The 115343-nt window shown below is 42.3% G+C and carries 81 protein-coding genes and 1 pseudogene (1 of these 82 running past the window's edge); 44 read left to right on the top strand and 38 right to left on the bottom strand.

Annotated features, from left to right (window positions below; genetic code table 11):
- The 5 genes in view from dptF to Q0779_RS09015 are tightly spaced (at most 23 nt apart) and all read left to right on the top strand, a layout consistent with a single transcriptional unit that may run on beyond the window.
- On the top strand, window positions 1–357 hold the 3' end of the coding sequence (dptF, locus tag Q0779_RS09035) for a DNA phosphorothioation-dependent restriction protein DptF (protein ID WP_298771806.1). Its footprint begins 1239 nt before the window's first position; the window shows 357 of its 1596 coding nt (coding positions 1240–1596); its start codon lies off the left edge, out of view; it ends in the stop codon at window positions 355–357.
- A 1-nt stretch (window position 358) separates the two neighbouring features.
- Complete coding sequence (gene dptG / locus Q0779_RS09030) at window positions 359–1660, top strand: DNA phosphorothioation-dependent restriction protein DptG (RefSeq protein WP_298771804.1); 1302 nt, start codon at window positions 359–361, stop codon at window positions 1658–1660.
- Window positions 1641–6713, top strand: coding sequence for a DNA phosphorothioation-dependent restriction protein DptH (gene dptH, locus Q0779_RS09025; protein WP_298771802.1), 5073 nt, complete (start codon window positions 1641–1643; stop codon window positions 6711–6713). Before dptG ends, dptH begins: the two co-directional genes overlap by 20 nt.
- A complete protein-coding gene (locus Q0779_RS09020) occupies window positions 6713–8428 on the top strand; it encodes a hypothetical protein (protein ID WP_298771800.1) in 1716 nt (571 codons plus the stop codon). The genes dptH and Q0779_RS09020 overlap by 1 nt, the downstream gene beginning before the upstream one ends.
- Before the next feature lie 23 nt (window positions 8429–8451).
- Complete coding sequence (locus Q0779_RS09015) at window positions 8452–9372, top strand: HNH endonuclease domain-containing protein (RefSeq protein WP_298771798.1); 921 nt, start codon at window positions 8452–8454, stop codon at window positions 9370–9372.
- Here Q0779_RS09015 and dndE read toward each other — a convergent pair.
- Genes dndE through dndB form a run of 4 tightly spaced genes read right to left on the bottom strand, consistent with a single transcriptional unit; the run spans window position 9346 to window position 14407 of the window.
- Complete coding sequence (dndE, locus tag Q0779_RS09010; protein WP_298771796.1) at window positions 9346–9708, bottom strand: DNA sulfur modification protein DndE; 363 nt, start codon at window positions 9706–9708, stop codon at window positions 9346–9348. The genes Q0779_RS09015 and dndE overlap by 27 nt on opposite strands.
- Entirely contained in the window at window positions 9708–11666 is a 1959-nt protein-coding gene (gene dndD, locus Q0779_RS09005; RefSeq protein ID WP_298771794.1) for a DNA sulfur modification protein DndD, read from the bottom strand. Before dndD ends, dndE begins: the two co-directional genes overlap by 1 nt.
- Window positions 11656–13323: a DNA phosphorothioation system sulfurtransferase DndC gene (dndC, locus tag Q0779_RS09000; RefSeq protein ID WP_298771792.1), complete on the bottom strand. Its 1668-nt coding sequence runs from the start codon at window positions 13321–13323 to the stop codon at window positions 11656–11658. Before dndC ends, dndD begins: the two co-directional genes overlap by 11 nt.
- Window positions 13310–14407: a DNA sulfur modification protein DndB gene (gene dndB, locus Q0779_RS08995; RefSeq protein WP_298771790.1), complete on the bottom strand. Its 1098-nt coding sequence runs from the start codon at window positions 14405–14407 to the stop codon at window positions 13310–13312. Before dndB ends, dndC begins: the two co-directional genes overlap by 14 nt.
- Before the next feature lie 131 nt (window positions 14408–14538).
- Between dndB and dndA the strand changes: the two genes are divergently transcribed.
- The 3 genes from dndA (at window position 14539) to Q0779_RS08980 (ending at window position 16475) form a co-directional block, all read left to right on the top strand.
- Window positions 14539–15663 (top strand): cysteine desulfurase DndA, encoded by a 1125-nt coding sequence (gene dndA, locus Q0779_RS08990; protein ID WP_298771788.1) that lies wholly within the window; start codon window positions 14539–14541, stop codon window positions 15661–15663.
- Between the two features lie 145 nt (window positions 15664–15808).
- The gene (locus tag Q0779_RS08985; RefSeq protein ID WP_298771786.1) at window positions 15809–16210 is read left to right on the top strand and encodes a restriction endonuclease; all 402 of its coding nucleotides are present in this window, start codon (window positions 15809–15811) and stop codon (window positions 16208–16210) included.
- Window positions 16179–16475 carry a restriction endonuclease gene (locus Q0779_RS08980; protein ID WP_298771784.1) on the top strand — a complete coding sequence of 99 codons (297 nt, stop codon included), beginning with the start codon at window positions 16179–16181 and terminating at the stop codon, window positions 16473–16475. The genes Q0779_RS08985 and Q0779_RS08980 overlap by 32 nt, the downstream gene beginning before the upstream one ends.
- A gap of 34 nt (window positions 16476–16509) precedes the next feature.
- On the opposite strand, the gene Q0779_RS08975 is transcribed toward Q0779_RS08980, so the two are convergent.
- Complete coding sequence (locus tag Q0779_RS08975) at window positions 16510–18549, bottom strand: DNA phosphorothioation-associated putative methyltransferase (RefSeq protein ID WP_298771783.1); 2040 nt, start codon at window positions 18547–18549, stop codon at window positions 16510–16512.
- A gap of 199 nt (window positions 18550–18748) precedes the next feature.
- Here Q0779_RS08975 and Q0779_RS08970 point away from each other — a divergent pair, with 199 nt between their 5' ends.
- The 3 genes from Q0779_RS08970 to Q0779_RS08960 all read left to right on the top strand — a co-directional run bounded on the left by Q0779_RS08970 (window position 18749) and on the right by Q0779_RS08960 (window position 19634).
- Complete coding sequence (locus tag Q0779_RS08970; RefSeq protein ID WP_298771781.1) at window positions 18749–18970, top strand: hypothetical protein; 222 nt, start codon at window positions 18749–18751, stop codon at window positions 18968–18970.
- A gap of 58 nt (window positions 18971–19028) precedes the next feature.
- Window positions 19029–19337: a DUF2913 family protein gene (locus tag Q0779_RS08965; protein ID WP_298771779.1), complete on the top strand. Its 309-nt coding sequence runs from the start codon at window positions 19029–19031 to the stop codon at window positions 19335–19337.
- Window positions 19338–19427: 90 nt separating this feature from the next.
- A complete protein-coding gene (locus Q0779_RS08960) occupies window positions 19428–19634 on the top strand; it encodes a hypothetical protein (protein ID WP_298771777.1) in 207 nt (68 codons plus the stop codon).
- Between the two features lie 63 nt (window positions 19635–19697).
- Here Q0779_RS08960 and Q0779_RS08955 read toward each other — a convergent pair whose 3' ends face one another.
- Together Q0779_RS08955 and Q0779_RS08950 are read right to left on the bottom strand one after the other, a co-directional pair.
- Complete coding sequence (locus Q0779_RS08955; protein ID WP_298771776.1) at window positions 19698–20909, bottom strand: Fic family protein; 1212 nt, start codon at window positions 20907–20909, stop codon at window positions 19698–19700.
- A 122-nt stretch (window positions 20910–21031) separates the two neighbouring features.
- Window positions 21032–21817, bottom strand: a complete 786-nt coding sequence (locus Q0779_RS08950) for a hypothetical protein (RefSeq protein WP_298771775.1) — start codon at window positions 21815–21817, stop codon at window positions 21032–21034.
- Between the two features lie 87 nt (window positions 21818–21904).
- Here Q0779_RS08950 and Q0779_RS08945 point away from each other — a divergent pair, with 87 nt between their 5' ends.
- From Q0779_RS08945 to Q0779_RS08890, 12 genes are all read left to right on the top strand, one after another.
- Window positions 21905–22090 (top strand): hypothetical protein, encoded by a 186-nt coding sequence (locus Q0779_RS08945; protein ID WP_298771773.1) that lies wholly within the window; start codon window positions 21905–21907, stop codon window positions 22088–22090.
- 187 nt (window positions 22091–22277) lie between these two features.
- Complete coding sequence (locus Q0779_RS08940; RefSeq protein ID WP_298771771.1) at window positions 22278–22796, top strand: Hcp family type VI secretion system effector; 519 nt, start codon at window positions 22278–22280, stop codon at window positions 22794–22796.
- A gap of 458 nt (window positions 22797–23254) precedes the next feature.
- Window positions 23255–25300 (top strand): type VI secretion system Vgr family protein, encoded by a 2046-nt coding sequence (locus Q0779_RS08935; protein ID WP_298771769.1) that lies wholly within the window; start codon window positions 23255–23257, stop codon window positions 25298–25300.
- Between the two features lie 147 nt (window positions 25301–25447).
- Window positions 25448–30352 carry a DUF6531 domain-containing protein gene (locus tag Q0779_RS08930; protein ID WP_298771767.1) on the top strand — a complete coding sequence of 1635 codons (4905 nt, stop codon included), beginning with the start codon at window positions 25448–25450 and terminating at the stop codon, window positions 30350–30352.
- Between the two features lie 2 nt (window positions 30353–30354).
- Entirely contained in the window at window positions 30355–30825 is a 471-nt protein-coding gene (locus Q0779_RS08925) for a hypothetical protein (RefSeq protein WP_298771765.1), read from the top strand.
- Between the two features lie 519 nt (window positions 30826–31344).
- Complete coding sequence (locus Q0779_RS08920; protein WP_298771763.1) at window positions 31345–31791, top strand: hypothetical protein; 447 nt, start codon at window positions 31345–31347, stop codon at window positions 31789–31791.
- Between the two features lie 196 nt (window positions 31792–31987).
- The gene (locus Q0779_RS08915; RefSeq protein WP_298771762.1) at window positions 31988–32989 is read left to right on the top strand and encodes a DUF4123 domain-containing protein; all 1002 of its coding nucleotides are present in this window, start codon (window positions 31988–31990) and stop codon (window positions 32987–32989) included.
- Window positions 32990–33112: 123 nt separating this feature from the next.
- Window positions 33113–38653 carry a DUF6531 domain-containing protein gene (locus Q0779_RS08910; protein WP_298771761.1) on the top strand — a complete coding sequence of 1847 codons (5541 nt, stop codon included), beginning with the start codon at window positions 33113–33115 and terminating at the stop codon, window positions 38651–38653.
- A gap of 15 nt (window positions 38654–38668) precedes the next feature.
- Window positions 38669–38989 carry a hypothetical protein gene (locus Q0779_RS08905; protein WP_298771760.1) on the top strand — a complete coding sequence of 107 codons (321 nt, stop codon included), beginning with the start codon at window positions 38669–38671 and terminating at the stop codon, window positions 38987–38989.
- Window positions 38990–39139: 150 nt separating this feature from the next.
- Window positions 39140–39673: an HNH/endonuclease VII fold putative polymorphic toxin gene (locus tag Q0779_RS08900; RefSeq protein WP_298771831.1), complete on the top strand. Its 534-nt coding sequence runs from the start codon at window positions 39140–39142 to the stop codon at window positions 39671–39673.
- Window positions 39674–39684: 11 nt separating this feature from the next.
- Window positions 39685–40068, top strand: a complete 384-nt coding sequence (locus Q0779_RS08895) for an Imm50 family immunity protein (RefSeq protein WP_298771759.1) — start codon at window positions 39685–39687, stop codon at window positions 40066–40068.
- A 258-nt stretch (window positions 40069–40326) separates the two neighbouring features.
- Window positions 40327–40518 (top strand): hypothetical protein, encoded by a 192-nt coding sequence (locus Q0779_RS08890; RefSeq protein ID WP_298771757.1) that lies wholly within the window; start codon window positions 40327–40329, stop codon window positions 40516–40518.
- A 119-nt stretch (window positions 40519–40637) separates the two neighbouring features.
- On the opposite strand, the gene Q0779_RS08885 is transcribed toward Q0779_RS08890, so the two are convergent.
- Complete coding sequence (locus Q0779_RS08885) at window positions 40638–41906, bottom strand: IS4 family transposase (protein WP_298771755.1); 1269 nt, start codon at window positions 41904–41906, stop codon at window positions 40638–40640.
- Between the two features lie 270 nt (window positions 41907–42176).
- On the opposite strand from Q0779_RS08885, the gene Q0779_RS08880 reads away from it, so the two are divergent.
- Window positions 42177–43490 (top strand): AAA family ATPase, encoded by a 1314-nt coding sequence (locus tag Q0779_RS08880; protein WP_298771753.1) that lies wholly within the window; start codon window positions 42177–42179, stop codon window positions 43488–43490.
- A gap of 145 nt (window positions 43491–43635) precedes the next feature.
- Here the strand turns inward: Q0779_RS08880 and Q0779_RS08875 are convergent, their stop codons facing one another.
- The gene (locus tag Q0779_RS08875; protein ID WP_298771830.1) at window positions 43636–44247 is read right to left on the bottom strand and encodes a recombinase family protein; all 612 of its coding nucleotides are present in this window, start codon (window positions 44245–44247) and stop codon (window positions 43636–43638) included.
- A 203-nt stretch (window positions 44248–44450) separates the two neighbouring features.
- On the opposite strand from Q0779_RS08875, the pseudogene Q0779_RS08870 reads away from it, so the two are divergent.
- From Q0779_RS08870 to Q0779_RS08820, 11 genes and pseudogenes are all read left to right on the top strand, one after another.
- Window positions 44451–45043 (top strand): annotated as a pseudogene (locus Q0779_RS08870) (IS6 family transposase); the annotation flags it as partial.
- A 691-nt stretch (window positions 45044–45734) separates the two neighbouring features.
- On the top strand, window positions 45735–48053 hold the full coding sequence (locus Q0779_RS08865; RefSeq protein WP_298771750.1) for a penicillin acylase family protein: 2319 nt from the start codon (window positions 45735–45737) through the stop codon (window positions 48051–48053).
- 134 nt (window positions 48054–48187) lie between these two features.
- Complete coding sequence (locus Q0779_RS08860; RefSeq protein WP_298771748.1) at window positions 48188–52420, top strand: MupA/Atu3671 family FMN-dependent luciferase-like monooxygenase; 4233 nt, start codon at window positions 48188–48190, stop codon at window positions 52418–52420.
- Window positions 52417–63543 (top strand): non-ribosomal peptide synthetase, encoded by an 11127-nt coding sequence (locus Q0779_RS08855; protein WP_298771747.1) that lies wholly within the window; start codon window positions 52417–52419, stop codon window positions 63541–63543. Before Q0779_RS08860 ends, Q0779_RS08855 begins: the two co-directional genes overlap by 4 nt.
- Window positions 63543–77870: a non-ribosomal peptide synthetase gene (locus Q0779_RS08850; protein ID WP_298771746.1), complete on the top strand. Its 14328-nt coding sequence runs from the start codon at window positions 63543–63545 to the stop codon at window positions 77868–77870. The genes Q0779_RS08855 and Q0779_RS08850 overlap by 1 nt, the downstream gene beginning before the upstream one ends.
- On the top strand, window positions 77863–79497 hold the full coding sequence (locus Q0779_RS08845) for a cyclic peptide export ABC transporter (protein WP_298771744.1): 1635 nt from the start codon (window positions 77863–77865) through the stop codon (window positions 79495–79497). The genes Q0779_RS08850 and Q0779_RS08845 overlap by 8 nt, the downstream gene beginning before the upstream one ends.
- Before the next feature lie 11 nt (window positions 79498–79508).
- A complete protein-coding gene (locus Q0779_RS08840) occupies window positions 79509–80555 on the top strand; it encodes an efflux RND transporter periplasmic adaptor subunit (RefSeq protein WP_298771743.1) in 1047 nt (348 codons plus the stop codon).
- Window positions 80552–83587 (top strand): efflux RND transporter permease subunit, encoded by a 3036-nt coding sequence (locus tag Q0779_RS08835; protein ID WP_298771741.1) that lies wholly within the window; start codon window positions 80552–80554, stop codon window positions 83585–83587. Before Q0779_RS08840 ends, Q0779_RS08835 begins: the two co-directional genes overlap by 4 nt.
- A gap of 14 nt (window positions 83588–83601) precedes the next feature.
- The gene (locus Q0779_RS08830; RefSeq protein WP_298771739.1) at window positions 83602–84567 is read left to right on the top strand and encodes a Gfo/Idh/MocA family oxidoreductase; all 966 of its coding nucleotides are present in this window, start codon (window positions 83602–83604) and stop codon (window positions 84565–84567) included.
- Window positions 84568–84620: 53 nt separating this feature from the next.
- On the top strand, window positions 84621–85205 hold the full coding sequence (locus Q0779_RS08825; protein ID WP_298771737.1) for a thioesterase II family protein: 585 nt from the start codon (window positions 84621–84623) through the stop codon (window positions 85203–85205).
- Window positions 85206–85388: 183 nt separating this feature from the next.
- The gene (locus tag Q0779_RS08820) at window positions 85389–86714 is read left to right on the top strand and encodes an aspartate kinase (RefSeq protein ID WP_298771735.1); all 1326 of its coding nucleotides are present in this window, start codon (window positions 85389–85391) and stop codon (window positions 86712–86714) included.
- Window positions 86715–86991: 277 nt separating this feature from the next.
- Here the strand turns inward: Q0779_RS08820 and Q0779_RS08815 are convergent, their stop codons facing one another.
- Entirely contained in the window at window positions 86992–87582 is a 591-nt protein-coding gene (locus tag Q0779_RS08815) for a tyrosine-type recombinase/integrase (protein WP_298771733.1), read from the bottom strand.
- A 289-nt stretch (window positions 87583–87871) separates the two neighbouring features.
- Between Q0779_RS08815 and Q0779_RS08810 the strand changes: the two genes are divergently transcribed.
- The 4 genes from Q0779_RS08810 to Q0779_RS08795 all read left to right on the top strand — a co-directional run bounded on the left by Q0779_RS08810 (window position 87872) and on the right by Q0779_RS08795 (window position 89397).
- On the top strand, window positions 87872–88117 hold the full coding sequence (locus tag Q0779_RS08810) for a type II toxin-antitoxin system Phd/YefM family antitoxin (protein WP_298771731.1): 246 nt from the start codon (window positions 87872–87874) through the stop codon (window positions 88115–88117).
- A complete protein-coding gene (locus tag Q0779_RS08805; protein ID WP_298771729.1) occupies window positions 88114–88461 on the top strand; it encodes a type II toxin-antitoxin system RelE/ParE family toxin in 348 nt (115 codons plus the stop codon). Before Q0779_RS08810 ends, Q0779_RS08805 begins: the two co-directional genes overlap by 4 nt.
- 134 nt (window positions 88462–88595) lie before the next feature.
- Window positions 88596–88745 (top strand): hypothetical protein, encoded by a 150-nt coding sequence (locus Q0779_RS08800; RefSeq protein ID WP_298771727.1) that lies wholly within the window; start codon window positions 88596–88598, stop codon window positions 88743–88745.
- A 382-nt stretch (window positions 88746–89127) separates the two neighbouring features.
- Window positions 89128–89397, top strand: a complete 270-nt coding sequence (locus Q0779_RS08795) for a hypothetical protein (RefSeq protein WP_298771725.1) — start codon at window positions 89128–89130, stop codon at window positions 89395–89397.
- 5 nt (window positions 89398–89402) lie between these two features.
- On the opposite strand, the gene Q0779_RS08790 is transcribed toward Q0779_RS08795, so the two are convergent.
- From Q0779_RS08790 to Q0779_RS08740, 11 genes are all read right to left on the bottom strand, one after another.
- Window positions 89403–89978 carry a hypothetical protein gene (locus Q0779_RS08790; protein WP_298771723.1) on the bottom strand — a complete coding sequence of 192 codons (576 nt, stop codon included), beginning with the start codon at window positions 89976–89978 and terminating at the stop codon, window positions 89403–89405.
- A 50-nt stretch (window positions 89979–90028) separates the two neighbouring features.
- Window positions 90029–90151: a hypothetical protein gene (locus Q0779_RS08785; RefSeq protein ID WP_298771721.1), complete on the bottom strand. Its 123-nt coding sequence runs from the start codon at window positions 90149–90151 to the stop codon at window positions 90029–90031.
- Between the two features lie 42 nt (window positions 90152–90193).
- Window positions 90194–90463, bottom strand: a complete 270-nt coding sequence (locus Q0779_RS08780) for a hypothetical protein (RefSeq protein WP_298771720.1) — start codon at window positions 90461–90463, stop codon at window positions 90194–90196.
- Between the two features lie 196 nt (window positions 90464–90659).
- The gene (locus Q0779_RS08775) at window positions 90660–91076 is read right to left on the bottom strand and encodes a hypothetical protein (protein ID WP_298771718.1); all 417 of its coding nucleotides are present in this window, start codon (window positions 91074–91076) and stop codon (window positions 90660–90662) included.
- 9 nt (window positions 91077–91085) lie between these two features.
- Complete coding sequence (locus Q0779_RS08770; protein WP_298771716.1) at window positions 91086–91301, bottom strand: hypothetical protein; 216 nt, start codon at window positions 91299–91301, stop codon at window positions 91086–91088.
- Window positions 91302–91351: 50 nt separating this feature from the next.
- Entirely contained in the window at window positions 91352–91774 is a 423-nt protein-coding gene (locus Q0779_RS08765) for a hypothetical protein (RefSeq protein WP_298771714.1), read from the bottom strand.
- A 188-nt stretch (window positions 91775–91962) separates the two neighbouring features.
- A complete protein-coding gene (locus Q0779_RS08760) occupies window positions 91963–92364 on the bottom strand; it encodes a hypothetical protein (protein WP_298771712.1) in 402 nt (133 codons plus the stop codon).
- 13 nt (window positions 92365–92377) lie between these two features.
- The gene (locus Q0779_RS08755) at window positions 92378–92560 is read right to left on the bottom strand and encodes a hypothetical protein (RefSeq protein ID WP_298771711.1); all 183 of its coding nucleotides are present in this window, start codon (window positions 92558–92560) and stop codon (window positions 92378–92380) included.
- Between the two features lie 11 nt (window positions 92561–92571).
- Entirely contained in the window at window positions 92572–93081 is a 510-nt protein-coding gene (locus Q0779_RS08750; protein WP_298771709.1) for a hypothetical protein, read from the bottom strand.
- Window positions 93082–93100: 19 nt separating this feature from the next.
- Window positions 93101–93415 carry a hypothetical protein gene (locus Q0779_RS08745; RefSeq protein WP_248942240.1) on the bottom strand — a complete coding sequence of 105 codons (315 nt, stop codon included), beginning with the start codon at window positions 93413–93415 and terminating at the stop codon, window positions 93101–93103.
- Between the two features lie 362 nt (window positions 93416–93777).
- On the bottom strand, window positions 93778–94311 hold the full coding sequence (locus Q0779_RS08740) for a hypothetical protein (protein ID WP_298771702.1): 534 nt from the start codon (window positions 94309–94311) through the stop codon (window positions 93778–93780).
- Window positions 94312–94687: 376 nt separating this feature from the next.
- Here Q0779_RS08740 and Q0779_RS08735 point away from each other — a divergent pair, with 376 nt between their 5' ends.
- The 4 genes from Q0779_RS08735 to Q0779_RS08720 all read left to right on the top strand — a co-directional run bounded on the left by Q0779_RS08735 (window position 94688) and on the right by Q0779_RS08720 (window position 96329).
- Window positions 94688–95242, top strand: coding sequence for a hypothetical protein (locus tag Q0779_RS08735; RefSeq protein WP_298771700.1), 555 nt, complete (start codon window positions 94688–94690; stop codon window positions 95240–95242).
- 99 nt (window positions 95243–95341) lie between these two features.
- Window positions 95342–95515, top strand: coding sequence for a hypothetical protein (locus Q0779_RS08730; RefSeq protein WP_298771698.1), 174 nt, complete (start codon window positions 95342–95344; stop codon window positions 95513–95515).
- A gap of 17 nt (window positions 95516–95532) precedes the next feature.
- On the top strand, window positions 95533–95820 hold the full coding sequence (locus Q0779_RS08725; protein WP_298771696.1) for a hypothetical protein: 288 nt from the start codon (window positions 95533–95535) through the stop codon (window positions 95818–95820).
- 68 nt (window positions 95821–95888) lie between these two features.
- Complete coding sequence (locus Q0779_RS08720) at window positions 95889–96329, top strand: hypothetical protein (RefSeq protein WP_298771694.1); 441 nt, start codon at window positions 95889–95891, stop codon at window positions 96327–96329.
- A gap of 16 nt (window positions 96330–96345) precedes the next feature.
- Here Q0779_RS08720 and Q0779_RS08715 read toward each other — a convergent pair whose 3' ends face one another.
- The 12 genes from Q0779_RS08715 to Q0779_RS08665 all read right to left on the bottom strand — a co-directional run bounded on the left by Q0779_RS08715 (window position 96346) and on the right by Q0779_RS08665 (window position 107411).
- Window positions 96346–97014 (bottom strand): DUF4400 domain-containing protein, encoded by a 669-nt coding sequence (locus Q0779_RS08715; RefSeq protein WP_298771692.1) that lies wholly within the window; start codon window positions 97012–97014, stop codon window positions 96346–96348.
- Window positions 97015–97020: 6 nt separating this feature from the next.
- Window positions 97021–99075, bottom strand: coding sequence for a type IV conjugative transfer system coupling protein TraD (traD, locus tag Q0779_RS08710; protein WP_298771690.1), 2055 nt, complete (start codon window positions 99073–99075; stop codon window positions 97021–97023).
- A gap of 172 nt (window positions 99076–99247) precedes the next feature.
- A complete protein-coding gene (locus tag Q0779_RS08705; protein ID WP_298771688.1) occupies window positions 99248–99796 on the bottom strand; it encodes a PFL_4695 family integrating conjugative element protein in 549 nt (182 codons plus the stop codon).
- 4 nt (window positions 99797–99800) lie between these two features.
- Window positions 99801–100004 carry a hypothetical protein gene (locus Q0779_RS08700; protein WP_298771687.1) on the bottom strand — a complete coding sequence of 68 codons (204 nt, stop codon included), beginning with the start codon at window positions 100002–100004 and terminating at the stop codon, window positions 99801–99803.
- Entirely contained in the window at window positions 99997–100590 is a 594-nt protein-coding gene (locus Q0779_RS08695) for a hypothetical protein (RefSeq protein ID WP_298771685.1), read from the bottom strand. Before Q0779_RS08695 ends, Q0779_RS08700 begins: the two co-directional genes overlap by 8 nt.
- Window positions 100575–100880, bottom strand: a complete 306-nt coding sequence (locus Q0779_RS23995; protein WP_367180799.1) for a transglycosylase SLT domain-containing protein — start codon at window positions 100878–100880, stop codon at window positions 100575–100577. The genes Q0779_RS08695 and Q0779_RS23995 overlap by 16 nt, the downstream gene beginning before the upstream one ends.
- A gap of 232 nt (window positions 100881–101112) precedes the next feature.
- Window positions 101113–101958: a hypothetical protein gene (locus tag Q0779_RS08690; protein WP_298771683.1), complete on the bottom strand. Its 846-nt coding sequence runs from the start codon at window positions 101956–101958 to the stop codon at window positions 101113–101115.
- Window positions 101959–102161: 203 nt separating this feature from the next.
- Entirely contained in the window at window positions 102162–103028 is an 867-nt protein-coding gene (locus tag Q0779_RS08685; RefSeq protein ID WP_298771681.1) for a hypothetical protein, read from the bottom strand.
- Between the two features lie 1120 nt (window positions 103029–104148).
- Complete coding sequence (locus tag Q0779_RS08680; protein ID WP_298771679.1) at window positions 104149–104937, bottom strand: PFL_4669 family integrating conjugative element protein; 789 nt, start codon at window positions 104935–104937, stop codon at window positions 104149–104151.
- A 12-nt stretch (window positions 104938–104949) separates the two neighbouring features.
- Window positions 104950–105804, bottom strand: a complete 855-nt coding sequence (locus Q0779_RS08675) for a hypothetical protein (protein WP_298771677.1) — start codon at window positions 105802–105804, stop codon at window positions 104950–104952.
- Window positions 105805–105827: 23 nt separating this feature from the next.
- Entirely contained in the window at window positions 105828–106586 is a 759-nt protein-coding gene (locus tag Q0779_RS08670; RefSeq protein ID WP_298771675.1) for a hypothetical protein, read from the bottom strand.
- A gap of 120 nt (window positions 106587–106706) precedes the next feature.
- Entirely contained in the window at window positions 106707–107411 is a 705-nt protein-coding gene (locus Q0779_RS08665; protein WP_298771674.1) for a hypothetical protein, read from the bottom strand.
- Between the two features lie 176 nt (window positions 107412–107587).
- On the opposite strand from Q0779_RS08665, the gene Q0779_RS08660 reads away from it, so the two are divergent.
- Window positions 107588–109354 carry a TraI domain-containing protein gene (locus Q0779_RS08660; RefSeq protein WP_298771671.1) on the top strand — a complete coding sequence of 589 codons (1767 nt, stop codon included), beginning with the start codon at window positions 107588–107590 and terminating at the stop codon, window positions 109352–109354.
- Here the strand turns inward: Q0779_RS08660 and Q0779_RS08655 are convergent.
- The 5 genes from Q0779_RS08655 to Q0779_RS08635 all read right to left on the bottom strand — a co-directional run bounded on the left by Q0779_RS08655 (window position 109344) and on the right by Q0779_RS08635 (window position 114484).
- Window positions 109344–109931, bottom strand: coding sequence for a hypothetical protein (locus tag Q0779_RS08655; protein ID WP_298771669.1), 588 nt, complete (start codon window positions 109929–109931; stop codon window positions 109344–109346). The two genes, Q0779_RS08660 and Q0779_RS08655, sit on opposite strands and share 11 nt — an antisense overlap.
- Window positions 109932–110000: 69 nt before the next feature.
- On the bottom strand, window positions 110001–110147 hold the full coding sequence (locus Q0779_RS08650) for a hypothetical protein (protein WP_298771666.1): 147 nt from the start codon (window positions 110145–110147) through the stop codon (window positions 110001–110003).
- Window positions 110148–110319: 172 nt separating this feature from the next.
- Window positions 110320–112332, bottom strand: coding sequence for a winged helix-turn-helix domain-containing protein (locus Q0779_RS08645; protein ID WP_298771664.1), 2013 nt, complete (start codon window positions 112330–112332; stop codon window positions 110320–110322).
- 520 nt (window positions 112333–112852) lie between these two features.
- On the bottom strand, window positions 112853–113989 hold the full coding sequence (locus Q0779_RS08640; protein ID WP_298771662.1) for a toprim domain-containing protein: 1137 nt from the start codon (window positions 113987–113989) through the stop codon (window positions 112853–112855).
- A gap of 90 nt (window positions 113990–114079) precedes the next feature.
- Complete coding sequence (locus Q0779_RS08635; RefSeq protein WP_298771660.1) at window positions 114080–114484, bottom strand: hypothetical protein; 405 nt, start codon at window positions 114482–114484, stop codon at window positions 114080–114082.
- Window positions 114485–115343 lie beyond the last annotated feature (859 nt).

The following is a 115343-nucleotide window of genomic DNA, read 5'->3' as shown; positions in this document are numbered from 1 at the left end:
CTTATCTCTGAGCTTAATGGTTACCAATTAGTTGCTAAATTAGATATTAAATTTGATTCTAAAAGAATGCGTCTGTTCAGTCATAAATCATCATCATTTTTTATTGCTTGTATAAAAGTTGAAGATGAGTCGATTACCCTTCCAATCAATATAAATTTGCTAGCGCTTATGTTAAAAATAGTCGATGGGTATCGACCGAATAAACATGATAAAAATACTGTGGTATTACTTGATGAGTTGCTAGAAGAGATAGCACAAATTGCTAATCGAGCAACGATATTACACATTTTTAAAGGCAATGAAAATTATACAGTAAAAAGTGTGGATGATGATGAATTTGAAGTGAGTGGAATGTAAAATGATAAAAAATCAACTAACACCACCAAGGCATAATACAGTAAGTACATACTTGCCATTAAGAAGCAAAGATAAGCATTATAAATTCTGTTGGGATACAGTACTTGGTTATTTTACGCATGTTCTTTATGATAAATCCTTAGTGACAAAGACTATCGATGATTTTAAAAAGCTTTGTAAAATTCAATTTGAATCTAAATTAGATGAGCCAGAATTTTGGTTAGTACTTGAACAAATGTATTTTGAAGAAGGTCAGGTTTTTAATATTTCGCCGGAATTACTTATGTTTAAAGCGGTGAAAGGTGAAATAGATACAAATAGTCAGAATCTAGGTGAAATGTATGCAGGTTTACTCAACGGTTTTACAGTACCGAGTTCTGCCGAAAGCCAATTAAATTTTTTAGAAAAAGAAATAAAAACTGAGTTTGATAGTTTTTATGTAACAGGTAAAAATAACAGCAAGATTAACGTTATTACACCTTATTTACCTTTTTTAACTCATTATTTTCAACAAGACTTACTTTTACTTAGTAAAAGACCTCATTACTTTATAAGTAATTTCAATTTAATTATTCGCTTATATGGTTTTTTGTTTGTGACACAAATGGCGCTTAATATTAAGGATTGGGCTAATAATGAACCGAAAAATAAGCCTTGTTTTTTTATTCTTGATAATGAAAAAGCTAGTGATGAACGATTACAGGTTAAAAATTATGGTTATAGTCAACTTCACCACTATTTAGAGTATTTGTTTCCCTATTTAGCCATGAATGAAGCATTACAGGAAAAAGGGCAAACAAAACCACTGTGGATGTTGGCCACCTATTTAAAAGAGAATGATCATTATCAAGAAGAATTTTTTGAATTTGCGAATGACTTTAAGTCAAAGCGGAATTTAACTAAAGAAATAGATGCAAGGACCAGTGTTGCAATGCTTGCTGAGTTGCTTGAGCTGTCTCATCAACAGTTTTTATATCCACATGGAACGCCAGACAAAATAAAAATTAATGAGACTGTAGTAAAAGGTATTTTAGGTAATATATGTGAACCCTTTATTCAACACCGTGGTCGTGCAGGTCAAGTACTTACGTTTAATCAGGATTATATTGTCTTGCTCACTAATTTAGCCATTGGTGAGAAAGAAAAGTTACGCCTTCATGAACTCGTAAAAGCGTTTGAAGCCAGAGGTGTATTTTTTGATGAGCAAAGCCAGCAAAGTTTAATTGATTTTTATGAGCGCATGGGAAATGTTGAAAGAATGAGTGATAGCGGGGATGCGGTATATGTTAAAAAAACAGTTTGAACATTTTTTAGTCATTCATTTTAATGAGTGGGCAAAAGTTGAATTAAAGGTTGGTTATCGCTACCAGTTCAAAACACCCGCCATTGAGAAAGGTGAAGCACTCTATCAAGCTTTTATTGGTTTTTCTAATACGAGTATAAGCATTAAAAATGTTGAATTGAAAACTATTCAATACGACAGTGTAAAGCTGATCCCTGTTTTTCATGGCACTGGTAAAAATGGCTTTACTGAAAACTTTATCTCTCATTTACGTGATGAAGTATCTGCTCAGCAGGGAGAATTTAAAGGGACAGCTTTACTCATTATCCATAATTCTATGCTTGATACTCTGATTAATTCGACAAAAGATGTTGCTCAACCTAATTTTGTTTGGCACCCACAAAATATTAAGCTGCTATTACATGCAGAGATAAATCAAAATGACAGTAGTGCACAAATTTCTGAATGCCTGTTAGATTATCATTTTGATGAAATTGTTGAAGATGGTGCCACTATGTTTGGTTTTGAGCAGTTATTTTACTCAATTGATAATGGAGATTTGCAATTTTATGAGTTAGGGCTTTTAAAAGATGATCAGTTATCTAAAGAAGGTTGGGAAGGTGATCAAATAAGTCAGCGTTTAAAGGATAATAAAGAGTTAAGTGAGAAACTTGATTTTATAACCCACCATTTTCCAAATGAGCTGTTAGATAAATTGCCAGTATTAGACTTTAGTGAAAAATTCATTAAAGAACATTTTCCTGAGGGTGATATAGAGCAATACAAAACAACACTGGATTTAGGTCAGTGCTTTGCTGAACAAGAAAAAAATAGAAAAAACTTGCTTGAACTTGAAAGCGAAAAAGCGCCCTATACTAGTTTAATCTCTAAAGCTAAATCAGAGAAAGGCGCTGGGGCGAGAGAAAGGCATTTAATCATCTTATTAGAGCAGGAACAATATGCATTTGAACTCGAAATTTGCTTTTTAAATCAAAAGTTAACTGAGAGTTTTTGTAAGGTTCAGCACAATAAAAACCAGCCTGATGTACAATTTACCATCAAAAACTTAGGCGGTGTACGAAGCCGTGCAGTATTAACAGGCTGTTTTGACGGTCAAGCTCATTATTTTACTTTTCAGGTTAAAACAGATAAGCCTCAAGAAACACATAAATTTAAAATATTGGTTATAGGTAAAGAAGATTTCTACGTTGATGGATTTAAACATATTTACTTGATCGACCCAGCTAAAAAATGGTTGACACTTCAAACCGATGAACAAACATTACAAATTAGTCAATTAACGAATAGCTGCGTATTAAATAATAATGAGCAAGTATTTGATATGGCGGATTTCGGCATTGTTGATTTTAAACAACTTGCGAGTGAGTCTGATGACATTTGTTTTACTGTACAAGGAGAGACAAGCCAATTAACCTTTAATGTTGAAGGTGAGGTTGCAACGGACTCATTGGGTTTACCACTTATATTAGATCAAGGGCGTTTTAATCGTTTATTTACGGATGAATATTTTGGACAATTTAACCGCAGTAAAAATAAAGTGCTTATAGATAGTAAAGAAGTGGCACCAAAGGGAGAACGATTAAAGCTACTGCGATATGAAGCACAATTACTTGATAACCAATTATTGTCTAAATTTATCCTCGATACTGATATACAGTTGCTGGACTTAGAAGCCCATTATCCTGATTTATATTGTGCTTATAGGAGTTTGTTTGATTATTTGGTTAGTCATAAAACATTGCTAAGTTTAGTTTCATGGGGGAGTCGATTACGGGATTTGATAGAGCAAGTTGTAATTACTTATCAAGCAGGTATTGAAACTATTGATTACCATGCTCCATTACGGCCAGAACAAAAACTGCTGGTTAATATCGGTTTTGCTGAGTTTGATGAATACAGTTATATCAGTCCTTATCATCCTATTGTACTCGCTTATAATTTGAATTTAGCGAATGAATTACAAGAAGATAAAAAGAAAACAAGTAGCTTTAAAACACTACCTGCAGTAACGGTACAGCGTTTAACAGCGCAAGGTTTACTGCCTTTTATCTATCATCCTCAATATGGTTTTTCCTATAATCATGCTGAAAAAGAAAATGTATTTTGGTCAAAGTTAATTCCACAGCAAGAGAGCAGTTATGATTATGTTCGAACACTGGTAAAAGACAAAGTTGGTAAGTTTACAACAGCGTTTAAACAGTTATTTGTTGCAGAAAATAAGACGACACTGATTATTAACTCGATTAATAATCAACAAAATAAAGAATTGTTTTTAGGATTAATTGATTACATCAAACTTAAAAAAGATAAAGTGACCAATATCCATGTCAATTTATATGATGAAAAAGAGTGTTATAGCTGGTTTGATCGATTTGCTGAAATGGCCAGTTACGATGACTTAAAAGATCTTTGTGAGTTAAATAAAGCGGGGGAAAAGCAGCAGGCTGACAGTATTATCGAGTTACTTAGAACGCGTTTAACTTACAGTAAATATGAGCATGAAAAAGGAAACAAAGAGCAAGTGTATGCGCATATGTCATTTTTTAAAAATAATGAGCGGGTTCAAGCTGTTGATGTTGATTTATTAAAGCAAGAAAGTGGCGTGGTATGCCATGGCTTAATGCCGGGGGAGTCAGCATCGACTAAAAATGGTAGCTATTATACATCGTTTGGTTTGCAAGATGTTGATATTGAAAGTGCGCCACAACTGAAGTTGATAGCTAAGTATAGCGGTTTAATAAAACCCGCAAGACGTCACCATGAAGAATACAGCGCAGCTAAATCACAAGCTCTAGTGGTCACTGAAAATTTTAAAACGTTACTTGAACGTGCTTACGAAAACTCAATTTGGACCACGATCATTGATCCTAAAGTGACACTTGATTTTTTCCAAAATCAAAAGAATATGGTGCTAATTCATTACTCTGATAATTACACCAATTCTGTTAATTATGATGCCATTACGGTCACAAAACAAACTGACTTATATAATAAAGTTCTTGAAAATGATGATGGGGGGATCATCGAAGAGTTTAATGCGTTTAATGGTGAGTGGTTGTTAAATTTAGTTACAGCTAATGCCAATGAGCGTAAAGAAAAGCGCGGTATTATTGGCGCCTATAAGTATGTGAACTGTTTACTTGCTGAGTCGAATATTACTTGGGTACCCTTATCGGTTGCTGAAATCATTAGAGTTGCGGGTAATCTTGGTTTAAGTATGCGTGATAGTGATTTTTCACGGCACTCGCAAGGTTTTAAAAAAGGTGTTATTTCTGACGATATCTTATTTGTCGGTTTTAAACATCAACAAATGATTTTATTGCCTGTTGAAGTGAAAACAGGTAAGCGCCAAACTCACAGTAAAGGGGTACAGCAAGCCAAGGAGCTTAAGCGGTATTTTGAAGAGTTGCTTGGACAGAAAACGTTAGCTGGGCATTTATATCGTGGTTTGTTCATGCGTCAAATTTTGATGCAAATCGATAAGTATAAATTGTACAAGGTGTACGAAAGTAGCTACTTTAATATTATTGAGGCTAATCGCGCTCAATGGCTTCAAGGTGATTACCAGTTAGCAGAACTGGTCGATTACCCTGCCGGTTTCTTGTTCGTCAATGTTGAAGACAGTGATTTTACCAAAGCGTCTTTTTTGAAAGCACAAGATATATTAAAAATTGAATTGCCAGCAGGTAACTTAACTCACTGGGTTAAAACACCCATGCAAAAGTTAATTACGGAGTTAACTCCTGCTAAATTGCACCATATCGATGAAAAATACATTTTAAAAAAGAGGTGTACTATCACCTCAGTACAGCTTGAGTCGAATGATAATAGCACTTCTGCTGAGGAACAGATAAAAGATGAGAAAGAAATCCCGTCTATATCAAATATTATAGCTGAGCCTTTAGATGTTAAGTCAGAAGCACTTACTACGCAAGATGAAAAAGTGCAATCTGTCAGTATTTCAGGTAATGAAATTGAACGGAAAAAAATGCCTATTGATGTATTACAGGCTATTTATCAGCAGATCATTGATTGTTACTACAGTCACAATATAACAGTAACCAAACCCGCAATAGAGGATGCCTTTGTTGAAGGTCCAGCTTCTATTTTATTTAGGATAGAGCTAAATCCTGGCACTGATCCTAAACGTGTATTTGAACGTTCTCAAGCGCTTAAATTGGGCTTGAAATTAGATCAAGAACAGGAAGTTGGATTTGGTATCGATAAAGGCTGTGTCACTATTGATGTCCCTAAAAGCCAGCAACAACGCTATTTTGTTGATCAAAACGATATTTGGCCTAGTTGGCGACGTCCAGATAATGCGTTAGAAGTGCCATTGGGTGAAGATCGTTTTGGTGATGTCATTAAGCTTAATTTTTCATCATCAAACTGCCCGCACTTATTAATCGGTGGCACAACAGGCAGTGGTAAGTCCGAAGCATTGAATACTATTTTATACGGTATGGTAGAACATTACAGTGCGCAAGAATTACAGTTAATGTTAATTGACCCTAAAGGTACTGAGCTAAATGGTTTTGAGGGGTATCCACACTTACTTGGGCGGATAGGATTTGATGATGAAGATGCATTGCAATTACTCACTCAAGCGGTTGAAGAAATGCAATCCCGCTATGCGCAATTTAAAGCCCAAAATGTGCGATCTTTGCCTGATTATAATGCCAAGGTAAGTAAAGAGTCGCGGCTTCCTTGGTGGGTGTTAGTACTGGATGAATATGCCGATTTAACATCAGATAAAGAGATGAAAAAAGCGATTGAAGGGGAGCTCAAGCGCTTAGCGCAAAAAGCGCGGGCGGCTGGGATCCATTTAATTATTGCAACGCAAAAGCCCAGTGGTGACGTGATCAGCACCAACTTACGTTCTAATTTGCCCGCGCAGCTTGCACTTAGAGTGAAAAATGGTACTGAAAGCCGCGTTATACTCGATGAACAAGGCGCCGAAGTGCTCAACGGTAAAGGGGACGCTTACCTCAAATCAGAGGGTAAATTAGTTAGAATTCAGTGTGCAAGAGTTAGTTTAATTAGGAAGATATAGTGGAAAAAATCTCTTTTGAATATGATGCAATTCAAGTAATACAAACAGAAAATAGTAAGCCATTAATCTTATTTGGAGCAAAAGTTTCTGAAATTGAACGGTGGGCTGGTATACCACAGAAAAAAACTTTGAACCCAGGTTCGGCTGAGACAACAGGATTTCAGCGAACTGAAAATAATTCAAGACTTAACCAGCTAACTAGCTTTTATAAGAATAAAAATAACGTTGTACAAAATAATTTAATATGTAGTTTGAGGAAAATTGAGGGCTGTAAAGTTGAGTTTAATTCAAATAACGGGCAAGGAAATGTTGGAAAACTAAAAATTGAGTTTCCTAATTTTTATAGTGCCCCTTGGGTTAATTTGTTTTCACTTTTAAGATGCTCGTTAGAAGCACGCATTGGTGAAGTTAGTATTGATAAATCTTCATCAAAATACTTAGATTTAAAATCGCAGATAGGTCTTTCGGGCATAAGTGATAACTATTCTTTCGATGACAATGACAATGACAATGACAATGACAATGACAATGGTAATGATGATGACAATACTGGTGATAGTGTTAACGCTGCAATTTATGAAGAAAGTCACTTAAATGACTTTTTAGAAGATATTGCTATTCGACATGAATTGTTAAAAGAACTTGGTGAAGAAGAAATCGAGGAAAGCAAATTTCTTGGCTTCGATCGCATTTCTTTACTTTCTTTTTTACTACCTATAACTTTAGTTGACGGTCAACATAGACTAAAAGGGGCTGTATTAGCAGCCGAAGCGACAGTTAATGAGAGAACTAATGAAGGGGTTGAGCTTATGGAAAAGGGGTCTTCACCTGATGATGTTTTCAATAAACTTAAACATAAGTATTCAAGAGAGTTACCAATTTCATTATTGATGGAAGACGAACCTAAGGAACAAGTATTTCAATTTGTTGTTATAAATCAAAAGGCTACTCCTATAGGGAAATCTCTTTTAGGTACAATTATTTCCACAACATTAACAACTACTGAAATGGAAGATGTTAATGAACGCCTTCTATCCTCAGGAATAGCCCTAGATGATGCTCGTGCAATTACTTGGGCAGTTAGAAACCCAGTTAGTCCATTTTATAGGTTAGTGGAAAGGGGCACTCAGAATGAAGGTAAAGATTTATTACAATGGAATGTAATGGGTTCGCTTATTCAAATTTTTAGAGAATTAAAAGGGGGCAAGTTATTTCATGCAAAGAATGATTTTGCAAAGAGGTGGAAAGACAAATTTCTTGCAACTAGCGATTTAGTCCAATCAAGTAATACTGCAGATGCTTTTCAAGAATGGAGTGCTTTAGACGGTCCTTGGCAAAAGGTTTTTATTGCATTTTGGGATAAGGTAAAAGTTGAATTATCTCAGAGCCATAATCCAAGTAGGTATAATTACTGGGGTAACACTAGAAAATCGAATATCTTTAATAAAATCTCACTGACAATTCTAGCTGCCGATTTCTTTAAATTTCTTGTTACTACTAGAGCTGCGATAAACAGAATAGAATGTATAGATAGTTTAGTGGATGATTGGTTAGAAGACGTTAATAGGTCGTATTTTGATCAAGACTGGGAGTTATCAGGGATTAAAAAAGATAGCCCAGGTATTAGAGCAAGGTGGTCAGAAAACTGGGCTGAATATCGAGAAAGCCCGGAGCAACTTCCCTACATAAAAACTTTTAGAAATCCTAAAAAATAATGGTATTGCCAATAGAGAGTCAATTGGCTGGTAGTATCTTACAGTCAAGTAATAATTGGGACTTAGATGTTCAAAAAAAATTATCAGAGTATAAGGCACCTGATTATTTAATGGGTCCGAGGGGCTCATTGCTACAAGGTGATATATCTAGAGAATGGTTTAAATGGATAGTAGATCAATTTGTAGACAAGAGCTTTTTAAACAACACCATCCACTATTATCAAGTATATTCGGATGTACTTCTCAGTGTTGAACATTTGGTAGGAAACCAAAAAGATGATGACGATAAGAAGAATATAGCAAAATTAATTAGTGATGTGGTTTTTGAACGTATTAAATTCTTAAATTCTGAAGAGCGCAGAAGAAAAATTATTTCGCTCTCTTTAAAGGAGGATTTACTAAGTATTTATGGACCTAAACCTAGATGTTGGCTAACTGGGTTAGAGTTCTCTAGTGATGCCTTATTTAACTTCACAGCCAAGAAAATAGATAAAGTATCTTTAAAGCTTCCTGTATATGTAGATAAATATAGGCCCATAGGTGTTAATGATAGAGATTTAAGTATTGAGATTGATCATTTATATCCATTTTCCTATGGAGGTAAAGACGAATTAGATAATTACCGCTTAATATGTGGATGGGCAAATAAAGTTAAAAGTAACCATGTTACCGGATATAGTACAGGCACAAGAGTTAGTGGGGCTAATAAACTTTATCCAAATAGTTTTTATTATTGGGTTGTTCGAACTATAGGGCTTAAACGAAAATGTGAGGTAGCTAATTGTCAAAGAACTATAGATAATTCAGAATTAACAGTATGTTCTCAATTGGGGAATAGCAAAGCTATAACCCCTGTGAGTATGAAGGTCGTATGTAAAAAGCACGATACGAGAAAGAACCGTTATGTACCAAGAAATTTAAGTAAGGAGCCTTTTCATATCTAAAAAACCAATCCCACGATTCAGATGTAGCTTAACAAAATCAGCAAAGTGCACACCATCAAGGTGGGCACTTTGTTGTTGAAAAGTCTCACGCAATAGGGCTAAATACACCTCAGCATATTCTCCTGCGAAGACTTTCCAGCTCATTTCAACATTACTGTCTGCTGGAATGGTTTCTACTGGAGGGACGCTGTCTTCAGCTAGCGACAGACACAAAGCCCAGCGGCATAATACATTCCAATTTTCGATGCCCGTTTTTCTTTTGAGGCGGATCAGCTGTTGTTTTTGCTTTTCTGACAACTTAATGAAGTCGATTGTATGGGGAGTGTGATTTGTCATTAAAAGTACCCCGGTGTAAAGGTTGAAGACTGTTGTTGTTCATCAAAATGAATATAATATTCACGGCATATTTGGGGTTTTAATTGCTGATAATACTTATCGACAATTTCTTCATCGGTCGATAGCAAAATGACTTGTTTTCCGGCATAGGGGAAATAATTTTTAATTAACTTAGCGCGGTGTTTTCCATCTAAACGACCGAGAGGTGTGTCAATGATGGTGGGGATTTCTTTGCCAGAAGCCTCAGCTAAACCCCATAAAATAGCAATGGCGAGTAACTGGCGTTCACCTGCAGATAATCTATCCGTTGACATTTCAGTGCTTGTTGAGTCAATCAGTGACAGTGAGAATGTTGTCGGGCAAATTTTTATGTTTTTAACGAGGTTTACTTTACGGTTGAGATCATTAAAGTTATCTTTGATATGGCGCTCTAGTGATTCAACATTTTCTTGAATGAGTTTCAATGAAAATGATTGCATTGTGCTTTTTAATTTTTCGATATGTTCAGCCACTTGAATGGCGCGTTTTTGCTCAAAGGTCTCTTTATTTTGTTGAGTCAGTAAATTGGCATAGCGGGTATTGAGTACTTCATCTCTAGCTTGGTGTTGTGTGAGTAATTGCTGCTTTTGTTTAATTAAAACAACATTATTCTTATATTTTATTTCATGATAGGCGAGATCATTGAGTAGATGTTGGACGGTTTCATAATCCGGAATGGACTCGAGCTTTTTATCAAATAAGGCTTGTTGTTCTAACAACTGTTCTTTTTGTGAAATTAAGTTTGATCGTGTTTGTGCATCTAATTCGATTTTTTCATTAAGCCCATTAAAAATGGCGATGTTGGTATTTAAGTAACACTCGGTATTGGCTATTGCTTGACGTTCATGAGCCATTGCTGACATGGTTTTTTCTAGTGTTGCTAATGACTTTTTAGGTATATTCTCATCGATTAAAGTTTGTTTGATCGTGTTTTCATACTCGCTGATGGCACTTTGAATAACCTTGGCTTGAGTGGCTTGATTTTCTTCAATCACTTGTTGTTGAGTACGCGTGATTAATGAACTCACTAAGCCAAGTGGACCTGCGCCAGCATCAAGCTTCACTCGCTCAGCAAGGTTTGTTTTTAGTTTCTCTTCAATGGCGCCTAATTCAAATTTGATGTTATCACGCTCGTCAATTAAATGAGCCCCTGCGTTGCGTACTTTTTGTCTGGCTTTATTAATATTAAGATTGCAATCACTGGCTTGTTTTTCAAGCTCGGCAATGTCTTTTTTAAGCTCCGATACTAAATTTGTCTGTTCAGTAATTTCGGCTTCTAGAGTGGTTACTTTATGAGAAACACGACTGTCTAGGTTATCACCTTTTCTTTTTCGCTCAACGTTGGTTAAATCGATGTGCAGCTGCGATAACAGGTCAAGACCAAGCAAGTTTTCAATACCAGTTTTAATTAATTCCGCGCTACGGTCCGGATGGGCTAAATTTTCAATTTTTTCACCATCAAAAAAGAATAAATCAGATAAGCTAAGCGGAATAAATTCATTAACGAACTCATCCCAATATTGGCTTAAATGTGGATCTTCTTGCTGATTGCAGTAAACAATGACTTTATCTTTAACGTCTTTTAGTTGGGTGTTCCACGAACGAGTGACAGTGAACTCATTGGTCGTTGTTTCGCTAGTATGGCTAAAGGTAAGGGAGAGCTCCACAATATCATTTGCTTGTGCGTAACGGTTTTTGGCGTTGGTTAAATAAGCGCCGTAAGCTTGATGGCCTCGGTTTGAGCATTTAGCATGTTTACCATAGAGCACCAGTTGCAGTGCATCTAAGAAAGTCGTTTTGCCGCCGCCATTTAGGCCACCAAATAAGATTATGGGTTGCATTTCGGTGACGGATAAATTAACTGTGTGGCGGCCTTGGTAAATACCAAAGTTTTCTATAATAAGTTGCTTAATTATCATCTTGTACCTCTTCGAAATCGATGAGCAATGAGCTATAACCTTGTTCTTTGATCGATTTCGTTACCATGATAATTTTTTCTTGAATGCTATTTTTGTCATCGTCAGTTAAGTTAGGTGAATTATTGAGTTGGATTTGCAAGCGATGGCGCTCACGTTCAAGGGCAAACTGCTTCGCTTCAAATAATGTATTGAATGCACCTTTATCAAGACTGGTGGTTAATTCATCCGATAGGTGAGCTCTGCGCAGTTGGTTTTTATGTTTATTGGCGATACTCATGACTGAGCGCATTTGCTGATAAAGTAAACCATCTTCATCGCCTTGTTCTTGGCAATGTTGCTTAAGCTTGTTTAATACATCAAGATTTAAAATTGGGTGATGTGCACGCTGCTTGCCCGGATAGTCTTTTTTTAGTACTTGCTGATAAATCTTCGGGACACTGTCTTCAGCTTCATGTTTTTCCTCAAGCCAGATCCGGCGAATTTCTTCTAGCTCTTCAAGAGGTAATAACTCTAAGTTTTTAACTTCTATGGGCCCTAATTGTTGAACGGCTTGTTGAGCTTCAAGTACCTTGCCTAGTAGATGTTCTCTGAAAGATTGAATATAAGGACCCGGGACGAGATCTGCACCGTGTTTTGAGACATGAACGGTTAAATTACCGTTCATACGCCTAAAGTCTCGATTGGCTTTATCTCGAGTGAGCTTTTCTATTTTTTTTGCTCGATTAGCATCATTAACTTCAATTTCATTGCGAAGTGATACCAAAGGATACATCCATTCTTTTTCCTCATCGTTTGAAATCATGGCATTCATTGATTTATCTTCAGACACCATGGTACAGACATAGCAGCCAAAACGACTGTCACCACAACTTTGAGTGGATTTGTCAACAACTAATGGGCATTCACCACCTTCAGTAGCCCCTTGGTACATGCCCATTAAATCATGATTGGGGAAGTTCCATGGGTTATCAATACTATTGAGATAAATCCAAACATCATCATTGCTCCAACTTGAAATGGGTGTATAAACCCAGACACGCTCAAGAGAACCATTTTCGGTTAAGCCAAGCGCTTTACGCGTATTGGTTTCAGAGTTTTCAAAACGTTCCATACTGGCGGCTCGGGCTGTACTTTCTGCTTTTCGTGTGCCGAGAACTAAAATGGCCTCTCCATTTTTGTCTGCCATATTTTGGATAAATGTATTGGAGGGGGAAATTTTTAAACGGTCGGTACACCAACGAAATTTATATCGCGGTGCAGGGTATCCTTTACCAATTAAATTAACCCAAAATCTATCTTTGACGGCAGGCGTTAATCTGTGGGGGATTATAGGTAAACCTTGTTTTTTTGCAGCTTCAGACATTCGCTCGAGAGATTTTCCTACCCACATTGCTACTATGGGATTTTCGACTAACGTGTCTGTACTAATAACATGTACTTGCTTATTACATTTACCTTCTTGAGCTAACTCTTTTAAGGCATACCAGATTAACTGTAAAATAGCCGTTGAGTCTTTTCCGCCACTGTACCCAATAACCCAAGGTATAGAGTCACTTTGGTAAAGCATTTTGATATGCTGAATGGAGTCATTTATCGTGATTTGTAGCCCTCTACCATTAAATGGGGTCTTCACATTTTGCACTTCATTTGTTCCCATTGCGGGCCTCTAAAAATTTGTTTTCTTCTATTTGCTCTTTCTGGGTTAAAGGCAAATCTAAATAATGCTTAATTCTTATCATAGTGAGTTTTGCGGCGACGCTTGAATTACGCATTGCGCCATTCACAACGCAGCGGCCTTCCCAATCTTTCTTGTTACTACGATCCCAGTTGAGCTTTTTGAGCTTTTTGAGCTCTTTGCCTAGATTGCAATTATTTTCGAGTAATTGTTTTCCAACCATGCCTAATGCTTGCAGAGTGACCGAGTGCGCATTTATACATTCTTTTCTAACATCATGAGCTGACATTTCATCTTTATAGACAAACATCCATACAGGTAAGTTACTGACAACGGCATCCCAAAACTTTGTCGCTAACGGAAGTAATTTCTTATGGTTTTCTTGGGTTATATCTTCGAAAAGCTCACTCGTTGCTTTGTTTAAAGCACTATGTGTTATTAATTTCTTCGAGCGAGGACCTAAGTTGCTCTCCTCCATGTGTACGAGTTTTGAAAGCTTTACACTGTTAACAATTACCGTTTTTGATAAAATTGATGATGCTTTATCATCGTAGGTAATGCTAAGCGAACGATCTGTTTTAACTGGGTATAAGTTCAAGTCTTTAAAGATTTTCTGTCTATCTTCAAGGGTTTTTTGAGCAAAGAAAACAACTGAGATAGTTTCTGTTGCTAATGTTGGATCTTGTTCCAGCGCTTTCAATATTGCCGCATTTCGGTGTTGACCATCCGTGATGAAGACATCGGCATCCTCATCAATAATAAGCGATCCAATTTTTTGTTCATGAGGTTGTTCACCAATTGGTGCGAATGTGCTTTCACCATCGATACAAGCCGTTATGGCTGAGAATACGTAATTATCTCGTTGGTTAAGTATATAGTTTGTGATTTCAGGTATGCGGTCTGCATTGAGACTTCGTTGAGCCCTTGCTTCAACAGGAAGGGCACCTTCATCAAACGTAAAAACCTTTTTAAGTCTCTTTAGTGGGCACATAACGATATAATATTCGTGACCGGATTGGATGCCTCGAATCGCGGGGAATGACGTGCCTGAGATTATTGGATTCATTGTTCAGTATCACTATTGTTGGCTGTTTTATGTTCGTAAGAAATTGTTCGTGTGTTCGTACGAACAGGGCGGTAGAATAGCTGAAAAAGATGGACTTGTCTTGCTTGTTTTAACCTACATAGGACTTTTTAATGGCTTTATATTTAGATTGTAACGCGACCACTCAGGTAATTGAGCCTGTTGCTGATTTAGTGTGCAAATTGATGGTAGAAGAATATGGTAATGCAGGTAGCCGTACACATACTTACGGCCTTGATGCTAAAAGGTATGTTGAAAAAGCAAGACAGCAGGTAGCTGATGTTGTTAGTGCAAATAAAACAGACATTATTTTTACTAGTGGTGCGACAGAAAGCAATAACATCGCCATTTTGGGGCTAGAAAAGTTCGGCAAGGAAACGAATAAAACACATATCATAACGACAGAAATTGAGCATAAAGCGGTTTTAGAGCCGATTTTAGAACTTGAAAAGAGAGGATTCCAAATCACTTGGTTAAAACCAAATAAAGAGGGATTAATTAACCCTCAAGATTTGGCCGCTGCACTTCAAGATAATACCTTATTAGTATCAATCATGTTTGTGAACAATGAGACTGGATGTATTCAACCTCTTGAATTATTTAGTGAGGTATTGGGTGAGCATGATGCTTTTTTCCATGTTGATGCAGCGCAGGGTTTTGGAAAGTATATTGAACCGTTATGTGAACAACGGATAGATATGATCAGTATCAGTGGGCATAAGGTGTATGCACCTAAAGGCATTGGCGCATTAGTCATGCGTAAGCGGGGCTATATTAAGCCGCCTTTAACGCCTATTTTATTTGGTGGTGGACAAGAGAAAAAGTTACGGCCCGGAACCTTGGCAGTTCCTCTCATTGCAGGGCTAGGTTTAAGTAGTGAGCTTGCTGTGAAGCATGGAGATGAAAGGAAAAAACATGCGAGTATGATTAAAGAGCAAGTTTTAGAATTATTAAATGCTTTAGGGGCCAAAATTAATGGCAGCAATACGTCTGATTATGTCATTAATTTTTCTGTTCCAGAGCTTAATTCTGAAGCGGCCATGGTAGCGTTTAAAGATGTTGTGGCCGTTTCTAATGGCTCAGCTTGTACATCTAGTTCATATATACCGAGCCATGTTCTTGTTGCTATGGGAATGGATGAAAAAGAGATAAACGGTGCGATAAGAATGTCTTGGAGCCACATGACTAATGAGATACCATTAGTACAACTGCATGAAAGGATTAAGCAATTATTATAACCTTATGAAAATTTATGAAGCAGCTATAAAAGCGTTAAATATTTTAAATAAACCATCTAATATTGAATTGGTTTATTCAGTAATAATAGAGAATCAATTATATCAGTTTGGCTCTAAAACTCCTCTAGCTGCTTTGTGAGTGACAATGGATCGTCATTGTTCTAATAAAAATATTTCCCAGATGCATAAAGATAGGTTTTTTTATAAGCATTCAGATAGTACTTTTGAGTTATTAAAAGAATACAGACTTGAACAAACAATAGTTTATGAAGTTAAACAGCCTACAATGTCTGAGCTTCAAGCTGATAGTTGTATTCGACAGAACAATGAATTAGCTATTGTTCAAAATGAAAAAGCCAAACGTGAAATACTTGAGCATTTACGCTCAGTTAGCCCACAGTTATTTGAGAATTTCAGTCGTCATTTTTTATCTCGATATGGATTCACGAATATGCAAGTCACATCATTTAGCCGTGATGGTGGTATTGATGTGAAAGGTGCTTTAAAAATGGGTATTGCAAAAATGGGGGGGTACAGCCCAATGTAAGCGATACGCAGTTCACAATAAGGTTGGTAGGCCTGACGTCTCACAATTTAGAGGGGATATTACAGGCGAGTTTGAGAAAGGCATTTTTATCACAACCAGTAGTTTTACCAAAGAGGCGATGGCTATTTCATTCAAACCAGGCTGTGTTCCCATAATCTTGATTGATGGAGAGCAATTGGCTGAAATTATGATAGAAAAAGGCATCGGAATACAGAAACAATCAGTAGAGGTGTATGATTTTGATGCCGATCTTGTTTTTGAGTAGTTTTTAAGAGTTCGATCTATTCTTTAAGCGTATTCTATTCTAACCGATAAAATCGATAACCTCTGATCTCGAGTCCTTTATGTTTTAAACTGGCTTTGATTTGATTGAGTGTGCTGGGATTTTCTAGCTGCTCAAAAATGCCTTCTTTATACAGTCGTTTATCAAAACTGCTTTGTTTCTTATTATCGCTAAAGTCTTCATTGAGGTATTGGCTTTTATAAACCAGTGGCGGTCTGCGTTCGGCGTCGATATAATCGAAAAAATCGACATCGAGCTGCCACATTTTCACTTTTATTCGCTCTCGTAAGACGGGCAGGGGAGTGGTGTCAAAGTTATCGTATCCCATGAAACTGACTTTACCTGACGTGATATGAATTTTGACTAAATCAATATCATCTAGCTCACCATAGAGTTGAATGGCTGCGCCGACATAGACTCTTAATAATGCGGGTAAATCGTCAATAAAGTGCTTATGAAGTGCTAGTGAGTGGCCTTGATTCAATTTACTGGCGGGCAAATCGTTATGGGCTTGAATGCAGGCTTGTTCAATGAGCGCAGTATCAGCGATGGAAAATAATAATTGTTTTGCTTCAGTAATGGCGACCTTATAAGTATCAAAGAAGACTTTTATATCGCGTTTTTGCTCATCGGGTAAACGTTGGTAACCTTTGTGTTGCTCAAATTGGCTTAGCGCAAAATAGACGAGTAAATCTTCTCGGCGTAATGAGGCGGCGCAATCGAAGGTTATCTTGGCTTGCTCATCTTGTACTTGAAGCAATAAAGCAAAGGCTTTCTTGGTATTACCGCATACCACTTGGAGTGCCTTCATATCAGAGAATTCTTCATTGACAGGCAGTCTTCCGAGCACTAGACACCGTTCCCAAAAAGCATTGAGCAGAGGTTGATGTTGAGTGAATAGCAATCGTGCTTCTACGTCGCTGGTGGGCGTTGGCCGTGTAATTTGTTGCCATTGGTGATGACGTTTATGGCGACTCGCTAAAAAACGCTGCTCTTCAATTTTGTCACGAAAAATATAATAAATACCAGGGGCTATTGCGATGGCATTTTCATCAAGTATTCGCTCAATATACCCCTTTAACTCTGCTTGAGCATAATACTTTTGGAAAGTATTGCGTGAGGTGATGACGCCATCTTTGTAGGGCGTAAATTGGTTAATATAAGCCTCATTGGCGATCATGGCTGAAACGACTAACAGTTTTTGAGTGAGTGCCCATGCTTCCAATAACGTTTCACTACGCTCAGTTTTATCTTCTATGACGTTAATGACAAAGCCCAGATTGACCAGATCGGAGCTGATTTTTTCTGCATCGGGTTGAAAATTAGGATCCCAGCCGAGTGCATCGAGCCCATGTGCTTGTAATTCGATGAGATCGCCTCCTTGCCCGCAACCATAATCAAACAAACTGAAGTCACCGTTTAAGAACCCTTGTTTGGCTAATTGTTTCATAGGGGCACTGAGCTCATGCCTAACTATGGCGGTTTTATGTCTATCGACACTGTGCTTGAGATCATCATTGGTGATTTTGCTGGTCTCATTTGAGCGTTTAAAGAGTCTGCCTTCAATAAGATTATAACCTTGTTGATTGATGATTTTTTCCCAAGACTGTTTGAAACCAATCATGCGGGTATTTTCATATAACCCTGCTGCTTCACCTTCCTGTGTGAGGGCTTTAAAATGAAGGTAGCTTGGGTGAGATCTTGGGATCATGGTTTCTTTGCGATGCAATATTGGGGGGTTGTCGAAGGCTTGATATTGAGTAATACGATGAGACAGCTTATTGAGGTCCACAGTGACACTTTGAGTGAGCGCAGGGTAAGACTCATCAAAAAAATCGGGGTAGGATAATAAAGACAATTTGAAATTATTCTTACTGAGTTTGGCAACATGCCATTGCTCACCATCAATATTTAAAGCTTTGCCAACTGCGATAATAAACTGGACGAGTATAGGCTGTAGCGAATCAAAAGCCACTTTATGAATATAGTGGGCCTCGGGGAGTTTTTTACCGAGTGGCATCTCTTTTACTAGCTGTTTAAATGTATTCGCATCCATTGCGTGTCTCAGTCAATTTTAATGAGATTATTTTGAGGTAAAAATAATATATTCGATCAATAGGGAAAGTGGAACACAGCATAGCTTTTTATTGAATTTAGCGGCTTTTTTAAGTATTTTTAGTGTCTTGATAGCTAATGGCTATCGTCACTGTCATTTTTATTTTATTGTTATACGATGATCATGTCGAGGATAAAGCATGCCTAAGCTTGTTATTGCAGACGTCAATAATACTGATAAAACCGTCATTGATAAAGCGATGAAAGATAATACACCATTGAGTTCAACAGACGCTCAATTCATCATTGAAAAATTAACTACCGATGGACAGGTTGAAATTAACATAGAGACAGGCTTTAATCTGATGGGGCTACTTTCTGCATTGCATACCGCCAAAGTGAAGGTTAATTTCAAAGAGTGACTTAACTATATTAAAAGCATTTTTAGTGGTAAAATAATAAGCAAATATATAGCGTTACATGAGGTTAGGATTGAAAAATATTGGCTATCAAAATCAGCTCAGTCAGTTGGTTGATAATACACTGTTACACCTTTATATTGATTGTGCAGAAAGCGGACGCTTTGTGCCCCCACACAAGCGTAATGATATTTTGATCCAGCACTTAAAGCCCAAGATTAAAGATGATCGCTATCGTTATGTGAAAAAAGAAATAAAGCAGTTTATTTCCATTGGCAGAAAACCCAAATTGGATTTAGAGCAAAGTTTGTTGGAGCTTAAGGATATCAAGATTGATCCGACTGCAGAGGTGTCTGATGCGCAAAGGTGATTTGATTTATTAGAAGAGCTTAAAATTACCTTAAAAATAGATAGCCGTTTTCTGCAACCAAATGAACAGAAAAAACTAGGCTTTATTTATATGTTTCAATCTGATATCGATAATGGATTTACACAGGAAGGTGAGCAAATTGCGTCATTGTCTTTATTTGTCCCACCTAAAAAAATCGAGGCAGTTATTCAGCTTATGTCTGATCTGAATGCATATTCGTTTGAGTCACTGAGTCCTGTAGCGCCTGATCTGCATCACTGTATTGTGTTAAACATGCATTGCAGCGGTGAAGCATGACACTCTTTTTTGCTCAAATGTGACGTAGAATAATGCACACGACCTAGCTAATATTATGCCATTCTAAGATACATCAGCCTTGCATTCGGGCATGAAGCCATGTAATCGATAGCGTGTATTTCTGCCGCCTCCTTCAAGAGGGTGTAGACACCCTTTACTGACTAATCCACTTAAGTCTCGGGTGGCTGTTGCTTTAGAGCAGCCCGTCATACTCATATATTTTTTTGCATTAATGCCATGTTCAAATCCTTCTGGTCCCGCCTTAAGGACTTTATTGATGACTTTTGTTTGTCTTTCATTTAGCTCTGCATCTTGAAAAATATCCCAGAATTTGGTTTTTTTCAGAATAAAATCCACTCTATTAACTGCTTCAAATTGTGCTTGTAATACAGTATGGGTGAACCAGTTTACCCAACTCGTAATATCAAGGGTAAACTGGCTGGCTTTATTGAGCTCGGCGTAATAAGTATTTTTGTCTTTTTCGATAATCGTCGACAAGCTGAGAAGAGGAGGTCGATTAAGGTCTTGTGCTAATGCTTGTTCTGCAAGTGCTCGCCCGACACGCCCATTACCATCGTCAAATGGATGAATGGACTCAAACCACAAATGGGCGATAGCTGCACGAACGGGACCGGGTAATCGATTTTTTTGTGTTGAGTATAAGGGGTTGGATTCATTATACCATTGCAATAAAAGGGCTATTTCAGTATCAATTTGTCCCGCCGGAGGGGCTTCATAGTGTACTTTTTCGTAGCCAATCGGTCCCGATATGATTTGCATTGGCTCTACTGATGTTCGCCACTGGCCAATGTTAAGATTAGGGTGAAGCACGCTCTTTTCTGGTTGGGGAATGACTAATGTGTGCCAATGGAAGAGTTTTTCTTTGGTTAAGCGCTCAGTAAATGTTTTTTGTACATCAACCATTAAAGCTGCTATCCCTTCGGCGCGAGGATCCGCTATTCGAGTAAAAGGCGAACTGAGGCCCATAAAGTTCTTAATGGATGAACGGACATCTTCACGATCTAACTTTTCTCCTTCTATTTGGCTGGTGTTAATCGCTTCACTCACCATGAGATCAATATAAGCCTCATATTGATGCGAGCTTTTAAGTTGGCTCATTCCGCCTGAGAGTCGACCCGCTTCGAGTGCATATTGATATAAAAAGTCTCCACTTTGCGCGCTATCAAAGGTGAAGTGAGGCCAATCAGGGTGTTGCCAGCTGTATTTCATCACATTGAGCCAATTAATTACCTTATTCGGCTCAGTATAGTCCATTTTGTGAGCCGAATAAAATCGTATTCGGCTCAATCTAAGGGAAATGACAATGTGTTCAGCAGGTAAGGGAGCACTTATGCATGATTATATCCGTGATATTTGTAAACATGTATCTTCATTGATCACGGGTAAAGGCTGAACTCTGATTTCTTGTCTGACAGCCACTCTTCAGCTTCTTTTTTATTTTCAATAAATTGAGTTAGGTTAGTGAGTTCTTCAATTTCATCTGAATAATCAGTCTGTTGGTTAGTTATCCCTATAGTGTTAACTATTTCAGATGCACAGGTTTCAAGGAAGAGTGTTTTGAGTTCGGGTTTTTCTTTAAATGTATTAAGCAGTTGCTCTTTATAGCCTTCAACTTCATCATGGCCGTATTGCCCATTAGCTGAGGTTTGGCGGTATGCTAGGATTTTCACCGTATCGTTTGTTAAACCATACAGATTGATGATTTGTTCTATTTGATAGCCTTGGTGGACCTCGTGATCTAAATCTGATTGGAGCAGTAAGTCTGTATACAGAGGGATAAACTTAGGGTTTGTTTTACAAAGGACGGTTGCGCCATCTTGAGCCAAATGATTTTCCTCATCCTGCCAGATCACCGTTTCATTGTCTTTTGACCACCGAATGATATTTTCAATAAAGACGACTGCCTTTGCGGTTAAGTTATTGTCTTTGGAAAAGCAATGAAAGAGCGCTTCTTCGCTAATATTTTGTTGAGGAGTGGTGATATTGATAGCGCAATAGAGTTGGCCGTAGCGGGTCATCTCTTTGTGAGTGTGGCGGTCAATGGAATAGGAAAAATTGACAAGCTCATCGGCAATAAAGTGCAAATTATCTAACGCTTCAATATTGTTCACTTCAATGGTGAGTGATAAACCCTCTTCAGTTCTAGACATACTTGTTTTCATAACATCCTTATTGATAACGACTTATTGTATCCAATTGATTATTTTATATTTTAATTTTATTTGCAAGTAATATAGAGAGTCGGCTGTGTGTTTTTGTTCGGTGTTGATCACATTTTACTCAATCTAGGGTTGTTCACACTAGAGAGCTGTCATCGCACTTCGGTCATTTTCATTCTTCGCGGGCAATTTGTTGCCCAGAGCGAGCAAGAAGTTGCCCAGCTGGGCAATAACTTGCCCGCAACGCCAGTGCGAATATCGTACAAAACCTTTTAAATCAACAGAGTAAAGTTTGGCACGCTTTGTGCCGTTAATAATTAGCAGGTAAAGGGTTATTTTTGTAATAAAAGTAACTTATTGGTGAATTGATAAAGCCAAGCAAACCTTAAATATTCACTTTTTGGGCTAGCGCTCAAAAGGCAACCAAAAAACCATCATTATTGACGAAAAAAGGAATTAAATCATGCCAACACCATGTTATATCTCAATCGAAGGTCAAACTCAGGGTAACCTTACTGCAGGTGCATTCACATCAGATTCAGTGGGTGACATTTTTGTTGAAGGCCATGAAGATGAGATGCTGGTTCAAGAGTTTAAGCATGTCGTCACTGTGCCAACGGATCCACAATCAGGCCAACCTTCAGGTCAGCGTGTGCATAAGCCGTTTATTTTCACTGTGGCACTCAATAAAGCCGTCCCGTTAATGTATAACGCCCTATCAACCGGTGAAAAACTCAACAAGGTTGTGCTTAACTGGTACCGCACGTCTATTGAAGGTAAGCAAGAGCATTTCTTCTCGACCACGCTTGAAGGCGCGACGATTGTTGATATCGATTGTCATATGCCACATTGCCAAGACCCTTCTCAGTCCGATTTCACCCAATTAGTTCAAGTCTCATTGGCTTACCGTAAAATTGATTGGGATCACACTAGCGCAGGCACATCAGGCTCTGATGATTGGCGTAAGCCTACTGAAGCGTAAGTGATCACTTAAGCTTCAACGCTCGCTCAATGTTATACCCGTGATACTTAAAGATGCATGTTTTCAGAGCCTGTAAAAGTGCCTAATTCAAGGCGTATTATTGCAAGAATGCTTATTGCCTTTTAAGGTGATACAACGCAGAAGTCGGTGCTTTTACAGACTCCCAAAGGGCTGGTTTAAAAGCCTTTTATACTGCGTTATTGAACATCAGCTTAGAATGACTAGGCACGCTGTTCAAAGCCTTGCCTAAAAGGTTTTTCATTCCAGCTGAATCCTGCATCTTTAAGTATCACGGGTATATGTGTTTCACTTTTGATGGCGCATGACTTGGGCGAGTTTTTGGTTATGGATTGTGAACCCCAAGCCTATTGACACGACAAATAGCACGCCCAGTAGGCTTAGGGTTCATTTTCCAAAATAAAGAATACAGAACACAGAAAACGAAAAAGGATGTGGGTATGACACTGGCAGGATCGGGATTACGCTATCAATTTACCAGCAAAGGGGTAGATGAAGACAGTTTTGATGTGCTGCGTTTTCAGTTTACTGAGAGCATGTCTACGCCCTTTGCGGTCGAGCTGGAGTTATTGAGTCGCAAAAGTGATCTCACGCCGCAGGCGATTGTCGATCAAGGCGGGTTATTAACATGGGCGGTGAATGGTGAGATCACACGCCAAATTAATGGGATTGTTAGTCAATTTACCAAAGGAGATACGGGCCATCATCACACCAAATACAAACTCATTTTAGTCCCCGCCTTATCACGATTAAAGTTGAGACATAATAGCCGAATATTTCAAGCGCAAAGCAGTCTGGCCATCATTAAAGCCTTACTAACTGAGATGGGCGTGACCGAATATGCCTTTAATTGCGATCCCAGCTTAGATAAACGAGTGCGAGAATATTGCGTGCAATATCGTGAATCTGATTTTGATTTTATCAGTCGACTGGCGGCTGAAGAAGGCTTGATTTACCATTTTGAGCATGATAAAGCCAAGCATACAGTTGTTTTCAGCGACAGTACTAAAAAACTCGGCAAGCTGGGCCTGCCTTTTCCATATAATGCCATGTCTGGTGGCGTTTCTGAGGTGCCGTTTGTTGGTCATTTCGAGATGCAACATCAAGTCCGTAGTAGCAGTACCGTGCTTAAAGATGCCAGTTTTAAGCAGCCTCAATACAGCTTTTTACAAGACGGGCTGGCAACAGAATTAGATCACCAAGGGGATTATGAGCACTTTGATTTCCCTGGGCGCTATAAAAGCGATGACTCGGGTAAGCCCTTTGCCCAAACTCGGCTGGAATACTTAAGGCGCGATGCCATTCAAGCTAGCGCCAATAGCAATATTATGCAGGCCTGTGTCGGGTTTAAATTTGATTTGATGGAGCATATCGATCAAACCTTTAATCGTGATTGGTTGCTGATCAACGTGACGCACATCGGCGTACAAGGGGCGAGCGCCGAAGAAGCCAATAGCACGACACCAACAACCTACAACAATACGTTTTCCGTTATTCCTGCGAATGCGCCTTGGCAAGCCACGCCGATGACGAAACCCTTAGTCACTGGGCCACAATCGGCAGTGGTCGTCGGACCGAAAGGCGAAGAGATTTTTTGTGATGAGCATGGCCGCGTTAAATTGCAATTCCCTTGGGACAGAGAGGGGAAAAGCGACGAGCAAGCCAGTTGTTGGGTGCAAGTGAGCCAAGGTTGGGCGGGCGCGCAATATGGCATGACCGCCATTCCTCGTATTGGCCATCAAGTCATCGTGAGCTTCTTAGAAGGCGATCCAGATCAACCCATCATTACGGGTCGTACGTTTCATGCGACCAATGTACCGCCTTATGTATTGCCTTCTCATAAAACCCGTACCGTCATTAAAACTCAAACGCATAAAGGTGAAGGCTTTAATGAATTACGCTTTGAAGATGAAGCCAGTCGTGAGCAAATTTTTGTTCATGGGCAAAAAGATCTCGACATTATCACTCGCAATACCCGCCGTGAAAATACTGGCATGGATCATCATCTCACCGTTGAAAATGAGCAGTATGCTATCGTAAAACAAAGCAAGCACAGCACGGTGGGCAAGGATTTAATCGAAGAAATTCGTGGCGATAAGCACCAAGCCATTGGTAAAAACCTCATTCAAAAAGTCACCGCAGGGCTCAAGCGCATCATTGGGGGCGGTATGGTGACTCAGGTGGATGGCGCCCATAGCATGAGCATTGCGGCTTCGGAAGAAAAAACCATTGGTGGCGATCAAAAAATAGAAATCAATAAAGACAGTTATGTAAAAGCCGCCAACATTGTATTAGAGGCAGGCACGGCTCTGACGCTGAAAGGACCGGGCGGCTTTATTAAAATCGACTCGGGTGGGGTCACGATTTCGGGCAGTAAAGTCAAAATCAATGAAGGGGGCTCACCGGGTAAGGGCAGTGCACCGAAGGCGGCCAAGGCAGAAGAGCCCAATAAGCCCACATTGCCAGATCCCGCCGATAAGCGCTAAGCCAGTTGATGAGTGTTAGGGCTTAGTTAGCATATCAAAAAATCAACAGCATCAAGCGTTAGCAAGGTTAAACAAGGGGGGCGAGTACTATGTTCCCCCTCAATAGTCTTGTATATGGATAAGCAGAATTAAGGAAAAGGAACCAGTATGCCAAAAGCGGCGAGATTCGGTGACAGCGCTGCGGGTCACGGCTGTATGCCAGCGACCCCTATTTTAGCGGGCAGTGGTGATGTGAGTATCAATGGCATGCCTGCGGCGCGAGAAGGTGACATGGTGCTGCTGCACATGTGTCCTTGTCCTAACATGCCTCATGGCATTCATATGCGCAGCATTAAAGCGGGTTCATCCAATGTCAGCATTAATGGTAAACCCGCAGCCAGGGTCGATGATGCCATCGATTGTGGCGGAAAAGTCGCCGCAGGCTCACCCGATGTGCTCATAGGTGATACGCCGTATCAGTCTCCCGCCCACAAATGTGCCGAAGGCGCGGCCAAGTCCCATGCGCCCATGCTCAATTTCGAGCCGATGCTGACGCCGCTAGCAGCCGCCTTTACTGAGGCCATGGATATTTTTGATCCGAACACATCGAGTCAAAAAACCAATAAAGATGAGCAAGCCGCGAAAAAAGATGCAAAAGCGCCAGCCCCTATTGCCACCAAATGCGAAGGCGATCCTATTGATATGGCCACCGGTAACGTGGTGGAGTGGCGCACTGATTTTACCTTGCAAGGGCGAGTGCCCCTTATTCATAAGCGTTTTTATCACTCAGGCAAAAATAAACTCACGGGTTTGTTGGGGCGGACTTGGCGCAGTTATTGGGACATGAGCCTTGATATTGACGACGGCATTGTCACTTTTATCGATGATAAAGGCAGTCAAGCCCACTTTGCCTTGCCTGCCGATGGTGAGGAAAAACGCGCAGCCCATATGCCTGCATGGCGATTAATCCGTCAAAACCAGCAGCTGGTGATGCGTCACCTTGATGGCACGTATTTAGGCTTTGATAGTGCCGAGCCAATTTATCCGATTGAGGATGAAGGTGATGATAGTGATATCAATATATTTGCTGACAGTGAGATTGTTGAAACAATAGAAAAACATCATTTAACGTTGAGCCACATTCGTGATAGCTATGGCCATGAACTGCACTTTATTTATGATAATGGTAAGTTAGAGTGGGTGAAGCTTAGTGACAACAAACAGCAGGTTAACGTCGAGTCACAAGATGGGCTTATCACTAAGCTCATTTTATGTGATGAAAACCAGCAAGCCCTTAAAACCTTAACCACCTTTGAATACAATCGTGATGGGCAGCTGGTATCAGTGCGCAGCGATGCGGGTAATAACTTTGATTATGAGTATGACAAGCAAGATAACTTACTTAAATGGTCCGATCTTGGGGAAACCTGGGTTAAGCATACCTATGATGAGTTTAATCGCGCCTTAAGTACCCGTGCCAGTAATGGTCGCTGGCATGATGAAACCCGCTATGACGATGACAAAAATGTCATTTTTTATAAAAGTCCTCATAAAGGTATTCAGTGTTATTACCGCGATGAGCGTAATAACATCGTCAAGCACATCGATGCCAATGGGTATGTGACGCTATCTGAGTGGCAAAATAATCAGCTTGTCAGTGAAACCAATGCGCTGGGTGAGCAAACCCAATATGCTTATGATGACTGGGGGCAAGTCAGCAGTATTATTGCTGCCGATGGCGGTGAGCATGTGTATGACTATGATGATAATGGTCAGCTGCTCTGCGTCACTAACCCCTTGGGCGCCAGCTGGCAGTATGACTATGATGAACAGCAAAACCTGACTCAATCGAGCGATCCCTTAGGGCGCAGTTGGCAGTTTGAGTACGATGAACAAGGCCTATTAACCAAGCAAACGAGCCCGAATGGCCTGCAAACCCAGTTTAGCTTTAATGAACAAGGGCAAATGAGTCAGATGTGTCCACCCTTTGGTCATCGCTTAGGGTTTGAATATGATGCATTGGGGCGTTTAATCGCACGCAGTACCTATGTCAACGAAGCCGCTCATGATAAAAATAATGAACAAGCAGAGAATAAAGAGCCCTCAGCTAATAAAAAGCCATCGCAAACCTTAGTCAGGCGTTGGCATTACCAGCAAGGTAAGTTACAGCCCAGTCACGTGGTCTTTGAAGATGGCAGTGAGCAGCGCTTCGATTATGACATCGAAGGCAACCTTATTAAAGTCGTCGATCCCTTAGGTCAAGTTTATGGTTATGAATACGGTGCCTTTGATAGCTTAATGGCCACCACCGATCCGCTCGGGCATACCACGCGTTATCTGTATAACGGCGAAGGTCAATTTGCAGGCGTCATTAATAGCCAACATCATCAGTGGCGCTATCATTATAACGAATTAGGCCAAATTACAGAGGAGCGGCATTTTGATGGCCGCAAAACCCAGTTTGAATACGATCCCTTAGGGCGAGTGGCAAAACGCATTGCCCCAGATGGCACTCAATTGCGTTTTTACTACGATGTGCTTGGGCGCCTAATTCAAAAGCAAGCGCTGCAATTGCAAGGCGAACATTTCGTTACGAGCAATAAACACACTAATACACAAAACAGTACACACAGTAGCACAGGCGTAGGAAACAGAGGATCATCGCTTGAAAGTGAGTATCGCATTACCAGCAATAGCTTTTTTGAATACGATGACGCCTCACAGCTCGTTAAGGCCACGGTGGATGATAGCCGCTATAAAAGTGCCACTGCTGCTGAAAGAAACGCACCACAAGTAGAGGCTGATCCACTCGCATCAACCAAAAGTAACAAAGTGGTCGTTGAGTATGAATACAACCTTGCAGGGCAACGTATTCTTGAGACAATCAACGGTCACGCTATTAGCAGTGAATATGGCGATAGTGGCCAGCGTGTTGCGATCAACAGCCTTGAGCGGCCCTTAAAGGATGCCAGCCCCTATCAAATGCAACTCACTCATCAACAAGGCTTACTCACTGGTGTTCAAATTAGCGATCATCAAGCGTTGCAATTTAAACACAACAGTCAAGGCTTTGAAGTTTCCAGACAAAACCAGCAAGGCTTTCATTTAGCCCAAGATTGGAGTTTGGGTGGAGACTTAGTTACTCAGGAATTATCCACGCAGCAATTGGTCGGGCAGAGTGCAGAGACTGGGACGGTCGATACAAAAGGTGAGGCTCATCAGCCTTATTATTTAGGGCCAACCAAGCCCCAAGGCGCGCGGATATTACTGCGGCACTATCAATACGATGCGCTAGCCCGTATTAGCGCCATCGATGAAACTCATTGGGGCGGCAGCCAATTTAGCCATAATGCCAATGGCCAAATCACTCATCAAGCTACAATGCCTGTAGCAGGTATGGCTAGCGAAACGTCGGTGGAGTCAGAACTCAACGTACAGCAATTTGACTATGATGCCGCGCAGAACTTAGTAGCAGTGAATCAGCTTCGTTCAGCTAAACCAACTCCTGAACAAAGTACTGAACAAAGCGGAACTGTTTCCAATCGTAGTCAGCCAACATCGAATAACATTATTGATTTTGCTGCTAAGCGACTAGAAAAACAGCTCAAATACCAACAAGGTGGCCGAGTTGAACGTATTGGTGAGCATAGTTATCATTATGATGCTTGCGGCCGGGTGTTTGAAAAAATCACGCAGAAAAAGGGCTTTAGGCCCCAAGTCACTCAATATCAATGGGATGAAGAAGACAGGCTGATTAAAGTTTGTGTGCCAAACGGTGACATCTGGTTCTACCAATACGATGCCTTTGGCCGTCGTGTAGCCAAGATTAAGCAGCAGAGCGGGGAAGCTGGCAGTAAAAGAGCCAATAAACCGTCTCAAATAAATTATTTATGGGATGGCAATAACCTCATTGAACAACAAAGGTGCTATGCAGATGGCACGCTGGTTGATTCAACTCAATGGATGTACGAACCAGAGAGTTTCCGCCCATTGGCTCAAAGAGTGCAAAAAGCAAATAGTGATCAAAGTGAGCTTGCAGCACAATTACACTACATCATTGCCGATCATGCGGGCACGCCACGAGAGCTGTGCAGCGAAACGGGTGACGTAAAATGGCGCGGCCAGCAAAGCCTCTGGGGGGAGTTCAAGCAGTTTAATGAATTGGATACCCCACTCACACGCTTAGATAGCCGCGACGAGCAAGCACTGTATGATTTTGAAGATAGTCGTCTTGAGAACAATAACCAACAAGCCGCTAATGATCCGGTTAATTGTGACTTACGCTATCAAGGTCAGATTTTTGATGCTGAAACAGGGCTTTACTATAATAGGTTTAGGTATTACGATCCTGATTCGTGTCAGTATTTAACTCCCGACCCTATCGGGATGGCAGGTGGATTACGTCCAAGCTCCTATGTTCACAATCCAATGGAACTCGTAGATCCGTTGGGGCTGAGTGGAGGGGCTTGTAAAAAAGCAATACAGAATTCATGGAATCAATTTCAAAAAATGACCAAAGGTCATTTTGCTAACAGTGCAGAAGCTGCTATTAATTATCATAAAATGAAGAATGTCCTAGCCACAAATAAACCTAACCGATCGTCACCATTAACATATCTTCCTCCATCTTATATTGATATGCATGTTAACAGTTTTAACAAACAAGGTGCTGGTTTTATTGCAATTGAATCTTGGTTAAGTAATCCGTTATATAAAAGCTTACCCCCTAGAAAATTCGTGGGATTAAGTTCTGAAATGGATAAAATTATAGATAAATATGAATCTTCTGGAAAAGATTGGAAAATATTAAGAGATGATTTGGCGTTAGGTGTAAATGTAGACCTTTCAAATGATAAAATTTTATACATAAAAATAGAACCAAATGATCCACGTTTTTCCTATGATATTCCTGATGGTAACGAGGCTGGTGCTTATCCAAATGAATGGGTTCCAGGAGGTAAAACGAAAGGTGGTGCAACTGAGGCAGCTTTAGTTGGTTCAGAGAATATCTCACATAAAAATAGTCTAAATGAACTATCGAATGTATTTAAGAATACCAAAAGGTTACAGTAAGAATGGATAATTTATTTGAACAAGCAGTATCACGATCAGAAACCGAGCGCTTTTTTAAGGGAGAAGGGCAATACTATGCTCATAATCCTATGGATGGTGGGCATTGTTATGGAATAAGGTTATCTGGAAATTTGGCTCCATATTTGAATGGCAATAGAAATAATCTTTGTATATTTAATGAAGCGTTTAATCGCTTTATTGGCTCGCTAACGTCAAATGAACAAGATTTAAGACATTTACTAGCCAATATATTTGAAATTAATAGATTAAAAAATAACGGGGTGCTGTTAAACGTTAATTTTGTCAATGAGGAAGAAGCGCCAATAACACAATCAATTAAACAGTATTTTGCGCACTTAGAAGTGAGTGAAGCTAATAAGGAGTTGATTGCAATGTATTCAGAAGCATTTGATGACTTGAATTCACAAGTGTTAGTGAAGATTATGAATCACTATATGAATAAAAGTAATTGAACTCTTTTATTCAATGATGAGTTTGTCCCCTTAAGTACTTATCAAGCAAGCTGCCAAGGAGGAACCGATGAATTGTGACTTGTCATCTTCATCATAAAGAGTCTGGGACAAGTGTTTGTTTAAGAAATTGGGTCATTTTTTAGTAAATAGCAGTAATTATTAGCACTATTACGATCCTGACAGTTGTCAGTATTTATCGTCGGATCCCTTGGAACTGGCAGGGTATGCGGCTTAACATGAAGCTACAAGATAATGATAAAAAACAGATAGCAATATGTGAGCCTCAGTTGAGATATTATTCTTATGATAGGACACCTCATAATGCTGCTGAAGAGGGATATGTATGTGATGAATGCCAAGTTGGTATCTCTTTTCCTCGAAAGTGAATTGACAGACAAAACTTTCTTGGTTTTATTGATAAATGGTTTCAATGCAATGAATGTGGCAATGTTTGGAGGTTAGTTGAACCTGATCCCCTTTTAAAGGTAATTGGTCTCTAGTGTAGAGAAGAGAACCTATATGAATATCAATGTGTTGTTGAACTATAAGCTCCAAGAAGTTCGTAGTTCATTAATTACAGTCGATGAGTTTTGTCAATGGGTTAAAGCGCATGCTAAAGAGCTTAAGAATGGACTTTCTAGTGGCGTTTTTTTGGAAATGAAGTTAGGGAAAGTCATGTTGATGATGGATTATTTGTCCAAATCTTTAAAGGACTGTCTGAAGTGTGTGGCTATTCATACAGATGGTCAGTTTATTGACCGAGTTGAATTTAATCAATGTGATGATGCGATGGAAGCGCTCATTTTAGAGGGTGTATTTAGAAGGATAAAAGAGCCCTGTTGGTTTGAAGAGCCTTCGAATATTCTCGCTTTTTCAGGTTTTTATGAGTGTATATCTTGTGGGGCAATTTGGAAATTGACTTCCCCTGAGAGAGAATATACTGGTGGATGGTTTCGAATTGCTTGAATTGGGAAATAAGCACTTAAATTAAGTAATCAACTGTTTAACAATGATTAATTAGTGAATATAAATAACATCAAAACAGTTAGGCAAACAAAAGAGCTAATCAAATTACGATTAGAAAAAGCTCCTAATTTTGTTACATTTAAATCTGTTGAGGCCAATTGGATTATGTCTTAGATCTATCGGAAGGGAGTAAAAAATGGATAGGCAAGCAATAACATCAGTGCTAGCAAAGACTCGCAACAATGATTATTGGCTAGAGAGAATACAGCAAGGCGGCTGCTTTATCCTCGCGGAAGCGGTGAGCAATGAGGGGGTGTTGGGACTCGCCGATGAACTCAGTGGTGGCCGTAGTGAAAAGTGTCGTTTGTATTGGGGCGAGGCGGGGCGCATGCACGCCTCCATTTCACCCTATTTATTGCCTGTGACGATTGACAATTGGCCACAGCTGAAAGAAGAGGTGTGCAGTGTCGACCATTGGGGCGTGGCGATAGTGCTGGATGCTAAGCAACGCGCTTTGCCTCCTGCGCAGCAGTTCAATGGGTTATTGCATCATTTGCGTCAATGGACGCTCGTGAAAACGGAAACGAATGCTAAAACACAAGCTGAGGGGAATAACGGCCAGCAGGTATTGCGCTTATCGGATTGGCAAGTGCTGTCGACCTTATTACAGGCAAGCACTGAGCTTGAACAGTCGGCTTTGTTTGGCCCAGTGGATCAATTTATGTTTACAGCCAACGCGGACACGACAGCAGAGAGTGAGAAGGAAAAAGACAGTCAATGGCAAGCCTTGCAAGTGCTGAATAATCAAGCGTTAAATAATCAAGGCGGTCAAGGTAAGACTGAAGGTCAAGCTAATTCGCCTAACGTATTGAGTCCGCCTCAGCAGTTGGCACTCGATAAAATGAGTCAGCTTGAACACTATAAAACCTATCAAGCACATTTACATCAACATCATGCAGAGAGTCAGTCTTGGTCTGATGATGACATGCTGCATTTTATCGAGCAGCGATTATTGGTTGCTAAGCAACATGACTTTACTAACCCACAAGATAAGATCCGCTTTTTGAGTTTATCTATGGTGTGTGGTGATGATTTTATCGAGCAGCAATGGGCTCAAACCGTACTCGCTAAACATAAGCAAAAAGGCGGAATAAGCAAAATGGATCAATTACATGAAGCGGCTATCGCTCAGCTATAGCCGCAGATGAGTCGCTATACAGTGATGGGGATCGCCACAAGTTAGGATAAAGCGTAGCAAAAAGAAAAGTAAATTAATTGAATGCGCAGGTAAGCCACCGGTATCGAAAGGAAACGCGTCAGTATGAGTAATGATACGAATAATAATAATTCAAGTAGCAATCAAAACACTAGCTCAAATAGCAGCCAAAATAAGAAAGCCGAGCTCATTTCAAGCTCAGAAGCGGCGAAGAAAAACTTCAGTACCAACAATACATTATCGGGTGGCTGTACCGAATGTGGTTGCAGTGCCTTGATTTACTATCATTATGATGATGGTAAACCCGTCCCCAACGCCCCCTTTGAACTCACTGACAGTAACAATACCAAGGTTGCAGGTGAGACCGATGAAAAGGGCTTGTGCCTCATCGAAGACATGGGCTGTGGCAGCTTTGATTTATTACTTGAAGAAGGCAGTGATGAGTTTAAGGCGCCAGAAACGCAAATCAATAACCCAGTACTGCAAAGCAATCCTGAGCATGCGGCGTTATCGGGGGAGTACTTTAGTTTATTCGTCATTTTACGTGACAAAGGTTACTTAGTTTACGATGCCGGCGACAGTGATGATAACAATGTTGACGTGGATGACAGTAGCCTATTTTTAAATGTGCCCGATGAATACGAGCCCGCCTATGCGCGCTTTTGGGAGCTGAATAAGCAAATTAATGGGGGTTCGCGTGACTTAAAAGTGGCGGTAAACCGTATTCATACTAGTTTGCCAGCCGAAGTCAGTAGTAAGGCCAATGATAACAGCTCGATTTTGCTTTTTTGCGAAATTGCCTTGGGATTTGTGCCCGTGGTGGGTCAAGCCATGGATTTATATGATGTGGGCCAATGGGGCTGGACGACGTATAGCGAAGAGGGGAGCCGCAGCGATCCGCTGCATTGGGCGGTAGGAACCTTGGCGATTGTGGGGTTTGTGCCCGGTCTTGGCGATGCGCTGAAAAAAACCGGCAACGTGGTGATTGAGGCGTTAAAGAAGAGTGATTCAAAATCCATTCAAGCGGGCATTAAAATGCTGCGCAGTCTCTCTAACGGCAATGTGATCAAGTTTTTAGGCAATTTTGCCAGCGGCATTAAAGAATACGGTAAAAAAGCGCTGGATTTACTCAATCAAATTATTACAGGCTTGAAGAAAGCCCTCAATAACGCGGCCAAGAGCAACTGGATTGTCAGATTATTAAAAGATGGCTTTGATGGCATGATAAAAGCCATGGAAATGCTGTCGAAAAAAGTCGATGAAATGCTCGATTGGGTAGCGAAGAAAGTCGATGAGTTTATGGGCAAAGTGTTCACCAAACTCAGCGGTACGCCTAGACCCAAAGGCACCAAAGATCCACTGGCTTCCGTGAGTGCGGGTAAAGGTGACATAGTGAACGATCAGCAGAAAGTCTTGCTGAATAAAGAGAAAAGCAAAGGCCAAAACGCAAAGCAAAAGACCGATAAGGCCACTGAATGTGAGAACGATCCTGTGGATATGGCCACGGGAAACGTGGTGGAGTGGCGCACCGACTTTACCCTGCAAGGGGTAATGCCACTCATTCATAAGCGTTTTTATCATTCGGGAAAAGACAAAATTCCCGGATTATTGGGTCGCACTTGGCGCAGTTATTGGGACATGAGCCTGAGCATCCATGATGATATGGCGGTGTTCACCGATGACAAAGGCGGTGAAGCCCATTACATCTTGCCTGAAGAGGGTGGCTCTGAGCGTGCAGCGCATATGCCACAATGGCGCCTTATGCGGTTAAAGGGGCGTTTATACATGCGCCATCTTGATGGCCGCCGCTTTGGCTTTAATCACTCTGGCTTTCATAAGAGTACCTTATTACTCACGGATATTAGCGATGCTCACGGGAATGCGGTGCATTTTTTATATGAGCGCGCTCAATTAAAATGGATTTTACTCGGCGCTAATTCCAGTGCTAATTCCAGTGATAGTCAGCAACGTATTCAGGTTGAATTGGATAAAGGCCGTATGCAGACGCTCACCTTATGCGATGAATACCGCACGCCACTGAAAACCTTGGCGACTTTTGGCTATAATCACATGGGTCAGCTGGTTAAAGTGCGCGGCGATGCGGGCAATAATTTTGATTACCAATACGACGATGATGATAATTTATTACGTTGGTCAGACTTAGGCACCACTTGGGTTGAGCATACTTATGATGATCAAGGTCGTGAACTCAGTACACGGGGGAGTGATGGCCGCTGGCAAGGTCAAACCCGTTATGATGATGCCAATAAGGTCATTTTTTATAAGAGTCCCTTAAAAGGCATTCAGTGCTTTTACCGCGATGAGCGTAATAACATCGTTAAACACATCGATGCCAATGGTTATGTAACGCTGTCAGAATGGCAAGACAATCAGCTTGTCAGTGAAACCAATGCGTTAGGTGAACGGACAGCGTACACGTACGATGACTGGGGACAAATCACCCGTATTATTGCCCCAGATGGCACTGAGCAGCAATACACTTATAATGACGATGGCTTATTGACTGGTGTCACCAACCCCTTGGGGGCCCGCTGGCAGTATGACTATGACGCGCAAGGCAATTTACTCAAGGCGCAAGATCCCTTAGGGGCGGCGTGGCAGTACGGCTATAATTCACAAGGTCAATTGACCCGCCGCACTAGCCCCGATGGGCTCAATACTCAATTTGATTATAACGGCCAAGGTCAAATCGAAACGATTTTACCGCCGTTGGGGCATAAAATTGGTTTTAAGTACGATGACTTAGGCCGCTTAACCGAGCGCCGCACGTTTGTTAAAGATGAAGCGCCTTCAGCGTCTCTTCCTTTTGACAGTAATAAGCAAGAGCCCTCAGCTGGTCGAGAGCCTTCAGCTGCTTTTAATAAAGAGAAGGAGCTAGTCAGGCGCTGGCAATACCAAAATAGCTCACTCACACCCGAAAAAGTAATTTTTGAAGACGGCACTGAGCAGCGCTTTGAATATGATATTGAAGGTAATCTCACCAAAGTCATCGATCCCCTCGGGCAAGTGTACGGTTATGAATACGGCGCATTTGATATTTTAAAGGTGAGTACCGACCCCTTAGGTCATCGCACGCAGTACATGTACAACGGAGAAGGGCAGTTTACGGGCGTCATTAACAGTCAAAAAGATCAATGGCGCTATCAGTATAACGAGGCAGGTCAAATTATTGAAGAGCGGCATTTCGATGGCCGTAAAACCCAATTTGAATATGATGAACTCGGTCGTGTATCAAAACGCACCACCCCCGATGGCGCGCAGCTGCGTTTTTATTACGATGCGCTGGGCCGTCTCATTCAAAAGCAAGCCTTTGCCTTGGCAAGTCTGCTTAACGATAAGAAAGCGGATCACAAAACGACGCCGTCAGCGGAAAAACCCCGCTATATTGTCGCCTCGAATACGTTCTTTGAATACGATGACGCCTCACAACTCATCAAGGCCACGGTGGATGACAGCCGCCGTAAACGTGTGTCGACTGCTGATGGCGGCTCAGCTAATAAGGTGGTGGTCGAATACGAATATGACTTAAGCGGTCGCCGCATAAAAGAAACCATCAACGGCCAAACTCTTAACAGTGAATACGATGCCGCAGGTGAGCGTGTCGCTATCAATAGCCTAGAGCGGCCCTTCGAGAATGACAGTCCTGAGCGGCCCTTAGAAACAGCAAGCCCATACCAAGTGGGGTTAGATTATCAGCAAGGGCTATTGAATGGCGTGCAAATAAGTGAGCATCAAGCCCTGCAATTTGAGCGCAACAATCAAGGTTTAGAGACGTTTCGCTCCAATGGGCAAGGATTCGATTTAGCCCAAGAATGGAGCCTAGGCGGCGACTTACTCAGCCAGCAACTCATCGGCTATGAGCATGCACGTCATTCAGACCATGCGGGGTTAATGCCTAATACGGGGGCCAGTCGTGGGGATGATTTAAAAGGGCCAATCAAGCCCGATTCTTTCCAAGCACTGCAACGTAGCTATCAGTACGATGCGCTGGCGCGCATTACCGAAATTGATGAATCTCACTGGGGCAAGAGTCAGTTTAAGCACAACGCCAATGGCCAAATTACTCATCAGAAGCATGAAGCGCCTTTTACCAATACAACAAGCGTCAAGCAGTTCGATTATGACGAAGTGCAAAACCTTACCGCCGTCAATCAGCTTGACCTGTCTAATGCCAGCGCCAATGCCAGTAATCATGCTGCGCAGATTACATTGGCGAATCCACTGGCAAGGCCCAAAACCAACATTATTGACTTTGCCGCTAAGCGGCTCGAAAAACAGCTTAAATACCAAAAAGGCGGCCGCGTCGAGCGCATTGGCGATCACACCTATCACTACGATCTCTGTGGTCGCGTATTTGAAAAAGTCACTGATAAAAAAGGCTTTAGACCCCGAGTCACCCGTTTCGAGTGGGATGAAGAAGATCGCCTTATCAGGGCAACAGTGCCTAACGGTGACATCTGGTTCTATCAGTATGATGCCTTTGGCCGACGAGTCAGTAAGATTAAGCAAGCGAATAGCCAAACCGAAAAACAAAGTGCCAAAGCCAGTCATATTCATTATCTTTGGGATGGTGATAACCTCATCGAGCAACAGCGCCGCTACGCAGACGGCACGCTTTATGACACTACACAATGGATGTACGAACCGGATAGTTTCCGTCCATTAGCTCAAAGAGTGATTAAGGAGACTGATCCGAATCAAGGGGAATTAGCACCGCAGTTACACTACATTATCAACGATCATGCAGGCAGTCCTAGGGAACTCTGTAGCGAAGAAGGTCACGTGGAATGGCGCGGTAAACAGCAACTGTGGGGCGAGTTCAAGAGTGTTAGTGACAGCCGATTGCCGGAACGACAGTATTTGGAACAAGCAGCAAACGATCCCGTCAGTTGCGACATAAGATATCAAGGTCAGGTTTTCGATGCAGAAACAAATCTTTACTATAACCGTCACCGATATTATGATCCTGATTCATGTCAATACCTAACACCTGATCCTATCGGCATGGCGGGTGGGCTACGTCCAAGCTCATACGTGAGTAATCCCATGGAATGGGTGGATCCACTTGGGTTGAGTGGATGCCCGAAGAGTGAATGGAAAGCAAAAAATTCGAGAGATAGAGCTTCTAAAACAGTTGAAAATGCAGATCAAACATTGGAGCCTAATAACCCTCGAAAAGCACAACATGGGCATGGGCATGCCGAACATGGTTCACAAACAACAGCTTCTCAGCAAGAAAATAGAATTGTGACAGGTATTAAACCTTCAGGGGAGCAAGGTGCTCCAACTTCAAAAGCGTCTAAATTTATTACACCACAAGCAGAGGCTGAAGCATTAGGGCGTGGTAGAAGACAACTGAATGATGATTTAATGAATCAAAATATACCAACAATGACAGCGGATGGACCTAATAGGCATGCTGTCACTGTTAATACTAATAATCCAGAAGGGTATGGTGAACGTTGGATAAGATCTAAAGATTCAAGTGGACGTAATTTGAGAGATTCACAAGGGAACTTCATTCCCGAAAAAGATGATGTAAAATTAGCACAAGCAAAATTAATTTATGAATATGTTCCTAGTACTAGTAAGTGGGAACCCGTGACTTATTTTCCTATAGAATAATTAGAGATAATTAAAATGGTTTTAAATAATATTGAAGAGATTGTTGTTCAAGAATTTGTTTGTTTTTATCACGCTGATTTAATAGATGAAAACTGGGGAGATAAATGTGTACAAGAAGATTTAGCTAAAGGTTCTGTGGTGAGATTGTTATCTAGGATTAATGAACCAGTTCAATTGCTTGAGTTATTTGAAAGAATGGTGGTAGAACGTCAATATCCAATGAATCAAACCCTCTCAAAAGAGACGGAAATAGAGTGGATGATAGAGGATGAAGATTGGATAAGTTATAGAACGCTTTTAGAAACAATGATTGTTGTTTTAAAAAGTAAAATTTAGCTGCGCTTAAATTCATAAAAGGGCTTTTTAGCCCTTCTTTCTTTTGTGAGTACCAATACCTCGAACAAGCCGCCAATGATCCCGTCAGTTGCGATCTAATTTTTTATTGATGGAGAGTCAGGGCCAAATTTTTGATGCTGAAACAGGGCCATTCTTTGGGTAAAGAGTTATAACCGTCACAGATATTATGATCCGGACAGCTGTCAATATTTAACCCCAGACCCAATAGGAATAGCGGGGGGATTACGGCCAAGCTCATATGTCCACAACCCCATGGAGTGGGTGGATCCGCTGGGGTTGGCAGGATGTCCTAAAAAATATGGCAAGAAAGGAGCGTTTAAACATGCCAAAAAAGATGCTGGTATACCAAGAACGCAACATCCAGATACAGTGATAAACAAAAGAACACAACAACCTTCTCAATATAATGAGGTTAAGATGACTGATAGTGAAGGTAATCCAATATTAAATGAATCAAACCAGCTTATCTGGACAAAGGAATATCAATATACGCGGGGAGATGGCTCAAAAATAATAATACAGGATCACTCCGCTGGGCATATTTTTGGGCCGGAAGGAACAGCAGGAACAGCAGGGAATCAGGGATCACATTATAATGTTCGTCCAATTAGCAACACAAGAACAGGTAAAGTGCCTGGAACTTTACCACATTATGAATTTTAAAGAGTGACATTATGAAATGGAATGAATTTGATGATACAGTTTTTATAAACAAAATTTTTAGTATTTGTCCTGATATCGGTCTCATTGATATCTTTGATTTAGAGTTAATTAGGGATGCAAAGACATTAATATTGGCATTTGATTTAGTAGATGAATTACCAGATAAACCGCCAGTAAAATGGGGAACTGATTTTAACAGATGTAGGATGGGAATAAACTGTAGTGTAATTGATAAGTTAAACATTGTAGGCTGGGATTATAACATCAGAGCTAAACTGACTATAAAAAAAGAAAATAATCTATATTATGTTGATGTAGAAGCTGACAATGTTCGTATAGAATTTAATTGTCGATTCCTTAACCTGACGACTCCATCCGTTTATTTATCAGAATAACAATAATTAGGTCACCACAATGATTTTTAACATGAAAGTCATTGTGGGCTTGGTTACTCGTAATGTAGTGTTGACCTTTTTGACAGTGAATTGAGGGCCTAATCAAACTCTTCTTCTTTCATTCCATGTAACGCAGTTATCAGTAAATCTCAGTAAAACCCCTTAACGTGGTTCGCCGAAATTGATGAGTCACTATTCTAACTTTGGTGCAAGAACCAGTTTAAGCGGGACGAAGAAGGTAGGCTAATTAAAGCTTACGTGCCCAATGGTGATATTTGGCCTTCTTGTCAACAAAGAGTCAGTAAGATTAAGCAAGCTAAGCAAAGTGATAAACAAGCCGCAGCGACTCAGGTTTCAACCAAAGCTAGCCAGATCCATTATCTCTGGGACGGTGACAGTTTAATAGAACAACAAAGGTATCTTATACGACACCAGCCAGTGGATCTATGAAGTTGATAGTTTTAGATCGTAATCGTTATCGGGCGAGTTCAAAAGTCTATCTCAAAGCAATAAGCCCTACCAAACAGGAACTCCATTGAATGATCTATCCCTTAAACATACGCTGAACCTTAAGAATTAAAGTATTCATAGATATCATGTAAGCTACTATTTAAATTAGATTTCTTCTGTTGTGATAAACTGGCGTTATTTCGTAGATAAATATAAGCCCACTCCAGTTTTTCTTGTAATGCTAAATATTCTCTATCGGCCAGTGCTTGCAGAAGAGGAATTAACCAAACATCTGTATTCATTGCAGCTTTAAAGAAGGAAACTTGCTCAACCGCTTTTGTTGATATGGCTCTTTTTATGATAAGTGTGAGTAAGCTTGCCCAAGTGAGCCCTTCTACAATGGGCTTCTTTTTAGTATTGAATTTCCTCAAGTTGTTATAAGATTTGAGCTCTTTAAACAATAACTCAACTTGCCAACGAACCCGATATAGCATCGTCACGTCATCCGCACTAAACGTTGAACGCGGTAAATTGGTTAACCAAATAACAAATTTTTGCTCGGATGCAACCCAACATCTAAGCAAACGGCATTGATACTTACCCCATGCAACGTCAAAATCCATCATCTTTTGCCCATTTTGTTTTTGAGTTATCTCCTTGAGTTTTTTACCCACTGGACGTTTTAATGCTTTTCCTCTGCCGTTATACGCCTTGATAATGATGGGGTTCAAGTTACTCTTTCCCTTAACAATATAGTTAGCATTGTTGGCGTCAAGCTCTGCAAAATAAGGCGTGTTTACATAACCAGAATCAGCCAGAAATAAGCAGCTTTTGAGTGTTTGCGCAGCGGGTAGATAATCATGTTCAGATATTGAATCTGCCGCAATGTTCATTCGTGTGATTTTGCGTTCAAATAACGACAAGCTGACATGACATTCGACGGCTGCAGGTGCCGTTTTGGTGAAACGGCCTTTAAATTCAGAAGCCAATTCGGGATGGACGGTAAGTGATGACCCATCATGCAAAATGACTTGCTTGAACTGCTTCAACCTCTTGGGGAGCGCTTGCTCTTCTGGAAGCAAGGTTGCCATCGCTTGCTGAGTTATTTGCTTGATAAATGTTGGAAATGCTTCCTTAGCGAGCTGATTATGAAAAGGTTTGTAAGCGACAAACTCATCTTCAGAAAGCCTCATTCCATTGAACTGTCTAACAATTTCATTAATCGATGTCACATTACTTTTGCTTAATGCTGCAACAAGACTCGTCACTAACGCTAGCGGTTTAATGGCTCTAATTCGTTTCATAAAGCCAGTACTCTTAGCTTGAGCATCTAAATTTGAAGGAATAAAAAATTTGGTAATTTGTTGCTTTACTGAAATAATAGTCATTGGCTTCTGAGTGATCGCTTTTACTTTGGCGAGAAAATTTGATCACAAATGAAGCCTTTTTTCTATCTTTTTATTACGCGGTGCTTAAGATCCTGTCTATGATCCCTTAAATAACACTATATTCACTGTCACACTTTAATGCGCATAAAATTGCTATTTTTCACGTTTTTATGCGCGTTAAAGTGGTATTGTTTGCGTTTTTTCGCGCATTAAAATGTGATTTGGGCTATAGTACTGACCAGATAATGAACTTGACGATAGGAAATGACAATGCAACGTACCTTACTCAACGCATTAATGAAGTGGAAAAACCAACCCTTTCGCAAGCCTTTATTGATAGATGGAGCAAGGCAAACGGGCAAAACATTTTTGCTGCAAGAACTGTTTGGTAAAACCTTTCCCAATATCCTACGCATTGATTTTCTGGAAAACCCAGCCTATAAAGAGGCATTCAATGGTTCACTTTCGCCAGATGAAGTGTTGATGAATATTGAGCTGATAACCAATCAGGTCTTTAATCCAAAAACAGACCTGCTTATCTTAGATGAGATTGGCGAGTGCGAACGTGCCGTTACTTCACTGAAATATTTTGCCGAAAAAGCACCGAGTTACTTTGTCGCTGCCAGTGGTTCCAATATTGGTTTGTTAAACACCTTTCCGGTTGGCAAGGTCGAGCAATACAATTTACGTCCGTTAACCTTCCAAGAATTTATTTATGCATCTCAAGAGCCAGCCTTGATAAAGGCATTTGATACGCAAGCAAATTCGCCAGCTGCGCATAGTAAATTGATGGATAAACTCACGGATTACTTCTTTACGGGAGGTATGCCTGAAGCTGTTATGACTTGGTATCAATATAAAGAGTCGAGTATTTTAGAGAGGGTTGAGAAAGTAGTAAAAATTCATGCCGATTTAATCCAAGGCTACCGCCGTGATTTTGGTAAATACGCCGGTAAGGTTGATGCAACGCTGATCGAATCGGTATTTAATAGTATTCCCGCACAACTATCACTGGTTATAGATGAATCGGTTAAACGCTTTAAATTTAAAAACGTCCATGACCGGAAATCTCGTTATAGCGATTTTGAAACTGCTATTCACTGGTTAAGATGCTGTCGCTTAGCATTGGCTAACTATCCCATTGAAGGCAGGCCAAAAGCCCCACTTGCCGCTTATAAAAAAGACAATATGGTAAAATTGTTTTTATTTGATTTGGGTCTTCTTAACCATATGTTGGGTAGCAAGTATAAAGAAATAAAACAGCAAAATTATGAATATAAGGGTTATGTTGCTGAAAACTTTGTTCAGCAGGAGCTCACCGCTATTGGTGTTGATCCCAGCTACTCATGGAATGACGCCCGAGCTGAAATTGAGTTCATCATTTCAACCGATGAAGGTGAGATTATCCCTGTGGAAGTAAAAAGTGGTAAACGAACACGGGCTAAATCTCTGACGTCCTATATAGAAAAGTGCTCACCTAGCAAAACATTTAAGTTAACTGGCACGCAGGGATCTTCCGCATTAGAGCAAACCAATATTGTGATGCCCTTATATTTCACTCAGTATTTGTTTAGGAGGGGGTAACTGGTCGCTGTATGATCCCTTGCTGTACTTTTGGGCTTTCGACTAAGTGAGTAAAATCACTGGGCTTGTTGACCGCCCAAGATCGATTAACAGATCACATCGTAATCCTTCCTTTGTATAAAGTAGAAATGACTATCACGCTTGTTTATGTTGGTAGTCGTTTTTTTACTTTAGATATCGTGTGTCGAGAGCATCCTAGTAAATCGACTATATAGTTATATGTTTTACCATCAATTAATAATCCAGATATCTTTCTGTGTAATTCAGCGTCTTCTCTGCGTCCTTTATATTTTTTCTCTGCTTTTGCTTTGAGTATGCCTTGTGCTTGGCGGCGTCTTCGGTCGTCGTAATCTTTTCGTGATATTGCTGCGAGCATATCAAGCATCATGTTATTCAGTGCGGAGAACATTCGTTCTGTGAAGGTATCTGTGTTGGTCATAAATAAGTGGCTTGTGGGTAGATCGAGTGATACCACCTTAATGCCTTTATTTGTGATGATGTTTTTTAATCTATCCCAATCTTGTGAGTTGAGCCGACTTAACCTGTCAACTTGCTCGATGAGCATAATATCACCAGGTTGGGCAACATCCAATAATCGAAATAATTCGGGGCGATGTAAACTGGCCCCTGATTCATTTTCAGTAAACCAACATGCGATTGGGATGCCCATTTTTTCAGCAAACTCGCTAAGGGCATTATTTGCACGATTTGCATCTTGTTCGGCAGTCGAGGCTCGGGTGTAAGGATAAAGTCGCATCATCGTCATATTTAGTGCATTTTAAGTCGGTGCACTAATTGTAGTGCATTTTAAGTGGTATTTCACTCTATAATGCACCAAAATGGTTTTATTTTAATTGGTGCACGTGAAGTATACTCTATCTGCATCTGTGGTTTTTGAGTTTTCAATATCGGTGATGATTGAAAGTGAACCGATGTGATATGTTCACTGAGATTGGCACTTCTGTGCATAGAAGCACGCTTTACCGTTGGTTTATTGAATATGGGCCAACATTACGTAAAAAATTACGTCACTATCAATTTATTCGCACCGATTCTTCATGGCAGTTGGATGAAACCTACGTTAAAGTGAAGGGAAAGTGGCACTATCTATATCGGGTCATCAACAAACAAGGAGAGACACTGGACTTTTATTTCTCCCATAAACGTAATGATCATGCGGCTTGAGGTATTACAAAAAAGACAAGCAACCTAAGACGTTAAACACAGACAAACACGCTTCTTATGCGTATGCCATAGCGAGATTGAAGAAGGAGGGTCACCTACGACAGGACGTTAAACAGCGGCAAGTCAAATACCTTAACAATGGCATAGAGTCGGATCATGCTCCCATTAAGAAACTCGTTAAGGCAACGGGTGGTTTTCGGCTAAAAAAACGGGCATGGTCAACCCTTCAGGGTTTTGAATCTCTACGAATGCTCAACAAGGGGCAATTTGATTTTTGGCTACGTCATGATGAACGGGACACCGTGGTGAGGGAGAGATCTGCCTTCATTAATCGGTTGTTCAATATCGAGGTGGTTTTCACCGGATGATTTGCTTAGAATAGAGCAAAGTTCACCCGAATAGATTTTTTGCAACAAGCCCAATAAAACAGCTCGGGTAGCCTGGGCTTTGGTACATGATAATTCAACGTACGACGAGACTAAAGTAACGCAAATCTAACATTGAAAGTAAGTGAATAGTTTTAGGAGCAAACCACCACGATTGCAGAGCGAACGAGCTCGTGTAAGCGTATGGGAACTGACGTGCGAATAGCCCATTAAGGTCCGATGCCTAAAATACGGCATCATTAATGAGACCGGATACACGTAGGCAGTCGTACCTTAGCGCAATTGAATAAAAGCTTGCAAAAGAGGAGGAGTTCATACACTATTAATATAGGATGGTCTTGCAGGAGGCTAACCTGTCCCTGTAAGTGTTTAGAAGCCATGTGGTCAAGGCAATGTGACAACAAATTACACGTATACTGAACATACCCCATCAGGTAAATACCCCTCTAGAATCGCTCAAATAACATTCATGTTCTGGCCCTACCATATTAGGTCACAACTCATTACTGATTGGTTTTGGTTTATTTTTTGTTTTTTTAATGTTTTTATTTTGTTGACCTGTGACATGTTTTTATTTAGGATTGCAGCGCTTAGAACTAGGCGGTAATTTGCCAGTCAAATGTGAGTAGGAATCACTTACTCTAGAAAATTTTAAAGTTCAAGGAAGAATACGTTGAAAAAGGTAGTTCTAGTTAGTCTAGTATTTGTGTTGTTATATTCTGCATTTATTTTATTTAATTTAATTTATAGTAAACCTGATTTAAAAGGTCAGTTGCAATTTGACTCACTGAATGATCAAGTAAGTATCGAAATAGATCAGTTTGGAGTTCCACTAATTACTTACAATCCAGATGACGATTTGTTTTTTTCTATCGGGTTTCTTCATGCACAAGAGCGATTTTTCCAGATGGATCTGTTACGACGTAACGCTGCTGGTGAATCTAGTGAACTGTTTAGTTTTTTATCTATTGAACAAGATAAATCAGTAAAAAAGTTTGGATTAAAAGAAAGAGCACTAGAAGCATTTAACTCTTTGCCCGAATCGCAGAAACAGCTATTGGTTAGCTATTCTAAAGGTGTGAATGATGGTCTGAATTCGCTTGGAGCTTGGCCTTTCGAATATGCACTCTTATTAACAAAACCAGAAGCGTGGGAACCGCAAGATTCTATTCTTGTTGCCTATAGTTTGAGTCTTGAACTGCAAGATGAAAATGCTGAACAAGACTATGCAATGGATGTGTTATCAAAATATTATTCAGACGACACTGTCAACTTTTTTGCACCTAAAAGAACCGAGTGGGACGCACCAGTAATTGAAGATTTAGCTCCATATCAACCGGAAGTTTTACCTGCGTTCATCCAAGCGGCTGACTTTGTGGAAGAGTTTGATATTTCGGAGCGAACGGCTTCGGGAAGCAACGGTTGGGGACTTGGTGGACAATATACTGCCAGTGGGGCTGGTTTGTTAGCCAATGATATTCATCTGCCATTGTCGGCACCCTCAACATGGTACCAAGTATCTTATCAACAATTCAAACAAGAGACTTTGGTCAGCGGAATTACTTTGCCGGGGTTACCCTTTATTATCAGTGGCAGTAATGGTGATGTTGCCTGGGGGGTAACCAACTCTCTTGGCAAATGGAGTCAACAAATCACGCTTCCCTACGACCAAACCAATCATTGTATTATTACTGGCAAATTATGTGAGGTTGTGACTGAGAAGACATTGTCTATAGATGCCAGGTTCTTAGCCGATGAAGAATTTGTAGTACGACGTATAAAACATGCTTTGGTGCTGGATATTGAAGGTGATAAAGCCAGGGTTTTACAGTGGATGCCTTTGTTGCCTGAATCCTTTAATCTTGCTCTTCATCGTATCAAAGATAGCAAAACCGTCCCTCAGGCTATCGCAGTGATACAACAAAGCCGCGGTGTGCAACTTGATACCATAGTGACCGACAAAGCAGGCAATGTCGGTTGGACGGTTCTTGGCAGTATGCCGGTCCGAGGCTATCCAAGTGATTACTGGCAGCAATTGTTGCAACCATCGGAATATCCTCAACTGATCAATCCTAACGAAGGCCGAATATGGTTGGCAAATCAGCGGGTCGCGAGTGGTGATATGTTGACCTTGTTGGGTCATGGCCGCTATGTCAGTGGTGCTAGGGCAAAACAAATCAAACAAGGTCTGTATGCGCTGCAAAGCGATGTAATAGAGGCGGATATGGCGCAGATTCAGTTGGACGAACGGGCGCTATTTTTACAGCGTTGGCATCAAAAAATGCTTAATGTATTGCAATTGCCTAGCTTGGTTGATGACATCAACCAGGCAGATGTTACAGCACTTGTCTCTATTTTGCAGCAATGGAGTGGCAAGGCCGAAATTGACTCTGTTGCTCATAGAATGGTGAGAAAGTTTCGATACGTAGTAGCGAGCAGGTTGTTGCAACAACGTTTTACAGTATTGGAGCAAAAATACCCGGGGTTTGAGTTTCTGGATGCGACTGACAATTGGGAGTCACCAGTGTGGCAATTGATTACGAAGCAACCTCAGGATCAGGTCCCTCAGGGATTTTCTAGCTGGAACGCATTCCTGTTTGACTCGGCACTTAACGGCGTCAGTCGTTATTACCAGGCAAAATATGGTGATCTTGAGCGTTTAACTCAAGGTGAGTTAAACCGTACCGAGATCAATCACCCGTTGAGCATGGTTTTTCCATTTTTGGATCCATTGATCAATATGCCGCATGTACCGATCGGTGGTGATATGTATATGCCCAAAGTACAGACGCGTTCATTCGGATCCTCGGTTCGTTTGATTGTCAGCCCTGGGCACGAAGATAGCGCGTTAATATCATTTCCGGGTGGGCAGTCAGGCCACCCTCTCAGTCAAAATTACAAAGACGGTTTCAAACGTTGGAGTGAGGGAGAGTACCGACCCTTGTTACCCCAAAAAACAGTCAACAGCCTGATACTAAAACCGACAAACTAGCAAATAATCCGATCTCATCTTTCATAGCGTAAGCACAATAGCATCCGGCAATGGGTGCTGAGCTGATTTACTGTATCTGGACAATTTAAAAAGTGAATTATATTAAATTAAATAACAATCAGCAGGAAAGCCTAGTGCTGACCATCGCTCAAAAAGCCATTCTAATGGAACAGCGTCTCGATGAGGATGCGTTGTTTTATAATTTAGCGGCAAAAACTGAGTTATCTCCATTAATATGTCTTAAAAATCTATCCGATGCCGTCAATCTGGTGCTCAGTTCATCTGACGCCTGTCGTATTGAGCCTGAGAAAGGCGGTTATATCCGTGATATCGATTCCAGATTCAGCCTTGAAGTGTTGTACTTTAACAGCGCAACTGAGCGTGAAGATTGGGTGACAGCTTGCCTGGCCGAAAAGTTCGATTTAGATCAGGGTCCATTGTTTAAAGCCTTTGTGACTTGTGTTGGTAAAGAGCTGATGATGTATCACTTTTGGCATCATCTGGCCGTCGACGGTGCCGGTTTTGCCATCTATTTAAGACGGGTGTCCGACATCTATTATGCATTGTCGCAGGGTTCCAATGTAGATGAGTTGTCAAGAGAACAGCTCAAAGATGCTATCTCAGCTGAAGATATTATCGCAAAGGAAGAGGCCTATCTGGCAACCGAACGTTGTGCAAAATCCCGCGAGTATTGGTTGAACAAGTTTGCCACCTTGCCCGAAGCCACCTTTAGCCCGCGTTTCGTTCATTTCGATGAAGGAAAATATCAGTCCCTCAGGGTCAGTACTTCACTGGATGAAACGTTTAAACAACAGTTTGGCCAGGTCTGTGAGTCTACCGGGTTCGCGCCTGCGCAAGTTTGGCTTAGCGCACTTGCTTATTTGCTTTGTCAATTTAGTGGCCAGCAGAAAATCTGTATTGGGGTGCCTTCGCACAACCGTTCCAATGTCGGATTAAAAAACAGCATCAGTGCTTTGACCAGTGTTCAGCCTTTATTGGTGGATTGTGAACGCCAGGATTTGTGGTCATTAGGCCAACAGCTGAGTGTCGATTCGAAAAAAGACAAACGTCATTCCCGCTATCCGATGGCGACATTACATAGGGATTTAAACCTGATGCGTCAGGGCCGACAGTCGATATACGACGTGATGTTCTCCTATCTGAAATTTGATGAAGAAAATGTCTTGGGCAACAGTCAAAGCCGGTTTTTGCACAATGGTCAAAGCCGGTTGCCGTTAACGGTTTACCTCGAAGAATTTAGTGACTCGACTCCCTGGGTTGTACATTTCGATTGTAACGGGCAATACCTCAATGCAGCAGAAGTGACAACATTGCAGCAAAAATTGTGTTTGATCATCGAGCGTTGGGCGCAAAATCCACGCCTGGCACTGTCGCAGTGTGACTTAATGGATGAGGCAGACGCCAAAACCCGCGAACAAATCAATCGTACAGCATTGGCCTATGACAATACCCAAACGGTGATTGGCCTCATCAGCGAACACGGTAAAAATGAAAATGCCGACAAAATAGCACTGCAGTATTTAGATCAGTCTTTCACGTTTGCCCAGCTGGACGAAATCTCCGACAAGATTGCTGCAATGCTGCAAGCACAAGGGGTTGTTCGTGGCGACAAAGTCATTGCCTGTTTTGACCACAACGCCCAGTTGGTGCTTTCTTTACTGGCCATCTGGAAATGCGGGGCCGCCTATGTGCCGGTGGACCCACAATATCCGGTCGAACGAATTCAATACGTGATCAGCGATTGTAAAGCCACCCATGTGTTGTGCCAACAATCCTTAAAAGCCATGTTTGATGTGATGGCATTGTCTGCCATCGCGCCATTTGCCGAAGATCAGACGATAAGCGCTGTAGCGACTTACATCAAGCCAGAGGTTAGTAGCGAAGATCTGGCATACTTGATTTATACATCCGGTTCAACCGGCAATCCCAAAGGTGTGGTGATCAGCCATCAAAATGTGCTCAATTTCTTTTGCGGTCTTGAGCAAAAAATTGGCCAGTCGATGCCACAGGGCAAAGGGTTATGGCTGGGCAATACCAGTATTTCCTTTGATATCTCAGTACTTGAACTGTTCTGGAGTCTTTCCAGGGCAGATCAAGTGGTGATCCAGGCCAAAGCCCCCAGCACGGCAACACCGCGCCAGCCGGTCAAATTCAGTCTGTTTAACTTTGCCTCCAAAGAAGATGTCGGCAATGGTCAAATGTACGATTTGATGCTCGACAGTGCCAAGTTCGCCGATAAAGCCGGTTTTGAGGCCGTTTGGGTGCCCGAACGGCATTTTCATCCCTTTGGCGGCATTTTTGCCAATCCCTCGGTAACCGCCGCTGCCATCGCCGGTGTGACTGAACAAATCAATATTCGCGCAGGCAGTGTGGTGGTGCCTTTGCATCATCCTGTCAGAGTTGCCGAAGAGTGGGCGATGGTAGATAACCTGTCTAAAGGCCGTGCCGGTATTGCTGTTGCAGCAGGTTGGCAGTTTAATGACTTTGTGCTGGCGCCACAAAACTATAGCGAACGGCTGGATATCATGTTTGATAACCTGAGCAAAGTCCGCCGCCTGTGGGCTGGTGAGAAAGTCGGATTTGTTGATGGCATGCAACAGGAGATTGATGTAGAGCTATTCCCCAAACCCATGCAACAAGACATCCCGGTTTGGGTCACTGCAGCGGGCAATCCTGAAATGTTTCGCCGTGCCGGTGAAATGGGTGCCAATATCTTAACCCATCTGTTGGGCCATGACCTTGAACAGGTCAAAGAGAAAATTGAAATCTACCGTCAAGCCCGTGCCCAGGCCGGGTTTGACCCCAGTAGCGGCCATGTAACGCTGATGGTTCACACCTTTATTTCTGATTGTGAAAAACACAACAAGACTCAGGTGCATCAACCGCTTAAACAATATCTGGCGCATTCATTGGGATTATTAAAACCATTGGCAGAAGAAGCCGGATTAAACCTGGAGCAGGACAAAGAGGCCATTCTTGAAATGGCATTTGAGCGTTACTATCAAACCAGTGGTTTGTTCGGTACGCCACAACAAGCTCGCCAAAAGGCGCTGGAAATTCAACAAGCCGGTGTCGATGAAATTGCTTGTTTGATGGACTTTGGCATTGATTCGGCGCAGGTGATGGCGAGTCTGGCCAAAGTGGCCGAAGTGAAATCTCTGTTTGATATTGAAGCGGCCAGAGATGCGGCCGCTCCAGTGTCTGAAGATATCCCTGATATTGCCAATAATATTATCGACCTGAGCCTGAACAGCTTTCAATGTACGCCTTCTCACTTAAAAATGTTGCTGGCCTCGCCACACTGTGAATTGGCCATCGCCAAATTAAAACTGTTGTTGGTCGGCGGTGAAGCATTGCCTCAGGAATTGGTTGTGCAGATATTTGCCATCAATCCTGAGATTCGCATGTTTAACATGTACGGCCCAACTGAAGCGACGGTTTGGTGTGCGGTGCAGCAGATCAGTGCCGATACCGTGCCACGAGTAGGTCCTCCTATAGCTAATACTGAATTATATGTTTTGAATCAACAGTGTAGGGAGGTGCCTTACTTCTTCTCCGGCGAGCTGTGTATTGGCGGTGACTGTGTTGCCCTGGGATATTTTGAACGACAGACACTGACTGATGAACGTTTTATTCCATTGCAGCTAAGCGACGGTACAGTCAAACGAGTGTACCGCACTGGGGATCGAGTGCGGGCATTAAAATCCGGCGAATTTGAGTTTCTGGGTCGCCTCGACAACCAGGTCAAACTGCGGGGTCACCGGATTGAGCTGGGTGAAATCGAAAAATGCATCATCAAAAGTGGTGTCAGCGACAGTGTTTGTTGCGAGATCATCGGCCGCGAAATGCTGGTGGCCTTTGTTGAAGCCGATGGTGCCACAGAGCAACTACAGCAATCGGTGCAGCGCTGGGTGCAAGCCAATTTGCCGGCAATCATGGTGCCGACAAAAGTTATCGGTGTCATAGATTGGCCACTAACCCCTAACGGCAAAATAGACCGAAAACAACTGCATCAACTGGTGCATCAAGATGCTGCCGAGCAACAACTGGTGGCTGCCCAAGGTGAGGTTGAGGAACAACTAATGGCGATTTGGCAGCAAATTTTGTCTGAACCAAGGCTGTGTGCCGGCAGAAGCTTCTTTGAACAGGGCGGTAATTCGCTCCACGTGGCTACTATGCTCAATGAGGTGCATCAGCAATTAGGGCTTGAGATCAGAATGAGTCAGTTTATGGATCTGCCCAGCATCAAAGGGCTGGCTGATTTAATCAATTCTCACAGCTGGTTACACTCTGATGCCGGGGAAGAAATACTTGACGATGAAATGTTTGAGGAGGGCAGTCTATGACTTTCGTAAAGCTGTTAAATGCGTTAAAAGCCGCACAAATCCGGGTTTGGTCAACAGACGGCAAGCTTAATTTCAAAGCGCCCAAGGGCAAATTTACCAAACAAATCAAGGCGGCGATGATTGAGCATAAGGCAGAGTTGATTGGCTTTGTTAGTGATGACGTTGCTGTTCAAGGGCCTGTCAGAGTTGCAGCTGACGAGCCGGTAGCACTGTCACAGGCTCAGCAATCGTTGTGGGTGTTCGAACAAATGCATCCTGATTGTCATTATTATCACTCGCTGCATAGTATTGAAATTAACGGTCAATTGAATGAAGCGACACTGCAATCGGCCTTAAACTTGCTGATACAAAGGCATCAAGCATTGCGCACCTCGGTTGAGGAGCATCAGGGCGTATTGTTGCAAAAGGTGAGGGACACTATGTCCATACCATTGCATCTGAAGGATTTTTCAACCATTTCAGACCCTGTTCAAGCAGATGAGGCTCTGGCCCAAGCCGCGAGAGTATTGGCCGCTGCTGACATGGATTGGCAAAACGGCCAAATGTTGCATTGTAGTTTATTTAAAACGCAGCCGCAAAAACAAGTGTTGTGTTTGGTGATCCACCATGCATTTTGCGATGGCGGCTCGTTAAACCTGATTTTCGATCAGTTGTTGGCGATTTACCAGCAGTTGACGTTGGGTCAAACCGTGGCAGTTACAGATGACTGGCAATATCGCGATTACAGCCGTTGGGAAGAGGGCTATTTATCCTCTGAGCAATATGGTCGGGACCAGCAATTTTGGCTCGATTACCTTAGCGATTGGCAACCCCTTGAATTGCCGACAACCAAAGCCAGGGGCCCGGTTCAGTGTTTTGGCGGCAAACGGTTTGAATTTGAATTACCGGCATTGCTTGGCGGGCAAATCAAAGACTATGCAAAAGCACAGGGCGCCACAGTATTTTCTGTGTTGATGGCTGCCTATAACCTGATACTAAGCCGTTATAGTGGGCAAAGTGATATTCTGGTCGGCTCTGTCAGTTCAAACCGCACTCATCAGAATTTGTTCGGTGTGGTCGGTAACCTGCTCAATACCATAGTGGTTCGTAGTGAGGTGAATGAACAAAACAGTTTTTCGCAGCTGGTGAAAAACGTCAATGCCGATGTCCGCAATATCCAGGAACATCAGCGTTTTCCTTATGATGCGGTGTTACAGTCACTGTCGCTTGAGCGAAATATGGATCGCAATGGGCTGTTTCAAGCCTTTTTTGTGCTGCAACCTGAGATCAGCCTAAAGCAAGGGGCACAAGGGCTGCATTGTATGCCTTATGAAATCGATCCGCAGTTGTCGGTGTTCGATTTGAAATTGAATCTGCAAAATCACCATGACAGCTTTGCCGGTTACCTGGAATATGCCGACAGTCTGTTTAGCGAAGCATTCATCCATGCGATGGTCGATAATTTTATCGCCATTGTGTCATCGGCAATCAACTGTGACGGGCCACTTATGGACCTGGCTACAGTTACGGCGCAACAACATCAACAGTTGAATGAGTTGAATAACACTCGTCAACCTTACCCTGAACACTTGCGGGTAATAGACTTAATTGAACAACAGATTGCAACAACGCCAGAGAACATCGCAGTTCGTTGTGGTGAGCAACAGTTGAGCTATGCCCAGCTCAATGAACAGGCCAACCAGCTTGCTCGTTACCTGGTCGAGCATCATCAGATAAAGGCCAACCAGATTGTCGCCTTGTGTCTTACCCCTGGCGTGGATTTCTATGTTGGTTTGCTGGCGATCTTAAAAACCGGCGCTGCTTATCTGCCGATAGAATCCAGTTATCCTGACGAGCGTAAACTTTACTTGTTGCAAGATGCTGAGGCAGTGTTGGTGATAACATGTGCCGAATATAACGAGTTATTGACTGATTGCAATACCCCATCGCTGGATATACGCGCAACAACTCAGGTATGGCAATGCGGTGATAGCAGCAATCTGGCAATAGCTGGGTCGCCATCGGATTTGTTTTATATCATGTATACCTCCGGCAGTACGGGCAAACCTAAAGGCGCGTTGATCAGCAATAAAAACGAAGTCAACCTGTTGCATTGGTATGGACAGGCGTTTGACTTGTGCGCCCAAGACAAGGTTTATATCATCAGTGTGCTGGGATTCGATTTGACCCAGAAAAACCTGTTTGCTCCCTTGCTGCACGGCGCTTGTGCAGTATTGCGTGAAGGTATCCGCTTTGATCCGGTAGAAATCGAACAAACCATAGCGCAACAGCAAATCAGTTTTGTCAATTGTGCCCCCAGTGCTTTTTATGCCCTGGTTGAGACGGTAACGGACCCAGCCAGACTGTCTTCGCTACGTTGCGTGTTGTTTGGTGGTGAGCCGATTAACCTGGAACGATTGGCCGGTTGGACTCGTTCAGCTGGTTTTGCGGCCCAGATCATCAACATGTACGGACCGACCGAATGTACGGATATATCCAACTACCACCAAGTCAGCAAAACAGAATTGGCAGAACTGGCCACAGTGACCAACCTTGGTCAGGCCAACCCAAATGTTCAGTTGTTGATTGTTGACCAACATTTACGCTTGGTGCCTTACGGTGTGCCCGGCGAGTTATGTATTGCCGGCGATAGCGTCGGTAAAGGTTACTGGCGACGTGAACAATTGACTGAAGAAAAATTTGTCGATGTCAGGTTTGCACAAGGTCCAAGGCAAAAAGTCTATCGCACCGGTGATCTGGTTAAGTACAGTCATCACCAGGACATCGAATTTATCGGTCGATTGGATGATCAGGTCAAAATCCGAGGGCTGAGAATTGAACTGGGCGAGATTGAAAAGTGCATTAAAGCAATTGCCGGTGTCGAACAGGCCGTCGTTGTGCTGTTCAATCACCAAAACGAACAAAGCATTGGTGCTTATGTCTTGTCAAAAACATTACCTAAGATATTGCGCGCTGATATAAAGCGTCATTTGTCCAAGGTTTTGCCGGACTATATGCACCCGGCAGCCATCGAAGTGGTTGCTGCTATCCCCCTTACGGCCAACGGCAAAGTTGACCGAAAAGCCCTGCCCGAGTTTAATGTTGCCTGTGCATTGGCCGTAGATGAGAGCCGTTTTGAGCCTTTGCAAGGTGAGCTGGAACACACCATAGCGGCAATTTGGCAAACGGTAACCGGTTGGCAAAATATCGGTGCCGGGCAAAATTTCTTTGCCAGTGGCGGGCATTCGCTGTTGGCCACCCGAATTATTGCCAGATTTCGCAGCCAGTTGGGGATCAAGCTGGGGATCAACGATTTCTTCAATCAACCGACTATCCGTGAACAAGCTTGTTTTATCGCGGGGTTAACCAAAAATCACAGTGAGGTGATCCCTCGTTTGAGCGCAGAACAAGCGCCGCCATTATCTGATGCCCAATCACGCCTGTGGTTTGTTGACCAACTCGAAGGCGCATCGGCTAAGTACAATATCAATGCGGCACTAAAGGTTGCTGGTGACGTTAATGTAAAAGCCGTGTCGCAAGCGCTCAATGCGGTTATAGCCCGCCATGACGTGCTCAGAACCAATTTTGTTCAAGTGCAGGGTAAAGCTGCGCTTGAAATCCACCCACATCGAGCGATAGAGGTTGAACTGCAAGCGGTTGATTTTGACGGTGCGGCAATTGGGCGAATCGATGATTTTGTTACAGCGGCCGGGGAGCATGTGTTTGATTTGGCCCAAGACCTGCTGATCAATTGCCGTTTGGCGCAAATGACCGATGGCCGGCATTTGATGGTGTTGAGCATTCATCACATAGTGGCGGATGGTTGGTCGATGGGCGTGCTGGTTGACGAGTTTTGCCATTTTTACCGTGTCGCTTTAGGCATGAACACCGAGCCGTTGGCGCCGTTGAGTATTCAGTATCAGGACTACGCACTTTGGCACAAGCAACAATGGCGTAAGCAACAAAACGACTCAGAGAAAATGCAGCAGCAATTGGCATTTTGGCTTGAGCATTTGCGCGATTGTCCACAGACCCATTCGTTGCCACTTGACCGCCAACGGTGCAATGAGCAAAGCGCATTGGCAGATAGCCTGAGTTACCAATGGCAAAGTGATACCGTCAAAGCAATGGATAAAATCTGTGCACAATACCAATTGACCCGATTTAATTTGTTGCAGGGCATGCTCAGCTTGTTGCTGGCAACGCTCAGCGGCACCGGTGACATAGTGATCGGCACTGCCATTGCCAACCGCGAAAGCGAGCAGACAGAGCCTATGGTTGGTTTTTTTGTCAATAACATGGCGATCCGTACTCAGCTTGATCGACAAAGTACCCTGGCGGCGTTTTTTGGCCGGGTTAAACAGCAATTTGCTGCGGCCATGGACTGCCAGGACGTGCCTTTTGAAATGCTGGTGGAGCAATTGCAATGCGAACGTAACTTGGGGATCCATCCGCTGTTTCAAGTGATGTTTGTGATGCAACAGGACAGCAGCAGTGCAATTGACTGGCCGGGTGGTTCGATGCAATTGCTGGCCACTCAAGAACGCTTGGCCAAATTTGATTTAACCGTTGAAATTGTTGAAAAAGACAATGATATAGCGATGAACTGGACTTATGCTCAGCAATTGTGGGATCAGCAAACCATCCGGTTATGGATGGACTATTTTGTCGCGGCGATTGAACAGGTGGTGAATCAACCTGAGCTGAGATTGTCCGAAGTCGATTTCAATCAGGGCTCGTATGTGCAACATACGGCCGGTAGTGGTCAGTTGCACCAGCTTGAACAGTTGCCGTTATATCAGCAAATCGTTGCACGTAACAGCGGCAATGGTGACAAAACGGCGGTCGTTGATGCCGATGGACAAACCCTGAGTTACGATGAGTTGATTGCCCAGGCGCATTCGGTTGCAACGGCACTGATAGCATCAGGGTTCGGCGCAGGCAGCCGGGTTGGCTTAATGTTACCTCGTAATACTCAGGCCATTAGCGCTATATTGGGTTGTCTGTTCAGTGGTGCCGCTTATGTTTATGTTGATCCGGATTATCCCAAAGCGCGTATCGAACGTATCATTGAACAAGCAGACTTGGCCATACTGGTGGTTGATCAGCTTGACTCAAGCGATAATCATAAAGTGAGCCTGCAATCGTTGTGTAACACAACAGCCAATGCCGATTTGGTGACTGAACGCTGGGCAACAGCTTCAATGTCAGATCCTGCCTACTATATCTTTACATCTGGCTCTACCGGTTTGCCTAAAGGGGTCGAAGTCACTCAGCGCAATCTGGTCTACTCTACGGATGCTCGGTTGGGGTATTATCGCCAATCGGTAAAAAACTTCCTGTTGTTGTCCTCGTTGTCATTTGACAGTTCTGTCGCCGGGTTGTTTTGGACGTTGATATCCGGTGGCAAATTGATGATCGCCTCAGCGCCACAAATTAACGCTCCCGAGGCGATTGTTGCGCTGATTGAATCGAGCCAAATCAGCCATTTGTTGTGCGTTCCTTCATTATATCGACTGATAAGCAATGTCGCCGGTGCACAAACCGCCAGCTCGTTAGAGACCGTTATTGTTGCCGGTGAAGCCTGTAAACCTGATTTGGTGCAGCAACACTATCAATCCAGCTGGACGGCTGACGCCACCTTGTATAACGAGTACGGACCGACCGAGGCCACCGTTTGGTCGGTAGCCCACCGCTGTGAACTGGATGATGCTGAAGGTGCCATTCCAATCGGTAAACCGATACCTCACGTTGGTTTTGCCGTGATGGATTCACAAGGCAAACCGGTTGCACCAACCATACCTGGTGAACTTTGGCTTAGCGGCCCTCTGCTCAGTAATGGTTATCTCAATGACCAAACCCGTACCGACGAAGTATTTGTCATCCATCAGCAAGCTGATGGTAGCCAGTGTTTGCATTACCGTACTGGCGATGTGGTCAGGCTAAGTCATGATGGTAAGCTGCATTATTTGGGTCGTAATGATAACCAAGTCAAGTTAAATGGATTGCGGGTTTTCCTTGGAGAAATCGAGTCATTGCTCAGTACTCATGACGACGTGTTGCAAGCGGCCGTTATTGTGGCGAAAACACCGGCCGGTAGCGATGTACTGGTTGCCTACTATGTTACTGATACCAGCGAAAATAGCGACGATGATGAGCGCTTTTCATTGTTTATGAGTCAGCATTTGCCGGGTGGATTGGTCCCGAGAGTCTATATCAAGCTTGATAGCCTGCCATTGTCTGAACATGGCAAGGTCGACAGGCGTCAATTGGTGCTGCCTGACTTTGAACAGTCAAAAGACGCTATTGTGGCAGCAGAAAATGACCGCGAAAAAGCGTTGTTGGCGGTTTTTAAAGCGGTGCTTAAAACCGACAAAATTGGCGTGACCGACAATTTCTTTAGCATTGGCGGCGATTCGATTTCAGCCATTCAGATTGTTTCTGAAGCACTCAAAAATGGCTATAAGCTCACCACCAAAGATTTGTTTTTATATCAAAGCGTGCGTCAATTGGCTCGTCATATTGCCCGTTTGGATGCAGCCATCCCGGCCTTTTCAGCTTGGCTTGGTCCGGTTGGATTAACTGCAATACAAACCCAGTTTTTGCGTCAAAACCCTGGCCAGACTCACTACAACCAAAGCTTGAGTTTTAAATTGTCCAGTGCAGTCGACGTTGATGTATTGTCGTCGGCCATCACCAGTGTGCTGCAAAAACATGACCTGTTGCGTGCGGTGTATTGTGCTGAGCAAGGGACCGCAGAGGTATTGCCGGATTCGGCGCAAATGCTGAACCACGCTTTTGTGACCATCCAATCCCCTCAACTTGAGGTGAGTCAGGGGTTAATCGACCAACACCAGGTTGAAATTCAGCAAAGCTTTGATTTGGCCAAAGGCCCGTTATTTAAATGCTTTGCCTTTATCACCGCAGGTCAGTTGCAACATTTTATCTTGGCGGCACATCACTTGGTGATCGATGGCGTTTCCTGGCGCATTGTGGCGCAAGATTTAACTACGGCACTTGAACAGGCGGTACGCAGCGAGCCAATCAACCTGGCGCCTCGCACCGCCGGTTTGCAACATTGGGTGGACTATTTACAGCAGTACAGCCAAAGTCAATCGCATCAAAAGGCACGCCAATACTGGTATCAATGGGCTGAAGCGCTGGATAGCCGACAATTGACACAGTGGCAGCCACAAGGGCTGGTGGGTGATGTTCATCAGTGCAAAGTTTCACTAAATGTCGATATGACCAGCAAGCTTAGGCAAACAACTGCTGGGGTATTCAATGCCAATATCAATGAAATTTTACTTGGGGCGGTATTCAAAACATGGCAGCAGTGGAGTCAGCAAAGCCAATTGTTGCTCGACCTTGAAGGTCATGGCCGTGATGGTATCGATCATGATGTCGATTTGTCGCAAACCGTCGGCTGGTTTACCAATGTTTACCCGCTGTTGCTCGACAGTGAAGGGCAAACTCAGTGGTCTGAGATTATCGGTGCGGTAAAAGCCGGTGTTAAACCGATACCAAATAAGGGCATGGATTTGCCTTTACTCAAAGATATTGAACAGGATTTGCAGATCACCGAGGTGTTGGGTCGAAATCCGTCAACACTGATCTTTAATTATCTGGGTGTCACAGATACACCAAGTGCAGGTGAAACCTTATTGGGGCTAAGTGAATTGGACCCGGGGCAGCCGGTTTGTTTGGCGGCGAAGGTGTCTCATGCTCTGGCGGTAAACTGCGAAATCACCAATGATTGTTTTAGTCTTAAACTCGATGCTGACAACTGCCACTTTAGTGCACAGCAAACCGCTGATCTGGCGCAGCAGTTAATTGACAACCTCCAGCAACTGATTGATTTTGCCGCTGAGTCAACCAAGACGTATCAACATCCGTGTGATTTCCCGCAGGTCAGCTTGACTGGAGAAGAACTGGAGACGTTGCAACAGCAATATCCGCATGTGAGCAAGATTTATCCGGCCACCGGGATGCAACAGGCACTTATTTTTCATTCACAACTGACCCCTGACAGTGGGGTTTATGCCACTCAGTTGAGTTTGAATCTGTCGAACATTCACTTGCCGCATTTTAAGGCTGCCTGGCAGCACGTGGTGCAGTCGTTCGATATTTTCCGCAGCGGTTTTAAACAACGCAGCCAGGACACCTTGCAGTTCGTGGTCGACCGTTGTGAGTTGCCGTGGGAAGAAATGGATCTGTCGGCGCTGGATAGCGGCGCACAGCCGCAAATGATTGCCGGTCTGGAACAGAGCCAGAAGTGTCTGCCTTTTGAGCTGGAAACACCCTGTTTGATGCGCCTGCTGATGGTGCAGCTCGGTGAAAATCATTATCAGTTTATCTGGACCCACCATCACAGTTTGCTGGATGGCTGGAGCCAGCCGATAGTCATGGCACAGTTGATTGCGGCTTATCGCACTTTGCAAAACAAGCAGTTGCTAAAACCGGCTGACAACCCGCAATTTGACAGCTACCTTCGCTGGTTGGCCGATTATGACGTTGACCAGGCGCAACAATACTGGCAGCAATACTTGTCGGTGATTGAAGAGGCACCACAGTTACCGCTGAGTCATGTCGTAGACAATGCTCAAGAGAAATACTGCAAAGTCAAAACCGTACTTGAGGTAAGTCAAGTCGAGCAATTGCAAGCTCGCTCAAGCCAGCTTGGTGTCACCATGAGTACCTTGTTCCAACTTGCCTGGGCGAAAACCCTGGCCAGTTACAAGAACAGCGACAGTGTGACCTTTGGTATGACGGTTTCAGGCCGACCGGCACAATTGCCGGAGGTTAACGAATTGGCGGGTTTGATGATCAATACCGTACCTGTGCACGTTGACTTGGCAGCACAGACAAGCCTGGATGTACTGGTGCAAAAGATTCAGTCTGATCAGGTTGAACGCATGGCGCATGAATTGCTGCCGCTACCGGATATTGTCAAGCAACATCCATTGTCCGGTGAGCTGATTGACAGCGTCGTAGTGTTTGAAAACTACCCGGTTGGTGAGGCTATTGACGATGAAATCACTCAGGCAGGTATCGTTTTGCACGGCAGCAATGTCAATGAACAGACCAGTTTTCCACTGACGTTGGCGGTTTTGCCCGGTAAACAATTCACGGTTGAGTTGCATGGCAATGATCTTAAGCTATCGCCTGAGGTGATACAAAGAATGTTGAGTCAGCTCGAACAAGTGCTGGCACTGATGGTTGACCAGGACGTGTGCTCAGTGGAGCAGCTAAATGTGCTGGGCCAGCAAGAACAGCAAATGCTGGCAAAATTTGAAGCTGGTGAACAGGCACAGGTTTGTGAACAAACCCTGGACCAACAAATTGCCGCAAAAGCGGCTGCGTACCCACATCACATCGCCGTACAAGAGGCGGACCGGCAACTGAGCTATGCCCGCCTGGAAGCTGACAGCACCCTTGTTGCCAGATACTTGCAGCAGCAAGGTGTTAAGGCCGGTCAGGTGGTTGCCGTCTGTCTGCCCAAAGGTTGTGATCAAGTCATTGCCACACTGGCCGTGCTTAAAAGTGGTGCTATCTATTTGCCGGTCGATGCCGCTCACCCGTCGCAGCGGATTGATTTTATGTTGCAAGATGCACAAGTGAGCCACTTTTTCGCCGGTACGACTGAGCAGCTGCGAACTTGGGGGGCTGGACGTTCGGTCATTGATATTGAGGCCGTATTGGCGTCTGGCGAAGCTGGATTGGCGCCATTGAACAGCAATCATAACACTGACTCGGGTGCATACATTATTTACACGTCCGGTTCGACCGGGCAGCCAAAAGCGGTGGTTTGTCATCATCGTGGCGTCAACAACATGTTGCATAGTTGCCAGCGCATACAGCCGTTGACTGCGACTGAGCGTTGCGCCTGGTGGTCCAATTTCTGTTTTGACGTGTCGGTTTATGAAATGTTTGCGCCGCTGATACAGGGGGCCACCTTGGTGATAGTGCCGGAAACTGTGATCATGGATGGCCCTGGTTTTGTTGACTGGTTGAGCCTGCAAAAAATATCGGCCGCTTATGTGCCGCCGTTTTTTGTCGGCGACTGGCTGGCGTCTTGCCGTCAAGGCCAAGGTCCTGCGATGAAGCGAGTGTTGGTGGGCGTAGAACCTATCGATGAACAGGCTTTGAGCGAAATTCAGTCGCTGACTGACGGGCTGCAAATCATCAATGGCTACGGTCCTTCTGAAACCACTATATGCAGTACCTTGTATCCATTGACTACTGATATTGACAAGGTCCGTACCACACCAATTGGACGTCCGGTCATCAATTCAAGCGTATGTGTGTTAAACAGCAAAGGCCAACGGGTGCCTTTGGGCGTACCGGGCGAGTTGCATATAGCCGGTGCCGGTGTATCTCACGGATATCTCAACAACCGCGCCATGACTGACGAGAAATTCAGCGAGTTATCAAATGCCAAGGTGCACTACAAAACAGGCGATATCGTTCGCTGGTTGCCATGTGGCAATCTGGCGTTTGTAGGGCGTGCCGATGAGCAGGTGAAAATTCGTGGATTCAGGGTTGAACCGGGTGAAGTGACCCGTCAATTGTCTTTATGCGATGGCGTGGCCACTTGTTTGGTTATGGTCACAGAGGTTCAACCCGGCAACAAGCGACTGGTCGCTTATGTTGAACCCGATCAGCAGGCTCCTATTGATGAAACTGCATTGACCAGTCAAATCAAGCGCCAGCTACAAGCCGGGTTACCCAGTTATATGGTGCCTGCAGATTTCGTCGTGGTTAGGCAATGGCCGTTAACACCGAATCGCAAAATAGATAAAAAGGCCTTGCCACAACCTGGTGCTGCCGCTGAGCAAGTCAGTCCGGCAACGCCGAACGAATTTGTGCTGGCCAGCATATGTGCCGAGTTATTGAAGCTCGACAGCAGCGAATTGAGTGTGACCACCAGTTTCTTCGAACTGGGTGGACACTCACTGCTATTGGTTCGGTTACTCAGTGCCATCGAACAGCAAACCGAAGTCAAACTGGAGCTGGCGCAAATATTCGATAATGCCACCATCCGCGAAATGGCCAAATTGGTCGATTATTACCAGTCGGCCGGTCAGCTTGAACAATTGATCAGCAATGAAACTGAATTGGAATTACACAGGACAGAGTTTTAGTGAAAGCAATCGACATTATTTTACTGTTGCATGCGCAGCAGATACAGGTCAGTGAATCAGATGGCAAACTGTTGGTTGACGCACCAAAAGGCGCGTTAACCCCGGCTTTGACCACCATAATCAAAACCAACAAAACCATTTTGGTCGATTTTTTGCGTGAGCAATCGGCTTTTAAACAGGCCAACGACAATGTGCCTGTGATTGAAAAAGCACCGCGCAATCCAGATACCGGTTTGCCTCTGTCTTTTGCCCAGCAACGCCTGTGGTTTATCGACCGGATGGAAAATGGCAGTGCGCAATACAACATGCCTTCGGCTTTGCTGGTAGAAGGGGCATTGGATATTGATGCGGCGCAACAGGCAATCACCCGCATAATCAATCGCCATGAATCATTGCGCACCATCTTTGCCGAGTGCGAAGCCGGGCCGGTGCAATTGATCAAACCAGGCTTCGAATTTAGCCTTAAACAGCTGGATTTGTCTGAATTGGACGATGCCGAGCAAAGTGCGCGAATTGACCAGTTAATTGCACTGGACAGCGCCAAAGTCTTTGATTTGAGCAGTGATTTGATGATCAGAGCCACTTGTCTTGCGCTGGACTGCGATGGCATGAAAAACATGATGCTGTTTAACATGCATCATATCGCCTCTGACGGCTGGTCGATGGCCTTGCTGGCAAAAGAATTTGTCAGCCAATATCAGGCGGTGATCGCAGACCAGCCTGACCCTTTGCCGCCGCTGGATATTCAGTATGCCGACTACGCCAAATGGCAGCGAGATTCGCTCGAAGGCGATGCAATGAACCGGCAACTGGATTACTGGACCAATAAACTAGAAGATGTTGCCGTCGTCCATGATTTGCCGCTGGATCACCAGCGTCCGCAGATCAAAGGATATGCGGCAGATGTGGTAAATGCCCGTCTACCGGCGGATTTAACCCGTCGTTTAGAGCAACTGGCGACATCACAGAATATGACTTTGTTTATGTTGCTTCATGGGGCACTCGCTTTGGTGTTGTCACGGTTGTCCAACAGCAGTGATATTGTGATTGGCACCCCGGTGGCAAACCGGATGAATGCCCAACTCGAACCCTTAATCGGCTTCTTTATCAATACCCTGGTATTGCGAACAGATACGGCACAAGCCAAACTGTCTGATTATCTGGCCCATGTCAAACAAGTGAATGTTGAGGCTCAGGCCAACCAGGATGTGCCGTTTGATCAATTGGTCGAGCATTGTCAGGTACCTCGAAGCACAGCCCACAGTCCTTTGTTTCAAGTCATGTTCAGCATGAATACCAATGAAAGCGGCGAATTAAACCTGCCTGATATTCAATTTACGCCGCTGAGCGGGCAAGAAGTGATTGCCCATTTTGATTTGGATATTGAAGCCCAAGTCGTGGCGGGCGAAATTGAACTGCAATGGTGTTATGACAGTGCATTGTTTGAGCGCAATAGCGTTGAACAATTCAGCCGGTACTTGCAGCGAATTTTGCAAAGCCTGGTGCAAGGTTGCGATAATCCACATTGCCGGTTAACCGATTTGACTATGCTCTCAGCAGAGCAAATCAGTCAGCTGACCAATCAACTCAATCCTCTGACATCCCAAGATCAGCAAAAGCCGTGGGCAGGCCCAATGCACCAATTGTTCGGCGCACAAGCTGCCAAAACACCAAACAACATAGCGGTGTCATCAGTCAAAGGCGAATTGAGCTATCGACAGCTTGATCAAGCGGCCAATCAGCTGGCTCACCATCTGGTTGCACAAGGTGTCAATAACGGCGCTTTGGTGGGATTATGTGTCGGGCGCACAGAGCAAATGCTGGTGGCCATTATGGCCATTCTTAAAGCGGGTGGTGCTTATTTGCCACTGGACCCCAATTATCCGCAGGCCCGATTGCAATATATGCTCGATGATTCACGTCTGGCACACCTTATAATCGAGTCAGATTTGAGCAACAACTTTGAACTGCCTGCAACTGTCACCGTGATAAGCCCAGATGAACCGCAAACCGCAGATTTGATTGCACAGTGTCCGCGCACCGAAGTGGTTGCCGACGCGGTACCACAACCGGATGATCCGGCTTATGTTATTTACACTTCAGGTTCTACTGGTCAGCCCAAAGGCGTTGTGGTGGGCCATAAGAGTATTGCAGCCCATGTGTCAGCAGTGATTGATACATTGAACATCACGCCAGCGGACAAAGTATGGCAAATCACCTCAGTCAGTTTTGATACTTTCATTGAACAAACCTTTGCGGTGTTAGTCGCAGGCGGCTCGCTCTATGTTCAACCGGCTGAATTGCCTGATTGTGATGCCTTTTTCGCCCTGACAAATCAGCTTGGCATCACCTTGACCGATTTACCGGTGGCTTATTTTAGCCAAATACTCAGTGGCGCAGACACTAGCCAATGGCAAAACAGCAGTTTGACCCGGATTGTGGTTGGTGGTGAAGCCTTGCCGGGCAATGTGGTAGAGCGCTGGTTTGATGGCGGTGCAGCACAGCAGTGTCAGCTGTTTAATGCTTATGGACCGACCGAGGCGGTGATCACATCTACCCTCAGAGCGATAGATATTGATGATAAAACTCAGGTGAGAATTGGCCGAGGCATGGGCGGCCGCAAACTTTATGTGTTGGACAAGACCCGCCAACTTTGCGCCTATGGCGCTGTCGGCGAGTTGTATGTTGGCGGCGAACTGCTGGCAAACGGTTATTTGCACCGCGAAGAGTTGACGCGTGAACGCTTTATTTCCGACCCGTTTAGTGATAATGCCAACGACAGACTGTACATGACAGGCGATTTGGTGCGTTATCTGCCTGATGGCAACCTGCATTATATCGGCCGGGTTGATGAACAGGTTAAAATACGCGGATTTCGCATCGAACTGGGCGAGATTGAGCATCAACTTGCCGCATATGGGCAGGTTGCCTCTTGCCAGGTGTTGGCCAATACCGACAACGCAGCATCGGCCCAGTTGCTGGCCTTTGTGGTGGCACAAAACAATCAGGGTGTTGACGACCTTGAGCTTGCCCGTACTTTACGACAACAATTACAAGCGGATTTGCCGGCGTACATGGTGCCAAGTAGTGTGGTGATACTGCAAAGCTGGCCTTTGATGCCCAGCGGCAAAATCGACAAAAAGGCACTCATACCGCTAGCGGCACAAAACGACACGCTGGCACAAGGTGAATATCTGGCTGCGCAAAACGATACCGAGCAGGCATTGGTCGATATTTGGGCGCAATTGCTGCAACGCAAATCTGCACAAATCAGTATCACCGCCAACTTTTTTGAACTCGGTGGCCATTCGTTGTCGGCAGTCAGATTGACGACCCTGGTGAACAAACAGTTTGCAACTGCGATGACCATTCGTGATGTATTTTCATATCCTGTGCTTAAAGACTATGCCGCAACGCTGGACAAAGCCGAGCACCAAGCAGTGACCACTATTGCCCGCTGTCAAAGAGACAGTGACGGGATGCCTTTATCGTTTGGCCAACAACGACTGTGGTTGATAGACCGAATGACAGGCGGCAGTGCCCAATACAATATGCCGTGTGCACTAAAAGTGGCTGGTCTTTTTGATGTGGCTGCGGCACAACAGGCTATCACTGCAATTATTCAGCGACATGAATCATTGAGAACCGTCTTTGCCGAACAGTCCCACGGACCAGTGCAGATGATCCGTGCACAATTCGGTTTTACTCTGGAACAATTTGACTTGTCGAACCTGCCTGCACAGCAGCAGTCACAACAAGTTGCAGAACATATACGCAAAGACAGTCAGCGGGTTTTCGACTTAAGTGGCGACTTGATGGTGAGGGCCAGTTATCTTCGATTGGCCGACAAGGCACAGGCGCAACAGGGCGTGCTATTGTTCAATATGCATCATATCGCCTCTGATGGCTGGTCGATGGCCGTGCTGGTCAAAGAGTTTGTTAGTCAATATCAGGCAGCACTAAACGCTGAGCCGGATCCACTCACGCCACTGCAAATTCAGTACGTAGATTATGCTCAATGGCAAAGAAACTGGTTGCAAGGAGAAGTGCTGCAAAATCAGCTGGATTATTGGCAAGGTCAGCTAGAGCTGGTGCCGGTCACCCATGAGTTGCCGCTGGATTTTGCCCGGCCACAAACCAAGCAAACGGCAGGCAAAGCAGTCATAGGTTTGCTCGATGCCGCACTGACCAAGCAATTGCAACAGTTGGCGACAGACAAGCAAGTGACTTTGTTTATGTTGTTGCACAGTGCGCTTTCGTTGGTATTGTCACGCAACAGCAACAGTGATGATATTGTTATCGGCACACCGGTAGCCAATCGAATGCAAGCTCAGCTTGAGCCGTTAATCGGCTTTTTCGTCAATACCCTGGTGCTGCGAACCGATACCGGATTCGACACTTTTTCCAACTATCTCGAACACGTTAAACAAGTCAACCTGGACGCACAGGCAAACCAGGATGTGCCGTTCGAACATTTGGTCGAGCACTGTAATGTCCCGCGCAGTCTTGAACATACGCCGGTGTTCCAAATCATGTTCAGCATGGACACCATGCAAAGTGATGAATTAACCCTGCCCGGCGTGTCCTTCTCGCCACTACAGAGCGATGAATTGGTGGCCAGGTTTGATTTGGAAATCAGCGCCGAAATGACTGAGCAGGGGATCCGCCTGTTATGGGTCTATGATGAGTCGCTTTTTACGCAAGAGCGTGTCGAGAGACTTTCTGTGCATATGCAAAACTTGTTGCAGGGCATTGTCAGTAAGCCTGATAGCAAACTTGGCGAGCTTCAATTGTTGAGCCCACAAGAGCACAATTACTTGCTACACCAACTTAATGACACTCATGAAAGTTACTCGTCGGAGCAATTGATTCATCAACTGTTTGAAGCACGTGTGAACGAGTCTCCTGATCAAATCGCCGTGATCTTTGCTGATGGTCAATTGAGCTATCGGCAATTGAATGAGCGAGCCAATCGCCTGGCCCATTACCTGATTGCCCAAGGCGTCGGGCCTGAGGTACTGGTCGGCTTGTATCTGCAAAGGTCGATTGAAATGGTTGTGGCCATCATGGCTGTCCTCAAAGCGGGCGGGGCTTATGTGCCGCTGGACACAACATTACCCAATGCCAGGGTGGCATACATACTTGAAGATAGCCAGATTAAACAATTGTTGAGCCAAACTGGATTGACTGCGGCACTGGGTGTGCCTCAGCACGTCAATGTCAGTGAGCTAGACAGCATTGCACATCAACAAATGCTCAGTGATTATTCGTCAGACAACCCGGTTTGCGATGAAGCACAACATGCTCAAAACCTGGCTTATGTTATTTTCACCTCAGGTTCAACCGGTCAACCCAAAGGCGTGATGCTGGAACACCGGGCTTTGGTCAATCGTATCGACTGGATGCAAAAAGCTTATGGCCTGACTACGGCTGACAAGGTATTGCAAAAAACGCCCTACAGCTTCGATGTTTCGGTGTGGGAATTTGTCTGGACTTTGGGTTATGGTGCGACTTTGGTGGTTGCCAAACCTGAGGGTCACAAAGAACCTGAATATCTGAGTGAGTTGATAAGCGCTGAGCAGATCACTGTTATGCACTTTGTACCGTCTATGCTTAATGTCTATTTGGACACTGAGCAAGCCAACTTTGCTGACACTGTGCGCTATGTTTTTTGTAGTGGTGAAGCCCTGGCGGTCAATGACGTTAAAACGTTGCAAAAGCAGGCCGCGCATGTGGCTTTGCATAATTTGTACGGCCCCACAGAAGCGGCAATTGATGTCAGTCAATTTGACTGTTCTTTGCTTGGAGAACAGCGCAGTGTACCAATCGGCAAACCGATTCAAAATATCGAACTACTGGTGCTGGATAAAGATCTCAATTGTTGCCCGCAAGGGGTGCCAGGGGAGCTTTACATCGGTGGTGAAGGTTTGGCCCGTGGCTATTTGAACCAGACACAATTGACCGCAGAAAAATTTATTCCCCATCCGTTTAGTGATAAACCCGATGCCCGTTTGTATCAAACCGGTGATCTGGTTCGCTTGCTCGACGACGGCAACCTGGTGTTTATCAGTCGTCTTGATGGTCAGGTGAAGATAAACGGATTGCGTATTGAGCTGGGTGAGATTGAATGTTGCCTGTCTGCCTGTGATGGTATTGCATCGGCAATCGTACTGGCTCGTGAAGATCAGCCTGGCCAAAAACGGCTGGTAGGCTATGTCGTACCTGAGCAACAACACGCCGATGATGGCAAGGCGCTGGCACAGACATTGAAGCAAACTTTATTGTCACAATTGCCTGTTTATATGGTGCCCTCTGTGTTCATTATGCTGGATGAGTGGCCACTGACGGCTAACGGCAAGATCAACAGAAAGGCACTTAAGGCCCCTGATGGGTTATCACAGCAGGGTGAGTATGTTGCACCGGGCAATGACAACGAACGTGCGCTGGCTGATATCTGGTCTATGTTGCTTGATATACCGGCTGATAAAATCAGTGTTACCAGTAACTTCTTTGCCCTTGGCGGTCATTCGCTTTTGGCGGTCAGAATGGTTGGCGAGATCAAGCAAAGGTTACAGCTTGAACTGACCGTCAATAGCATCTTTGCCTTGGCTGATATTCGCAATCTAGCGGCTGAGCTTGGCCGTAGCGACACAACCATGAGGTTGCAAGAGATTACAGCCCTTGGCCGTGACACCAATGCTTTGCCTTTGTCTTTCGCTCAGCAGCGACTTTGGTATCTGGACAGCGTCGGCGAGGGCAGTGCCCACTACAATATGCCGGTAGCACTTAGATTGTCCGGTGATTTGAATGTTGCAGCCGTCTCAGCAGCATTTAGACAAATTATTGACCGTCACGAAAGCATCCGCACCCATTTTGTCAGTGGTGATGACGGTCAACCTTTGCAAGTCATCGAACCTATTGACAGTGCCAAAGCCCGGTTTGATATTGCAGTAACCGACTTGTCGCCACTTGCCCAAGGTGAACGGGAATTGATGTTGGCTCACGCCCTGACAAACGATGCCGAGCGCACTTTTGAGCTAAAAGCCGACTTAATGTTGCGGGTCCAGCTGGTCAAATTGGCGCAAAATGAACACGTGTTGTTGGTCACCATGCATCATATCGCCTCAGACGGATGGTCGATGGGCATTTTGATTGATGAATTCAGCACATTATATCGTGCCCATTTGCTGGGTAACGATAGCGGATTGGCACCGCTGGCAATTCAGTATGCAGACTATGCCCATTGGCAACGCAACTGGTTGCAGCAAGAGGTGCTGGATAATCAACTGGGCTATTGGCGCCGTCAACTGGCGGACTTGCCGGTTGTCCACTCGCTGCCATTAGACAAGCCGCGACCAGCGCTGCAATGTTTTGCCGGAGATACGCATTTTAGCCGCATTGATGCTCAAACGGCACAGCAGCTCAATCACCTGTGTCAGCAAAACGGTGCGACCTTATTTATGGGGCTGCATGCCGTGTTTTCAGTCCTGCTGGCACGATATACCAATGAGACCGATATTGTGATAGGCAGTCCGATTGCCAATCGTGAACAACCACAAACGTCTGATCTTATAGGTTTTTTTGTCAATACCCTGGTATTGCGCAGTGATTTGTCCGACGCGCCGTCATTTGCAACCTTGCTTGAGCGCAGCAAAGCCCTGTTGCAGGATGCTTACGCCCATCAGCAGGTGCCGTTTGAACAGATTGTCGAACAATTACAACCTCAACGCAGTTTAAGCCATAGTCCGCTATTTCAGGTGATGTTGGTACTACAAAATTACCAGCAAAATTCACTGGATTTGCCGGGACTGACACTGGAGCCGATTGCAGCACCAGACAATATCGCCAAGTTCGACCTAACACTCCACGTCACTGAAAGCCCTCAGGGGCTGTTGTTGGGTTGGGAATACAATACCGCGTTGTTCGAGCTGGAAAGCATTACCGCAATGGCAGAGCATTTTGCAACCTTATTGGCTCAATTGACTGCTCAGCCACAGCAATGCGTTCTAGAGGTACCCATGCTAGGTGCGGATGAGGTGCATCAGCAAAAGATTCAGTGGAACGATACCGCGGCTGATTTCACGCAAGATCAAAACATCCATCAATTGTTTGAAGCTCAGGCGGCCAACAGGCCCGATGCCATCGCTTTAGAGTATGCAGGTGAGTGCATGAGCTATGGTGAGCTAAACAGCAAAGCCAATCGTCTGGCCCGCTATCTGATTGAAAATGAGCAGGTTAAACCGGAAAGTCTGGTTGGTGTTTGCCTTGAACGTTCAATGTCTATGGTGCTTGGCATATTGGCAATACTCAAGGCAGGTGGTGCTTATGTGCCGCTTGACCCGGCTTATCCTGAGGCTCGACTTGCCTTTATGATGACGGATGCCGAACTGACCACAGTGCTGACAGATGCTCAATGCCAATCGCGCACACCGGTTACAGACGAGCAGGCAGTTTATCTTGATGATGTCGACTTTGTGACGCAACTCAAGGCATACAGTGATGCCAGTATCAGCCCGACAGAACTGGATTTGACCGTCAATCATCTGGCTTACGTGATTTATACCTCAGGCTCTACCGGCCAACCCAAAGGGGTGATGGTTGAACATCTTTCATTGGTCAATAATATTCAAGACAGTGCACGTCGCACACAGGTCGAACCGACCAGTCGTTACTACCAAAACACCTCGATAGGGTTTGATGCCGCCAGTTGGGTGGTGTGGGTCTCTTTAACCCGAGGTGCGACTTTGGTACTATCTTCTTCGCTGGATGCCCAGACTGAACTGAAAGCGCTTAGTCAAACTAACCCTATCAGTCATTTGATGATGACTCCGGCGGTATTGCAAATGTTGCAGCCGCAATTCTTGTCAGGTGTAAGCCATGTGATGGTCGGTGGCGAGGCATATGATCAAAGTTTGGTGGACACCTGGACACCATACGTCAAATTCTTCAATGTCTATGGACCGACAGAAAGCACCATTTGCGTCACCATAAGACAGTTGCATCCCGGTGAGCCTATTTGTTTGGGTCAATCGATGAACAATGTCACTGCCTATGTTCTCAATAGCAAAGGACAATTGCAGCGCCGAGGTGTCGCCGGTGAATTGTATATCGGGGGGGCGTGTCTTGCCCGAGGTTATCTCAATCGTGAGGATCTGACACAAGCTGCTTATGTCGCCAACCCTTTTTATGACGCAAATGACAGCAACAGCTCTGAACGCTTGTATAAAACCGGTGACTTGGTGCGTTGGTCGCCCGATGGTGATTTGATTCACATGGGCCGTATCGACCATCAGGTGAAAATCCGTGGTTTTAGAATTGAACCTGGTGAGATAGAAACGGCGCTTGTCGTACACGCACAGGTTAATGCAGCAGTTGTGGTGGCACAAGTCAGTCCACAAGGTGAGCGGCACCTGGTGGCTTATGTGGTTGTCGATAATGCCGAGCAATTGCAGGCAGAAGATGAGGCGGCTCGAGCATTACGTCGTCAATTTTTCGGTGAAACGCGACAAGCCATTGAAGCGCATTTACCTGAATATATGCTGCCCTCAGTCTTTATGCCAATGGCCGCATTGCCAATAACCGCCAACGGAAAAGTCGACCTGAAACGTTTGCCTGAAGCGGATATGTCCTTGCAGCAGTCGGCTTATGTGGCGCCGTCCAATGAGATAGAACAAGCCATTTGCCAAATCTGGCAGTCGCTGCTTGGCCTGGAGCAGGTAGGTATTACCGACAACTTCTTTGAGCTGGGCGGCCATTCGTTGCTGCTCACTCGCCTGGCGATGACTTTGGGCGAACAATTCTCAGTGTCGATCACTTTGCTGGAACTGGTTAACGCCACGACCGCTCAGGCTCAAGCGCAGCTGATTGAGGCTATGCGCCAAGCCCCGGCAGGCATAACGGTGGCGCATATCAAGCCGTTGGATAAGGGGGCAACTGCACCTTTATCATACTCCCAGCAAAAGCTGTGGTTGATTGATGCCATTACCGAACAAAAACAAAATTACCATATTAACGCCACTTATCAGGTCGGGGGTGACCTTAGACTTGATGCTTTAAATCAGGCCTTAAGAGAGCTGGTGATGCGCCATGAAGCGTTGCGCACTGTGATCCGTTTTGATGGTGCAGAGCCTTGCCAAGTGGTCCTCGAACAGCCGGAATTTGCCATCGATTGGTGTGAACAGACACTTGATGCAGATACAGCTCAACAGCAGCGGGATTTATTCAGCCAACAAGCGTTTGATCTTGGCACCGACCTGATGCTTCGCGTACAGGTTCGGCGACTAGCAGATCAGCAGCACATTCTGCATGTGGTGGTGCATCATATCGCCTTTGATGGTTGGTCAATGCAGGTATTTATTGCTGAACTGACGGCCATCTACAACCAATTGGTTCAAGGCACCCCGGCCAATCTGCAACCGTTGCCAATCTCTTATCGGGCTTATGCCGCCTGGCAAAGGCAACAACTGTCTGGCGATAAGATTAAGGACAAAGAACAATTCTGGTTGAAGACGCTTGCCGATATGCCGTTGCTGCATTCGTTGGCGACCGACAAACCGCGTTTGAAAGATCATCAAATGGACAGCAAGTTGCACATTGCTACCCTGGATGGGCAAATGAGCGAGCAATTAAAACAACTGGCCAGACGCAGTCAGGTCAGTGTGTTTAATGTGATGTTTGCGCTGTTTCAGGCGCACTTGCATCGCTGGAGCAACAGTGATGATGTGGTTGTGGGTGTGCCGGTGGCCAATCGCTCGCACCATCAGCTTAAACCTCTGGTTGGATTTTTTGTTGATGCGCTGGCAATCCGCAGCAGATCGGCACTGCAAACGGGTTTTGCCGAGCACCTGCGCCAAAGCAGCCAGTCGTTTAATCAGGCAATGACCAATTTGATCCCTTTTGAACAAGTCGTAGAGCTTATCAACCCGCAGCGGGCGCTGGATCACTCACCTCTGTTTCAGATTTCTTTTAATTTTAATTCATTTGAAGCGCAGCAGGGCACCCTTGTAGGGCTTGAATTGACACCGCTTCAAGAGACCACAATTGCAGGTAAATTTGATTTAACCTTAAATATCAGTGCTGCTGAAAATGGTTTTGAATGTGCCTGGCGCTATGATGCTGCGCTTTTTTCACCGCAGCAGATCACCACTATGGCCCAGTCATTTGCTTTATTGTGCGAGCAGGTAGCGCTCAATTCTGAGCAGTCAATCGGTTGCGTGCCTTATTTGCCAGACCAACAAACCTTTAGTTTAAGCGGCGAAACACGACCACTGGAAGGGTTGAGCATATTGGATCACTTTGAGCAAAATGTTCAGCGCTACCCTGACAAAACCGCATTAAAATTTGGCAACGTCAGCTACAGCTATGCTCAATTAAACCAAAGATGCAATCAGCTGGGGCGATATTTGATGGCAGCCAGTGTCGGCCGAGGTGATGGTGTTGCTATCTCGGCAGAGCTGGGTGACAACATGATTTTGGCATTGCTGGCGATCATCAAAATCGGTGGTTACTATGTGCCGGTCGACCATAAGTTACCGTTGCAACGTAAGCGGTTTATGCTCGACAATGCGCAGGTCAAATTCCTGTTGATGACTGATACAACTCTCGATAGCGGGTTACAAAACGCAGCAGTTAAATCTGCGGTATTGAATCCGACATTGTGGACTGATATCTGCACTTTGAATGCGGATAATCACACCAACCCAGTTGATAGTGACTGCACTATTTATGTCATTTATACCTCGGGTTCGACCGGACAACCCAAAGGCGTAGTAAACACTCATAGAAACTTGCTCAACTACAGCCAGTCTATTTGTCAGCAACATCAATTTGAGTCGCAGTGGCAGCATGCTGTGGTGACACCAATCAATACCGACCTGGGTAATACGGCAATTTTCACTGCGTGGATGACAGGTGCCACGCTTGTGGTATTCACTGAAGATCAAATGAACGACCCGTCGTTGTTTTGTGCCGCCTTTGCCGATAGCGCCATTGATTTGTTGAAAATAGTGCCTGGGCATTATAGTGCTTTGCTTGGCAGCAATATTTCAGCTCAGTACTTGCCTTCATCAAGGCTGTTCCTTGGCGGAGAAGCCATCGACCCGCAATTGGTTGCCAAGGTGACCGAAGCTCGCTCGGAATGCCGTGTTATCAATCATTACGGACCAACAGAAGCTACCATAGGTTGTTTGACGGCCCTGGTTGATCCGCAGCAATCGGCAATACCGGTAGGGCGACCTTTGTTTAATTCACAGGTGAGCGTTTGCAATAGTGCCGGGCAATTATGCCCTGTCGGCGTTGCCGGGGAACTGGTGGTCAGCGGTTATGGTATTGCCAAAGAATATATCAACCAGGCTGATTTAACGGCCAGGCATTTTAAGATGCTGCCTCAGGGAGACAGGGCGTATGCGACCGGTGACCGGGTGGTTTGCGATAAGCATGGCGATATTCATTTTCTTGGCCGCACCGACCATCAGGTTAAACTGCGAGGATTCAGAATAGAGCTGGCTGAAATCGAACAGGTACTGAAAAACCATGCCGACATTGATGCTGTCGTCGCCACAGTTCTGGAGCATGAAGGTACGCCGACACTAGTTGCTTTTTATAGTGCCGCAACTGAAGTGCACAGTGAAGCCTTATCCCAGTGGTGTGATGAATATTTGCCGGATTATATGGTGCCGTCACAAATGCAGTTTGTTGACGCCATGCCCAAGCACAGTAACGGTAAAATAGACCGCAAGCGGCTTGAGGCAAATCACCAGGTTCAACTGGCGACACAAGAGCTGGCGCCGATTGTTGCAGCCCAAGGTGAACTGGAACTGGCATTGGTAGAGCTGTTTTCGCAAGTGCTTGGCAATCCCCGGATTTGTACCACCCGGAGCTTTTTTGTCATGGGTGGTGATTCGCTCAAGGTCATTCGTCTGGTGGCATTGGCCAAAGAGCGTGGCTTGTCGTTTTCCAGCCGGATGTTGTTTGACCATCAAACCATTCAACAACTGGCCAAGGTTGTGACACTGGTGTCAGAGGACAAACAGCTCAACGCCGCCCACTGGGATTTAACTGGCGAGTCGTTTGTGACGGCTTGTAAAGCACCTTACCCGATAACGCCAATGCAATCGGTAATGATTGAACAATATCGTAAGCGAAATAATGGCACAGATGAAGGCGTTTACCATGTGCAACATTGTTGTCGTTTAAGTGGTCCCAAGCTAACTGCCGAGCGTTTGCAAAAGGCCATCGAAAGGGTATTTAACGCCACTCCGATGTTGCAGACCAGCTTTGTTGAAAGTCACTCAGGACAGCTGTTTCAGTGGATAGACGAAACGCTCAGCGTCGATATCAGACAATTGGACTACCAACATCTTAATGAAAGTGCGCTCAGTGCAGCGCTTGAGCAGCTGTTGCTGGCAGACCGTCGCCGCGCGTTTGCTATTCCAAATAGTGATGCGCTATTGCGGTTTTATCTGGTGAGCACGGGCAAGGCCCAGGTTGAGGTGATCTTCAGTATTCACCACGCCATTATCGATGGTTGGAGCAGTGTCGAGCTGATCAATCAGATTTGCCATTGTTACGAGCAAGCACATCAGCAGTTGCCAAAATCAGGCAATATTTTCAAAGAGTTTGTCGGCCTGGGTGATGCTCAGCGACAACAGCCAAAAGAGGATGATTTTTGGCCTGAGTATTGTCGTGATATCAGTGTTCAATTGCCGCAGTGCAATGATGGTGTGTCTGGTGTGTCTGAGCAAATGAATTTCATCGGTCCAGGGCCTGCGCAATTGACTAAAGCCTGTGAGCATTATCAGGTGCCGGTTAAAGTGATTTATGCCTATGCCTTAAGCAGGGCGCTCAACCAGGTGTTTACCGCGCAGTCCAATACCTTAGGTGTGGTAACCAACGGCCGAAGTGAGCAGTTGTCAGATCCGTTGAAAGGCATTGGCCTGTTCTGGCACATGTCGCCTTTGCTGGTAACGCAACAAGACAGCGTTGCATTGCAATTACAGCAGATTCACCAGCACCTGCTGGCCATAGAGACTCATGGGGCAACATGTCCGTCTGGGAAATTTTATTGGGCAACAATGAATTATATGGATTTTCATCACCGTCAAGCGGCTCAGGCCGGGTCCATTGAAGTGCTGGCATCCGGCGGTCACGACAAACTGCATTATCCGCTGAATGTGGCGATCAGTCCGGCAGCAAACCCGGCGCAACTGGATATTCGCATCGATACCGACGGCCGTTTTGTTGTGCCGCAACAGGTCGGCGCTTGTGTCGCGCAATTTAACAATTTAATCAACCAAATGAGCAATGCCTCGGAGTCCTTAAATGTTTAAACAAATCTTGTCAATGATGCGGTTTAAAATCGCATTGTCGATTTTGCTGAGTGCTTTTGGCGCGGCGGTTTCTGTCTATTTGTTTACCATCATCGGTGACATTGTCGACGAAAACAGCCAAGTGGACCTGGGCTCATCGCTGGCATTGTATTGCGGCATTTTATTGTGTTCGCTGAGTGTTTCGGTGGGGTCGTTTTATTTGATGGCAAAAATCAGCGCCAGTCTGGTTTACCAATTGCGCATGGGGCTTAGTGCCAAGGTGTTGGGCACGGATATCGCCGAACTGGAAAAAAACGGTGAACACCGGATTTATAATGCGCTGACCACAGATATCAATAACATATCGGTGGCGATGGCAGAAACGCCGTCATTGATATTTTATTGCATGCTGGTGTTGTCATGTTTGGGTTACCTGGCCTGGTTGTCACCGGGTTACATGGGCGTGATTGGCGTGGTGTTGCTGCCGGTATTGGTGCTGTTGCATTTTATCTCCAGCAAAGGCACCCAAAAGACGCTGGCGACCCGTAAAGTTCAGGATGATGTGTTTTTCGGCGTTCGTGGACTGGTAGAAGGCGCTAAAACCTTGTCGCTGAATAAAAGTCGCCGCGACTTTTACCTTCAACAAGTGGTCGACAAGGATGCGGCAAGATTGCAAACGCTGGATTTTCAAACCCGGGTGATTTGGGGGCTGAACCATTCGGTCGGTTCTATGTTGTTATTTGTCTTTATCGGTGGCGTAGCGTTTTGGAGTGTCAAACTTGGTGAAGCGGGTCAGGTCGGTATGTTTATTGTGGTAATGACGTACTGCATCGGGCCGATTGATTACATTCTCAATACCATTCAGTTGCTTGCCCGGGGCAAAGCGTCGCTATCGCGGTTGCAGGCGCTGGATTTGACCGCTAAGCAGGGTCTGCAAAGTGCCGACCAGGTGTCTTTTTCACAATGGCAAACCATTGAGTTGGCGGCGCTTGAATTTACTTATCCGACACAGGATGACGGTGAAAAGCCGTTTTCCATCGGGCCGGTGAATTTGACCATCAACCGTGGTGAAATCATCTTTTTGGCTGGTGGCAATGGCAGTGGAAAAACCACCCTGGTCAAATCCCTGACCCATCTTTATGCGCCGACTAACGGAACAATTTTGGTTGATCAACAAAAGGTGCAGGGGCTTGGCATTGAAGCTTATAGAGAACTGTTTACCATGACGTTTTCAGACCAATATCTGTTTGAACATGTGATTGATAATAAAGGTGTGCCGGTTGCCGACGAAGTCATTATGCAATGGGTCGACAGAATGGGGCTGTCCGGCAAAGTTGAGGTCATTAACGGCGCTTTTTCGACCACTCGTTTATCGATGGGACAACGAAAACGCTTGGCCTTTATACTCAATGTTTTTGACAACAAGGACATCATTATCTTTGACGAATGGGCAGCCGATCAGGATCCGCACTTCAGAGCGATGTTCTATCAACAATTGTTGCCGGAATTACAAGCAGCCGGTAAAACGGTTTTGGCCATCACCCACGATGACAAGTATTTTGACTGTTGTGATCTGTTACTGACCTTCGAACAAGGGCAATTCAAACAAATTGAACCGTCTGCCGACATATTGAATAAGGTAAGCTAAGGGAACTTATTATGAATAGAATACTATTTTTATTAATCTACATTGTCAGTGGCCAGATACAGGCGGACCAAGCGAAACAGGTGAATGTACGCCCTATTGGCGACTATCGCTATTCACGTGATATTCAAACTATGGGACAGGTCATCAGTGATGGTACCTTTACAGTAGCTGCGCCACACTTTTCACAAGTACAGTCGTTATTGAAAGTTGGAGATAAAGTAACGGCTGGCGCTGTTGTCGCAACACTTGATGTAACTGACATTACTATCAAACTAAATGCAGCTAATCAGCAACTTGTGTTATTGCAGCAACAGATTACTTTGCAAAATAGTGAGCTTTCAAGGCTGACGACACTTAATCAGCAACAGTTTGTGGCACAACGTGAAAGGGATCTTTTGGCTTTGCTGATCAATAGTTTGAAACAGAAGTATAACGAAATAAAACGAACCAAAGATCTGCTGGAATGGGATATATCCCGAAGTCAAATTGTTTCGCCAGTGTCGGGAATTGTGTTGCAGCGCCACGTAAATATAGGTAGTTATCCAGTTAAGGGGAGTGACATGCTGGAAATCGCCGATGACCAACAATTGTTGATAAAAGCTTCATTTCCCATTGATACTTACGACTTACTTCAAGTCGGCGACAAAATAAACATCCACGAAGATACTACTACTATGAAAGGAACTATTTCTCGCATATTACCGTCAGGTCATTTTTCCAACCAATCCATCAGCGTCTACATTAGTCTAGATGATGTTCAGTCGTTGCCAATTGGCCAAAATCTCTCAATCAGTTGGCAGGAAGATAGGAGACTGTACTATTTGCTGCCCAAGACTCTGATATCAGGTTTTGGTAATGATGCTTTTGTCTATAGCATCAATAGTCAAAACAAGGTAATTGAAGTGGCTGTAGGCATCATTTCGCTCAAAGGAGAGGGATGGCTAGTTGCTGTTGATCTTTCAGCGGATAAACCACTGATCCTTACACAAAAAGACAATTTTAAAGTAGGAGAAGCTGTGCTGGCTATTTCTGAAACTGCTGGGAGTTTCTTATTGTGATCCGTTTTTTCCTTGAACGCCGGCAACTGGTCTGGTTCATTACCTTTATTATTCTTGGTACTGCTGTAGGGGCTTTATTTAAGCTACCTGTACAGCTTTTGCCTGATATTAGTAAACCCAGCATTACCGTGATAAATGAATGGCCGTCGGCATCGGCACAACAAATAGAAAGAGAAATTGTTGAACCGATGGAGCGGCAACTAGCCACAATAGATGGAGTTGGTACACTGCAAACTATGATTTACGGCAGTATTGCGTATACCACGATTGACTATCGCATGAATACTGACATGAATCAGGCTTTTGTTAATGTAGTGAGTCAGTTAAATCAGCAAAATGACCGGCCGCCTTCGACTCGTCCGCCGATCATTTTTAATGGTGCATCGGGAAACCGTCCGGCGATCGCCAGTCTGCTGCTTTACAGTACTCAGAATCAAGCTGTTGATGATATAACCTTCGTCGAGATATTTGAAAACATGGTCAAACCGAGGTTGCAGCAAATTAACGGTATCGGCAAATTTGATGTTGACTTCAATCCCACTGACCTCGTAATGAATGTAGTCATCGATAGTGAAAAACTGGCTTATCACGGTTTAAATGCCAACGATATTATCAACAAAATCAACGGGTTCAAGAGCATTACAGCTGGTACCAGCGATATTGGTGTTAACCGTTTTACCGTGAAGTTGGCTGCGCAGCTCAACCACCGAGAGATTGAAGCGCAAATCATTTCGATACAAAACGGTTTTCCCGTAAGGTTTGGAGATGTAGCAAAAGTTGAAATGGGCACTTATGAAAGGGTTGGAGAGGTATTCTGGAGTGGTCACAAAGCTTTTTATTTTCGGATAAATCCGGCGGAAAAAGGCAATACACTCGACATCATTTCTGACATAAAATCAGCGATTGATGAATTGAATGACTCAACACTGAAAGGTACGGGTTTAAAATTAGACCTGAGTCGTGATAATTCCAAGAGTATTAAACAGGCGCTGTCGTTTGTGAAATCAAGCCTAATTGTTGGAGTCCTATTGGCGACCCTAGCCTTGTTGCTGTTTGTCCGTAATTGGCGAACGTTGGCGATCATTTTCTGCTCCATCCCTATATCTATGGCGTGTACTGTGATCGTCATGTATGTACTAGGACGAAATATTAATATTATTTCGCTCGCTTCTATTGCCTTGTCCAGCGGGTTAATAATAGATGCCGCTATCATAGTACTGGAAGCGATGAGAAGGCGAGACGGCAGGCAACTGAATGTATCTGATATTGCCCAGCAGATTGATACGGTGAAATTGCCGTTGATGGTGTCGGTAATTACCAGCATCGTTGTGTTAATTCCGCTGGTTTTTGGCCAAAGTATGCAAAGTCAGTTGTTTGAAGATATCGCTTTGACAATTTCGGTAACCCTACTTGCGTCACTTTTTACAGCATTAATAGTGATTCCAGCAATCTATATTCAGTTTGGTGAAAAAGCGGCCTTAGATGACCCCCTCCATGGGCAATGGCAACCATTGTCGCAATGGTGTCTTAATTTAAACAGAACCCGAACACGTCAACTGCTTATTATTATCACATTGATCTTACTGCCAGTTATAGGTATTGCAACATTGCAACTGGAACAGGGGATACTACCCAAGGCGAAGACTCCAGTGATTAAGGGTTATGTGGAAGTGAACGGAGTCTTTAATCCTGCCAGTGTCAAGGAGAAGGTGACTTCGAGATTACTAGCACAATTAGAAAAAATACCCAAAACACTCCTCGAAAAATATCTTTTGATACAAACACCTGATGGAGGCAGTGTATTCCTTTACCCCAAAGACCCTCAAGACATTGAACAGTTGATGGAAGTTGCCGAGCAAACGTTTAATAAAATCAAAGCTGACTACACAGTTTATCTTAGTAAGGATTCCTTATTGAGATTTTCACTACCTAAAAGTGACAGCCTTTTTATTGATTTAAAAGGAAGTGATGACAAACTATTAATTGCTCAAGCTAAGTTGGTATTGGCAACTCTTAATGAGAAATTTCTGGGAATTCAAGCATGGTCAACAACTCCTTTGGAGTTGACCTCTAAAACCATCAGCTTAACACCAAAATACGATCGCATGGCATTGGCTAATGTGTCTATCACGCAGTTACAGCAAGCAGTAACCGCGAATACTGACGGGCTTTATATTGGTAATTTTTTTGAAAATAGTCGCAGCTATGATGTTTTTGTCAAGACACCACAATGGTCTGATTTTGATAAGTTTTTGAATACTCCATTGGCTGTAAATCAGTCTTCAGTTTATAACCTCTCACATTTTGTAGATGTTGATTATCGCCTAGAAGCATCTGTGATCAACAGGATTGACTTGCAAAAGGCCATAACTATTGAAGTGCAGTTGACGGATGAGGTGTCTATGGATCAGTTTCGGCAAGTATTTGCATCCAGTGTTATCGGTCAGGTAAGTGAGGATTCGCAAGGACTGGTATCGACAGTATTAAGAACCCAATCTGGGACACTAGATTCGTTGTTAGATGAAATATTTACCCAGTTTATTGTTGCCTGTGTTTTTCTTTTTTTGTTGATGGCTACTTTGTTTCGTTCTTTCAAAGACAGTTTGTTAGTTTTGCTGTCGCTGCCAGTGTCAATTTTCGGTGCTTGCATGGTATTATATATTGCCAATTGGTTTACTCCACAACGGCTGGATATTCTCACCTTGGTAGGATTTATTATACTGATTGGATTGGTAATCAACAATGCGATATTATTAATGAGCCAGTATCGGCAGAAACAAAATCAGGGCATATCTAATACTAACGCGCTTGAGGCTACTATAAGTGATCGAATTCAGCCGATATTGATGAGCTCCATAACCAGTATTGTTGGAATGTTGCCTTTAGCATTATCTCCTGCTATGGGTGCTGAAATATATCGAGGTTTAGCATTAGTGATTATGGGTGGAATGATATTTTCTACTCCATGTAGCATATTGCTAATCCCTACGCTGATTAGGTTGTCAGAAGGTTTCGAGGTTAATAGAAATTAATATTAAGGATAATAATGTTTAAGATAGGAATTATAGGTTTAGGAACTATGGGGAAGCTCATGCTGGAGAGTATGGTTAATCATCCACAGTTTATCGTAGTCGGCGGATGGGATACTTCGAAAGAGGCATGTGAAATAGCTTCGAAAATGGTGCCTAATTTGCCCATCACTAAAACAGCAGAGTTTTTGTTGCAAGGATATGACATAGATTGTGTGTATATTGCTACCCCGCCGTCTACGCATGCTCACTATGCTGAATTGGCAAGCAATTTAGGACTAAGCATTTTATGTGAAAAGCCTTTGGGTGTTGATTTAAGTTCCAGTCAACACCTTGTTTCGTTGGTTAATGATTTAAATATTCCAAATGCAGTGAATTTTACATTAATGAACTCTCCACTTGTTAGTTGGCTTAGGAGTGAACTAATTCAAAACAATGGAGGTGAAATTCAGGCTATAGAAATTAGACATAGCTTTAATGAATGGCCTAGAAAGTGGCAAGGAGGCGCGAGTGAATGGCTCTCTCGCCCGCAAGAGGGAGGGTTTATTAGGGAAGTTTTCTCTCATTTTGTTTTCATGATGCAGAACATTTGGGGTAACTTATCAATTCAATCTTTAGATATTGTTTTTGGGGAAAGTGAGCTTTCTGAAACAGAGTTGTTTGGTGTGCTGCTGACTGAATCAGGCATTAAGGTGTCGATTGTTGCTGGTACTGGAAGATGTGCACCTGAATTGAACGAAATGACTATATACGGAACATCTGCCTCATATAGATATGTTAATTGGTCAGAAGTTTTTGTTACTCATGGTGCTGATTGGAAACCTGTTTTAGAAAAAAACCTACCGCCAGTAAATCGACAACTTGATGAAATTGCTCTCTGGTTAGAAAGTGGTAGTGCAAATCTTGCTTCTTTCGATGATGCGAACCAAGTACAGTTGTTTATAGAAGAAATGCTAGAAAAGTTAAAAGTAAGTCACTGTTGAATAAATAAACTTTAACTTTATAGAAGCTGGAATTTTAAGTAAAAAGGATGCTAATGAAAAGTATTTGGTTCAAGAGGTTCAATCCTCAGCAATCACCCGATATTCGGATTATCTGTTTTCCTTACGCTGGAGGGAATGCAAGCACTTATTCAAATTGGTATAAATACCTGCCAGCTAATATTGAAGTTATTGCGATACAGCCTCCTGGTCGAGCTAATAGGTTAAATGAGCCCGCTATTGATAATGTGAATGAGTTGATTGAAAACCTGTCTACATATATCGATTTTTTTACTTCAAGTAAATATATTTTATTTGGTCATAGCTTAGGTAGTAGAATTGCATATGCGTTAGCATTACGGATACAGCAATATGGTAGACCTCCACCGTTACATTTTTTTGCTTCTGGTAGTCAAGCCCCTCATTTGGTGCATCGTAGAAAGTGTATTTTTGATTTACCCAAAAAAGAATTCATTAATGAATTAAGATTATTGAATGGGACACCTGAAGAAATACTTCAGTGTGATGATCTTATGGAGATTCTAATTCCAATGCTACGTGCTGATTTAAAAATGTCAGATTTTTTCATCGGAAAAAATATTCTTAGATTGTCCTGTTACTGTTATTTGTGGTTTGGATGATGTTGGATTGAAAAAAGGATGTCAGGAAGCATGGGAAGAACTAACGAATTATCATTTCAGTATTCACTACATACAGGAAAATCATTTTTTTATCGATAAAAATGTACGTGAAGTAGTGAGTTTGGTGAGAACAGTATTACAGTAGTTAAATAATTTACTAGGTTTTAAGGATAGGAAGAAGGGATGTCTGAGAGTCAAGTGCATAAGTTTGGTGGCTCAAGCTTAGAAAGTTATGAAGGTTTTTATAGAGTTGCTAAAATTATTTTAGGTAGTAGTTCCAAGAAGGATTTAATCATAGTTTCAGCTGCAGGAAAAACAACGGATCATTTGTATGAATTATTTTCTAAGGTGAATATAGAATCTGAATGGAATGATGTTTTACATAAAATTCAATTTTTCCAAGAACAGCTGGTTGAACAGCTGGTTTCTAGTGAGAATGTAGAATTTCAACTGAACTTATTGATTAGGGATGTTGAGTTTATAAGGAGTTCAATATTATTTGGAAATATAAATAAATATCAAATGAATCATATTTTAGGTTTTGGGGAATTATGGTCTGCACGGTTACTTTCCCAATTATTAACGGAGCTTGGAGCAAGAGCTCAATATTTAGATGCAAGAGATGTGTTAATAGCTACAGATGACGTTTTACCTATAATTTATGATGAGATATCAAGCTATAAACTTTCTATAATACGCCAGAATCTAGGGGAGCAGCATCTGGTTATAACGGGCTATATTTGCGCAAATGACAAAGGTGATACTTTACTTTTGGGTCGTAATGGGTCTGACTATTCTGCAACCGTTATTGCAAGTTTAGCCAAAGTTAATTTTGTAACAATCTGGACAGATGTGAATGGGCTTTATACAGCGGACCCAAAAATAGTCAAGAATACAAAGCTGATTGATGGCATTTCATTTTCGGAAGCTGATCGTTTAGCTAAACTTGGTTGTAGTTTACTTCACCATCGCAGTTTGAAGCCCATATTTAAAAGCAAAATTAACTTAGCGGTAAGATCAAGTTATAAACCTGATGAGAGGTTTACAGTAATCTCTCAACATGAAGATGTAAATAATAAACCTGTCGTGACATTTTTAGACTCAGTGTATTTAATTGAATTAAAAGTTAGTTCTGTTAGATTTTTAATGAAAGAGTTGCATGAAGCTGAGGTAAGCCCCCTTACTTACAGAGTAAGTGGTGACAGGTTATTTATAAGCTATAACAGAGATCAATATTTCAAGGTAAAAGAATTTTTCCCTTTTTTGAAAGGTAAGTTTGGAGTTGAGTTTATAAATGTTGATTTAAGTCATGGCTTAGTTGCGCTTGTCAGTAGAAATGTCACTCTATATAAAAAATGGTTCATTAATGAATTTTCTTGTCGAGAAAATACTATCTATTGTGATGAAATAAGCCTAACATTGACAATGCCTAAGTCTAAAGTATTTTCTTTTGTTAAAAAGATTCACGACTATTGTGTTGCTTCACTTGAAGAGTCAGGTGTTCATTAGTTTTGGGGGCAGAATTTAGATGCTCTGTCTTATTTAGGTAAAGTATCTATGTGTAGTGGTCAACTAATATTGGCCACCTAATTAGAGGTGATATCATCACCTCATCAATACAACGGTGGGCTGACACCAAATGAATCAGAGCGATTGTTCTGGTTAAACTCTAAGAATGTGGCCAATATTAGTTGACCACTACATAGAGCTGCCAATATTAATCAACTTATTGAAGAGTTAGGTAAGCTTAATTGTAGATGTCTGCAAGCACGAAATTAAAGCTTGGCTAAAGGCCTATATTAATATTGAGATAAACGTCACGAATATCTTCATCACCGATACCTATATAGAGTAACGTTTCACGCGATGAACTGTGATTAAACAATTTTTGCAGTACGTGGATATCTGTACCATTTTTATAAGCATGGTATCCGAACGTCTTTCTGAAACTGTGGGTGTTGAGTCGGTAACTTAACGATAGTGATTCTCTCACCTCTATTAGCAGCTTACTGATGTATTGCCGAGATACCGGTTTGTTCATTCCCTTGGTGCGATTGCCACTGGACTGAAAAAGGTAAACCGCTTCTGGGTGTAATTCTCTTAGTCTATGCACCGATTTCATCCCTCTTGAGTTAATGGTGAGTTTTTTCGATTTGCGGGTTTTCTTCTCTCCAAGTTCGACGTTGCCAATTAATTGGCCGTCAACATCACTCTCTTCGATATCGTCAAACCTGAGGTTGAGTAAATCACTAATGCGCAATGCGACATTACACCCAAGCATGACTAATTCTGCTTCGCGGTGTTTACCGTATTTCTGCAAACGTCGATAGATGATACCCACATCATCGAGATCTTTTATGGGAGAAACGTCCTTCATTAGGGGCTCATTTTTTAATTGCTATAACAAGACATTATCATGTATAAAGCAATTAATCAAAGCCGGATTGCCAATTATCCCTTCATAGCGGTGTTTTGTAATTGCTATAATCAGTTTGTAGCAACTAGAGGGTGATTTTTTATTAAAGGTACGTATTGTTTAATGTCAAGACTCTTTTCTGTGTTTTTCCGATCATTCTTTGTGGTGGTCTATATTCGGTCTTAATATGGACTAGTTGGTGGTTGTCTGGTAAAGTGTAAATAATGAACACTATTGATAGAGAGGTATTATGAACGTCGAAACTATTAGCTATTTAAAAAAGAATGCGGCGAGTCTTTCGTTAGAGGAACCGATGACAATCACACAAAATGGTGTGCCTGCTTATGTTATCGAGTCGGTTGACGATAGACATAGGCGAGATGAAGCAATTGCATTGTTGAAAATGGTGAGTTTTGCCAAGAATGACAAAAAACAGAATAGGGTCATGTCATCGTCGACGTTTAAAGAGCGCTTAGCAAATAGAAAACAAAAATGAAAAAAGTAGAGATTGTCTATACACAGACATTTGAGCAGACAGTTGATAATGCCATTATTCACTGGTCACAATGGAGTGAAGAAAGCACTATCATTGAAAAAATTGAGGGGTTGATTGAGTATTTTGAAACAAAAGTGGGGAAAAACCCTTATATTTACTCGCTTTGCTCTGAGTTAGTGCCATTGGGAAACACAGACATTCGAGAGATGAAAAGAGAAAATACTCGGGTTTTGTATGAAGTTGATGAGCAAGAAGAGCAATTAGTTATTACTGTCTTATTATTTCTAGGTCAAAAACAAAGTATTCAAAATCAACTCATTGATCACTGCATATTATACAAGTAAGCCACTAAACGATAATCATCCTACACACTCAGTATGAAGATGGGTCTGTGATAAACTTTTTTATCTCAGTGCTTACTCTTCTCTCTACCAGTGATAAATCGGGTTTATCACTGGTAGGGAAATAAGGAAATTATATGAATCAGGTTTTTATAGATACAAAAAATACGTTAAGTGATGATGAAAATTCACAAGGTCAACTTACTGACGAAGATAGAGAAATTATTCAAAAATGCATTGATAAAGCAACACGATTAATAGCAGAACATCAAAAACGTGAAGGTTAATTTTTGAGCCAGTGATAAGCACTATTATCACTGGTAGTAGCCAACTTCAATAAACTCACCGCACTCAGGGCATTCAAAAATGTCATCATGGATTATGCACTTCATTGCTATACAGCAATTTCGGCGGATAAAACAAGCGGGGCAAGGATTTTGGCCTTTTGCGTAGATAGTCTCGTAATATTTAATTGTACTGTTTGCAATAGGGATACCCATATCTCGCATGATTGCAATTTCATCATGCAAACACTCTCTGAACTCCGTGTGGCGGATTCAAATCCCAAAAATACCCCTGATATAATCGAAGTGATTAGAAATTCTTCTCTCTTTGTGGTTGAAAAAACTGAAATAAAGGGCGATATTGCATTAAAATCAAGGACGTAATATGGCTTACGATGCAGCTAGTATTCGTGTATTAAAGGTTGATGAAATTTACGACCGTTTTGAATGGGTCAGAGCGAATGAATTGGCTAAGGAGCACAAGCAACCGTTAGCATGTGTTGAAAGAGACATTGAAGCGTGTCGTATGACTGATACCCCGCTTGACTATTTTATTGAACGTTATCTGAAACATAATAAAGATACTCTCAAAAATGAAACTTTCGAAAATGCTTATTTCGACATAATGAAGAGAAGTCAGTGGCGGCGTAAATAAACATTTTACTTAGGTGTTTCATTCAAGGTCTGAACTAATGGACATTGCGTTAATTTTATATAGTCACTAACTAGCGTTATCGCATCTCTTTCTTTATCTATTGATAGTTCGTAGGGTGAGTCAGGTGTGAACCACAAATTGGTATGATGCATCCAGCAACTTGGTAATTCAAATTCAATAAATGGATTTTTATCGACAGTGGCGATGATGTGCCAGCAATGTCCATTTGTGCCTCTTAGTTCGTTTGTCACTTTTACTATTCTCAGTATGTCATTTTTGTCGATGATAAATGAGGGATCCCAGCTTGGAATTTCACTTGTCCATTGAATGAGACTCTTTTTTCGTGTGGGTCTGGGGGATGGGGGAAAGTCCGGGGGAAAAAGTCGATACTCTACACTTGAATGGGCTTCTCTGGAGTAAACAGTAAGGGTCGATTGGGCTTGGTAGCATTTATTGGCAATTTCTTTTGCTGGATCTTGGTTTGTAATATCTTCGTTATATGCACACCCCGATAAAATAAATAGGGTCATCAAATGGGGATGGGTTATCCGGGGCCGCCGGAGATACTTTAGTATTTTCATATTATCCCGCCTTGGAATGTTATTGTCATCTGTATTTTAACTGTAAGTTTCTAATTATAGGAATGTGGATTGAGTATGTTTGATGTTGTCAGCAGTAATGCTTGTTGGGTTAGTTGTTCTAATTCACTTTCAGCAATGAATAGCTGAGAGAATAAGACATGGCTTCTTGCCATAGTAAGTCATTATTCTCTCAGGGTGCTAAAGCACGGGTTCTCTTATATTGTGCTTGTGATTTCTGTGTACTCTAACTTAATGAGTTCGGTTAGCCATTTTTCGATAAATTGATCAAGTACTTTAGGTTGAGTAGGTGGGTTTAGCTGTGGTACTAGGGGGTTATAGTAATTAAGGCTATAACCGGCGGCCGATTCTTTTTCCGGGTTAATTACGATATCAACGTGGAGTTGACCGTGGTTTTTATCGTGATCAACATACTCATGTGAGAGTGTGTATCCATAGCTTATTTGTCCATGGGTTGAATGGAGCATGGGCTTAGCTTTTGCAACTAAATTGGCGTTATCTTCGGTCTTAAAAACATTGAAGATTGGGGGGGTGATCGTATTTAACTACGCCCAGTTTCTTTAATAGTGCATAGTTGTTTTTACGGGTATTATTGAATTCCATAATGTGTTCCTTTCTTTGTAAAGTGGGGGAGAGATAAGGAGTACCTTCTTATCTATTTATTTAGGTAGTAGGGATCCACTTTTCACCAGCGCCTTGTTTAAACAAATCTGTCAGGCAATTGTGTAATATCGTATCGATATTTTTTTGTGGGCCTATATTGTTAGGTTTATCTAGTGGTGGTTTGGGTATATAAAATGGAGGGTTTTTTTGTTCATATGACTTTGCTAGCACCCACTTTTGGGTTGGATTGACGTACATTATCAGTTCGAACTCGGGGGCGGGTTGGGGTTGGTTAAAATTCAGCAGTGATAGTCCTAATGTTCCGTCGATTGCGGCTTCACTTTGAAAGTCCACTTCACGTGCAATGAGCGATGTGGGGTCTTCACAATAGACGGTTCGATGTGCTATCCATGGTTCAACGACATTGAGTAATTTTAACAAGTAATAATTATCATTATGTACGTAAGATATCTTCATGATGTACTCCTATTTACACGAATTATCCCTCTTGTTGTTACGGCTAATTCTCATGTTATTCAGGGTGGTGCGTGATAGTTCACGCTCGGTTGGATCGAGACTATCGAGCCAGTTTTTAATCAAGTTTCGATTTCGTGTTGCCGTCTTTTGCTTACAGCGTAAATAGCGGCTGTAATGTTCAGCTTTTTGATTGGCCCACATTTGCTCGCGGTTGCTCTTGCTCATACTTGTGCCTCTACATCACTCGCACCCAGTGCGGGCGCGAGTGAGTTGAACTATTCCCAGTGTTTCCCATGATCTTGATCGATCAGGTTTTGTAACCAATCACTGAGGAACTGGTTGAGTTCTTTCTCGAGTGCGGGTTTGTACATTTTGGGTTCAGGAAATACTTCACTGTGGAACGGTGGTAGATCTTGTTGGAATGAATGGGCTGCTACCCACTGATTTTCATTGTTGATATGTATTTGCATAAAAGGATCGCTACACATATCGCCATTTTGTACAAAATAGTGTGCAAGTGAGTATCCTTTGGTCTCTGGGGACAGAAATTGATCCAGATGGGTTCGTTCTTCAATAATTAAATCCATGTATCCTGAACTGATACTTTTGGCGTGAGTCCTTAGCGTAAAATCGAGTTGTATGATGTTAAGCGTTTGCAATCGTTGATAGTTATCAGTATGAATTTTTCTGATTTTCATAATGTTTACCTCTGTTGTTGAAGGGGGTGAGTTCGGCGATCAGAAAATTTGCCTTAAGCCGTAGGCAGTGAACTGGGGGATTGGAGGCGTAATAGAAACGGCATCAAGCAGACAGAGGCTGGTTGATGGGGTCTTAGTGAAAAAAGCTAAGGGGTGTCCCCCTTACGCTTTTTTGGATGATTGTTACGTTATTTCGTGGGATTGGGTTGGTAGTCTGAATAAATTTGATCAATGTAAGGTTTCCAGGACTCAAAAAAATTCATAGCTTGTTTGAGTGATGCTTTTTTCACATGGCCATTTTCGCCAATGAAAAATTTATCGTTACTTTTGAGTAGGGTTAGAATTGTGTCGTTAAGGGTTTGAATGGAAGGTTTAGTGTTATGTTCGTCAAATAGAGGGAGCCCGAAATCAAGCAAGTGCTCTTTTTGTTTGATAACAAAATTAGTACCTGATTTTCGCATAGCTAAAATAAATGCGCCGGTATGTCCTGCTAGCATTTTTTTATCTGTCACAGTGAAATCAGTTTGGTAGTGGGTTAGAAAGGGAAGTACTTTGTCTGATAGTTGGTGGTGATAGTTGATATTTTTCATAAAAATTCCTTAGTTATTCATCGGGGTTGGTGGTTTTCCTTTTGATCTGCTTGCATTTTCCACACTCAGTTTCACCGTAAAAACTCCATTCTTTCCTTCTGTAAGGTATTGATATGCCACATAGTGTTTTATTTCCATTCTCTATATGTTTGAGTGACATTTTACCGCGTTCGTTTGTCCATTGGATGGTGGCCATGGTTAACTCTTTTAAATATGGGCCCAATGCTTACCGTGGCCTTCTTCAAAGATATTTAGAAGGAATTGGTTTACGCACTCGGCTATCACTAGGTAATTTATGATTGATTCGTTAGGGTTGTCGAGATGGCTTACTAAAGAGAAGTTGGTGGGAGGGGAGTCTATCTCTGTTCCCAATACCCAGTTACTCTTTGGAATGATGAGCATCTTTGTGCTTACATTACATTCCCCCCAATCGTGAGGGTTATCTTTAGCTTTGGGGTTGTAGTGCTCTGAGAGTGAGTACTCTACTGTGGGGTTTTCGGTGGGGTTGACATAGAACCCGTATACGCTAGTGTCAGTCGTATTTTGACTAACAACAATGAACGGTATAGGGATATGTTTTTTGATTAGATTTAGTTCCTTCATTAATTGATAATTACGTTGAGCTACACTATCTAGTTGTTTAAACAAATATTTGTCGTTCTTACTATCGTTAGAGTGATGGCTGAGTTGTTCTAATGTGTGTTTGATGTCTTCCATGATTATTTTCCTTACTCGCTTATTTCCAATGATGGCCATGACCTTCGGCAATGAGCTCTTTTAGCCACTGATTTAAGACATGGTTTAATTCTTTCTCCATACCATTCGTGATGGGGTGATCAGAACGGGGGATTGAGAGATATATTGGGGGGTTGTCTTGTTGAAATGCTTTTGCCAGCACCCATTGTTTGTCACAGTTAACGAGCATTTTCATCTCTGGACTGCAGGTTGTATGAAAGGTGTTGTTTCTATGATAATTAACAAGAGATAGTCCTTTAGTACCTTCGATCATATAGCCATCTAAAAACTGTATTTCTTGTGCAACTAGTGACATGGAATCTTTCATGTTGGATGTGATAAGCAACGGGAGTACTTTGTTCGATATGATGTTGAGTGATTTTAAAAGGGCATAGTTATCCCTGTGGACTTTTGAGATCCTCATAGTGTTTTCCTTGGGTTGGATTAGTTGAATTCGGCGATCAGAAGATTTGCCTTAAGCCGTAGGCGGTGAACTGGGGGAGCGGTGGCGTAATAGAAACGGCATCAAGCAGACAGAGGCTGGTTGATGGGGTCTTAGGGAATTATTATGGGGTAAAAAAACAGGCGGTTAAAAAACAGACTATATAGGGAGGGGGTTAATGTCAATAAAAGCGTTGCGTTAATTGCTCACTCGCCATAGTGAGCAATATTAATAAATTAATGTATGAAGGCGATATTGTCAGCCTTGTGTTGTTGGATTAAATCATCTAACGAAGAGGTGATTGCGAGATACAGTACTGTGTCAGTATACTCGAATGCCATATATGCTGTCGCGTTAATCGTGTGTGCTAGATAAGAGAGCATTTCATCTATTTTGTAGCTGGACGTAAGAATTTCGGAGGTGGGGTTTCTTATTGCTTCTGATGGGATGTACAAATACTCGTTACTAAACTCTTTAATCTCACTGCATTTTTCAACAATCTTCGTATACATTGCTTTATGTTTTGGGGAGTATGACTTTAAATTCATAGCCTTAGAACGAGTAAATGGCCAGCAAATAACACTATCAGCGGAGAATTGGATCCCTAAGGGTATCGTATCTATTTTTATTTTTTTTGTATCGTAATAAACAACTAGTTGGAATGGTGAGCTTATATCAATTTTGTGGGGGGTTGTGTCTCTTATTCTTTTACCAAAGACTTCATTCTTCTTTCTATACTCCACAGCATATTGATTAAATGTCTGATCCATATTATTGCCTTATTTTTATTATAATTATTAATATATTGAAGGACTTCTATAACTTCATTGTACATTGTATTATTTTCAATCAACTTTTAAAAGGGAAATGAACCTCCGTTTTGTCAGTCTACGTTTAATCTTCATGGAATTAAGGTGTTATTTGTCTGGATGGGCTTTGTTCTTCCTCGGTCGTTATCTATCAGTATATGGGGTTAGTAAAAAAGCGAGAAAATGGGCTTATGAGATAATAGTTTTACAAATAACTTACTCATAGATGAGGTTAATAGATATTTGCTCTTTGAATATGATGATGTCAGGCATAATTGTCTACTTACATGACAATTGTAATAAAGACCCTTACCTCAATAAGTGTGTTGATGAGTTGATGACTACGTATGAGTTTGAGACCGTGGGTGTTTGCCAGCGAAATTTACTGTTACTCATTGAAAAATATCAATTAATGATAACCGCTGATATTGATTTACTAGAGTTTGAACTACCTATTCCTATTCTATCAGATAAGTACACTGACATTGTTAGAGAGCAGTGTGTGTTAACAAAAGATGGTGGGGTGTTGTTTTACTTTTATATGGCTAATGAGTCCTCTTTTCTGTTCGATTTAGAGACTGATAATTTAAAGGGATTTTTACCTTATGTCAGTTTAGATTTTATAAGCGAATGTGATGACAAGGTATTTAATCCTTATTTATTGATAAGGGAGACTAATTGTGGTGCAGGGGATGCGTTTGAGGTGACTTATGACTTTCTGGCGGAGCATCGTTACTTCATGAGGGGATATTATGCCGTCGATGTATTATTTGCAGATAGTGATTTTGACATTATTAATTTTGATGGCCGGGTGAGGTCGATGGGGGCTTGTGTCGGGATGGATAATGCTTTTCTGCTCGATGGTAACGAAGTCATTATGGATTATAGGTAATGGAGTGTGTGTTATGGATATCATTTTCAAAAAGGAATATTTAATCGATTGATCTAATTTCATTGTTTTTGAGTGGAGTGACTGAACGTGGGGTGAGTGATGAAAGCGAGCATTAATATTGAAAGGCTGGGCACACTTGAGTTAGCTCAGTCTTTTATGCGTGAACTAACGCGTGCCTCTTTAAATCATACATGCATATTTGATGGGGTTGAATATGTGGTGGTTTGGGCGACGGTGGGTGAAAAAGATCAATTGGTGCTCGCGCTTATTTAGGTCAAAAGGAGATGAATATGAGTAAGTTAAATGATGGTTTGTTAAAAGAAAAGTTATCATATGACGCTTTGCTTACAAGCTATAAAAAGGAGCCCAGCGCACTGATTGAGCATGAGCTATCTACAACGTTATTTGAGGACTATGAGGATGGTGTATGTAATGATTTATTTTTATTATCATCGAGATCGAGGTTTTCTTCTGCGCTTGATCTTTTAGCGAAAGAGGGATTTAAAGCGGAGGCGGATAGTTTATTACACATTGCGCGAAGTATATTTGAACTAAATTACTTAAAAGATCACTGCTAATCACAAAAAAGCGAGAAACCTAAAGTTTGTTATTGTTTTCATATTACTGATTTCATGAGGTAACAATGATGAGTGATAATACCACTGTAAATTTAGTCTTACTAAAGGAAGACTACGCGGCTCATAAGTCTATATTCCATCGATACGGGAGGTCTCCACTGTGCGAGTGGACAGAAAAAGAGGGGGTGCTTGTATGTGTACTTACTTTTGAAGATGTTGATTGTGCTCAGCTCAATATTGAGGATGATTTGCAGGCGCTTTGTATCCCCTTTACAAAGACATGGGGGCCGGGGCTTGAGTATGGTGAGGGTACCGAGGATTTCCGAATTCGATCCGATGGTTCTACAATATTATTTAGCGGTGATGATATTGATACTTTTTCTTATGCTGAAGTGAAGCGCTCATTTGAGAAGGATGAAATTGCAGATCTACTGGAAGATCGGGTTCTTGATATCTTACTGTTGAGGTGGGAAAATCAAAAACCGATCATTGATAGTATGATTCGATAATCTGCATTCATTGCTTTTACCAGTGCTTAATCAATCTATGTGCCCATGTTCGAACTAGAAAGAGGAAAAATACACTCGGTATAAATAAGAGCAATATAGGGGGAATGGCGATTGGGATAATTAGAAAAAAAATCCAACTAATCATAAAGGAAGGCCAGATCATCACTTTTGTTAGTGCATATTTACGCCCAGAATCGAGGCCTTTGTCGGCTTTGCGTATGTCTCTGAGAACGAGCCCATCAGTAATGGATACCGCAGTAAGCAATAATAAAATTGGGAGATAAAAAATGACGACAAAAAGCTTGATTAGTGCAGTCAGGATCACAAAACAACTTGATATAATATAGGTTTTTGACTTATCCATCCAAGATTGAATAAGAGGGAAAGAGCCCGCCCCTATTTTTGACGCTATTTTATCCAATGAAATGTTCTGGTCAATCCAGTTTATGTATACATGGCTCTCTTGATTGATTAATTTCTCATCAAACCAATGAAGCACGGCATTGAATTGATTCAGTGCGTGGTGCTCATCGACTAGTCCAGTAAACAAGAACATACATTCAATAAAAACAGCGGCGATAATACCTATTATTGATGCTGCTACTATTTTACTCAGTATAACTAATGGGTTGAGTTTATTTTCCACTTTTTCAGGGTTGGGTTGTCGGTTGTCGCGGTTACTCAATGTCCATTACTCCGCTTTGAACCACCATGATTCTGATGTCTTGTATTGTTGTCTCATTTGTTCCGCAAGGTCTTTCAATGCGTGGGGTACCGCGTCAATATCGGTATCTGTTTCGATGATATATGGCACTCGGATTTTGAAAAGTTTACCCCCATCGACGAGTGCAAAGGCGTGTCCTTTTGGTAAATTCATTATCATTTGGGGGGTGATGGGTGGCGTGTCAATGAGTTTTGATTGATCGCCGCCAGAGGTTCTGAAATCGTGAACGCTGTCAGAACGAACTGGTTGGGCGCTACTTACGTTGGTCGTAAATCGATTGATTTGAGTAAGGGCCAGTTGTGATGTGAGTAACTCTGCGGTTTCTGGACGTTTCACTCTGAATGTGATGATATTATTAAAATTACCGAACACCACAGCTGCTTTTTCTTTACTGCCCAAACCGACAGCCACGTCCGCATCGGTTTGAGTGTAACAACACATTCGTAGTCCAGCCCCCCCTGCTTTACTAAGAAGAGGTTGGAATTGATCACCTATAAGATCGGAAAGCTCGTCGGCATGGCCATATATATTCGGCATTTTTAATGGTGCCGCGTCTGATAATCCAGATTCGATCCCATGTTTATACCAATACCCAATTGATGACACGAAATCGGCGAAACACGCTTTGCCAAATGCTTTTGCTACCTCATTATTAGAGAGTGCGTCGAGGCCGATGTAGAAAACGGCATTTTTACGGATAACTTTATCCCAAGACACTATCGGGCGGTGATCGGATAAGTCGTTGTAACTCGGTGCGAGAATTTCCATCAAACGACCTGAGGTGAGCTTTTCCAGTAAAGGCAATGCACTTGCGGTCAGTTTATCGAAATGGCTTCGTGAGTAGCGAATGGCTGACATTAATCCACCCAGTACTTGATCATTAATACGCTTTCTTTCCACAAAGATATACAGTGCGGCGGAGTGAGGGGAGCGGCCCTCTAATTTTCGTTCAATATTTTTATAGGTGGTTTCAATGCGGTATACCTCCTCTTGCCATCCAAAATATTCACTTTTCTGACTTAAAAAATGCTCGCAATAACGAACGAATAACGGATCCATGTTATTAATGGCTTCAGTGATGTGTTCGAAGGTGGGCCTTTCTTGCATGTTCACCATGGCTTGGGCTGCGATATTGACAAATCGCCAAGTAAACTCTTTAAATGCAGCTGAATTACCTTCCCCTGCGACACCTGATGCAACACGGGTTGCAATTTCTGACACTCGTTGAAATATACCCACACTATTGTACCGGGCGGATATATCCGGGTGGCCAAGATGGAGCATGTAGAAAGTGCGGTTGTGTTTTTTAGCGTTACTGGCGGCGCAAAGCATGAGTTCCGCGTCGCCTTTTGGATCCCATATTATGACAGGGCCGTCGTTACGGGCCACATCTTGGTTTATCAAGTACCGGGCAAAAACGGTTTTTCCTCCTCTGGTTGAGCCAGTGACTAAAGTGTGACCGTTGGTCTCTGCTAATGTCATCCCTATGTCGCTTTCGTGCGTACCGACTCCGTGGATGAAGCAGTGTCCTTGGATCGAGGGTAGTGGTCTAAATGGGTTCATCCAATGATCGAATCCAGTGATTTTAGTTATTTTTTTAACCGCATTAACAGGGCTTTTTTGGAGTGTTCGTTCCATTTTTCTGACAAGTAGGGTCATAACTGGTTCCTCACAGTAACCTCGCCCTTCTGGTGTCATCAATGTGTCTATTCGCTGTGCGTGGAGGGGTTTCCATTCAAACCCTTTACCGAGTAATCGATGAGAATAACTGAAGGGGACGTTGTCGTTTGCGACAGCGTAGTGCGCTAGGAAACGTAATCGCCTTCTCATTTTAATAATCTGAATAGCTTGTATACCGCGAGATAGTCCCAAGATGGTTAAAAAGGCGACGAAGAACAATCCAGTGTGTAATGGCAAGAAGGGATAATAATAGATATGGAATGCTGCGCTAAGGTAGGCGAGGAAGGAAACCCACTCCACTGCTGGTCTGTAAATATTGCTGGTTTCATCAATCAAAAACATAATATATGATCCTTCTACAAAAAAATCACTGACGTTTTTTTACAAATAAAATTATACAGTTTGTTATTTTTAAGTTATCATTGTTGCATAATAAAAAGCAGTATTACTTTTATCTCAACATTAGGTTAGCAGTGTCAGTTCTATTGTGGTTTCAGAGCGATTGCTTACTGGTTTATTGAGATATTCCTTCAGCGGTGATGAGGATTGGGTAAGTATCTATATGGAACTCTGATAAGACAAAATCTGCCGATACAGGTAGAAGTTTTAATCGAGAGTATGCATTTCTAATCTCTAGGTACTTGTCCAAGTTTTCTACTTGAGTAACAAACCCAATCGCACCTATCTTCATAAGATTATCTTGATTTCTATCCAGCCATTCTCTACAAAAAACGGTATCAGCAACGATGAATATGGGTTTCACTCGTGGTTTATTGTGTTTTATGGCTTGGTCTAACACTCGTTGTTCCATTGTTGTGGTGATAGGGAACAGACCTTCAAACATGTTTCTATACATAGCCATATTTTTATCCTTATTAGGCAATGGGATGAGTGTTTCTACCTGTTCGGCTGTCGGGCTGTTTTTCTGGATTGATTTATAGGGATTTGGAATAGGCAGGTGTCTTCCGCTGTCATATATTTCAACTAACTGAGCATGGCCTGGGTGATTAAAAAAATAGAAAACCAAGATGCTATAGGGGGTGAGTTTAATAAGATTAACCACTTATTCACTCCTTCACTAAAAAGCAATCATTTGCAGCGCTAAGGCAAACAAAGTCATAAGGGATCTTTTGGGGATGAGTATTCAAGTAAAAATAACGTGATTGATTATTGAGACTATCAAATTGATATAAAATGGAGAGAACCACGGCAATGATCCGTTTGATTGCTTGAGCCTGCTTCGGATTGTCCTTACTGTTAAATTCACTCATTGAGTACTCCAAAGTGGCAATAGGCCAGTACTTTTGGTGCATTGGGTTCGTTTGGGTTTAAATACATCCAAACAGCTTCATTTAGTTGATGGACTGCTGGCGTAACAAGGCTACCGATGGCCAATAACATACGATTGGGGGTCTCTTTTTGCAGCAAGTAATCAGCACATATTTCAACAGGCACCTTATGATATTGGGACTGATAACTCATCATCGAATGGTTATGAGGAAAGTAATATTTATACTCTTTAACGTCATTATTACCGGGGGGATTATCGGATGTTGAGGAGGATTTATCTAATAAATCAAGCAGCTCGTTTAATGGGGTTTCTGTTTGTGGCGTCAGTAGTTGGCCATGGGTTTGGATTTTTTCAAGTTGTTCTGCATAAGGTTCCATTTCGATATTGAGAAGGGGTTGGAGTGATAATGGTCGATGCTTGAGTGTGCTGACCAGTCTCATTAATTGGTGGGTGATATTAAAGGGCAATGGTGTGATCGGGGGGGATCCATTCTCCTCTGATAACGGGCTATCGACAAGGGTGTCAGTGAAGACGAGTAAATGTTTTATTTCTACTGGTTGCAGCATATTGAGTTTACCTTTTTACAACATATTTGTCGTACGGATTGACTATAGTGATGGGCTCTTTTAGGAGAGGATGGTGAGTGGTATTGGCCTACAGCCTTCCACACATCCCCAGTATGGGTTTTCATTAATTCCTTTAAATATGTCGCACCGGCTTTGATATTTTTCCGGGGGTGAGTTGCTTGCCAGAGTGAGTTGTAGCGCCAGCTATGCCATCTCCAAGAGGTCTGCACAGAGCCAAAATCGAAGTGGGTTATCTTATGGTTCGTTAATTTATCCAGAAAGTAATACATGTCAGTTCTTGAGTGAAAGTAGAAACTTTTCCCATCGTAATTAACTGCCCATGGCCATGGGATGGTTCGTTTTTTATTAGTGTAAACCTGTGATTCTTGTAGGGCAATTGCGTATAAAATATGGGGTTCTACCCCAACTTCACGTGCAACCTCGAGATATAAGGATGGAATATCTGGTTGAGCATGGGCGTATAGACTCACCAGTAAGGGAAGCATTAGGATGGGACAGGTATTAAAAGGCATACTTAATCACTTTTTGCTGTTCGCCCATATTACTTATGGCAATAGGTAATTGTTTATTTGGTAGCGTTAACTGGTTGAATTCACCCTTGTCCCGGTGGAGTGTTATCGAGCCATCCCTTATCCTATCTTTTGATATATTAAGAATTTGGATATAATTTTCGATATTCGTTTCTGAAGCGGCATTTAACACGTATATATCCAGTTGTGTGGAGAGACCTGATGCTTGTATGACATTTTCGGTATATGACTGGCATCGCCTATTGCAGTTATTAATGTCAGTAAAAAGCACTGTCCTATTTTTCTGATATTGACTCTTAATGGGCTTGGGGGTAATTTCTGCGTAGGATTTGCTATTGATTATTTGGCGATAGCTCTTTTTGAGAAAGGAGTTGGGGTACTGCTCTATTAGTAGTTGATTCTTCACATACTCAAAGCTGATTTCTTTTTTCTGTCTGGCGGTCTGCAGGGATATCCATTTCTTAGCGAAGTGTTTTTGCTGATTTACATTTTTAGCCTCTATCCCAAGCAAGGTAACGGGATCGATATTAGGGGACCAGTGTTTGCGTGGGGTATGCTCGACTAAATATTTATACCTTTTCATTTCATCGTCGGTTAATTGATATTCTCTTGCCAGTGTCTTATCTTCCACAGTTAGTTTTATAACATCTTCAGTAATGATGTTAATTATTTCCCCCTGATCTTGAGTGATCTTATCACGGTCATGATTGGCCTTAACTGTCAGCGCTTTAGTGTCATCTGCCACCGACACCGATGTGAGTCCAAGGTAGCTAATCACAATAAGTATCGCGGTTGTTATCTTATTCTGACTCTGCATGTTTTCCCTCGCTTTAAAAAGATGATGATGTAATTTCGCTCAACAGTTCCTCCAGATAGGTTGGCATTGACACTAATTTTCTCTCTCAGTGCCTCTAATGAGCACCAGGTTATGTTATTAGTGGGTGGCGATACCACGGAGCTGCACCCAGTAAAAAGACACGTAATAATCGAGATTAGGATGACTGTGGTTAGTTTGGGCATTTATTTGGTCACAAGCATCATTAATTTGACTGTTTGATCTTTCTTTGTCAGCTTCACATAGCCTTCTTCTCTATCGATGACGCTCAATCTCCAATCGTTAACGTGTTCGCCTATCACTCGTTTCTTGAACCTGAATTTGCTATCTAAAAAGACAGCAATTCTTAAATCACCATATAAATCAATCGAGGCTAATTGATTGTCTTCTAGTGAGTGGATTATTTTTTCTCTAGAAGCGTGGGGTGGGGCCACAAGGGGGAGTGGTACCGCTCTCTTGTCACTAAGACTCGTCGATATATGATTAAGACTGGAACGCAGGCTCGGAATTTGAGTTTGTATCTTACTTAATGTCTCTTGTTGGGTTGTGACATATTTATTCAAGAGGGTTAATTGGACTTCATGTCTCGCAGTCTCACTTTTTAAGGCGGCTTCTTGTGTTCTACTTTTAGTCATAAATTCTTTTATTTCAATCAGTTTATTCGATTGGCTATCTAAAAGGGTTTTGAGATCGTTCACACCGCTAATTGCGGTATTAATTTTGTTATGTATGGCCACACTTGAGGTACTAAGTTCTACAGCTTGACGGTTTTGTTCCTCTACGACTGTACTTACCCGGTTATAAGTAAAATAAAACTGCCAGATCATAAAAATGCTAAATATACCGATCACGATTATTCCAACATAAACAAGCAATAATCGCTTATCTTTCGCCGATTGCTTAGTGATGTTTAAAGATTCCCCGGTGGCTGGGGAGGGTATCGGGGTGTGCTCGTCAGTCTGATTTACTTGGGATAATGTGGTCTCTATTTCAGGATTGGCGTTAATCGCTTCGCTAAATATTGTTGATTCTGAATCAGATTCTGTGCTCATATGTCCCTTCTAATCTTGGGTATTATTAGAGAGTTGGGAGATTGAAATTGGGTCTAGCTCTTCATTCCTTGTCTCATATCTGAATGCTGGGATAAATGTGACCTGCCTTTTGATGGGATCTTTTAATAAGATAAATGCATCACTAGCTCAAATTTTGAGAACGCTTTCCAGCGTTTGTTGATGAAACGTTCTGTGTATTTTTGGTAAGGGTAAGTCGTACATGGTACGTGTATTTTCGTGGGTGTTGGCTGGGGTGAGTAATTCGTAACCAGAACCACTCAGGGCGTAATTTATGGCTTGGCTTACGCGGTATATCGGATTGGGGAGAGTGATTGATACCACCGTTTTTAATGGCATTGCTTGGCTGACGTTGTGATCAACGAACGTGTTGGTGTATCTGGCTAGTTTTTTTAATTCTCGAGGTTCGACGACTAGGCTTGTGTCGTTGTTAATTTCATTAGCCTTACTTAATGAAGATAAGCAGCAAACAATGCAGCACAGTCCTGTTAAGTAATTGGGATTGGGTTTCACAGCTGCGCTCTCTTTACTATCGCCAATTGATTAGGAACAGTTTATCTGAGGTATTCTATTTCAAAGGAATTTATAGGGGGGGGTGTTGACCCAAAAAATGGCCCACTTACTATTGTGGGCCTATTTATAGAGAATTAAATAGGATAGGAGAAGTGGGTAATCAACGCTCTTACAACCCTTAAGCGACAAGTAGGCTCGCGATGGCGAACAAATATCGGTTGTCTATTGACTGGATGACCGAACAGTTTTTATACAGCCTCTCGGCAAAGGTAAGCTTATACCACTGATGATGTGAATGTCTAATTTAAACAGCAATAGATAATAGTGATCCAGTTATAACTGAAAAAATTTCTATTATCCAAAAGCGCAAAAGGGATTATGTCTTAAATGCATAAAAAAGTATTCACTCAAAAGCGTAAAAAGGCTTTAGTCCCAAAAGCGTAAAAAAGAAAAACCAGTGTCCCTTTATTATCTTTAAAGGTTAATTAAAGGAAAGTGTTGCCGTGACGCGTCACCGTAACACCTTTTAAGTGTTGCCGTGACACGGCTCAGATGTCACCGCGACAATATTTGGCTGTCACCGCGACATTTAGGGTTGTTTTTGGGGGACGGGAGGCAATATTTCGGATGGAATAGCTGGGGGGATTTTAATTGTATCGACAGTAGGCTCCGGGGCTGTTGTGGCTCTATTTATTCTTTTTAGCATATCATCAGTGAGATTGATCCATTCGAACTGGTTCTTGAGTTCATCAGCTAGGCTGGTTTTTTTTACTACATCCCAGCGAGTGATCGTTTTTGTATAATCAAACCGTTGTACCAATGCAATTATTGAACGATATGAATTAGCGGCCTTTTCGGCTTTAGCTGAACACTCTTTACTGCTCATCTCTCCAATATGTTTCAACGTAATTAGGGTTCTAACATATTGATCGATAATGGTAATTAAATGAACCAGCTTATACGCTAATGGGCACTTAAAATTCAACTCAATACTGATGGGGTTAATTGATATACTTTTAGAAAAACTGAATGAGTCGTTGAGTTTATTGACCACTTGAAAATGGAGCTGTTCGTTTTGTTGGTTATTATGCTCTTGGGCTGATGTAATTCTGTTTTCTATCATTAAATATAGCGCATCTGCATAAGGATCATCATTGATAATTTTATTCTCTATTTCTAATAATTTTAATGATGCATAAGGTACGCCATAGAATCCTCTTTTATGCTCGGATGGCCTTTTTCCTCGCCATAACGCAAGGGCTTGGTAGGTGTGTAATATACAAGTTGATGAGGTTTTTAGTTGTCCAAGTGTCTTACTCACCTCTTTTTGAGTAGGACCTGGATGGGTCAACTTGTCGTCGAATGTGAATTTACTCATATGTCCTAATCCTCATCGGTTTAGCTCTACTGCGTGGTGTATCTCATCGATAACCCTTTTCTCTTGTTTGGAGAGTAAATTGGAATGATAATTTTTAAGGATAAATTGTTTTAGGACCTCAACAGAGATACTTGATTTTCGGCATATAAATATTATTTTTTCTCGAGTATCAATGGTCATGAAATTATCGAAGATCATATTGATTGTTGTTATGATCAATTCAGCCTCAGCATCACTGTATGTGATGTTAGGTCTTCCTTTCCTATTATCAGCTCGATGGAGTTGTTTATACTGAGCCTTAGTATATGTCCTGCGCATTAGTGCTTGGAGTGTGTGTTTTGATGATTTAAGAGCGACTAATTTTCGTTCAATATTATTTTCTATTTCTAAATAAGAGATTTTATCTTTAACGATTTCGGTTGCCCTTGATGACACACTGACTATAGGTTGGCATAGTTCGGAGTCGCTATCAACAAAAGCGATGGCTTTCGCCAGGGTTTGGTAATCGTATTCGTGGATTACCATTTTTAACTCCTGGGGCATCGGGGCTAATGTTGCTTCGAATGATGCAATGCGCTTGAGCATTAAGGCCTGTTTGACTGCTTGGGGAAAGTATATGTCCTGGTTGAGAATGGATCCTTTAGTTAGTGCCATATATTCGATAAGTTCAGCACATAAGATGGGGTTGAACTCAAAAAGGGCGACGTCGGTAATGGCTAGCTGGTGCAGGATCTTTTTATAACTAGTGTGGTAGCAATTATCTATCCCATCTTGGGTTTCGCTGTCATGTATGAGCTCCCAAAAAACATCAATAGCTGCGCATATCTCAAAGCTTTTTTTGTTAAATAGTTTGGGGGTCGCAGGCATGACATACTCCTTATCTTATTATTTTAAAAAAACTTCTGGCTAAGTGCTTTTTCTAATTTAATCTTAGTCTTAATGATTTCTTGGGTTTTTAGCTGGATGAGCGGGGGGATCTTTGGATCGAACATCAATGTTCTTAGGGCGTCCACTATTATCGGTGAGTATGTACTGCCTGCTTTCTGTTGTAGGATCTCGTAAATGAGTATGTGTATTTCTTTATGGTGGGAGGTAGCGAGCCTGATCCCATAAAATATCGCAATCCTGTTTTGTTCTTCATTTCCAAGCGAGAGTGGGAGGGCGAGTTGTAATAAGGCCGTGAATACAAGTAGTGTGCTACTCGATTGGGTATCTGGAAAGACAGGGAGTGGAAATTTTATGTGGGAAAGGGTAATAAAGTCTTGTTGAATATAAGATCCTAACTCGTATAAAAGTTGCTCATATCGCTCGGAAAGTATAGGGCTTGGTTTAGTCTGTTTTTGAGTATCTAATATACTGATAGTGTTATTGATTACATTTTCGAGGGATTGTGTTCGTATTTCATAGATGAGTGCTAAGATATGTTCTCTTGTGAGTTGGCCAGCTTTATCGTTCTGCTCGTAAATAGGGATAATAGGAAGCATAGATTTGTAGAAATGGATTGCTGATCGACTAAATCGGTAATTCAATTCAGGGTGATTGTTTTCTAGGTGATCATTACATATCATTGCTAAATTAAGATTGTTGAGCTTAGTTTCTAGGTTGTCAATGACCGACTTCACTAATAGTGCCTTCTCGAAATGATTCATTCCTTATCTCATCCGTTATTAACTAGTTAATTTATAAAGTAAAAATAGCCTAAGTTAAAAAAGTTATACTTAAACATATAACAACGACCTGATTAAAAAGCAAATTATGGCGATGCTTACCTATTCTTCTGTACCAGCTTTTACTGTTTTTTTGTTTTTTTTAGGCGGGGTTACTTCGGGTTGCTCTTTAGGGGGTTCAGGTACTGTTGGTTCGGGTTCGTTGTTGGTTTGATCATCATCTGATTGTATCTGGTTTTGTTCTCTTATCCGCCGTAAAAATAATTTAGCCTCAAATGCCCCTTCGCCCTCGGTGCGCTTACCAATACTGGTCATAGAGAACATTTTAATTCTTATATTACTAAGCATTGCCTTAACTTCATTGATAATACCAACAAAAACCTCTCTTTCTATCTGATTCGTTAGATAGCATGCCTCGACCTTAAACAGGACTTCATCGATGAGTTGTATTATCTCAGCAAGCTTTTTTATTGGCTGAGCAGTGTAGAAAAAATCGTATCGCTGCTTGGGGGGGATAACTTGGGAAATAATAGAAGGGTCGGTGGGGATAACTTCATATATACAGTCGCTTATAGTCAGGGCTTGGTCGTTGACATCGAGCATTAATTCATTATACCAATGCTCTATCTGTTCATATAATGGATCGGTGGCAGTCATATTTAAAAGTAAAGAAAGTCTCGCGTTAGCTGCAATTAGTTGCTCACCAGGCTTCGCAATTAAGTATTGATAGAGCTGTACAGATTTGAGTGTCAATGGCACGTTAATTCCAGCGCTTGATGTTCTATTTTGGTAAGTTGATGAGTTCATGTGGGCTCCTTTTTATGTAAGAGGAGTATTACACTGAGGATTAAATCGCTTGTGATTAATGGGGTTTGTTTTAATCCATTTAAAAAAAACAGAGTGTGGAGGTGTGATACTTTGAGATATATATGAAAGTAACAGCTTTTATTATGTCTTAATATCAGTGTATTACGTAGGTACTTATGTTCCGTGAAGCACAGCCATCTAGTCAGATCCTACTAAAACATCAGCCTCAAATTGAGCGTCTGTATCATCTCTGCTCTTTGGATGAGTCTAGATTTATTCAGCTCTATTTAGCCCCTATTTCTATATTTAGTGTCCTTGTGCAGGAAATACCAGCTAGTGAGTATCATCATCATTCGGGGGTGGGGGGGCTGGTGTTACACACTCTTGATGTCATGGAAAATGCGATGAAACTGAGGGAGGGAGTGGTTTGTTTACAGTATGGTGAAGAGCGATCCAATGAACTCGCTGAGGTCTTCACTTACTGTGTGGCCATGGGGGCGTTGCTTCATGATATTGGTAAGTTATCGTGTGATTTCGATTGGGTATATATTGACGGCGATCAGAATATTGTCAGCTTTGATCCTTTGACCTCTCCATTTCTAACGCGTGGGACAATGTTCGCGGCTAGGTTCTCAACAGAAAAACATCACAATTTGCACATGTCATATAACATTGCTTACTACAATAGAGTGCTCCCAACCTGTGGAAAAGAATGGCTAAATAGTTATCAAAAAATGCGACATCTATTATTTCAAGCAGTGGCTGGTCGTATGGAACTTGCCGGGGAAGTGGGTAAAGTGTTACTGCAGGCCGATAGGGAAAGTGCTCGGTTAGACACAGCTAAGCCTGAACATGAGCATATAGTCTCAGTTCCTCATTCGCGAAACCGACTTGGGTCCACTTTTATCACTAAATTTAGAGAGCTTATTGATAATGATAAGCTAACTTACAATAAACCAGGTGCCATGCTATGGGTTGATGATGCGTGGATCTATGCTGTATCAGGGACACTGATCACCTGTATAAGAGAGCATTTAAAATTTGATGGAGTGGATATTCCAACGCAATTGCCTACATTGTTTTCTCTATTAATGGCTGAGGATGTTATTTATCCGAATGCTCAGGGGGAGGCGATACATCAACTGACTATATTAGATCTAAGTAGGGGGAAGAATTGGGAGCATACTCTCACCATGCTTAAATTTTCTCGAACACAGTTAGACCCACGTCAAAAACTACCAGTGTTTAATGGGGAGTTAACGTTGCCCAGTGATGATACTGAAAAGCGTGGGGTGAAAAATGGGGGGAATACAGAGGGAAGAGGCTGGGTAGCTCAAGATATCGACAGGACGAGTACTCCTGGAAAGAGTGTTAATCCTACGATACCGGAAAGAAGATCGAAGGACGGGCTGGATCCACACATTAAAGCCAGCGAGGGTATAGTGAGCAGTGAGTCACTCAAACAAAAAATATTATCTAAGAATAAACCCAGCAGAAAAATGGGGGGTAATGATCTAATACAAAAAACCATTGACCGGGTTAATCTTTCTAAGAAAAGGGACTCTAAATGTACCTATAATTCTTTTTTTGTTTGGCTATCAGAGGGGTTACTGGAAAAAAAATGGGTGTTTAATAGGCCTAATTCGGTATTTCATATAGACGGTGATGGTCATCTTTTATGTTTATCACCGAAGGTATTTAGTGACTATATGGGTGGAGACATCAAAGGAATACAAAATCAAGTAATGAAAGCGAGGGTACTGCATAGAAATAGTGTAGGGCACAGCTTAGTTAAAGTGAGTTTTACCGGCGAACGACAAACCTCTTTTGCCACTGCAATTGTTTTTACAGCTAAAGAAACCGGGCGTATATTTAAAGGGAATGTGCCATTAAGAAACTCTGCGGTTGCGATTGCAGAAATAATACAGGCGCCTAAAGGTTAGGCCCTGTGAGAAAATAATCCCAAAAACTAACTTCCTCATTATAATTATACTGTGATTTCAGAAGCATCCATTGGTCACGATAATACGCTTGGGGATTTGATGGTATATTCTCTGGTCGTTGTTTTAGTTCGCATGCTTTTACCCAGTCTCGGGAGTTGTCTAATTCAGGTAGTTTATCTTGTACAATAAGAGCGGCAGTCGCTAAATCAGTAACAAAATTCTGTTCTTTCTTTTTAAAAAACAGCGAGTAATTGGAAAAGCCTTTAATCCGTGATGGATGAAGTGGCCCTTTAATCTTACCCGTTAAGACAGCTTCCCTCCATTCTTCAGGGCTATTAATACCCAGTTTTTCGACATAGCTCATCGCTTCTTTAATGGTGAGCATTCCATTTTCTTTACCTTCGAAGCCAGCGGCGTGGTTAAACGTAATATATCCTTTGTTTCGATATTGGACTTGAGGTTGTTTTGGAAGATTGTTTGCGTCGACGTGTCCACTCCGTACAAATTCATTGTAGTGAACCAGTGAGCTTATTCTATGTTTTCGTATAACAGCGCAAAAAGTATCGTAATTGTGCATTTTAGCTCCTGTGTGGATTGGTCATTAAGACAGCACATCAAACAAGAGGCACTGTCGTGTCGATATTAGCTAGACAATATTGGCGTGGCAGCGGTGACCCCAGTATCCACAGTTTTCAATAATGACGCTGCCGTCATCCTCGCCATCGGCCATGACTGTCGGGGTGAAACAAAATGTGGTAGCGAGCATAAGGCTAAATAAGGCTTTCTTTAGCATGTGAATGTCCTTCTCGTTGGTATTAATGAAAAAAAGTAGAACTTCTATCTACACTAGGTTCTGGTATCACTCTTGCTATTTTTACCAGTAATAACAAGGATAAAAGCGATTAAATATTGTTACTTTTCTTTTCACATTTAAGTTACATGTGATTTTTGTCATAACTAATCAGTTATATATTGTGTTGTTTTACGATTTTTGTGACTTTTTTATGTCTAGATAGCCACATCGTTCCTTTTCTTTGGTCTATGGCCATAGTGTTGCTCCCTTCTGAAAAAGGGAAGATTTTTTGGGTGTGCTCTAAAGTGGAAATTTTCACTTGATGTACAATGAAATCGACCACATTTGGGCTGTAGGTCCAATATACATAATCATCATAAATAAAAATGGCAGGTATGTCATAGTTAGACTCAGCTTTTATCTGGGTGAGAAAAGGGATCCCATCTTTAAGTATGACGATATCGTTGGTGGTATTGAGTAATACGTACCCCCTTTCAAATGGTTTTATATTAGTGTATCCCTCTAATATAATAGACCTTTCTTCTGAATCAACATTGAATTTATTAACGACCCAGTTTTTTTGTAAGTGTTCTGTATACAGTACATCTTTACCATCAGTTGAGAGAGTTGCTCCCCCAATTTTTTGGGTAGGTTCTGTCAGGTATATTTTTGTACCAGTTTCTATATTTAGATGGATCAAGCGATTATTTGCCAGGTATAAGACTATTTTGTCATTATAATATTCAAACACTTGCTGTATTTGTTCATCGCTTGCAGAGATGGGGATGGTTTTTCCATTGTCTTGTTTGATAATGATACGGCTATGTTCTCTGGCTTGTGTATATTCGATGAAAAGAGGGGACTGTTTAGCGTTACTTGTCCCAGTTATTTTTTGGTTAGTCGGCTGTATTATGGTGTTTCTGGCACTGAAATCACTAAAGGGGAGCTTATTTTCAACAAGGATTTCGTGACTGGTGAAGTTGGATATGAATGTACGTGTGTTCTTGTCTATATCAACAGAAGGGTAAACTCGTTCACTACTATGTTTCTGTATGACTTTCTGCCCTGATTTAATATTCAGTTTATAGGTGACATTGTTGTCAACTAGTAGTAGCTCATCATTGCTGATCCAGTCCATATCATAATTAGGATAATCCGTTATTTGTCTAAAAACAACCGCTTTGGATTGAAGGTCGATAATATTGACTTGATGTGTTGTTGTGCCTACATTTAATTTAAGAATGGCGGCTTGAGTCCCTTTTTTATTCACCTTTATTTTGACATCTCTGATGTTTGTATCCAGATTGGCAGTGATCGTTGTCAGTTTTATAGTGTTTGTATTCAGTTGATAGGCGATGACTGGGCTTTCTGGGTATTCTCTTCCAGTGAAATATATTTTACCGTCATCAATATTGGAGTCTGACAGGCTAATAATTTCATGGAAATTAGTAACAAGAGGGATTGAAGTATATGGCTCATCTAAATTGAGTTGATGTAACTGAGAGCTCCCTTTCTCGTATGTATAGTAAAAAAGCTTGTTCCCCGATGAGTTAAAGTCCATTCCACTCGGTTTATTGCCAATACTTGCCATATGGATAAATGTAGGGCTGTTGTTCTTAATAAGATAGAGGTTGTAATAGGTTTTATTGCCTGTCGCGATACTTGCAGCGATAAGATCATGTTCTTCATTATAAGCGTAATCGAAAATATCACCGGTTTCTAGTGTGAGAATATCATCAGTTTGTTGTTGGTAAATGGAGTATTCTGGGAAAAATTTACTATTGTAAAAATGAAAATAAATTACTCCGCACATGACGAAGAAAGAGATACTGGCTGCTAATATACAGTGATTTTTCCTATTGTTTTTAGTGGGGGGGATTCCCTCCAACACTACTTCACATATTATTTTATATCCGCGCTTGTGTGCTACTTCAATGTAACTGGTATCCTGACCGGGTATACTGAGGTGCTTACGCAACATGCTAATTGTCTTTCTGATAGCCGAATCAGAAACAAAGCGTCCTTCCCATACATGATCATGTAGCTCTTGTATGCTCGAGTACTTATCGCGGTTGTTAACTAAATACATGAGTAACTTAAACACTTTTGGTTCTAGTAGCACGTGGCATCCTGCTCTATCTAACCTCATCACTTCCGTATTAAGTGTAAATTCACCTATAACCATAAACTATTCGTCCCTCTTTTATGCTCAAGTTACACTAAAATTAATGTGTTGCAATATATTAAAAAAACTGAGACAAATGGCTAGTAACTAAAAAAACACAAAAGTTACCATATGTAACAACTCAGTGACACAGTAATTTATGCAATATTGGAGGGAGTTTACGTGAGGGAAGTCTCGTATTTTAGTAAGCATTCTCCTAAATATCAATATCGCTACCTACTTCCTGCTGGTTTTTACTAATTATAAATAAACAGTCATACATCTCATCTGAGATAAATGCGGTAAATAAATTGGTCTCATTAGGGTCAGTTGATGACCTGAGTGTGTAATCCGTACTGTTATGGAACGTTTAAAATATGTAGCTGTTCTCAATATATTTAATAACGATAAAAGTAAGTCATAAAAGCGATAGTTTATATGAGCAACGGAAAGTATCCTATATAATGGTTACACATTTTATTGATACGAATGTAGGTAGTGATTTAAAAAAGAACCCTCACTATGAAAGTGAGGGTTGATATTACCATGATGTTCTTTTTACCCATTCAAAACCTTTAGCTCCTTCTCGTAATAAAACATCATTCCAATCTACTGATTTTTCTCCTCTTAAAACTTCAATATGCGGTATGAACCGCCGTACTAGTATCCCACTTGCAGCTAGCCGATTAGCCAGTGCTTCAGAAGCGTAAGTGCCTGCGTAATTAACATCTCGATCTTCGATGATATTAACCTTCTTGACACCTATGGGAGGATTCCATCCCCTAACTAGTGCTGTATTACTAAGGGCCCAGGTTGGCCATCCAGTCATTTGTAACCATGACTGACAAGTTTCAGTTCCTTCTCCGACAGTGAGTTCATCGGTGAACGTCTTAGTTAGCTGTATTGCAGAACCGCTAACACTGACTCCAGCAATAGGAGGAAACATTTTTTTATTCCCTTCCTCTTTTAATGGACTACCATCTTCATTAATAAAGGTTCTAAGAATATTAACTACTTTATTGTTTGTATCCCTCATCAAATGCAAAATGACTGGGAGTTTACCTAAATACTCATATGATTCATCGCCTTCTTCATTTTTGAATATCCGAGTGAATCCTGCACTCGGATGACAACGTACATCTTCGGATTTTGGTAATGCTATTCCTCTATTTTGGTAATAAGTCACAACAGAGGGTAGCTTGTGTAAATCGAGGCTGTTTTCCCAAAAATAACTCAGCTTGTTGCACTTTGCTTGTTCCTTTTTGATCTCTTCCTCATTCATACCTTTACTGTCAAAAGTAACATTGACTTCTCTCGATAGTATTTCAACACTGCTTTTAGTCGTCGTCTTTTTAGGCTTTTGTTCTAAACCTAAGAAATCATGGACCTCTTTTAACGCTGTGTGGTATTCCCTTTTGCTAAACATAACTAATGCTTGGATGCCACCTTTAGCTACACCACAAGTATTGCAAACCATTCCACCGGACTCATTAGTTCCACTCATAGGTCCAAATGCTAATCCACTTTTTCCAGTATGAATTGGGCAGTAGGCTTTAGGGATGGGATCATATCCTTTTTTTCGCATTGCCAGATTAGGCCATTCTGGTTCTAATCCAGCAAATATCTCAGACCAGCGGCCTTTTGCTGCGAGGTATATTTCATCCTGATCATAATACATAGATTGCTCCTTATATAAGCTGTTATTCGTACAATGTGGGTTTGTGGCTTCATTGAACGAATCGAGCCGAAGCTCGATTATTCGTTATGACTAGGGTTTTGTCATAACCTTAGGGTTGGTAGGGGTTGGATCTTTTGGATATTGGTAATTAAATTTTGTTTGATACTGATAATTGGGTTGAGATTCATGTATTTGATTTGCATGTGCATACTGTTGATATGCTGTTGGTTGGGGTTGAGGTGACTGATAACGTTGTTGTCCCATTATCATTTCTTTCGTCAAGTGCTGTAACTCAGTCATCTGCCTGACGGTATTAATTGCCATCTCGAATTGGTTAGTAGGTTGAGAGTTAGCGTGAACGTTTCTGGTAAAATCAGTGACTTTTTTATTCAAATCAATTACTTTTACTATTAGAAGACCAACTGATACAAACGCTGCGATAGTAAATAAGAACCATAGGATCGGTGCTTCACTAGTTTCTAAAAAGTTAAACATAATGCTCTCCTTCCCAAAAAAGGGAATGTGGTTGTTAGTAGACGGGATATGCTACTGTTAGTTGATTAATGGTTAAAGAACCAAGGTTTGTTGGTGAGTTCGGCGATCAGAAGATTTGCCTTAAGCCGTAGGCGGATGAACTGGGGGGCGGTGGCGTAATAGAAACAACATCAAGCAGACAGAGGCTGGTTGATGTGGTCTAAACGAGACATGAAGCTTTGGGGTAGTGACTTAGTGTTCAATTGAACATATTAGGAATCGTGCATGTACATTTTTTAGCCTACCTTATCGTCAAAATCTTGTCAAACGTACTTGATAAAAAATAATCCACACAGTTGCGTTCGAGGAAAAAGAACAAGATAGTCTCTGAAATGATCAAGTAAGCAAAGGATCATGGTTTGAATTGAGTATACCCAGTACAACCTATCCTTCCTCCTTTATCTAATGGTTTATATCTTACGATTAAAGTCATATTTATTTTTAAAATTATTTATTCCATAATTTCATAAGATTAACATGTTCTAAGGGACTTGCTGCAAACATATTTGGTATAGATTTAAATAAGTAATCAAGCTAGGTCCAAAATAAAAGGATATAACGATGTCAAAAACAAAGGTATTTGAAACTAGCTGTACTGTTTCCACACAAGCATTAGAGCAAGACATTTGGTCAGTATGTACTGGTCTAATCCCATCGGACACTTAATTTTGAGACAGTAGTGTTAATAAATTAAGAGGTCTATATGAGTTTGAAGAAATCGCATAAAAGTTATCCGCAAGCATATTAAAAACTCGGCCGCAAGCGACCGAGTTTAGAAGAGCCCAAGCTGATCTGAATTTCTCTCTTTTCGATCTAACTC

It is taken from the genome of uncultured Shewanella sp. (assembly GCF_947491715.1).
GTDB lineage: Bacteria > Pseudomonadota > Gammaproteobacteria > Enterobacterales > Shewanellaceae > Shewanella.
This window is presented reverse-complemented; position numbering and strand designations above follow the sequence as displayed.

Bases quoted from the DNA above. Each gene is read 5' to 3' on its own strand.
- dptG (WP_298771804.1), top strand. From the start codon at position 359: ATGATAAAAAATCAACTAACACCACCAAGGCATAATACAGTAAGTACA.
- dptH (WP_298771802.1), top strand. From the start codon at position 1,641: ATGTTAAAAAAACAGTTTGAACATTTTTTAGTCATTCATTTTAATGAG.
- dndE (WP_298771796.1), bottom strand. From the start codon at position 9,708: ATGACAAATCACACTCCCCATACAATCGACTTCATTAAGTTGTCAGAA.
- dndD (WP_298771794.1), bottom strand. From the start codon at position 11,666: ATGATAATTAAGCAACTTATTATAGAAAACTTTGGTATTTACCAAGGC.
- dndC (WP_298771792.1), bottom strand. From the start codon at position 13,323: ATGGGAACAAATGAAGTGCAAAATGTGAAGACCCCATTTAATGGTAGA.
- dndB (WP_298771790.1), bottom strand. From the start codon at position 14,407: ATGAATCCAATAATCTCAGGCACGTCATTCCCCGCGATTCGAGGCATC.
- dndA (WP_298771788.1), top strand. From the start codon at position 14,539: ATGGCTTTATATTTAGATTGTAACGCGACCACTCAGGTAATTGAGCCT.
- Q0779_RS08985 (WP_298771786.1), top strand. From the start codon at position 15,809: ATGGATCGTCATTGTTCTAATAAAAATATTTCCCAGATGCATAAAGAT.
- Q0779_RS08975 (WP_298771783.1), bottom strand. From the start codon at position 18,549: ATGGATGCGAATACATTTAAACAGCTAGTAAAAGAGATGCCACTCGGT.
- Q0779_RS08970 (WP_298771781.1), top strand. From the start codon at position 18,749: ATGCCTAAGCTTGTTATTGCAGACGTCAATAATACTGATAAAACCGTC.
- Q0779_RS08965 (WP_298771779.1), top strand. From the start codon at position 19,029: ATGAGGTTAGGATTGAAAAATATTGGCTATCAAAATCAGCTCAGTCAG.
- Q0779_RS08960 (WP_298771777.1), top strand. From the start codon at position 19,428: ATGTTTCAATCTGATATCGATAATGGATTTACACAGGAAGGTGAGCAA.
- Q0779_RS08955 (WP_298771776.1), bottom strand. From the start codon at position 20,909: ATGGACTATACTGAGCCGAATAAGGTAATTAATTGGCTCAATGTGATG.
- Q0779_RS08950 (WP_298771775.1), bottom strand. From the start codon at position 21,817: ATGAAAACAAGTATGTCTAGAACTGAAGAGGGTTTATCACTCACCATT.
- Q0779_RS08940 (WP_298771771.1), top strand. From the start codon at position 22,278: ATGCCAACACCATGTTATATCTCAATCGAAGGTCAAACTCAGGGTAAC.
- Q0779_RS08935 (WP_298771769.1), top strand. From the start codon at position 23,255: ATGACACTGGCAGGATCGGGATTACGCTATCAATTTACCAGCAAAGGG.
- Q0779_RS08930 (WP_298771767.1), top strand. From the start codon at position 25,448: ATGCCAAAAGCGGCGAGATTCGGTGACAGCGCTGCGGGTCACGGCTGT.
- Q0779_RS08925 (WP_298771765.1), top strand. From the start codon at position 30,355: ATGGATAATTTATTTGAACAAGCAGTATCACGATCAGAAACCGAGCGC.
- Q0779_RS08920 (WP_298771763.1), top strand. From the start codon at position 31,345: ATGAATATCAATGTGTTGTTGAACTATAAGCTCCAAGAAGTTCGTAGT.
- Q0779_RS08915 (WP_298771762.1), top strand. From the start codon at position 31,988: ATGGATAGGCAAGCAATAACATCAGTGCTAGCAAAGACTCGCAACAAT.
- Q0779_RS08910 (WP_298771761.1), top strand. From the start codon at position 33,113: ATGAGTAATGATACGAATAATAATAATTCAAGTAGCAATCAAAACACT.
- Q0779_RS08905 (WP_298771760.1), top strand. From the start codon at position 38,669: ATGGTTTTAAATAATATTGAAGAGATTGTTGTTCAAGAATTTGTTTGT.
- Q0779_RS08895 (WP_298771759.1), top strand. From the start codon at position 39,685: ATGAAATGGAATGAATTTGATGATACAGTTTTTATAAACAAAATTTTT.
- Q0779_RS08885 (WP_298771755.1), bottom strand. From the start codon at position 41,906: ATGACTATTATTTCAGTAAAGCAACAAATTACCAAATTTTTTATTCCT.
- Q0779_RS08880 (WP_298771753.1), top strand. From the start codon at position 42,177: ATGCAACGTACCTTACTCAACGCATTAATGAAGTGGAAAAACCAACCC.
- Q0779_RS08875 (WP_298771830.1), bottom strand. From the start codon at position 44,247: ATGCGACTTTATCCTTACACCCGAGCCTCGACTGCCGAACAAGATGCA.
- Q0779_RS08855 (WP_298771747.1), top strand. From the start codon at position 52,417: ATGACTTTCGTAAAGCTGTTAAATGCGTTAAAAGCCGCACAAATCCGG.
- Q0779_RS08845 (WP_298771744.1), top strand. From the start codon at position 77,863: ATGTTTAAACAAATCTTGTCAATGATGCGGTTTAAAATCGCATTGTCG.
- Q0779_RS08840 (WP_298771743.1), top strand. From the start codon at position 79,509: ATGAATAGAATACTATTTTTATTAATCTACATTGTCAGTGGCCAGATA.
- Q0779_RS08830 (WP_298771739.1), top strand. From the start codon at position 83,602: ATGTTTAAGATAGGAATTATAGGTTTAGGAACTATGGGGAAGCTCATG.
- Q0779_RS08825 (WP_298771737.1), top strand. From the start codon at position 84,621: ATGAAAAGTATTTGGTTCAAGAGGTTCAATCCTCAGCAATCACCCGAT.
- Q0779_RS08820 (WP_298771735.1), top strand. From the start codon at position 85,389: ATGTCTGAGAGTCAAGTGCATAAGTTTGGTGGCTCAAGCTTAGAAAGT.
- Q0779_RS08815 (WP_298771733.1), bottom strand. From the start codon at position 87,582: ATGAAGGACGTTTCTCCCATAAAAGATCTCGATGATGTGGGTATCATC.
- Q0779_RS08810 (WP_298771731.1), top strand. From the start codon at position 87,872: ATGAACGTCGAAACTATTAGCTATTTAAAAAAGAATGCGGCGAGTCTT.
- Q0779_RS08805 (WP_298771729.1), top strand. From the start codon at position 88,114: ATGAAAAAAGTAGAGATTGTCTATACACAGACATTTGAGCAGACAGTT.
- Q0779_RS08800 (WP_298771727.1), top strand. From the start codon at position 88,596: ATGAATCAGGTTTTTATAGATACAAAAAATACGTTAAGTGATGATGAA.
- Q0779_RS08795 (WP_298771725.1), top strand. From the start codon at position 89,128: ATGGCTTACGATGCAGCTAGTATTCGTGTATTAAAGGTTGATGAAATT.
- Q0779_RS08790 (WP_298771723.1), bottom strand. From the start codon at position 89,978: ATGAAAATACTAAAGTATCTCCGGCGGCCCCGGATAACCCATCCCCAT.
- Q0779_RS08785 (WP_298771721.1), bottom strand. From the start codon at position 90,151: ATGGCAAGAAGCCATGTCTTATTCTCTCAGCTATTCATTGCTGAAAGT.
- Q0779_RS08780 (WP_298771720.1), bottom strand. From the start codon at position 90,463: ATGCTCCATTCAACCCATGGACAAATAAGCTATGGATACACACTCTCA.
- Q0779_RS08775 (WP_298771718.1), bottom strand. From the start codon at position 91,076: ATGAAGATATCTTACGTACATAATGATAATTATTACTTGTTAAAATTA.
- Q0779_RS08770 (WP_298771716.1), bottom strand. From the start codon at position 91,301: ATGAGCAAGAGCAACCGCGAGCAAATGTGGGCCAATCAAAAAGCTGAA.
- Q0779_RS08765 (WP_298771714.1), bottom strand. From the start codon at position 91,774: ATGAAAATCAGAAAAATTCATACTGATAACTATCAACGATTGCAAACG.
- Q0779_RS08760 (WP_298771712.1), bottom strand. From the start codon at position 92,364: ATGAAAAATATCAACTATCACCACCAACTATCAGACAAAGTACTTCCC.
- Q0779_RS08755 (WP_298771711.1), bottom strand. From the start codon at position 92,560: ATGGCCACCATCCAATGGACAAACGAACGCGGTAAAATGTCACTCAAA.
- Q0779_RS08750 (WP_298771709.1), bottom strand. From the start codon at position 93,081: ATGGAAGACATCAAACACACATTAGAACAACTCAGCCATCACTCTAAC.
- Q0779_RS08745 (WP_248942240.1), bottom strand. From the start codon at position 93,415: ATGTCACTAGTTGCACAAGAAATACAGTTTTTAGATGGCTATATGATC.
- Q0779_RS08740 (WP_298771702.1), bottom strand. From the start codon at position 94,311: ATGGATCAGACATTTAATCAATATGCTGTGGAGTATAGAAAGAAGAAT.
- Q0779_RS08735 (WP_298771700.1), top strand. From the start codon at position 94,688: ATGACTACGTATGAGTTTGAGACCGTGGGTGTTTGCCAGCGAAATTTA.
- Q0779_RS08730 (WP_298771698.1), top strand. From the start codon at position 95,342: ATGAAAGCGAGCATTAATATTGAAAGGCTGGGCACACTTGAGTTAGCT.
- Q0779_RS08725 (WP_298771696.1), top strand. From the start codon at position 95,533: ATGAGTAAGTTAAATGATGGTTTGTTAAAAGAAAAGTTATCATATGAC.
- Q0779_RS08720 (WP_298771694.1), top strand. From the start codon at position 95,889: ATGAGTGATAATACCACTGTAAATTTAGTCTTACTAAAGGAAGACTAC.
- traD (WP_298771690.1), bottom strand. From the start codon at position 99,075: ATGTTTTTGATTGATGAAACCAGCAATATTTACAGACCAGCAGTGGAG.
- Q0779_RS08700 (WP_298771687.1), bottom strand. From the start codon at position 100,004: ATGAGTGAATTTAACAGTAAGGACAATCCGAAGCAGGCTCAAGCAATC.
- Q0779_RS08695 (WP_298771685.1), bottom strand. From the start codon at position 100,590: ATGCTGCAACCAGTAGAAATAAAACATTTACTCGTCTTCACTGACACC.
- Q0779_RS23995 (WP_367180799.1), bottom strand. From the start codon at position 100,880: ATGTATTACTTTCTGGATAAATTAACGAACCATAAGATAACCCACTTC.
- Q0779_RS08690 (WP_298771683.1), bottom strand. From the start codon at position 101,958: ATGCAGAGTCAGAATAAGATAACAACCGCGATACTTATTGTGATTAGC.
- Q0779_RS08685 (WP_298771681.1), bottom strand. From the start codon at position 103,028: ATGAGCACAGAATCTGATTCAGAATCAACAATATTTAGCGAAGCGATT.
- Q0779_RS08680 (WP_298771679.1), bottom strand. From the start codon at position 104,937: ATGAGTAAATTCACATTCGACGACAAGTTGACCCATCCAGGTCCTACT.
- Q0779_RS08675 (WP_298771677.1), bottom strand. From the start codon at position 105,804: ATGCCTGCGACCCCCAAACTATTTAACAAAAAAAGCTTTGAGATATGC.
- Q0779_RS08670 (WP_298771675.1), bottom strand. From the start codon at position 106,586: ATGAATCATTTCGAGAAGGCACTATTAGTGAAGTCGGTCATTGACAAC.
- Q0779_RS08665 (WP_298771674.1), bottom strand. From the start codon at position 107,411: ATGAACTCATCAACTTACCAAAATAGAACATCAAGCGCTGGAATTAAC.
- Q0779_RS08660 (WP_298771671.1), top strand. From the start codon at position 107,588: ATGTTCCGTGAAGCACAGCCATCTAGTCAGATCCTACTAAAACATCAG.
- Q0779_RS08655 (WP_298771669.1), bottom strand. From the start codon at position 109,931: ATGCACAATTACGATACTTTTTGCGCTGTTATACGAAAACATAGAATA.
- Q0779_RS08650 (WP_298771666.1), bottom strand. From the start codon at position 110,147: ATGCTAAAGAAAGCCTTATTTAGCCTTATGCTCGCTACCACATTTTGT.
- Q0779_RS08645 (WP_298771664.1), bottom strand. From the start codon at position 112,332: ATGGTTATAGGTGAATTTACACTTAATACGGAAGTGATGAGGTTAGAT.
- Q0779_RS08640 (WP_298771662.1), bottom strand. From the start codon at position 113,989: ATGTATTATGATCAGGATGAAATATACCTCGCAGCAAAAGGCCGCTGG.
- Q0779_RS08635 (WP_298771660.1), bottom strand. From the start codon at position 114,484: ATGTTTAACTTTTTAGAAACTAGTGAAGCACCGATCCTATGGTTCTTA.